Consider the following 115343-nt stretch of genomic DNA (forward strand, 5'->3'; position numbering starts at 1 on the left):
ATGAAGCGCTTCATAATCTCTAAATTGAAGCTGGGGATGAATCATTGCCTGAATCTCTCCAAACTCATTCCTGGGATAGTCTATTGTCTGGATGCTGTGATAAACGGTAAGGGTATCTCTTACAGGAGGTGGCGTTCCCTGGTTGTAGGCTTCCGTGTAGTCTAAAATTGCCTGGACAAGTTCCTCCGTTTGCTGAAATAAAGTTGCATCCAATACCCCTTGAGCCACCGCACCGACTTCAACTGTGCAGCCGAATTCACAAATTGAGTCCAGATGAGGGGTGCCTTGATTTCTGGTTGTCGAATAAAGTACCTTCACTTTTGAATGAAAAGATGTGAGATAAGCCGCTAATTGAAGGTTAAAAGGTTGCTTGCTAGCGAGAATAATTGTTAGCTCCATGTTGGATGTGCTGCTGTGTAAATCAACAACCAAATCTGCCTGATGGCTCCCCCCAGAGCCAAATTTTCCATAAATCTTTTTGGCTCGTTGCGCTTCGTAACTAGAAAGGCTCAAATTCTCCAAATCCTGGCGAAGAAAACAGCGATTAAGGTCGGTATCAACATACCGTTTCCCAATTTCATAGGCTTTGGGATTCGCTAACAAGGTAAGACTTTCAAAGCTAGGTCGCTGAATCAAGTTGGGCGATCGCTCGAATTTCTTCACTAAGTAAATTCCGGTGAGTTCGTTTCCGTGCGTTCCCCCCACAATGGCAACACGCTCGATCTTCTTCATAAAATAATGGCTCCCTATACCTATTTACAACACTATCTATTAACTTAGATGTGTTGAGGTTGATAACGTCTTTTCATTTAGATTAACGAAGGGTTTACTAGATGTCTAATACTTTTTTGACTAGGTAACTATATGGCAAAAATATAGTGCTTAAAAACTGATATTAATTTGACATTTGCATTCCTATCTTGCCAAGATTAGGGCAAAGACATAGTGGTGAAGAACGAATGGAGCTTCGGCATTTGCATTACTTCATCGCGGTTGCAGAGGAGTTAAACTTCTCTCGTGCTGCTGCTCGTCTGCATATCGCGCAACCTCCCTTGAGCAAACAAATTCACGATCTCGAAGACGATCTGGGAGTGCAACTGTTTGATCGCACCCAGCGACCGCTCCAGTTAACCCTAGCGGGAAGAGTCTTTTTAGACGAAGCTCGAAGCGCGATCGCTAGCGTAGATCGTGCGGTCAATATGGCGCAACGTGCTAGTCGTGGAGAAATCGGGCGTTTGGTAATCGGCTTTACTAGCTCAATGGCAAACAGCTTTTTGCCAGATATTCTCCGAGTTTATCTTGAACGTTTTCCGCTTGTGGAACTCGTCTGGCGAGAGTTAGCAACTTCCTTCCAATTGCAAGCACTGCGCGATCGCCATCTGGATGTTGGCTTTTTCCATTTGCCGTCCTGGATGCAAGAAGAAGTTGATTTATCCTGGATGACGATTTGCCATGAGTCTTTAATTGTCGCTTTACCAGAGACTCATCCACTGGCGAGCCAACCTCAAGTTTCCTTAAAAGCACTGGCACAGGAAGTGTTCATCCTTCCTTCTCGTCAATTCTCTCCAGTCTTATCTGAACAGCTCGAACATCTGTGCCAACAATTGGGTATTTCCCCCGTTGTCATCCAGGAAGGAACGCTGATGCTAACAATACTCGGCTTAGTCGCTGGTGGGGTTGGAGTTGCCTTGCTACCTGCTAATGTCCAAAATCTTCAACGCAAGGGTGTCTTATACAAAAACATCGCTGAACCAACACCAACTGTCCCAATGGCGGCTGTATGGCGACAGGACGATGCTTCAGCGACTTTGCGCGAGTTCTTGGAAGTGACAAAAGCGATCGCGCAGACTCACTCAAAAGCGTCTTAATCAAAACGCCCATAGGCGATCGCTTGCCTCCACAGTTTAAGGCATACCGATAGAGACAGCCCAGAGGCTTTTTACGGCAAAGTGCTTTAGAATGCCAGCCCCTGGTAGCAAGAATGCTTAGACTATCCCTAAAAAAGAGGTTTTGGACAGTAGTTCCAGTATTGTGCAGGTATCGATAATCCCTGTAGTTTCAAGTTTTGCAGCCGGTACAAAAAGGCACTACCAATCATTATGTGATCGGCAACATCAACTACGCGACGATTATTCGCTTGAGCCAGATAAGAACCCTTCACCCATTCATTGAACGATCCCATCGAGGGGCCACACCAGATTTGATAATCCATTTCGCGACCTTTCTCACCCGCATTAGACCAGCGGGAAGATAACCCCAAATACGAGCGAAAAATCAGAGCCATTTTACGTTTGGGATTGTTATCTGCTCTAGTTATTTGATCCGGGTCGCGTTGAGAGAAATAAGCAACAGTATCTTGCCAAACTGACTCTAAACTCTTCCTAAATATTTCTTTCTCTAATTTCTCTCTTTCTACAAGCGGAATTTCTTCAATTGAGTCATAGTTCTTGTAGAAATCAAAGAGTTTTTGCGCCCGCATTGGGAAGAGACTGCCACGTTTGAGGACTTGTAATTTCACCCCCATTTCAAACATATCCGCTGCTGGTGCCATACTGACATCAGCCATACCCGCTTGAGCTAGCAAGTTTTTGGTATGAGTAGAAGCTCCAGCTTCAAGGCAGGATTGGTTAATGGAGCCAGTCACCACATAAGCGGCTCCCATCATAAATGCCCCTAATGCTGAGTGCGGTGTACCAATTCCTCCAGCAGCTCCAACTCTAACAGGTTGTTCGTAACCATATTTTTCCTGAATTTCATCCCTAAGAGCCAGAATCGAAGGTAGGAGACAAACCAAGGGACGATTATCTGTATGTCCGCCAGAATCGGCTTCTACAGTGATATCGTCAGCCATTGGAATTTTTTCAGCCAAGGAAGCTTGCAACTCAGTAATTAGCCCTTGAGCAACCAATTGCTTGAGCATTTTAGTTGGGGCTGGTTGCAAAAATTTAGTTGCAACTTCTGTCCTAGAAACTTTGGCAATTATTTTGTTTTTGATCTCGATTTGATTCGCCGAATTGAGGCTAAGTCCAGCCGCTCGATAATAGACAATGTTGGGTGTCAAATCCAGAAATGCGGAAGCTTCTACAGTGGTGACGCCGTATTTGAGATATAAATTGATTGCACCCCGCTCGATTGCAGCTTCGCTAGGACTGTGGATCAAATTAAATGCATAAGGCCCTTCTGGAAGTGCTTGCTGAATGCGGTGAATAGCAGTTTCAATGCGAGAAGGAACTAAGCCCGCGGCACCAAAGGCACTGAGAATCTTTTCTTTACCAAGGGCAATTACCATTTCTTCGGAGGCAATGCCATTCGCCATTGACCCCGTACTATAAGCATATTTTACCCCGTGGAAAGTCAGGAAACTGGGGTCTCCCAACTGTTGAGGAACTAGCGGTGGCACTGCTGTCAAAGTTTCCACGGATTCAGTTTTGCCGTTATTAGCATCCCCTAAATAACCTTCGTTCGTGACCCCAATTTGGCCTTGCTTGCTAACGATGTAACAGGGTTTATCTAAATTCAGCAGTTTAGTCTTGATACCTTCTTCATCAAAAGCTACAGAATTTAAAGAACCCTGCCAGACTGGATTTTGATTGTTCGGATTTCCTGAGAAACGAAGACCATTTTTGTTTTGCGTTAAAGGTATTGCCAACATAGTTTCTTTTTCCAATTCAAGCCAATAACAGATTGTAGATTGTCGGTTGGGTTGACTCCCCAAATCCCTCCCTTAGGAGAAGAGGGGCTTCCGGACTCCCCTTCCCTACTAGGGAAGGGGGCTGGGGGTTAGGTTCTTAATTCACCAACAGTACTAACTGAACCATAGTGTGAGTTTGATAGATTTTAATCAGACTCAACTAAACAAAGAGCGATGTCTTTAACTTCATAGATTCTCAGGTTGGGTTTCCACAAACTGGCATCACCGATTAAGGTGACTTTGTTTGGAGTAATATCCACTTTGGAAATATGAACCTCTAAATACATCTCGGTATGACCATGAGGAATTTGTCCGCGATATTTCCAAACGATTAGATGGTCGATGGCTTGGACAAAACGGGGAGATTTGAATTGTTTACCAAGATCGTTCTGCAAGGCATAGACTTGCATCGCTTGCAAAATCCCCTCAATTCCTAATGAACCAGGCATGACCGGGTCAAGGTAAAAATGACACTTGAAATACCAGTCATTCGGCTTTACCTCTTTTCGGGCATAGATGTAGCCTTGCTGATAGTTCCCTCCTCCTTGAATAATTCGTACTTCATTCAGGAGGTCTAACTGATACTGAGCAAGCCGATAATGGGGTCGAGCCTGATTAAGGCGATAAAACTTGGCTCTACTTTCTAGACTCCTTAAGTCGATTTTTGCTTTCGCGAGTCCGGTGGTATTTTCAGTTTCGTACCAGGGTGGAACATCCTTACCGCGATCCAGTCCTACCTGATTTGCTAAAGATTGGGGGCTAAAATGACCAAATGCGGCAGTTCCTTCATAAAACGGTTCGCCATCGCAAACCATTTGAAAATCAAAACTCTGAATAATCACTCCCTGGATATTGGATGAAGACAGTAACCGGGCTGTATTCGTAATCGTCTTTCCTCGAATATCTATATCCTTGAGAAGGCGACCCTGTCCATCAAGATTGCGGAAGTACAAGTCTTGATTTGGATACAACAAAGTAGTTCCTAAATAAGCAGAGAGAAAACCACAGGGTTGCAGAGCTATCTCCATTAAAATTGAGTACGGTATTGTCGGAGAGGAGTTTTGGCGATAATACCAAGGCTCTGTGGGAACGTCGTATTCAGTAACAATACTGGAATTTTTTGTTAGTTCATGGCGCTTACCATTCACTTCCAAAACGCGATGCACCAAATTGAGATGAGTATTGGGCATTCGCGAAGCTTTGACGCCACCGTTGTCATAAATCTCGAATTCTGGGCCAAAACACTTAGCAACCGAACCCAGACAAAATTCGTTGACTTGATCTTCATTTAATAAGGCTAGTTTCCGGGGTAATCCTGCCTTTTGTTGAGAGTTGTTTATCGCTTGTTCAACAGAAATTGAATGATTAGGGTTCTTTTCAGATAGCTGCAAGCCTAGGTCTTGGAAGTGAACAACAATTTTGCCGTTCAGGATGACTTCAACATTACATTTTGCATAAGGTTTTGGTGTAATGCCAATTTCAGTGATTTCCATCCGATAGATTAATTTGCCCGAAATGGGAGTCACCTGTCCGCGACAACGGACGACCTGTGGCAAACCGGGAATCGGTTGAAATCTAGCATCAACCGTGTAGGTTTGCAATCCTAAATAGAGAAGATAGAATTGCAAGAGTTGACCGCACCCTTCTGCCATCAGGGAACCAGCCATCACCTGATCGTCTTTGAAGTGGCAGGGGAAATACCAATGATCTGGGTCAAGAAATTTTTCGCCGATAATTAGACCTAAACCCCAAGCCCCTCCTGTCGGTTCTACTGATGTGATGCGGTCGATCATGAGCATTGCCTTCGGGGGCAAGCGCAGGGAGGGATTTAAGCCATCTTGCCAATAATGGTCTCCTAAACAGGCAGCAATATTACCCTCGGTGAGGGATAACATATCTAACTCATCTAGGCTTGATTTTTGACAGATTAGCAGAGGCTCAAACTTTTGCTTTGGAATCTTGCTTCGCGCTTCAAGTTCTTTATCGGAAACAATAATTCCCTTACCATTTTCGAGTTGTTCGTCGGAAAAGAATCCGGCACAGCCTCCGTCCATTTTGAGGATCATTTTATCCCCAACAAAGCACTCGTAACTAAAGAAAAATAGTAGGTTATCTCCGCTTCGCACAAAAGAATTTATGCGGATGTCATAACGCAGGGTTTGTCCTTCTTTGGGTAAATCATCTAGGAACGTCAGGGTGCAATCAAGCAAGCGATAAACTAGGTCGCCTTTATTCTCAAAATCAATTCCTAGGTAGCTGATTAATAATAAATCGCATTGACCAGATTCTACACTGATTGCCCAAGGAGCTTGACCATCAACAGCGTACCAGGCATTCTGTGGAATATCGTATTCGGTTGTGATTGAAGAGGGTTTAAAGCTATTTATTTCCCCATCAAGTTTAGTAACCCTGCTCACCAAGAGATAGGGCGGAACTGGCAGCCGCACTCGCCGGGAATAGGAATCGATAATTTCATAGTCTTTACCGAAAACACGGGAAATTTTCCCTTCAGCAAATTCCAGTAAATCTGCTTCATCCCAAACAATATTAGAAGGCTTTGTGTAACTATTGCGCTGAGGATCTGAAGTTGCAGGGGCTATCTGACCATTGCTCTGAGCTGATATATTTTGATTCAATAATTGTTCGGCTACAGCTATTTGTAGCTGAAATATCTTCATCATTTGGTTTTGATGATTAGTTGTCTGTTGGGGTTCTTTTGCTATTGTCATGGCTTTTGCTTTATTACCTCTTGTTATCTCTTTTCGGAAAATCTCACAATTTTCAGCGGTCAAAATTTTAGAATAAATTCGGCTTCCACCCAAAGTAACTTTTTTAACAATTGATTGACGTTGGATAGATTTTTCTGGCACTTGAGAATAAAGTGGGGACAAATCCACAGAGACGCCGTGACTCACAAGTTTTGCTAAAACCCTGACCACCCCAGTATGGTCATCAACGCCTTTGGTATTGATGGATATGGCAATATGCTCGTGTTGCTTAAGCGTTTCGCTAATCCATCGAGAACAATTGTTTCCTGCGCCTACCTCAATGAAGATTCTGACACCATCTTCGTAGACACGATGAATAATTCTAGGGAAATCAACCGTTATACAGCAGATTTTGGCGGCGTTATGAGCCAAAGAATTAGTATCCAGCTTAATCGGAGCGTAATCTACTCCAGAATAAAACTGAATATCGGGTACATTTTGGATGGGAATTGTGTGTAGTTCAACCAATCCCTCATACTCAGTATTTGTTGGTTCGCAGTGCAATACACTGTCAAAATTGATGGGAAAATATTTGCATTTGAGAGTTTCAATGACTCGTAAGCAAGCTTGCGGATCGCCACCAATGACAACTTCTTCTGGAGTATTGATAAATGACAGATAAACACGTTCTTCCTGCTTCAGGACTTCCTTAACTACCGATACTGGTGCTTTGAGAACATAGGAAATCCAAAATTTTTCCGAGCGATCGCTTTCTGACAAACCCCAAAACCTACGTCCTGCTAAACAGGGACCGCATAAATCAGTTCTAAATAGAGGAGAGGACACTAAAGCTTCGCTTAATTTCCCATCATCGCGCCAAATGTCAAGGGCAAACAGCATACTGCTAGCTTCACCCAAGCTATACCCAAATGCAACTTGGGGTTGGACTTGGAAATACTGTCTGAGAATCAGGCTATATAGCACTGCCAAACTGATTCCGGTTTGGCACATTGCTACTCCGTCACCCAAAAATTCTGCCTGTTTCTCTGCTTGTGCTTGACTGGAAAGTTTTTCTAAACTTTTGGGATAATGAAGTTTCTCGTGCATGACCTGACCTGGATAGGGAGTCAGAGCCGAGAAGCTATCGTAAACTTTAGGAAATAGCTGGAAAATGTCCCGTCCCAGCCCCAGACCAGAACTAGCCATACCAGGGTAAACAAAGGCAACTTTACCCTCATTTCCTAAAGGTTTCGGTGTGAAATAACTGCCAAGTGGTGTTTTCCATTCTCCGCCAGTTTCAAAGCTTTTTTTGATACCTGCGATCGCTAAGTGGATTTCCCGCAGGATTTCCTGTTTATGAGAACCGACAATCGCTAGGGTATAAGTCGCCTGGGGCGATTTCCCAAAAGCTGTAAAGGTCTGTGTTGCTGCAACGGATAGATCGTCACCCGTTTCAATAAGATTTTGGAGCGAATGCAACTGTTCGAGCAACGCAGATTGATGATTAGCGGTCAGGGGAAATAAATAGAAGGGCGTTTGTTCCAGATACTTGCTACGACGCTCTTTTTGGCTCAATTCTTCCGAGAGGATGATGTGAGAATAAGTACCATCTATGCCTAAGCCGTTAATTGCAGCCACTCTCTTAGACGCTTCGGGTTCCAAGAACCAAGTTCTCGATTCGGTGGCGACGTAGAAGGGACTTCCTTGCCACATCTGAGGCAGTTTCGGTCTAGACCACTGGGGAGTCGAAGGAATATACCGATGATACAGGCAGAGGACAGTTTTGATTAAACTCGCCATCCCGGAAGCGGTATAAGTATGACCGATGTTGGCTTTGACGCTTCCCAGGCAACAACTTAAACTCGCTTGGGAAGTCTGATAGGCAGAGAGTAAACCTTTGATTTCGGCTTCATCTTCTGAGGCGACGCCACTGCCAAAAACTTCCAGATACCCAATGTCTGTAGGGTGAATACCCGCTAAATCGAACGCCTGCTGACAAGCTTGTGTGAGTATGCGATCGCTCGTCGATTGATGATTGGCATTATCCTGAATTAAGCTGATGGCATCAATAACGGCATAAATTCGGTCTTGCTCTTGTTTGGCTGTTTCGTGCCGCTTTAAAATGACGGCACCTGCACCTTCTCCGACCATCCAGCCATTCGCGTTTTCATCAAAGCTTAAGGTAGGAATCCCTTGATTAATCGGTGCTAACTGTTGACGAAATAATACGTTTTCTAATCCACCAGAGAGATCGACAGCGCCGACGACAACAGCATCAACTTCTCCATTAGAAAGAAGTAATTGAGCGACTTCTAAAGCTTTAAAAACCGAATTTTCTTCGGCAGAAATGGTGAAAGAGGGACCAGTAAAATCCCACTGGGCGGAAATGCGACTAGCCATCACATTGCCGATGAAGCTAGTGTATCGGTTGACTTGCGCCGGAGGATGCAAGCTATCTTTAGCAATGGTTTCCAGTTCGGCAAGTTTTTCGGGAGACAAAGAAATATTCGCTTGTTCCAAGCTTTCTTTAATTTGCCAAGATAAGTCGCATCGACCCCGATACTGGTGTAGGGAGAGTTCTGTCCCCATCGCCACAATTACGGCGACATTTCCCCCTTGAGCGAGTTTTGCATCTTTGATGGCGTTGTCCGCCACCTTTAGCATCAATAGCTGTTGAGGAATGAGTTGATCTTCGTCGCGGGGCGGGATTTTGAAATTTAAAAAATCGAGTTCAAAATCTTGGATGTAGGCTCCTAGAGGCGCTTCCCCATTTGCCAAGCCATATTCTTTGAGTAATTGGGGTTGCTCTTCGATACCTTGCCAACGCTGAGGCGGAAGGGGGATAAAATGCTGCGTTCCCTCATAAATCGTGCGCTCGAAGGCATCTAAACTTTTACAGGAGCCAAAGAAGGCATCCATGCCGACGATCGCGAGTCGATTTTGGATTTGAGATTTTGGATTTTGGAGCGAGGTGTTTGCCGCTGCCTTTGTCCTGTCTTCCCCACTCCCGATGTCTTCTGATGACTCCAAAATCAAATGAGCATTGGTGCCACCAAAACCAAAGGCATTGATGGCGGCACGTTTGGTAGGTAATTTTTGAGGCCAGGGTGTCGGGGAAGTGACTATCTGGTCAGCAGCGATCGCGCCCTTTTCCGAACGGAGGGGGTCAATTACGTCGATTGTCGCCGGGATGACCTCTTCACCCATACTCAAAATCACTTTGATGAGACCTGCGATTCCCGCAGCCGTCAACAAGTGACCAAAATTGGATTTGACAGAACCAATCAGAGGCACCGTTTGAGACTGACCGAAGAAAGTCTCCATCGAGTTGAGTTCGGTGATATCTCCGACCGGAGTCCCCGTGGCATGACACTCAATGTAATCGATAGTGTTGGGATGAATTCCGGCTTCGGTATATGCCCGTTCAAAGGCTAAGATTTGCCCTTTGGGATTGGGACTGAGGACGAATTTCCCTTTCCCGTCATTCGATAAGCCAACACCGCAGATTGTGGCGTAGATGCGATCGCCATCTCTCAGCGCATCGCTATATCGTTTCAGGACAACCATTCCGGCTCCTTCTCCAGCTACGAGGCCCCCGGATGACTTATCAAAAGGACGCGATATCCCATCTTCTGGATAAGCGTGGAAAATGGAAAATCCCATGTTGATGAAGAACGGATCGGCGCAACTTACCGCACCCGCTAACATCAAATCAGCTTTGCCGGATAACAGATAGTGACAAGCTAATTTGACTGCATACAGCGATGTCGCACAGGCTGCATCCAGAGATAAATTAATTCCGGATAAAGACAGCGCTTGAGCAATGACTGCTGCCGGATACCCGGATAACATTCCATTTAAAAGAGATACGTCAGAAGGTGGTTTTTTTAGTTGAAAAGATTCTTCTTTTAAAAGTTGCTGAAGAGCTGAATCTAGAAATTTTTGATAAATTGGTGCAAAAAAACGATGGGAAAAGCGGGTGGGGAAAGAAAGATTTCCCAGAATCACGCCGCATTTTTCCAGAACTGATTGATTTCCTAAATAACCGCTATCTTTTAACGCTTGTTTTGTGACGTATAAAGACCATTGATAAATTTCATCTAAGGTTTTCAGTAACTCAGGAGCCATCGGATACTCGCTGGTATCTAACTGAAAATCTCGAATATAGCCTCCCTTTAAACAATAGTATTTATCTAGCTTACCTTTATCTGTCGAATAAAACTTTTGGGGGTCTACTCCCATTTGTTCGACTGTTGCTAAGCTTTTAAAATCTTTTTTAGCAATTAAATTCTGCCAATATTGCTCAGGATTTTCTGCACCTGGGAATAAGCTAGATAAACCGATGATTGCAATTTTTTCCATTCAATATTCCTAAAAATTTTAATCAAAAACAACAGTTTTTAAAATAAGCTCTAGCCATTGTGCTGTAGCAGCGATCGCTACTACAGCACGCTGAATGGTTTCTTAACTCGCCACTACTTAACTCCTACTTTTTCTGAGTTAAAGAATAGACGATTCAGTTGTTTGCTAATCGTCACTTCTGCCCCAAATACTCGCGAGTAAACTTTTCCTTGAATATCATGGGAAGTGATGTTCGCCACTAACTTAGTATCATTGCTAGAAATGACATCCATCGACACGTAAAATGGTTTACCCAAGGGAATCGTTTGGAAATGCTCTCCTTTCTGGCAGCGTAAAGGGAGACTAGCTGCCTGATAAAAATGCCTTACCCAAATCAACATGCACTGAAATTGCACATCTTTGGCGACAAAATCGAATGCCTGTGCCGGAAACTGCCCCCGCTGTTCTTCATTGAGCTGGGGTAAAACACATTCCATCGTCAGGGTTTCTGGCGTAATATTTAAAACTTGTTTGACCCCTTTAAAACTAGGGCCATGAAACAAAGTGCCATCTTGATAAGGCGATAGAAACGCAAACTCTTGACTTTGAGTGGGGTCAAATTCGTAAGTAGGAGCTTCTGGAATTTCCTTCAGGAGTTTCACCTGACCGTTGTAATGATAACGGCGTTTTCCGGGTTCCGCTTCACTCCATATCGTCGCTGCGAGTTCGAGTTGCTCGTTCTGGGATTTATTAACTTCCTTCACTTCCAAGATGTATTCGCTTGCCAATGTTTCATCGAAAACAATGCCTTTTAAGACTTTGAAGTTTTCGCAGCTAAAAAACTTGTAGCCAGGATATAGCTGTTCGCTAACATTGGCAAGCCATACCGAACCACAAACGGTTGGTAATACTGCTTGACCACCAATCGCATGATCTTGCAAAAAGGAGTTTGCTTTTAGGTTTAATTTTCGATGAATTTGGTAAGTCCGGAGTTCTGAATCTAGCTCTCCAGACACGACTACCAGAGGACTCCCCACTAAGACTTGTACCGTTTCCCGTTCGCCAAAATCTAGTTCGTCAACTAGCATCTGAGTGCCCACTTCAACGGGAATTACCTCAACCTTGCGTTCGGCAAAAATCTGTTTTAACTCAGGCGTAACCATCCCGCCATCCCAAGGTCCCCAATTGAAGGAAGCTACGTGACATTCGGGATGGAGGCGCTTAAAGTGATGGGCAAATTTATTGAGAATCTCATTGGCGATCGCATAATCCGATTGACCAATATTCCCGTAAAACCCAGCCGCTGACGCGAACAACACCAAATGCTTGATTTGATTCGGATTGACACAACTCAGCAGATTTTCCAATCCTTTGACTTTGGCAGTATAAACGGCTTCAAAATCCTGTTCGGATTTATTCTCAATTAATTTATCTGCCAAATTGCCAGCGCCATGAAGAATTCCGGAGATCGCTCCGAAACGCTGGACGGCATCTGCTAGTTTTTCCTTTAAAGCGATCGCATCGGTAATGTCTGCGCTGAGATATTCTGCTTTCCCACCCGCTTGCTCGATGGCTTCCAGCGTTTGGGCGATTTCTCGTTGGGCTAAAATCGCCTTCAGTGTCTTTTGAACTTTAATTGGGGTGGGTTTCTCTCCTCGTGCAGTAATATCTGCCATAATCCGCTTTTTCAAATCAAATTCATCAACACTGCCTTTTGCCCATGCTGGCTCCGGATTGATGCTTGAGCGACCGAGGAGGATGAATTTGCATTGGTAGCGTTGCGCTAGCTTGATGACACACTGGGAAGTAATCCCGCGTCCACCCCCGCTGACGAGAAACACAGAGGATGGAGTAATTTGATTTTTTGTGGGGTGAGCTTTCTTCGTAACCCTACACAGCTCGCAAACCAGGGTGGTTCTACCCTGGAAACTGTACCCGACCTCGGTAATCAACCGATTGGGGTCGTGAAGTTCCGCGACGATTGATTGGGCGACAAATTCTTCATCGAAAGCGGGACTCAAATCGATGGCGCGACAAAACACCCGTTCCCATTCCAGGTTGAGGGTTTTTGTCAAGCCGAACAGCCCGCCACCGATGGCGCTAAACTCTGTTTTGCGACTTAAACCGAATTGCCCATCCAGGCGGCTCACGGTGAGGAAACAACTGCGTCCTTGACGTGCTGCTTCATTCAGTGATTTTTTGAGGTGCTTAGCAATCAGAAAGATATGCTTGAGGATAGCTTTTTCCGATTCCTGCCCAAGACTTTCTTGAAGCGAGGGATGCAGATGAACAAACGCGCCAATGGAGCCGTAGTTTTGCGCGATCGCCATTAGTTGTTGTTTCAAATGCTCCTCGCTCAAATCTGCCAGCACCACACGGCTTATTCCTCCCGGTAACGGTAGCCGTTGGGCAATAACAGATTCGGGGAAACTTAATACAACCACTTTCCACCCTCGGTCTGAAAGAGACTTGACCAATCTGATACTGGCAGGGCTACCGTCATCGGTCAGCAAACAAATGTGATGGTCGGGCAAGGTGAAATCCACATAATCTGCCTCACTCAGAGGTTGGAGCCTCGCCCGACCGCGTTGAATCTTGTGCTCAGCTTCAGCTTCAGCTTCAGTTTCAACTTCAACTTGCTGCAATTCTGGGGTTAAGTTTTTTTTTCAGCCACCCGCGATTCCTGGCTCATATATTCAACAATTTGAGCAAGGGTGCGGAGTTCGGCTAACTGTTCTGGATTCACCGGCGGCAAATCAGGGAATAACTCCTGCATTGCTCCCAAGATTTCCACCCGCTTGATCGAGTCAATCCCCAAATCTGCTTCCATATCCATCGAAAGCTCTAGCATTTCCGTGGGGTAGCCAGTCTTCTCACTGACTACTTCTAACAGGGATTGGATTAGAGCATTCGCCTTCTCCTGGGAGACAAATCCGTTTTCTGCCTTCGCTGAAACTGCTGCCGCTGGAGCAGAAACCTCGACCTCTGTTGATGGCGCTTTGTTGCCCATATATTCAACAATTTGAGCGAGGGTGCGGAGTTCGGCGAGCTGTTCTGGATTTACTGGCGGCAAATCAGGGAATAACTCCTGCATGGCTCCCAAGATTTCCACCCGCTTAATCGAGTCAATCCCCAAATCCGCTTCCATATCCATCGAAAGCTCTAGCATTTCCGTGGGGTAGCCAGTCTTCTCACTGACCACTTCTAACAGGGATTCGATCAGGGGGGTCAAATCTACCGATGGCGCTGTTACAGATGGGCTAGAGGTTGTTTCGATGACCGATGGCGCAACTTCTACCTGCTCTGCTTGAGCGATTTGATTTTGCAGACTTGCCTCTACTTGGAGAGCCTGGGCTGGCTGCGAACCATTGCTGGAAACAGGTTGGGATACTGGCACCGAGGCAAGGACGGCATCTGGCACAGGCATCGGCACGACAGCCGGGGTAGTGGGGGCAACAACCGAGTACTGTAGTTTGTCAGAGATTCCTTGTCCGTTTTGCCCTTGTTCCAAGTTCCGAACGGGCGCTAGTGACGCCTGACCATTCACAACTGACCCATTGGCACCGTTACCAGCACCCAAAAGGGAATAATGTTGCTGCATGAGCTGGAAAAATCTTTGGGAATATTCCAACTGATTTTTCAGGTATTGTTCGTGAACTTGCTGGCTGGCAGCTTGATGTTCGTGAAAGCGCATCATGTTGCGCTCTAAACTTTCTAGAAGACCCTGATTATTTACAGAAGATTGTGGCATGGGTTGCGCCTCTGATTTGGTTGCGGGTGGAACTGGTATCGGCTCTGGCATTTTGACTTGGGGAATTACGGGTACGGGAATTACGGGTTTAGGGCTAGGGATTGGGGCGATGTGTGGTGTTGGTTTCGGGGCTAAAGATTTCTTCGGCTCCTGTGTCAATTTCCCATTCCTGTTTTCCCTTTCTGGATTTCCCTTGATTTGGTGTCCGTTTTGCAAAGCTTGTTCAAAAGCAGCTTTGGTTTTTTCACTGACATAGTTAGCGCCGTTTAAAGGCACATTCAATCTCTTCTTTTGCTGAGAATTGGATGCTTTTGGTTTAACTAGGTAAGGATCGAGGTTTTGTAAAGACAAGCCAGCCACGCGCAACTGAACAAAGGCTTCGCACAACTGGCGCTGGCTATCTCCTTTGCTACTGGCATTCAAGGCGATCGCTAAATGGGGTCGATCTTCGAGGATATTCTTCACCAGATTGGTCAGGATATTCCTGGGACCAATTTCGACAAAGAAATATCCCCCGGCTGCGTAAATATTTTCAACTTCCTGCTTAAAATGCACAGGATTGACAATATGTGCAGCTAAGGTTTGTCCGATGGTATGGGAATTGTCTGGATAAAGATTTCCGGTTGTATTGGAGTATACCGGGATTTTCGGCTGATTGAAAGTAACGCGATCCAGCACCTCTGCAAACCGTTTTTGAGCGTGAGCGACAAACGGTGAATGGAAAGCTGCGGAAACGGGTAGTAAAACAACCGAATACCCAAGCTGCTCCAATTTTTGCTGGACTTTGGCGATTTCTCCCTTCGCCCCCGCTAATACCACCTGATTGTTAGAGTTCCAGTTGGCAATGGTGATTTTGGGGAAATTCTCGACAACTTCTTTGACTTTATAAATATCCCCTTTCACCGCCAGCATCATGCCGGTATCAACTTTTGGATCGTCGGGGAATGCCATCGCTTGACCTCTGGCTTTGACGAGGAAAAAGTAATCTTCGTCATTCAGAACGCCCGCCGCCCATAGTGCTGTCAGTTCCCCGAAGCTGTGCCCTGCCACATAATCAGGCTTGAACCCTGCCTCTTCTATAATCTTGTAGAGACCAAAACTCAAGGCACCAATTGCGGGTTGGGCATTTTCGGTCTGTTGTAATGCCGCAATTTGGGCATCCTTTTGGGCGTTGTCAAAAACAGGACACGGGAAAACGACTTGGGAAATCGGTGGCAACCCATTCTTGCCCAGGTATTTGTCCATATCGCTGTAAGCTTGGCGAAGCTGAGGGAAGTTAAGGACAAGTTCCTTACCCATCTCCAAATACTGCGAACCTTGCCCCGAAAACAGCGCCACTACCTTCCCTTGGGGGTTCAGGCTAGTTTTGCGGTAATAGATTCCTTTGGGATGCTCCCACGATTGGGCTTGCTGTTTGTTTTTCAGTAAGTCAATCGTAATCTGCAATAATTCACGCGCTTCTGCGGCAGAGGTGGCGACAAATCCCACTCTGGCTGAGACAACGGGAATTTTTAAACTCGCAGCGCTGACAAGTTCTGTGTAATGTTGTGTGCCGCGATCGCTTGCTAATTGCGACTCTAGGGTTTCACACTTCGCCAATAATTCTCCTACTGTTGGAGCATCCAGCAGAATGGTCGCTGGCGTACTGTGTAAACGATAAGCCTGTTGATGTTCCCTTTGATATTCTTCGAGGACGACATGATAATTCGTGCCTCCAAAGCCAAACGCACTGACCCCTGCTCTTCTTGGCGTTTCATCATCAATGCCAAGCCAGGGTCTGGTTTCGGTATTCAAATAGAAGGGTGAGTCTTCTATTTTAAGTTTAGGGTTGGGTTGGGTAACATTAATCGTCGGGGGTAATATCTTATGGTGCAAAGCCAAAGCCGTTTTGATCAGGCTGGCTGCACCTGCTGTTGCTTTGGTATGTCCAATCTGAGACTTAACGCTCCCCAAGGCAATATGTTGTTTTTGGGAGTTGTTTTGGCTAAAAACTTCATTTAAGCCTGCAAACTCTGTCGGATCGCCAGCGACGGTTCCTGTACCATGAGCTTCAATCAGACCGACTGTTGAGGGTGCAAATCCAGCATCTTCATAAGCTCGACGCAACGCTACGGCTTGCCCTTCCGAACGAGGAGCATAAATGCTCTTAGATTTGCCATCGCTGGAGGTGCCCATTCCCTTGATGACGGCATAAATGCGATCGCCATCTCGTTCGGCATCTTCAAGCCGCTTGAGAACCATCATTCCCATGCCTTCACCCAACAGCATCCCGTCGGAATTTATATCGAAGGGACGAGAATTCCCTTCTTTAGAAAAGGCAGGCGTTTTACTAAAGCACATATACATGAAGATCGAATTGTCGGCATCCACACCGCCCGCGATCATCATGTCGCTACGATACTCGGTCAATTCACTCAAAGCCATCCGCAGGGCGCTTAATGACCCGGCACAGGCTGCATCTACAACACAGTTAATTCCTCCTAAATCTAGGCGGTTGGCAATTCGTCCGGCAATCACGTTCCCCAACATGCCCGGAAAAGAATTTTCCTCCCAGCCGATATAGGCAAGTTTTATCTTCTCAATAATCTTTTGGGTATCTTCGTCAGATACACCACTGTTTTTAAGAACCTTCTCCCAAACGGGATATTGCAAACGGGCAGTTAGCGGCGTAATTAGTTTCTGCCCGCCCCCTACGCCCAGAATGACGCCTGTGCCTTTCCGATTAAAATCTCTGGATTCACCGTAACCAGCGTCTTCCATTGCCTGTTTGGCAACTACCAACGAGAGCATTTGGGCGACATCTGTCACCTCTAGAATATTGGGAGGCAACCCAAATTCCATCGGATCAAAATCAATATCCGGGATGAATCCGCCTCGTTTGCAATAAGTCTTATCCGGTGCCTTGGGATCTGGATCGTAGTAGTCCTCAATCCGCCAGCGTGAGGGAGGAACATCAGAGATGCAATCGGTTTTTGTAATGATATTTTCCCAATACTCTTCTAGAGTCCTGGCTTGCGGAAAAATGCAACCCATTCCGATAATCGCCACTGGTGTTTGTTGCAGTTGCCGCTTAATTTTGTTGTTTATCAATGATTTATCAGACTTCATTCCTCAACCTGACGCTAGTGACGTTCCTGGTTCAAAGGGTTATGATACCAAGTTATTCCGCTTTAGTGTAGTTGTATATCCACTCAATTTAAACCTGTGGAAGTTTGCTGTTTATTTTCACACGAGTGGGTACACCCAGCTTCATATTCTCAGCTTGGGCGAAAGCTTTGTAGGCTGCACGGAGATAGGCAAAATCAGGAATTTAAATAATAGCAATTTCAGTCCCTTGAAGCAAGTTAACTATTTTAACAAATTTTCTTGTGCTTGAGATTTTATGTTATAATGACTTGATTTTTTGAGTTCTCTGCCAAGCCTTGGGTACAGGGTATAAAGCTAAGGGATCGTGGTTAAAAAAAATTTTAGGGGTTAAAACCCAGGCACAGTAGAACTTAGAGTATTTAAAATTGGTAATTTAGAATCGCAAGTACGCTGAAACTACAGGTTTCAATTTTTTACAATTTAAATTTGATTCAATTTGAAAAGGTAAAAGAGTGTATTTATTTTAGTTTTGATTTTAGAATTTACAGAAAAATAGGTAAGTTTCTCTTGTTCAACTTTTTATTAAAACAACGGTTAAAACAACAAAAATACTTTTTAAATTTATTAAGCGTTGTAGTAAAAATAAGGTCTGCTATCACTTTAAATTTAGCTATATTTATTGTTATGTATGAAGAAAACCTTTAAATAAATGTGATGCTATTAACTACTGATGCCAACCAAAGTATGCTTACACATAGCTATTTTATTTCCAGCTATGTGTAAGGGCAACTACCAAAGTGTTGAGATGCCGCTGTTCTTTGTGAATAGTTGTGCTGTAGTTTAAAATATATCTCCAATAGAATGCAATTCGAGTTGAGGGATGGGGGGACTGACTTGGCGTTTATTTTTTAGTTAAAACTTGATAATGATTGCGTACACTCCAGACCCTTCAACCATCAAGCAAACAACGTCCTTCAATTAGGCGCTTTGTAAATCAAGAAACCAAGCCACAGGTATACCTACGCATTCTTACTGAATTACTCCGCGCCAAGCTCGCCAAAATTTGGCGACCACCAGTTACCTTTTTTACTCTCAAAGAAGGCTACCTCTTTGCATTTATTTTGTTTGGTTTTCGGGTTAGAGCAACGCAACATCACCTTATCTTGACCATTTTTGGTGTATTTGTAACGCTCTAGGGAAGAGCCACAAATCGGACAAGAATGCTGAGAAGGCTTGTCAGAACGCGCCGGATTTTTCCGCTTAGCGTCAGGCAATTCATACTCTAGCGTGGATACGTTAAAAAACATTACAGCACCGCAGCCATTATTGCGCTCATCACAGCTCAAAAAATGGTCTGTTTGAAGTTTTTTAGACTTCGAGTAAACCCTCGTCATTGGATGTTTGCATTTCGGACACCGAATATTAGTAAGTTCAGACCGAGTCTCCGGGCTAGTATCGGTGCGAGTATCCGGGGGTTCACAAACAGGTGGAGTGACCTTAACTCGGCTTGGATTCGTTACAGTCGGCATAGAAACGGGAATTTTTGCCCCGGCTTTCTTGAGTGCTGGGGCAAAATAGTCGCGGTTCCAGCTAGTCAAATACTTTTGCCAGTCCAGCTTACCGTGAGCGATCGCATCCAATTCCCGCTCCATCTTTGCCGTAAAATCTGCACGAATCAGCTCAGGTAACACCCGACCCAAGAACTCATCCACTTCCATCCCTAGCTGGGTCGGAACGAGCAACCCCTTCTTCAGAACCACATACTCCCGCTCTTTCAAAGTCTTTACCGTCGGAGCATAGGTGCTAGGACGCCCAATCCCCTGTTTCTCCATCACCTGAATCAACTTAGACTCAGAATACCGGGGTGGTGGCATCGTCTGCTTCTTATCGGCATCCGCATGGGTACAGGTCAGTGGTTGCCCTTCTTTGAGAGTCGGCAACACTTGATCTGAACCAATATCTCGCCAGTAGCGCAGATAGCCCTCAAACTGTAGCACCTGACCCAAAGCTTGCCAAGTAACGCTACCAGATTTGGTGACAATTTTCGTCTTCAGGAGTCGCGCTGGTTGACACAGAGAAGCGATCGCGCGTCGCCATATCAAGTCATACAATCCAGCTTCTTCTGGTGTTAACTCTGCTTTAATGACGGATAGTAGCCGGGTAATCTCTGTCGGTCGAATTGCCTCGTGCGCCTCCTGGGACAGCGCTGCACTTTTGCGAACAGCCGCCTTTTGGGGGATATTCTCGGGGTCATTTTTTTCCAGATACTTCCGCACCGAAGCACAAAACTCCTCAGATAAAGTTGGGCTATCTGTACGCATATAAGTGATGTATCCTTGCTCGTACAGCTTCTGCGCCACTTGCATCGTTTTCTCTGGATTCAGCTTTAAACGCGCTCCTGCTGCCTGCTGAAGGGAACTGGTGGTAAATGCGGCGGGTGGTTTTTTAAAACTCACTTTACCTTGGGTGCTGACTACCTGATGAGGATGACTCTTTGCCGTCGCCACCAGTTGATCCGCCTGAGTTTGTGTTGTCACTCTGGTTCCTTCAGCAGCTTTTTTGCTATCAGGAGACTCAGAATCATCGGTTTCCTCTACTTCAGACTCCTCGGAACGATTCACTTGTCCGGCATAAAAGGCTCGAAACCCCTCGGCGTAGTCAACGTAAACAGACCAGTAATCTTCAGGAACAAAGGCTGTAATTGCTCTCTCGCGATCGCATAATAGGTGCAAGGTTGCGCTTTGAACCCGACCGACTGACTTGGCTCCGTTTTTGAGCGACCAAATGAGAGGGGAGCCTCTGAAGCCAACCAGCTTGTCGAGACACGTCCTCAAAAGAGCTGCATCTACTAAGTTCTGGTCGAGGGGACGGGGTTTGCTCACTGCTTTTTTAATCGCAGTTTCTGTAATCTCGCTCGTCACCACTCGCCGGGGATTCTTAACCTTGAGTTCTCGTGCCAGATGCCAAGAAATGACCTCACCTTCCCGGTCTGGGTCTGTTGCAAATATAACTTCGGTTGCTGATTTAACCGCTTGTTTCAGTTCGGTGAGAACCTTTTTGCCTCGGTCGCCACGAGGGACAAATCGACAAGTAACGCGATCGCCTGATAGGTCAAAGCCCAGTGCATCTTCCCCGTCTTTCGCTAGCTCAACAACATGACCCATGCTTGCCATCACTCGGTAGCCAGAACCAAGGCTTTTCTGCCATTTCTGCCGTTTGCCAGGACTTTCAATTAAAACAAGTTTCATACTCTGTCCTCCAAAAATTTTTAATTCTTGCTTTAAGAAGGATGACTTAGCTAGGCATTTTAGGGTATAAGCTACTTGCTGCATGAACTCAGGTAAATGACATCACCTCCCCCCGATCCACGTTCCTCTCGGCTTGGCTTTGATGAGTTGATTGGCATTGTTGTTGCCTTCGGCGTGATTGGCACGATTTTCTTCTGGTCAATTGGTAGAAGGGAGCCAGGGTTGAATTTGACCGGATTGCCGACTCCTGACGCCACGGCGAGTCCAAAGCCAGCAGCGCCGCTACCAACAACGGTGATACCCGGAGAATCGCCCACCCAGCAAACGGTTCCGGCACCTTCTGCTTCACCGAGCGACCCAAACTCAACGCTACTCATACCGGACGATCCAAACACGGTATCGGGAAGCGTCCCGATTATTCCCGTACCCGTACCCGCGCCTTCCGCCCCAGCGCCGTCAGTCGCCCCCGCCACAGTACCCGCGCCTGCGCCTTCCGCCCCAGCGGCGGTTGTTCCCGTACCAGCCCCCACAGCTTCTGCCCCAGCTAAACCGATCAACTTTTCCGATATCCCCGACAATTACTGGGCGCGTCCTTACATTCAAGCGCTGGTTGAACGCAACATCCTCGCGGGTTTCACCGATGGCACTTTTCGCCCCGATCAACCGATCACTAGAGCGGAATTTACGGCTCCGTTGCGGAAAGCTTTTGGTCAAAAACCGGCTCAGAATGCTTTGAATTTTAAAGATGTCCCCTCTGGGTACTGGGCTGAAGCTGGAATCAAGCAAGCTGTGGCAACGGGTTTTTTGAAAGGATATCCGGGAAATCGGTTTCTCCCAAACCAAGAAATTCCGAGAGCGCAAGTTTTGGTTGCGCTTGCTAGCGGCTTAGGGCTGAAACCACCGTCCAATCCGGCTCAAGCTTTGCAGACTTATCAAGACGCCAAGGAGATTCCTAAATACGCGACCCAAGGTGTCGCAGCGTCTACAGCCGCCGGTCTTGTGATTAACTATCCGAATCAAAACTTGCTCAAACCGAATCAAGCGGCGACTCGTGCTGAGGTAGCTGCTGCAATTTATCAAGCTCTAGTACAAGCCGGACAAGCACAACCCATTTCCTCTCCAGCCGCTGTGCAGCCACAATGAGGGAACCATCGTAGGGGCATGGCATTGTTCGTTTGAGCGAAGCGTTTGGCGACACGCATCAAATTCGGTTTTGGAAGTTGCGATCGCCTTTATACCCGGATAGCTCGGCGAGTTCTTCTAAAGAAAGCAAACCTGAGTAACGCCGCCCCTTAATTTCCCAAGTGGGAAAGCCTTTGATCTTTGCCTTTGTGCAGAGGTCTGGACGCGGATTTTTACCGCCCGCATCGCACTCAATGTAGTTTATATAACCAAGCGCCTCTTTTGGAAACAGTTCTTTCTGTTTTGTGCAGAAAGGGCACCAATATGCGCCGTAAAATTTGGCTTTGGTGCGCTTCAAGTGGCGTGCTAAACCCACTTCTGCTGTAGTAGCGGCGCGATTCGAGGATTTGGTTGGCTGGAGTGCTGATTCTGTATATGGATCGGATGAACAGCCAGCAATTAATGCCAGTAGAGCGATCGCAGTAGTGCGGATGATAACCGCGCTAAGGTCAAATCTTTGAAGTTGCATAGCTCTCAGTTGGGTAGATGTTCGGCAATCAGCAAAGTTTACCTTTTGTTTTCATACCATTTTGCTTTACCGTTGCCCAATCTAAATTTCTGCAACTACCAATAAATAGAGACGCAATAAATCGCGTCTCTACAATCTAAACTCAAAATCTTAACTCAAAAAACTCCTCAGCCTTAGCGACCATCAACTGACCAGTGGGGCGGGTCATTTGCTAGCTTAAATACGCCATAAGATGCACCCACACTATAGAGAGCTGTATTGTTGGCACCATTCGTGGGAGCGCCAATATTCACCAGGGTGCCATCTCTCTTTTTTATTTTTAGAATTCCTTCCCAGGTAATGTTCCAATCGATGGCTAGCCTTTCAGTATGGCGAGATCTTAGAGCCACCGGATTCCCCCCAATCCCGAATTCATCTACCATCAGTTGTGCAGCTTGCACAGCTACAGCGTTCGTATAATGTACCCATTCAATGTCAACTCCCGCCATATTTGGTACATTTTCTGCTCTGATTTCTCCTCGACTAATCCGAGCCGAATAGTGCATCATATAAGCTCTTTGTGGAGGTCGATAGGTAGCGGCAATAATGGTTTGGGCACCCGCATCAATTAAAGCTTTTTGAAAAGCTGCTACCTTTTCTCGGAAAGGCGAAGCTAAATCAGAAATCGAGCGGCTAGTCGGAAAGTTGTCATACCAATGCGGACCACTCAAGCGAAATCGGATTCTTTTGGCATAGGCGTTGAGGATATCCATTGCTGGGATAAAATCTGCGCCTAATTTCTGCTTAGTCGTTGCAGAAAGTAGATTTTCCAATTCATCACGCAAGCGCACATCTCTTTGGAGATAAGCTTGGGCTAACCCTTGGCTACTTCTCGCTCCAAAGTCTCCATCTACGGTTAAGTCGGGAACCAATATTGTATTCAAGCTCTTTTGTAAATCTTTAACCTCTGCCTCGCCAAAGCGCAGATAAGCAAGCAACATTGCCGCCGTAAGATTGGGAACTTTATAAAGAAAACCGTCGCTCAAAGCTTTGGTGTAGGTGGTATTATCCACAACTCCATTAACCGGCAAGTTATTTCTTTGCTGATAACTACGGGTAGCTGTATCGCTAATCTTGCCAAAGTCTCCATCAACGGTTCCTATCGGATAACCAGCCTCTTTTAAAAAGCTTTGCCAAGAACTGACTGCTGCTCCATTAGAGCCTATTTTGAGTGTGGGTAATTTCAGCGCACTGATATTAAAAGCCATAGATTCCACCTGAATTCAATATTGCTAACTTTTCTGTTAACTAGCCAAAAAAAAGCCATCGAGCAAGTCTAGCTTTTGTGCTATTTTAACGCTACAAAAGAACGCAGCCAATGAGAGTTACACTGCTTGTGCGATACACTTGCATTTTATAACTTAATGCTTAATAAGTTTCGATAATATAACTTTAGTTATTATTTCCATCTTCTGTCTATCTTCCTATTTGATTCTAATAATTACATTATTGAAAAATACATTATGCCTAAAATAAATCCTCTAACTTATGATAATTAATAGTTAATTAATTATCTGGCTTTTTTATAAAATTAAATTTTCTTGAACTTGAGGTAGCTTTTATAGTAAAACCTTTACCTAATCTTCTGTCCAGTTTTCAAATAAAAGATTTAAATATTGTTACAAATTGCTACAATATTTAATTGAATCTTATCGTCTTAGAGATTCTACCGGCTAATTTGAAACCGCTGCTGATTTAACACAAATTCCGGATTTTATCTCATCGGTTGTGGAGCATCTGGTAACGAATGTTCGCTTTTTTTAATAAGGAGACTTTATGGCAGACTCTGGAAATCGAATGCGCGATCGCACGCCAGACGATGTAATTATTCAGGCACAGGCGCGAAAACCCATTACAGATCCCAGCCTGGGTATTGCCGTTGAAGTGAGTAGACAAGGAACTCCTAAGCATCGGCTAGTCACGATTGGGGACTCTCTCTCTCACGGCTTTCAAAGTGGGGCAATCTTTAATACTAGCCTCTCCTATCCGATGATGATTGCCAAAGAAATGGGCTGGTCTAACCAGATGCGTTATCCCACCTACGACGGCCCAGGAGATGGATTTCCGCTGAACCTAGAACATCTGGCTCGACAACTCGATCGGGAGTTTGGTGATATCAACTGGTTGGATTTCGCCCCAGCGCTGTTGTTTATACGCCACTACATGGACGATATAGAGGATTATTGGGAACGTGACGCAGGCTCCCGCTTCCCAATTCAACGAGGGATTAATCACAACCTGGCGGTCTATGGTTGGGATTTGCGGAATACCCTGTCGCGTACTGCGGACATTTGCCTAGACATCATTCGGAAAAATCCGCCTAAAGACGATTATCTGCGGCAGGTTGTCGAGTACCATAACGAACGCGCTGCTATCCGAGTTTTGAATTCGGCGCGGGATGCACAAGGCAACGCGCTGACACCACTGCAAGCGGCGGCAGCACTAGGTGCTGAGGGGATGCAAGAAACTGGCGATGGTAACGGCATTGAAACGCTGCTTGTTATCATCGGTGGCAACAATGCGCTGGGTAGTATTCTGACATTTAAGGCGGCTTGGACTGCTGAAGGTTATGACGATATGGCGGTCAACGATCGCTATACTGTCTGGCGTCCAATTCACTTTAAGGCTGAACTGGACAAGCTGGTTGAGGAAGTTAAGCAAATCCGCGCTCGCCATGTAATCTTGGCAACGGTTCCTCACATCACCATCCTTCCTTTTGCCCGTGGTATCAATAAAGACAATGAAGGGAAAAAAGCAAAGCCAGGATCTCGATACTTTCCTTACTACTCCTTGCCTTGGCTTACTGAAGAAGACTTCGATCCCGATAAGCACCCCTACTTGCTAGAGGAAGAGGCACGAGCAATCGATAGTGCCATTGACCAGTACAACGACTTTATAACCGAGGCGGTGCGTCAGGCTCGACAAGAAGGCAGAGATTGGTATCTGTTTGAAATGGCTGGCTTGTTGGATCGTTTGGCATCCAGGCGCTATATTCAAGACCCCCAAGCCAGACCGAGTTGGTGGGATGAAGTGGGTGGTCAGTACGAGTTGCCACCTGAGCTTCAGGCACTTTCACCCGTACCGGACTCCCGCTTTTTTAAATCTGATGCAACGGGTCGCACCCAAGGCGGCTTATTCTCTCTCGATGGCATTCATCCCACAACGATTGGCTATGGCATCATGGCGCAGGAGTTGATTGAGATTATGCACAAGAAGGCGGGGGTCAAGTTTTATGAAAGCGATGGGAAAACCGAGCGGACTGGTGACATCAAAGTTGATTTTAATCGCTTGATTGCCTTAGATACGCTGATTTCTAACCCACCGCGATCGCTCTCTAATGCTCAGAGTTTAATCGGTTTGATTGATAAGAACTTTAATATCTTCAGCGGGATGCTCAGGGCGAGTTACTAAAAGCAATCTGAGGTCGGGGTGGGCTTAGGCGTCCCATCCCCAAGGTTCCTGCTTAAGATCGAAAGTAGGAACCTTTAATCTCTCTGGGCATGAAACGCATTGTTCTAATTGCTGGGTTTGAATCATTCAACGCTGACTTGTACCGGAAGGCAGCTCATTTGGCTCAGGCTAGGTGTCCGGAGTTGGATATTCGGGTGTTTAGCGATCGCGCCCTCACCACAGAACCGGAAGCCGTAGAAGCCGCACTCCAAGGGGCAGATGTCTTTTTCGGTAGTCTGCTATTTGATTACGACCAAGTGATGTGGTTGCGCCAAAGGGTGCAAAATATCCCCATTCGCCTCGTCTTTGAGTCAGCTTTGGAATTGATGAGCCTCACTCAGATAGGCGCGTTCAAAATTGGCGACAAGCCCAAGGGAATGCCCAAACCTGTTAAATTTATTCTCGACAAATTCAGCAACGGTCGAGAAGAAGACAAACTTGCGGGTTATATTAGCTTTTTAAAAGTTGGGCCAAAGTTATTAAAATTTGTGCCAGTGCAGAAAGTGCAAGACTTACGCAACTGGCTGATTATTTACGGTTATTGGAACGCTGGTGGCACCGAAAATGTTGCGTCCATGTTCTGGACGCTGGGAGAAAAATATTTGCAGTTGAAGGTAGGAGAAATTCCGCCGCCCCTTGAAACTCCAAATATGGGATTGCTGCATCCCGATTATCAAGGTTTTTTTGAATCCCCACGGGCATATTTAGAATGGTATCAAAGTAGGGACACGGCACTGCCGTGTCCCTACTCAACTGTTGGAATTCTGCTTTATCGCAAGCACGTAATTACAAAACAGCCTTACATTCCTCAACTAATTCGCCACTTTGAGAAAGCTGGGTTGATCCCTTTGCCAATTTTTATTAACGGCGTTGAAGGTCATGTGGCGGTGCGGGACTGGATGACCACAGACTACGAAATGCAACAGCGACAGCAGGGTAATATTGAAACTCCGTCCCTGTCTGAAGATGCGGTGCCAGTGGAAGCAATTGTCTCTACGATTGGTTTTCCTCTCGTCGGTGGCCCTGCGGGGTCGATGGAGGCAGGACGACAAGTAGAAGTAGCCAAGCGCATTCTCACCGCCAAAAATGTACCCTATATCGTTGCGGCACCGCTACTAATTCAAGATATTCATTCTTGGACGCGGCAGGGTGTTGGCGGATTGCAAAGTGTCGTTTTATATGCTTTGCCAGAACTGGATGGGGCAATCGATCCAGTTCCTCTCGGCGGTTTGGTGGGAGAAGATATTTACTTAATTCCAGAACGAGTTCAGCGTTTAACTGGAAGGTTGAAAAAATGGATTTCCCTGCGACAAAAGCCAACGGCTGAACGTAAAATTGCCGTGATTTTATATGGTTTTCCGCCTGGATATGGGGCGACGGGGACAGCGGCTTTATTGAATGTACCGCGAAGTCTAATTAAATTCCTCCACGCCCTCAAAGACCAAGGCTACAACGTTGGAAAATTACCGGAAGATGGGGAAGAATTAATTCGCATAGTGAAAGAGGCGGATGAGAACCCCACCCCAACCCTCCCCGTTCACGGGGAGGGGGTAAGATTATCTGGAGGGGCTAGGGGAGGCACAAACGTTAATGCTAAAACCCTAGAAGAATGGTTAGGCTATCTACTCACGACCCGCATCGAAAAACAGTGGAAATCCCTCACTGGAACTGGCATCAAAACTTATGGAGATGAATTTCAAATTGGAGGGATACAACTAGGAAATATTTGGATAGGCGTACAGCCACCCTTGGGAATTTCCGGCGACCCGATGCGGCTAATGTTTGAGCGCGATTTAACACCTCACCCTCAGTATGCCGCTTTCTATAAATGGTTGCAAAACGACTTTCAAGCTGATGCTGTCGTTCACTTCGGAATGCACGGAACGGTTGAATGGTTGCCCGGATCTCCGCTCGGTAATACGGGCTATTCTTGGTCTGATATTCTGCTAGGAAATATCCCCAATCTATATATCTATGCGGCGAACAATCCTTCTGAATCAATGTTGGCAAAGCGTCGCGGCTACGGGGTGCTGATTTCCCATAATGTGCCGCCTTATGGTCGTGCTGGATTGTACAAAGAATTGGTGTCGCTGCGCGATTTAATCGCGGAGTATCGGGAAGACCCGCAAAAAAATTACGCCCTCAAGGAAGCGATTTGTAAAAAGATTGTCGATACGGGTTTGGATGCAGATTGCCCTTTTGAGGATTCTAAACGCTTAGGTATTAACTTCTCGCCTGAGAATGCCAGACTGTTCAGTGCAGATGTTTTTAATTCTTACTTAGTAAAACTGTACGAATATCTGCAAGTTCTAGAAAATCGTCTTTTCTCATCTGGTTTGCATACATTGGGGGAACCGCCAACTCCAGAAGGGCTAATTAGCTATTTTGATGCTTATTTTGAGTTACCAAAAGACATTATTGAGGCAGTTGCTAAAGGCGCAGACAAACAGGCAGCACTGTCAGCACACTGGGAATCCTTAAACAAAACATATCCTAATGTTAAATTTCGCATCAATCCTAATCTTCCAGAGTTAATGAATGAAGCGATAAAAATACGTGATTTATTGCAACAAAATAGTGAAGAAATCACTAATTTGCTGCGGGGACTTAATGGCGAATATATTCCGCCTGCGCCGGGTGGTGATTTGTTGCGGGATGGTGCTGGTGTGTTGCCAACAGGCAGGAATATTCATGCTTTAGATCCCTATCGGATGCCTTCCCCAGCCGCTTACGAAAGGGGTCGAGAAGTTGCTAGAAAGATTATCGCCCAACATCTTAAGGAACAGGGTTCTTATCCGGAAACTGTGGCAGTGATGTTATGGGGATTGGATGCGATTAAAACGAAGGGCGAATCTCTGGGAATTTTGCTGGAATTAGTGGGTGCTGAACCTGTTAAGGAAGGTACGGGAAGAATTGTCCGTTATGAATTGAAACCAATTGCAGAAGTCGGTCATCCGCGTATTGATGTGTTAGGGAATCTTTCGGGAATTTTCCGCGATACCTTTATCAACATTATTGAATTGTTGGATGATTTGTTTCAACGCGCCGCTGATGCTGAGGAACCGGAAGACCAAAACTTTATCCGCAAACACACTTTAGCGTTGAAATCTCAAGGCGTAGAAAATGCCTCAGCGCGATTATTCTCTAACCCTGCCGGTGATTTTGGTTCGTTAGTGAACGATCGCGTAACCGATGGTAACTGGGAATCTGGCGATGAATTGGGCGATACTTGGCGCGATCGCAATGTCTTCAGCTACGGTAGAAAAGACAAAGGACAAGCTAGACCGGAAGTGCTGACGCAGTTGTTGCAAACAAGCGATCGCATTGTCCAAGAAATCGACTCGGTTGAATATGGTCTTACCGATATTCAAGAATATTACGCCAACACTGGCGGCTTGAAAAAAGCCGCAGAAAAACAACGTGGTAAAAAAGTTAGCGCCAGCTTCGTCGAAAGCTTCTCTAAAGACACCACTCCCCGCAACTTAGACGATTTACTTCGTATGGAGTATCGTACCAAATTGCTGAACCCCAAATGGGCAGAAGCAATGGCGAATCAAGGTTCCGGTGGTGCTTATGAAATCTCCCAACGTATGACAGCGTTAATTGGTTGGGGAGGGACTGTTGATTTTACCGATGATTGGGTTTACGAACAAGCAGCAGATACCTATGCTTTAGATGCAGAAATGGCGAAAAAATTGCGAGAAGCAAATCCCGAAGCTTTCCGCAATATTGTCGCCAGAATGATCGAAGCAAATGGGCGGGGTTTCTGGCAACCAGATGAGGAAAAATTACAGAAGCTACGTGAATTGTATGAGCTATCGGAGGCGGAAATTGAAGGCGTTACTGTTGATTAATCATAAATAATATGCTAGGGATATATAGAAATTCTTGATTCGGTGCGATACATCTGTAGGGACAAGGCGATACCATGTCCCTACCAAGGTTGATCGAACGTCAGAATCGCGATATATTCCACCCACAGAGGAAACGCTATATTAGTTTTGATTAAAGCAAATTTAAGTATTTTATCGTGATTGTGAAGGATAAAAAATGGTAGATACTAATCAGAATAACGACTTTCCATCTTCTCTTGAATTCTTTTTTAGAGTTCCTCTTTACAAAACATTTGATATAACTGGAGAGAACTGGCCAAAAGTTCTAGATGTCGAATTCTTTAGAGAAACTCTTGATGCATATTGCATAGAGTGCAAAAAAGATAGCACTTTTATACACGACTTTGAGAAACGTACGACTGAGTACAAAAAGACTTATGCCTTTTCCGAAAGAATATTTTGTAATGTTTATAAATGTTCTAGAAATGCAAGCCATAGAATAGATTTTTGCTTTAAAGTGTACAATGAGAAAATCCAAAAGTTTGGACAAGCCCCTTCAATTGCTGACTTAACTTTGAATAAAATTGGTAAGTATAAAAAAATTTTAAGTACAAAAAAGTATAATGAGTTGAGTAAGGCTATTGGTCTTGTAAGCCATGGAGTTGGAATTGGTTCTTTTGTTTATTTAAGAAGAATATTTGAAGATTTAGTTGAACAAGCTCATCAAGAAGCAATAGAAATAAAAAAAGATTCATGGAATGAGGAAACTTATTGCAGGAGTAGAATGGATGAAAAAATAGGGTTACTAAAAGAATTTCTGCCAGATTTTTTATTTAGAAATAGAATTATCTATTCTATTTTAAGTAAAGGAATCCATGAGTTAAGCGAGGAGGAATGTTTAAAATATTTTGATGCAGTCAAAATTGGAATAGAACTAATTTTGGATGAGAAGTTGGAAAGATCGAATAGAGAAGCAAAAACCAAAGAAGTAGAAAAACTACTTTCTGAAATCCATAATGAACTTAAGTGAATTGTTAGCGAAGCGCAACCCGCCGCTTCGCTTGCTGTTTCACCGTACACAATAACAACTCATAAGGAAGATTTGGAGAGACGCGATCTCTCCTCCTATAAATATTAGTTTTGCAAAAGTCATAAAATATATCTATAACCAAAACAATAACTAAGGTGAATGTGCTATGACACTTTCAACAATTAGTGCAGAACTATTCCCTTAAAAGTAAACGCTCATAGTTTGGTGCGTGTGGGCGGAACACGGGTAACATTAGATACAGTTGTAGCTGCTTTCAATTCCGGGGCGACTGCTGAGGAAATTGTGTTTCAATATCCTTCTTTGCAGTTAGCGAATATTTATGCTGTAATCAGCTACTATTGACGGCATCGGCAAGAAGTTGAAGTGTATTTGCAACAGCGGCAAAAACGCGCAAGTGAAATACGCAAGCAAAATGAAGCTAAGTTTGACCCCGACGGGGTACCCGAATCATTTAGGATTACTATAAAAACCTAATTTTTAATTAGAGCAGCTACAAATTAGGCTTCGCTTAACAAGATTGGTGTACCGTTTATAGCAGTTCTCACTCTTAGCTCAATATAGACTTGGAAACTCACCCCAACCCGCGAACTTTCACAAGAGGGAATATAAAAAAAACCTCTCTATGAACGGGATGAAGTTAAACCTGACTAGCTCCAATAGGGAACTGCTGTATCTTGAATTGAGAAGTAGCTTAATAAAGTTTTACTCGGTTTTATAAATTAAGAAAACTGAGCCAATTGGATTAGAGTTTTCTACATAGATTTTGTTGTTATAGTAAAAAGCTGTTGAAAACCCACCATCAAATAACATTGCTTCCTGAATATTTCCTAAACAGTGGTTTTTAGAAATTCCTTTCAGGACATCATCAAACTTATCAGGATACAATGGTCCATCGGTTTCGACGTTGTTAACCAATAAAATTACATAGCCTTTGGAAGTAATCGCTGCCATTGAGCGGCTGGTTTCGTGTTGACAGGCATATTCTCCCAAGTCATTACAAATATCTTTAAATATTCCATCTTTATAAAATCTTCCATTTCCTCCTACTAAGTTATAGTTTAAATTTTGCTCGTTTCTTTTCCCAATCTGGATTGTCGCTTTTCGCGCTTTTGTACCTTCTGAAATTCCAAAGGAAGACCGCTTATCTTTAAATAAACCCGAATATTCTACCCCCCTCGAAATGTTCAAGCCTTGGGGTTTATTCTCAGGATCTATATAATCCCCGTTAATGGCTGCAATCGGTTTTTTGCCATTTAGTTTTGCATTATCATCGGCTATAATTTCATGAAATTGTTTTGGAACATATTCTTTGCGGAATCTTCCTTTAGCATCTTTAGCATAAATTTCATGGGCTAAAGCAAGACTAACCTTAAAATCTAGTTTCGGAGATTTTGGATCAAAAATAAGAACATAATTTGCCCCTTTAGCCTTTGTATTTCCTTGATGATCCGTTCTGATAAATTCTATGCTGAATTGGCATTCTTGGCTTTGGCAATCGCATAAATTATTAGCTGTATTTTCTCTGCTTATTATTTTTTGTGCTTGAACTTGAGGACTCGTTGAAGTATTTTTGGAATAAACATGAACAACAGATAAAATAATAAATATTACTAAGAATGTGGCTAGAAATTTTGCTTTTGTAAACATACACCAAGAATTTACAAAAAATGTATGTTTACATTTTAAGCCTAGCAATACCTAGGATGAGGGTGAAAATTAACCACCCTACAAGTATTTTAATAAATAATAAACACGAGCTAATTGTCAGTTGTCATGAGCTTTTAGGTGTTTGCTCAGAATTTCTGATCAAAAACGAATCATTAATGACGAATGACGAACGATCAATTACCGCTAACTAAACGAACCCTAGAGACTGATGAGACCCAATGGCGCTGTTGTAACTGATGCATATGGTTAAACAGTTGCCAGCAATACTGTTCTGGAAGCCCGCAGGTTAAGGCACCGCGCAGGACAACGTTGAAGTACCAGTCGTTGGGGGCGAGTTCTTCTGCTAATTTGTTAACGACAACGTAGGTACGAACGCTGGTATATGTCCGACCTTGGCAGGAAACGTTGACCATTTCCTGGCGATAACCGCCTTGAGGGACTTCTTCGCGTTCATCTAAGCGATCGCTCAATCTCCACGGTAGTCGATACAGAACTCCTTCAACTGAGGCTGATGGATCTTTTACCATATCTAAAACACCACAGTTGCGAAGCGCTGAGCGACGATAAAATCCTAGCCGATATCCTTTCAGTGTGGCAGCACCAATCACGTAACTATGGGTGTTCTCGCCGAATGTACGCTTTAAATCGACCGGGCACATACAAGAACCGTAAGCAAAATAGTAGAACATCGGCTCTGTTTGTTGCTGTTGTTGCAATCTCAATGCTGGATGTGAAGGATTATGAGATTGTACCCAGGTGTGTTTTAAGTGTCCAATGCGATCGCTCATCTATCTATAGGTATAGAAATGTTTTTACTATGGACATGATTCTAGCAGAATGTTTTTATTGTATACCTTCATATCCCGATAGGCAAACCGTAGATTAAATTTTTGTTTTCTCCTCCGGAAACCGGATAAAGATTGGTAGGGTTGAAAAAGCCAAATGTTTTGGAGTTTCCTTGCGGAAGTACAAATACAAGGTTGGGTTTCATTCCCGCACGGAGCCAACGAAACACTGGCTGCGGTTGGGTTCAACAGCGTGAAACCCAACCTATACGGAAAGATTTGTCAGCTAACCCTAACCCCTCACCATTGATGGGAAAAGGAGCATTTGTGTACGTCTGTGCCTCACTTTAGTTTCGCCAGCGTGCCCGATAGCTTCGCGCATCAAGATGACACAGGTTCGGGAAGCTGGTGTAACGACCCAAACCACCGGGCCACCAAGGGTCGAGAGACCAGTAAAGTTGATCGCCAGAAAGACCTTCGCAGAGAAAGTCTATCGCATCTCCAACAATATGACGGCTGTATCTTGCCCCGCCAACGGCACGATTGATCGCTGGAGGTCGATACCAGCTAGTGATGATGAAGGGTCGCCCAATGCGATCGCGTGCCCTTTGTGCGAGTCTCGCAATCCGGATCATGGCATCCAGCGTCGCCTGGTTCGGAGGCATCCGGGTGCCGCCGTGGGTAGCTTCTGCCCAGGTAAAGTTGCCATCCGGAACGATGGGGGCAGACAGCTGAATATTCCTTAGCGTCCACCTGTCGGGACGCTTGGCGACAGCGATTGGGACAGGCTTGGGTGCGGCGTCCGGAGAATCTTTCCGTGCCTGATTCATGCGTTTGAGATCCTCAAATAAGGAGCGAATGGCTTGATCTCTGGTTGCCAAATCGCGCCAAAGTTGAACCAGGCGGATTAAAGCTTCTCGTTGGTGGTCGATTTCTTTATATTCAATCGGCAGACGCCGAACAAAATTCAGCAATTCTCGATCTAGCTGGGCGGCAAGACTCGATAACCTGGTGCGATCGCTTGTCGTGCCACTCAGCAGTAGAGGGTCGATTCCCAATGATGCCAGCGCGGAAGCGCGAGAGTCCAACTTTCGCCAGATCCGAACTAATTCAGTTAGCGCGTTGCGTTGGTTGCCTGAAGCTTGATAATACTGCGGAATGCGCTGGATAAAGGCAATCAGGGCCGGATCGACAATTTTAATCCCTGTATCGGCGGAGGTGTTGTTTTTCAAAGAAGCGATCGCAACTTCCCGCGATTCTAGCTGACGCCACAGCTGAGCTAGCCGCAGCAGGGCTTCTCGTTGATAGGGATAACCGGAGTAATTGGGAGAAATTCGTTGAATAAATTGCTTGAGAGGAACATCCATCTGGGACTCCTCGAAGTTATCGCCAATAACAGTGCCAGGAGACAGCAAAGACGCGATCGCGGCTTCTTCTGTATCCATCTGACGCCACATCCGCACCACTTCCAGGGCAGCATCCCGTTGATGAGGCAAGCCAGTATAGTATTCTGGAACTCGCTCCACTAGGGTCAGTAGCGCCTTATCCAGGTAGGCAAGATTGTGGGGCAAGCCTTCCGCACTGAAATCGGTTTCGATGTCTTTTAGGTACGCTTGCAGTAACGCCTTGGCATCGCTGGCTTCCAACCGCGCTGCTGTCGGTTCGCTTGCTGGCGGTGCATAACCATCAGCCACAGCTTGAATAAAGCGATCGCTGTAGCGCCCTTTTTGTACGTCCCACAGATCCGCTCCTTTCCACCCCTGAGCGACCAGATTGTTACTTAAACTGCGGATAGTATTGGCAGCATATTGCACTTGTTTGGGAAAAGAATCCACCTCCTGTAGGGGAATGCGATTCGCTGGGGAGATGCCCAGTCCCTTTTCTCCGTCCGAAAACTGCGGTGAAGATAGCACTTGATAAAGCGCTGCCAGAATCGGCTTGTGAATGCCAGTTCGTTCCGCTTCTAAGAGGTAGTAGTAATTGCGCTGGTCTGGTGTCAGTGTTGGCATAGCCAGTTTTGATAACCCACTTAACCACTCTATGACTTTGGCACCCGTTCCGAAGCTTTTCCAGAGTGATTCCTAGAATAAATATCAATCAGTGCGATCGCTACCTAAACGGCACGGTAACGCCCCAAGCGTCCGCTTTTCGGACAGAGAAGCCAGAAAATCTAGCTTTCTCCCCTATAAGGCTACGGTGTACACACAAGTCGGCAGACCTCTCCCCAAACCCATCTCCGACACGGAGAGGGGCTTTGAATACTGCTCCCCTTCCCTACGAAGGAAGGGGTTGGGGGTTAGGTCTGAGAGCGCTTTGTCCGTACACCGTAGCCTTATAGGGGGAGGGGTAGGAAGAGGTCAAAATCCACTGTAACCAATTGAAAATCGCGCTCTTTACTTTAGCGCTGGCGACGAAACTCCACCACATCTTTTTTAATGGTGATGTCATAGCCGTCATAGAAGTCATGTCCTAGCAGTCCAATGTCCAAGTCGGGTTGTCCGATTCCAACCAACACATCTTTGACGAGATTTCCACCCAGTTGAATCGAATTAACAAACCCAAAGTATATTCCAGCTACTCCATTCGCCGTCTTCACGTTCGCCATTCCTACAGGTTTCACCTTTAGGTCATAAGCCATCTGTCGGGTGATCAACGTTTTACTTGCCCCTGTATCCAGAAACATTTCATATTTCTTTTTGCCATCAAATGTCACGTCAACAACAGGAATCGTGTCCCCTTGTCGGCGTTTGATGGGAACCGTGAAAAAGGGTTTGTTAACGATTGCAGGTCCAATGGGTTTGGGCTTGGGCGGAGGAGCCGCTTGTTTCTGAGCCGAGGCTAGAAAGCGCTGGTATTGAGGCAGCTTCTTTTGAGCGATCGCATGGTTGCGGCTAGAAGTTGGCACAGCTTTCATTAATTCAATTGCCTCTTGCCACCGGCTGGCAACTAATTGCCAATCATCTCGGCTTTTGGCAGATTCACTAATCGCGATCGCGCCAAGGGCAGTATCAATCGCTTCGTTATAAGTGTCAGGGCCAGTCTTAATCGGTTGGTTAACGGGTGTTTTTTTAGTCGCCGTTGATGCTTTTGGCTTAGCTGTTGAGGCAGATTTAGCCGGTTGAGTCGCAGCAGAACTGGCAACAGCCGCCACGGGACTTGCGCTAGCAGCAGGCTTTGCTGGGGCTGAGGCGGCTGGTGGGCTAGGAGGGCTTGCTGCATCGTTATTACAGCCAAGAACCCCAAACGCCAGGGAGCTGGATAGAACAATCAGGGTGGTACGGCTTTGAGAGGGTTTCCACATGATTAATCGCCCGATCTTATAAGCAATTGATTTTGGAGAGGACACGGCTTTTCTGGCAAGACGGGTCTTACTACACCCTAAGGTAAGATTTTTCCGCAGATTTTTCCGGATTTAACCAGTTTCTTTTTGTTGAATGACTGTTTAACCTGTCAATTGCGATCGCTTCCCGGAAACTCTCCATGCCAGAAGGAGCCGATTGGTTGCCCCGACTTGCCGTAGTTGCGAACCCGTTCAAGCCAGTCCCTCCATCAAGGGCTGCATCAAAGTGTATTTGTTCCATACCATACTAAATGCTACATGAGCAACCGCATTTTCCACAGAATAGATTTTGTAGGTAAACAACAGCCATACTCTTGACTAATCGGTCTTTATAGCGTTAATTGCACTGATGGCGCGGCTGTAGAATAATGCCTTTTGGTCTACAGTTACGTAAAATTGGAAACTTTGTGCAATCTAAGCTCATAGAGTTAAATAATCCTGTCGAAGAAGAATTATATTTGGGTGACTCAGAACCCCCCTTTACCCTTCAAGACTTGAAAGCCGCCATTCCCCCAGAGTGCTTTGTGCCCTCCACCAAGCGATCGCTGTTTTATTTTCTAGTGGATGTAGGGATAATCGGCATCCTCTACGCGATCGCTAGCTACCTGGATTCCTGGTGGTTTTGGCCTGTATTTTGGTTGGCGCAGGGAACGATGTTCTGGGCGTTGTTTGTCGTCGGACACGACTGCGGTCACGGTTCTTTTTCCAGAAAAAAATGGGTAAATAACCTGATTGGGCATTTGGCACACATTCCCATCCTCGTGCCGTATCATGGGTGGCGTATCAGCCACCGAACTCACCACAAAAATACCGGCAACATTGACACGGATGAAAGCTGGTATCCCGTTACAGAAAGCCAGTATCGGGAGATGCCCGCGTATGAAAAATTTGTCCGCTTTAATGCCTTAGCCTTACTGGTGGCTTATCCGTTGTACTTGTTTAAAGGGACTCCTGGAAAGCCTGGCTCTCATTTTCTCCCCAGTAACCCTGTGTTTCGACCCTCAGAAAAATGGGATGTCATCACTAGCGCAACCCTCTGGACGCTGATGCTGGGTTGCTTAGGCTGGTTAACTTATCAGTGGGGCTGGATGTGGCTGGTCAAATACTATGTAGGCCCCTACGAGGTTTTTGTCGTCTGGCTGGCATTGGTAACATTTCTGCACCATACCGACCCGGATATTCCTTGGTATCGTGGGAAAGACTGGTATTTTCTCAAGGGTGCTTTATCTACGATTGACCACGATTATGGGTTTATCAATAATATTCACCATAATATTGGCACCCATGTAGCTCATCACATATTCCTTAGCATTCCTCACTACCACCTGAAGACAGCGACTGAGGCGATTAAACCCATTTTGGGTAATTACTACCGAAAATCCAATCGGTCAGTTTTCCAAGCCTTCCTACGCTCTAACCCTTCCTGTCATTTTGTAACGGATACAGGGGCGAAGGTTTACTACAAATCTAAAAAAGAACTCCAAAAAGACTAATACAGTCATTTCCTGAGTTCAAGTAGAGGCGCAAAGTTTTGCGCCTCTACTTGATTAAAATTTTGATGGTTTGATTCCAAACACGCTCAACCCTTGCCTCTCTGTTCAATGAACCCTTCCGGGCAAGCCTGACAGACTGCGACCCCCATTAACCAGGAATATTCAGATAAAAGTGGAGAGCGAATTAAAACTGTAAACTTATGTTAAGTTCAGTTTTCGCTTTTCATCATGAATTCTCGTCGCATCTTCCTCAAGACTCTATTGGCAAGTTTTTTCGCCCTCATCACCTGGTTGAGCATTACACCATCAGCTGCTGCGCTCGGCGGCAAGCTGCCTACTGTAAATCAATCGGCTCCAGAGTTTACCCTGCCAACGAATACCGGCGATGGCGAAGTCTCCCTGTCCGATTACCGGGGTCAATGGGTGGTTCTCTACTTTTATCCCCAAGACTTCACCTCTGGTTGCACTCTAGAAGCCCGCAGATTTCAGCAAGACTTGCCGAAATACCTGGATAAAAATACTCAAATTATTGGCGTCAGTGCTGATTCTGTTGATTCTCATGCCAAGTTCTGCGATTCAGAAAAGCTGAAGTTTCCACTGCTGGCTGATACAGATGGCAAGGTGAGCAAAGCTTACGGTTCTTGGATTGGATTTGTCTCGATGCGCCATACCTTCATTGTCGATCCACAGGGAGTGCTACGCGAGACATTTACAGGGATCAATCCTGCAATTCACAGTAGCGAGGTTTTGGTACGTCTCAATGAATTGCAGGCAGCATCCTAAAGCGGCTAATGACTCAGCAAAGCCGTGAAAATCAACATCGTTTGTGCAAGCTGATCATTGGTAATCGGCAATAACTTCTTGTCAGTATTCCCGATTGACTCATGCACATTCAAGAGGATTGCTAGATTAGCAAAAAATATAAATAACAAAATTCCTGATGGATGTTTGTCTCCACCAGGAATTCTTAAAGTTGTTTCTAAAACGTAGTTGTCAATGTTACGTAACTACGGCGAAACTTGTGTTGTACTTTACCGACGATAAGTAGAAGAAGTGGCTTCATTTGGGTCGCGGTAAGCTACACGGTCGTCGTGTTTACGACCAGCTAAACCAGCTAAACCAGCTAAACCCAGCAGTCCTAACCAACCCCAATTAGAATCGCGATCGCCTTCATAATCGGCGTTGTTTACGCCTTGACTCGGAGCAGTGGTGGTGGTGTCGGGAGCTGTATTGGTGGTACCGGGAGCTGAACTATCGGTCTGGGCGGAAGCAGGTAGGGTCATGGGAACCAAAGCGACGCTAGCTGCAAGAACACCAGCACTCACCAATTTGGACAAGTTTGAATTTTTCATGTTTAAATCTCCTGTTCTTATGTTTCCAATCGATGGATTTCCAACAGGACGACATCCAGCAAATTGGTTTTAAAAGTGACGGACAGACAATAAATGTCTATGAACAAGCTGTTAATCAGCTTTAGCGGCGATAAGTAGAGGAACCGACTTCGTTGGGGTCGCGGTAAGCGGTCGTTTCGTGATTCTTACGACCTGCAAGACCTGCCAAACCAGCTAAGCCCAACAATCCTAACCAACCCCAATCAAAACCGCGATCGCCTTCAGTATTTGTATTTGTATTGTCTACGCCTTGGCTAGGAGCTGTATTGGTGGTACCGGGAGATGTAGTCGTATCAGTCTGGGCAGAAGCAGGTAGGGTCATGGGAACCAGAGCGACGCTAGCTGCAAGAACACCAGCACTCATTAGTTTAGACAAGTTTGAATTTTTCATGGGTGAATCTCCTCTTTTGTTACTCTTAATTTATACGAGTATCAAGAGAATCCAAATCCCTCTATAGCTGGAAACTCCTGCTTATGTTTGTTATCACTCAAGAGATAGAAAAAGCCTTTTACAGGAGATGAATATATACGGCTTTAGCCGTATATACATTTCTGTAAATTTTATTTCTTGTCTCCTAGGTGTCGTTGTAGCTGCCTGAGAGTTTGATACATCTCTGGAAGACGATGGTAGATGGCTGCTGCTTTTAGGAATACTTTGTGGGGAATCGCTGGCACGCCAGTAACAATGGCACCAGGTTCAATATCATTGTGGATGCCTGCTTTGGCGGTCGCGATCGCGCCATCTCCAATATGTGCTTGATTGGCAATCCCTACTTGTCCGGCTAACAGCACGCGATTGCCAACAGTAACGCCGCCTGCCATCCCTACCTGTCCGGCTAAGGCGCAGTTAGAGCCTACCTTACAGCCGTGACCGATATGCACCAAGTTATCAATTTTGGTGTTGTGGGCAACGCGGGTTTCTCCCACAGCGGGGCGGTCAATGGTGCTATTGCAACCCACTTCAACGCCATCTTCCAGAACAGTGTAGCCAGACTGCTCCATTTTGAACCAGCCAGTCGGGGTGGGGACAAACCCAAAGCCTTCCGCACCGAGGACGGCACCGCTATGAATGACGCAATCTGCGCCGATCCGGGTGCGTTCGTGAATGGAACAATTAGCGTGTAATACCGTGCGATCGCCTATCTGCACGTTTGGATAGATGACTACATTCGGGTGAATGATGACAGCATTTCCAATCTCTGTACCCGCCTCAATGACTGCATGAGCGCCGATGTAAACATCTTGACCAATTTTGGCGTCGGGATGAATGACTGCGGTGGGATGGATTCCAGGCGCTGGACGGAAGGGTTTATAGAAAAGAGCGATCGCTGCGGCAAACATTAATCGCGGATCGGATACCGCAATCCAGGCAATTCCCCGCTCAGATGCTTGTGCTTGTAGCTTTTCATCCGGCGGTAAAATTAAGGCACTGGCAAAGGTTTTTCCCACAAAAGCCGCAAATTTCGCGCCCTCTATGTAGCTGAGTGTGCCAATGGCAGCCTCATCGACGGGTGCTACTCCCGTAATTTCCGGGTTGCAATCTGTATTTGAGGTCAAACTATTGCAGGCGGCAGTAGTACCCAGTTTTTCGACAATTTCGTGAAATTTCATCGGCATATTCATGGACAACTGTAAATGAATTGGCAGCTATACAAGAGATTCATCAAGTATTCGCACCGCCAAGACACAATTAAAAATTAAATTTTTGGGTTTTTAATTTTTAATTTTTAATTTTTAATTTCTTCGTTGCCCATTGCCTGACCTGCTAAGTAAGCAGTCGTCCAGGCACTCTGAAAGTTAAAGCCACCCGTGACGCCGTCAATATCGAGGATTTCTCCGGCAAAGTAAAGTCCCGGACAGATGCGGCTTTCCATTGTCTTAAAGTTCACTTCCTTTAAGTTGACGCCGCCACAGGTAACGAATTCTTCCTTAAAGACACCCTTCCCCTGAATTTGGTACTTACCCTCGGAAAGTTCTTGAATGAGCTGATTGAGAACTTTATTAGATAATTCCGCCCAACGCTGTTCCCCACTAATCCCCACAGCAGCAATTAAACTCTGCCAGAGGCGTCGAGGTAAGGGCAGCGGACAACTGGTAGAAATGGCGCGTTGGGGCAATTGGGACTTGACCGCCAAAAGCATTTCCCGCAGCTTTTCCGGGTTGTACTGGGGTAGCCAATTAATTTGCAACGTTGTTCGATAATTGCAATCGTGCAGCATTCTAGCCGCCCAAGCAGACAGTTTCAAGGCAGCAGGGCCACTCAAACCCCAGTGGGTAATCAGTAATGGCCCGATTTGTTCTAACTGAGTTTTACCGACACCTAAACGCAGCCGCGCACTTTCCACGCTGACTCCGGCTAAATCTTGCAACCGGGGGTCGGAAATCGTAAAGGTGAATAGAGAGGGAACGGGTGGTTCAATCGTGTGTCCTAAAGTTTTTGCCCAGCGGTAGCCTTGGGGATTGCTGCCGGTAGCGAGGAGAATGCGATCGCACTTGAGGATCTCTCCTGACTTCAACTGGATCTCAAAGCCGGTGTCGAGTGGTTGATTCAATGAAGTCACTTGCCGGAAAATCTTATCAACAGGTGTTCCCCTGCGAATCTGCACTCCAGATGCCCTTGCTGCCTCAAACAGACAATCCACAATAGTTTCGGAACTATCTGTAATTGGAAACATCCGTCCATCCGGTTCAGTTTTCAATTGGACGCCGCGATCGCTAAACCAAACGACTGTATCTTTAGCTTGGAAACGACTAAAAGCCCCCCGAAGTGCTTTCCCGCCTCTGGGGTAATATTGCACTAAACCAGCCGGGTCAAAGCAAGCATGAGTAACATTGCATCGCCCGCCGCCAGAAATCCGAACTTTAGATAAGGGTTGTCGTCCTGCTTCTAACAAAATTACTTGCGCGTGGGGATAAGTTTCGGCACAGGTAATTGCACCAAAAAAACCCGCTGCCCCACCGCCAATCACTACTACTTTTAAAGGTTGCACAATCAAGCTATTGCCGATTTCACGGAATATTTCCGTACAGATGCGATATTATCTCTCTACCCGTCGTATGGTTCAAAATCCGCTTTTGTAGCTCCACACGTAGGACATACCCAGTCTTCCGGGATATCTTCAAATGCCGTACCCGGTTGGATACCGCTATCTGGGTCGCCCTGTTGTTGATCGTAGATGTAGTTGCAAACTGTACATATATACTTCTTCATTATCGCTCCTCAACATTTGCCTATACATAATACTAAAAGCCGACGTAATCGAAATTACATCGGCTTTTGCAGAACCCATTGTTCATCTTCGAGAAACTTAAGTTTTGAGCCAAGGACTATCGCTGAATCGCACTCGCCTTAAGCCGAATCAAAAGTTTTGAAACCCACGCCAGCAGGTTAATTCTCTTGTAGTGTAGACGCACTTTCAACCGCCCAGTTGCTACAACTTTGCTTTAGCCTTCGACCAAAAGCCGTGTTCATCTTGTTCAAATTGATCAGAAACAACATCCCAAGCATGATGGTCAGCTTTGGATTCATCGCCAGAGTCTTCTAGCGCTTTGTTGTAATTGGCGATAAATGTCCTTTGAGCATCCTCTGAGAGGTGAGAACGAACTTCCGGGGACAAATCGCTAGGACTTTCCAGTTTCCCAGCGCGTTTGCGGGGTAATGTGGTTTCGCTGGTATGCACTTCTTCGCCACCAGCACTTTCTAGCAGCAGCTGAATTTCACCGGATTGATTGGCAGAGACTTCTACAACTACCAGAAAATCTCCAGCTTCGACGCGAGTTTGATAAATGGCAGCTTTGTCTTCTGGCATTCCCAAAGCGACCAAAGCAGAAACTAAACCAGCGCCCGCTGCACCCGCTAAAGCACCACTCGCTGCACCCAGCAACGCCGCACCAATGGGTCCTGCCGCGACGACTGAACCTACAAAAGGAATGAACAGCACTCCCACACCAGTCAGCAAGCCAAGGGCTGAACCAAACAAGGAACCAAAGATGCCGCCGCTTCTCAGCCCGCCTAAAATCACATCTTTTTTGGTGATGAATCCAGCAATGCGAGTTTCGGAATGAAAGTTTTTGCCGATTACTGAAATATCGTCGCGGGAAATCCCCCGATCGAGCAAGCGGTGAATCACTTTCTCAATTTGTTCGCGCTCTTTGAAAACGGCTGAGATACTGCGTTCTACTGTGGAAACACTTGGCTGTGTAGTTGGGTTTGTCGCGGTCATTCACTTCTCCTGAAATTTGTTTTTTAATTTTTGTTAATTTCTCTTGGAGAATAGCGAACATGACAATTCCAGCGAATCGCCCCGAAGGTTGATATTAAATGTATTTAAAGATACTAAATGACTTAACAAACTTTGAAAAAGAAAGCAATTATCGGCGAGTGCGCTGAACGCCGTAAGTAATCCCACTCGCAATTGAAAGCAAAATTAATATCCAGATAACGCCGCCAGGGATGAACGTGAGAATTCCAAATCCTCGCAACAGATACACCGCAATTGTCAGCCCTACAACACTGGCAAAAATAGAAGAAATCAGGGTTTCAGGGTTAGGAGTTTGGCTCACAGACTCGACCAAATAAATGGTTAAAACAGAATATTGCCATCGGCTACGTCCGCCCAAGCTGCAAATGCCGCCGAGGATACCAGCAACCAAGGTAAAGAGAACTAACGCCCAGATGACGTAGTCAGGAAGCTGCTTCAGAACGCCCGATCCTTTCAGCACCACGATAATCGCTGTAATCACTAAAGCAATGCCAGCGATACAACAAAATTGCGGTGCCTGGGTTGGGAGAGCGACTCACGTTCCTTGGCTCCTGACATGCTTGAGGAATTATGGTCATCATTGTTACATACTGAGTTGCTGAAACAGCGATGTAGGATCAAATTAGGAGATTAGCCAACATACCTTGCCTTCCACGTCCGAGACAACCTGTGTTAGCTTGACATCGAATTACTATTGATTGAGGAGTAGCTGAGTCAGTATGAGTATACTTTTTCCGTCGGACTCGATGGATGCCGCCTCAGACTTGTCGCTGAGCAAGAGATACTCAACGGCGCTTTTGCAAGGTGAGATTTTGATAGAAACGCAATTGCGTTCTACTTGGGGGGGTGCTGTTACTGCCCAAATGTATTTGCCAATCGAGCGATCGCGCGTTTGGCAACAAGTGACAGACTATCCCCGTTGGGTGCAATATTTCCCAGATGTTACTCACTCTGAGGTACTGCACTCCAACGTCTCCTCGCCTGTTGGCTTACCGGAAGGGACGAGTTCCAAGAGTGTTTACCAAGTTGCCACGAAAACTTTCCTGTTTCTCAGTCTTCAGGTTGAGGCTTATCTGAGTGTGTCTGAGATCGTGCAGCAGGAAATTCATTTTCGCTTGGAAAAAGGTACTTTTACCGATTTCTGTGCTGACTTAAGTTTGCAAGATTACGAGAATGGCACTTTGCTCACCTATACAGTAAAAGCAACGCCCAATATCCCAGTGCCGTCAATTTTCATCGAACAGGCAATGCAGCTAGAACTGCCTGTGAATATGCGAACTATGCGCCAGGTGATGTGCGGCAGTTAAAAGAGGCGATCGCGTTTAGTTCTAAATGCACCTAAATTATCGGGGATAACGATACCAGGCAGAATTCTTCATCGGATATTTGTCTGGTATAAATTAGCACTATTTAAGTCAGCCCCAAGCAAGTTGGCATTTTTCAGCTTGGCACCTGTCAAGTTTGCAAATCTCAAAGTCGCTTTTTGCAGGTCAGCACCTTCTAAGTTGGCATCCGTTAAGCGCGTAAATCTTAGGATGGCATTTTGTAAGTTAGCGTTTCTGAGCTGGGCGCGAGCTAAGTCCGCTACGTATAAGTTAGCACCAGCCAGATTGGCTCCGGTTAGGTTGGCTTTCCTTAAGTTAGCCCGTTGCAGGTTCGCTTCTCTCAAGTCGGCACCGCTTAAATCAGCACCGGAAAGGTCGCACCCTACGCATTCTTTCGTTTCCAGCAATCGTTTGACGTGCCCCATATTTGCCGCTTGTACGGGCGTCGCCAGCGATAGCGGCACCGATAAAGCGGCGGCAACCAGTATTGTGAGTTTCATGACGTTTTTCGCCTCCTAAGCTTATTATCCAGCGAGGCGTTATCTCTGAGGAGAAAGAAAACCGCCACATTTGTCTATCCAATTGGGTTGGTTAAATCATTTAAAACTGTTTCTTATATGACGTTTGCAATAAACCTTAAAAATTTAATAAATTTTTAATACTAAGAATACAAACAAAAGTTTCGGTTATCAAAAGCTAAAAGATTTATAAATTCGTTACGCTTCTTGACGATTTGGTGTAATTTTAAATAAGGAAAAATATCTTAAAATCTATACAAAGGTGGATTGCTTGCAGTCCAGATGAAGGGAAAAAAGGAACCCTTTAAAAATGCGGTTAGGAATTGGTAAATCCTCTTGATTAAAGGAAGTTTATAAACCCATCCTCAGACGCGAGGCGATCTAGTTGCGGCAAGTTTTAATTAACTTACTTCGCAATGCAGTCAAGTTTACAGAAATTGGCGTTATAACTTTCAAAGTGGGCTACCAAACGGAGAGAACCCAGTTTCAGGTGGCAGATACAGGAATTGGTATTACACCGGATGCAAAAGGAACCGGATTAAAATTGGCAATTCGCTGTCAATTAGTTCAACTGATGAGTGGCGCATTCAAAGTCAAGAGTACCCTCCACCTGCCAAGGAAATCGCAGACTTGCTCGATCTAGGCAAGGAAAGACGATTTTAGAGGCGTCGTAGAGCGATCGCTTACCTTGAGGGGTTGGATCGGCAGTTGATTCCGTATACTACCCATTTTGTCAATTCGGTAAGGTTTTAAAGAGAAACAAGTCTTATAGTTTATTACAGAATTTAAGAGGTATGAATGAGTGTTGATACGGTTGAAAAAGGAGTTATCTTAATCGTTGATGACACTCCTACCAATTTGGGAATGCTGTTCGATTTCCTGGCTCATTCCGGCTTCCAAGTTTTAGTGGCTGAAGATGGCGAAAGTGCAATTGAAAGCGCTGAATATGCTTCACCCGACCTAATTTTATTAGATGTACTCATGCCCGGAATAGATGGATTTGAAACTTGCCGCCGCCTAAAAGCGAATCAAGTAACTCAAGATATTCCCGTAATTTTTATGACCGCTCTGAGTGAGACAGTGGATAAGGTCAAAGGGTTGAATCTTGGGGCGGTAGATTACATTACTAAACCGCTCCAGCATGAAGAAGTTTTAGCCCGTGTCAGCATCCACCTGCGCCTGCGTTGCTTGACCAAAAAACTGATAGACCAAAATATACGTTTAGAACAGGAGATATGCGAACGCAAACAAGCAGAAGCAGAACGAGAGCAAGCATTTATAGCGCTCCAGGAAAGCGAAGCTCGATTTAGATGCTTGGTTGAATCGAATATCATTGGGATTATTTTCGCAGATTTTCGGGGCAATATTACCGAAGCGAATGATGCCTTTCTACAGATGGTGGGATATGAGCGGGAGGAACTGCCAACGGGAGGTTTGCGTTGGGATGAAATTACTCCGCCCGAATATCGCCATTTAGACGAAGACGCGCTCGCACAATTCCTCAGTTCTGGCAATTGTACTCCCTACGAGAAAGAATTTATTTCCAAAGATGGTCGTCGCGTTCCAGTGATGATTGGTGCAGCGCTGATGGAACCATCTCAACCAAACGTTGTCGGTTTTGTCCTTGACATCACCGAGCGCAAACAGGCAGATCGGAAAATCCAAGAACAAGCGGCTTTGCTTGATATTACAACCGATGCAATTCTCGTCCGAGACCTGAACAACCAAATCCTATTTTGGAACAAAGGGGCTGAACGTTTGTACGGATGGAAGACAGAAGAAGTTTTTGGTAAGAATGCTAATCAACTTTTATACAAGGAAATTTCACCACAACTCCAAAAAAATCAGAATATTCTTGCCCAAGAAAACGAGTGGCAGGGTGAATTGCATCAAGTCACAAAAGACGGGAAAAATATTATCGTTGCAAGTCGCTGGACTCTCGTTCGGGATGAAGAAGAACAACCCAAATTTATCTTAACTGTTAATACCGATATTACAGAGAGGAAACAACTCGAAGCCCAGTTTCTTCGGGCACAGCGCATGGAGAGTATCGGCACTCTGGCAAGCGGGATTGCCCACGATCTCAACAATGCCCTAGCGCCTGTATTAATGTCTGTTCAAATCTTGGAACACAAACTTCAAGATGAGCAGAGCCGGCGAATACTAAAAACACTAGAAACCAATACTCAACGAAGTGCCGATCTCGTTAAACAAGTGCTGTCATTTGTGCGAGGAGTCGAAGGGAAGCGAACCACCTTGCAAGTAAGGCACATTATTAAAGAAATTGAGCAGATTGTTAAACAGACATTTTCTAGAGCGATTGAAATCCGCACCGATATCCCGATGCTCGATCTTTGGACTATTTCTGGGGATGCAACTCAGCTGCACCAAGTATTGATGAATCTCTGTGTAAACGCTAGGGATGCGATGCCAAACGGGGGAACTTTAGAGCTTTGTGCCAGGAATCTGTGGGTTGATGAACACTATGCCCGGATGAATCTTGATGCTAAGGTTGGCCCTTACGTTGTCATTACTGTATCCGATACAGGGATGGGAATCTCAAGGGAAATAATAGATAGAATCTTTGAGCCATTTTTCACCACAAAAGAGATAGGACAAGGTACTGGCTTAGGTCTTTCAACGGTGATGGGTATCGTTAAAAGTCACGGTGGATTTGTGCAGGTACTTAGCGAAGTAGGCCAAGGAACGCAATTTTATATTTACTTACCCGTAACGCAGGCAACGATACCAGATGAGACGAAAAGCTTGCCTCATGAATTGCCTAGAGGACAAGGAGAATTAATTCTCGTTGTTGATGATGAATATTCAATTCGAGAGCTTACGAAAATTTCTCTAGAAACCTATAATTACAAGGTTTTAACCGCTAATGATGGAGTGGAGGCATTGGTGCTATATGCAGAACACAAGCAAGATATTAACGCTGTATTAGTCGATATGATGATGCCAGCTATGGATGGTATAACGACTATCCGGGCTTTGCAAAAAATCAATCCACAGGTCAAGATTATTGCAGTTAGCGGACTTACATCTAATTACCAGATAACTGAAATCGCTGGAAATAACGTCAAAACATTTTTACCAAAGCCCTACACCTCAGAGGAATTGTTGAAAAATATACAGGTGGTTCTTGGTAAAAATTAGAAGGTTTTGTTTTTCTATGATTGCCAATGTTTTCAGATACCCGACTTTTTAAAAAAGTCGGGTATCTCGCTTTCACGTTGCAGCTCAATTTTATCTAATGCCCAAAGAATTTACTAGAAGCGATCGCGCTTTACATCAGTTCTCGTCCAGTTAATCGCGCTTTACATCAGTTCTCGCCCAGTTAATCGCGCTTTACATCAGTTCTTACCCAGCTAATCGCACCGCCAAATCTTGATAGTCTTGTCCTCGCTGCCACTGACTAAAGTCTGCCCATCCGGACTAAAAGCAACTGAATAAACCAAATTTGAATGCCCTCTGAGGGTGTGAATCAGCTTACCACTGTCAATCGACCAATTCTGAATGGTGTTGTCTCCACTACCACTGGCAAGAGTCTGCCCATCCGGACTAAAAGCGACGGAACAAACCGAATTTGAATATCCAGTGAGGCTGTGAATCAGCTTACCAGTCTCCAAGTGCCAAATCTTGATAGTCTTATCTCCGCTACCACTGGCAAGAGTCTGCCCATTCGGACTAAAAGCAACTGAATAAACCCGGTTTAAATGCCCCGTGAAAGTGCGAATCAGCTTGCCACTGCCCGCCTGCCACAGCTTGATAGTGTAATCCTGACTGCTACTGGCAAGAGTTTGCCCATCCGGACTAAAGGCAACGGAAAAAATATAGTCTAAGTGCCCCGTAAAATCGCGAATCAGCTTGCCACTGCCCACCTGCCACAGCTTAATGATTTTGTCCCCACTACCACTGGCAAGAGTCTGCCCATCCGGACTAAAAACAACAGAATGAACCCACCTTGAATGCCCCGTGAAAGTGCGAATCAGCTTGCCACGGTCCACCTGCCACAGTTTAATAGTGCTGTCTCCACTACCACTGGCAAGAGTCTGCCCATCTGGACTGATAGCTATAGAACGAACCCAGCTTGAATGCCCGGTGAGGGTGTGAATCAGCTTGCCACTGTCCACCTGCCACAGCTTGATGCTGTAGTCCTGACTGCCACTGGCAACAGTCTGCCCATCTGGACTGATAGCTATAGAGCGAACCCAGCTTGAATGCCCGGTAAGCGTGCGGACACATCTCCAATTCTGGGGCTTTGGCGTTGGCGGTGGTGGCGCAGGTGTCGTCGCTTGTGCCTTTAGCGGTGGTGGGGTAGGTACAGCATTCAAGTCTTTCAACACTTCATCTGCTGATTGATAGCGTTCTTTCACATAATCTTTCAGTAACTTATCCAAAACTTGACTCAGTTGACTGCTGACATTTTTCCCCTTTTCCCTCAGATGCTCTTTCCATAGCCAGCAGCCCTCTAATGGATCGTAAAGTTCATCAAGCTTGGTTGCTGTCAGCAGATGAATACAGGTAACGCCTAAACTGTATAAGTCACTGGCTGGATAAGCTTTACCGCTGCGAAATTGTTCGATGGGTGCGTAGCCTTCTGTGCCAGCTTTTGTGCCTGTTTTAGTTAAACCAGTGCCGACTGTTAATTTTTTAGAAATGCCAAAATCAATTAGGACGAATTTGCCATCTCTTTTACGTTTAATAATATTCGTCGGCTTGATATCCCGGTGAATCACCTGATGTTCGTGGACAAATTGCAGCACCGGCAATAAATCATTTAATAAATCTCGAATTTGCTCTTCTGTGAATGCTTGCTGCCGTTCCAAGTTTTGACCTAATTCCTGCCCTTCGATATATTGCTGCACCAGATACAGGCGTTTATCTTGCTCGAAATAGGCAAATAAACTGGGAATTTGTGGATGTTGTTCTCCCAGTTGCAGTAACTGTCTCGCTTCTTGCTCAAATAGCTGGGTTGCCTTCTGCATTGCCGCTGAATTGCCTTGAATCTCTGGCACTGGCAAAAATTGCTTAATTACACAAGGAGCTTTTAGCCTGTCTGCGTCTTCAGCCAAGAAAGTTCTACCAAATCCACCCTCGCCAATGGGCGCGATCGCGCGGTATCGATCCTTGAGCAGTAACTTCGTTCCGCAACTTGTACAAAAGTTTGTGCCAACAGGGTTTTGAGGCTTGTTGCAACCTGAATTCAGGCAATAGCTCATAGACAGAAAATCGGCAGATTGCGTCTATGATAAAGCTTTTTGTGGAGCGGACATCTCTCCTGTATATAATTACTCATAATTTTAGAAAATACAAACATTCCCTCAATTCTTTATATTATGGAATCTGTACCGTTTCTGCTCGTAAATGACCAATCAATTTCCCTTGAACAAGCTCTAAAATATCTGCAATTGTCTGGTAAACTTACTTCTTTTGTCGGAGAGATTCTCCGACAGTATGTTATAGAACAACAACTACAAGCACTTAATCTAGAGATTAGCTTGGCGGCTATTGAGCAAGCAGTGATTGATTTTCGCTTACAACGAAATCTAGCAGATCCCAAGAGTTTTCAAGAATGGCTAGTTCGTAACAGAATCGACTACGAAACCTTCCACAATCAGGTAAAATCTGGTTTTCAGTTAACCAAGCTCAAAGCTCAGATTGCAGAGCCGAAACTGAAAGAATATTTCATCGAACGCAAGCTATTTCTGGATCGGGTTGTACTCTCTCGTCTTGTGGTAGCCCAACAAGAATTAGCTGAAGAATTATATAGCCAAATTGAAGAGGGAGCCAGCTTTGAACAATTAGCTCAAGAGTATTCTCTCACAGATGACCGAATTGTAAATGGCATGATGGGGCCAGTTAGCCGAGGAACGCTACCAGACCAAATCCGAGCCGCGATCGATACCGCGAGTCCGGGGCGGATATTAGAGCCATTAAAACTCGAAGAACGTTGGGCTTTGTTTCGAGTTGAGCAATTCCTTCCAGCCTCCTTAGAAGATAATCAGCTAAAGGAAGCACTACAAAATGAACTTTTTGAGCAATGGCTAGCACAGAAAATTCAAACCTTAACGGTCAAACTGCAAATCAGTTGAGTAGTGTTGAAATCGCTAGGAATTTGCCTTGGAATATTCCACCTCTGAGCTTGCTGACATCCGAACAGCAAGCAAAATTCCAAACGCAAGCCGAAATCTGTTCCTACAGGTTAGGGGAAAAAATTTGGTCTAAAGATTGTCCGGGCAACCAGTTTTTAATTGTGTCTGGAAAGGTGCGTTTGCGGGAAGAAGGAGTAGCGAAACCGCTGGCAACTTTAGAGGCGGGAGATTGGTTCGGCGACTTGCAGCAATTCCTGGGATTTAAAGCGATCGCCTCTAGCAAAGAAGTTGTGGTAGTGCGTTGGGATACGGCGTTATGGAACGAAGCTTCATCTCCAGAAATCGATAGCTTTTGGCAGCAATCTAGCGGCGTGAAATCTAGCGGCGAAGAGGCAACGATAGAAACCGAAACGAGGATACCTGTAAGTAATTATCCGTTTATTTCTAGCCTTAACTCAGCGGCTGCTTGCTTAACAATGGTGGCGCAATACTTACAAAATCCAGCTTCTTTAGAGTGGATACAACGTCAGTTCCGGGGACAACGCCCGAAACAGCTTGTAGAAGCCAGTGAGAAAATAGGGCTACATCTGCGACGCTTGGTAGTATCTGGGCGCGAATTGCAGCAGCTATCTTTTCCGGCTTTGTTGCATTGGAACCAGGAACATTGGGTAGTGGTATACGAGGTAAAAGGCGATCGCGTCATCATTGCTAACCCCCTCAACCCCAGCCAAACTTGCGAAAATATTCCTCTTGCTTTACTTGAAGCTGCTTGGGATGGGCAACTGTGGCAAGTTGAACTAATTCAGCGACAAGACAAATTTAACCTTACTTGGTTTTTACCGGCAGTTTGGCGTTACCGGGGTTTATTGGGGGAAGTCCTGGTTGCGTCTTTCACCTTGCAGCTGTTGGGTTTAGCAACGCCAATCATTACTCAGGTAATTATTGACAAGGTGATGGTGCAGGAAAGCCTGCCGACTTTGGATGTGATGGCGATCGCGCTTTTGAGCATTGCTATCTTTGAGGCAATCCTAGGCATTTTGCGGCTATTCATCTTTACCCACACTGCACGACGCTTAGACCTTAGTTTATCTGCTCAATTGTTTCGCCACTTGATGCGGCTACCACTAGCTTATTTTGAGTCTCGCCGCGTTGGAGATACGGTAGCGCGAGTACAAGAACTGGAAAATATTCGCCAATTTCTCACTGGAACGGCGTTAACTGTCATCTTAGATAGCGTCTTTGCTGTTATCTACCTGGCCCTGATGTTTTATTACAATGTCAAGCTTACCTTCGTTGCCTTGGCAGTGATTCCGCTATTTGCAATGTTGACATTGGTGGCGACGCCAATTCTCCGAAACTGGCTGAATGAAACCTTTAACCACAGTGCGGATAGTCAATCGTTTCTTGTAGAGACGGTGACGGGAATCCATGCAGTGAAGGCTCATGCAGCCGAAGGAACCGCACGCGATCGCTGGGAAGGTTTATTTGCCCGCTTCATCCGCACCGGCTTTAAAGCTTCTACCACCTCCAACATCAGTAACAATATTGGTGACTTTCTCACTAATTTTTCCAACTTACTCATTCTCTGGTTTGGAGCCGCGCTAGTCATCGACCATCAGCTCACAATTGGTCAGCTAGTCGCTTTTCAAATGCTGGCGGGAAGAATGACCGGGCCACTTTTACGCTTAGTGCAATTGTGGCAAAATCTTCAACAAGTTTTGCTTTCTGTAGACCGCATTGGAGATATTCTCAACGTTGCCCCTGAAGCCGAACCCGGATCGGGTTTAGTCCTTCCCCCTCTGAAAGGTAAAGTTACCTTCGATCGGGTTTTCTTCCGCTATCAATCCAATCAAGAACCAATCCTGCGAGGAATTACCTTCACCGTTCAACCGGGAATGTTTGTCGGCATTGTCGGGCGAAGCGGCTCTGGGAAAAGCACTCTTTCTAAGCTTTTGCAACGACTTTACCCAGTTGAATCAGGTCGCATTTTTATTGATGGGTTTGATATTAAAAGTGCTGATTTAGCATCCTTGCGACAACAAATTAGTGTAGTTCTCCAAGAAGATTTTCTTTTTAACGGTTCCATCTTGGAAAATATTACTTTAGGCAATTCAGAGATTACTACCGAACAAGTTGTAGAAGCCGCACGATTAGCTGTTGCCGATGACTTTATTAGCGAATTAACCCACGGTTACGAGAATCCTGTCGGAGAACGAGGCACCGCTTTATCTGGCGGTCAGCGTCAGCGAATTGCCTTAGCTCGTTTATTCTTATCTCAAGCTCCTATTTTAATTCTCGACGAAGCGACTAGCGCCTTAGATAGCGAAACAGAGCAGCAAGTTTTACAAAATTTACAAGCAATTTCCCAAAACCGTACAGTTTTTATGATTGCCCACAGATTTGAGCCGCTCAAGCGGGCAGATTTGATTTTGGTGCTAGAGAAAGGGGTACTAATCGAACAAGGAACTCATCTAGAATTAATGCAAAAAAAAGGGTTGTATTGGTTGCTTTATCAACGTCAGCAGCCATCTAGTTAAAGACTACTTAAAATCATGCAGTTTCAAGTCAAGTAATTCCCGTAGTAGTCAGACTAAACGAGTGCCATGCTAAGGCAAACAAAATTGCCGCGATCGCGCCAATGAATGTATTGAGAAAATTCACGACTTCGTTGGTAAGCCAATCGTAGCGAGATTGCAGCGTAGCACCAATGACACTTTCCAAATTGGTCGCAATAAACGCTGCTACTATGCACCAAACCACCCCGATGAGATCGATCGCACCAACGCCCCAGCCAACACAAGCGATCGCAACCGATGCCACCACTCCAGCTATTGTCCCCTCTAAAGAAACCGCCCCTTCTGTTCCCCTGGCTACAGGTTGTAAGGTAGTAATCAAAAACGTCCGTTTACCATAAGCTTTCCCGACTTCGCTGGCGGTGGTATCCGAAAGTTTTGTACTAAAACTGGCTACGTAGCCCAGCAGTAAGAAAGGCACCCATTGGGGTTGTCCTAAATAACTCACCAGTACCGTTCCTAAGGCGCATAGAGTGCCCGTGAGGGCGGAACCCCAGACATTCTCCGGCCCGCGTGCCCCAGACCGTTTCTCGGCGATTCCCTCGGCTTCTTTTTGAGCCATGCCGATGCGCGTGACGGCAGAACCTACGAGAAAATAGAACATCACGACTAAATATCCCTGCCAGCCGAGGGTACCCCAAATAATGACGCCCAGCGCCCAAGCGTGGAGGAATCCGGCGGGGGTGAGTAACTTTTTCGGGGCGAAATAGGCGATCGCTAACAAAACTGTATTCAATCCCACTGCAACTAACCAGGGATTGAAAGAATTAATGGTAGAGAGCATCTGTAAAAATCTTGAATTCATAACACTCTTTCACAATACTCTCGTCCGTGAGAGAGGCGCAAAAAGGAACCCCAAGTGAAGGATGTATGTATTAGCGATATCACCCTTGATCTTCGCTTGCAAGTAAAGCGCCGCAAAAGCACAGCACTCAGAATATTACCGATGAACCCAACAATCTTTCATCTTGCTTTTCCCATCTCCGATGTTGCCCAAGCGAAAGCCTACTACGCTGATGGACTCGGCTGCCAGGTTGGGCGTGAAACCCGCGATGCCTTGATTCTGAATCTCTACGGTCATCAGCTGGTAGGTCACGTTAGCAAAGAACCGATTACCCCGCAACGAGGGATTTATCCCAGACACTTTGGGCTGGTTTTTACATCAATTGCTGACTGGGAAAGCTTGCTAGAACGGGCACAACAGCGACGGTTGCACTTTTATCAGCAGCCGAAACATCGCTTTCCCGGTCAACTCACCGAACATTGCACCTTCTTCCTCGAAGATCCGTTTTATAACCTGATGGAGTTCAAATATTACTCTCATGCCGAGGCAATTTTCGGGGTTCGGGAGTATGCCGAGATTGGCGATTCCCATTAGGAGACGCTACGCGATCGTGCTTCAGTGGTTCTAAAAGTGCCTTCTCCACAGCCTTAACCCCCTTAGCATCTGTAATCATCCACGGGTGCAGCAATACTGGCACCTGTAGATTTTGACCGACGGGCATTTCCGAACTATTCGGTGGCAGAATGATTAAATCAAAAGGCGTCCAGATCGAGGTGAAATTCACCTGTTCCAGCATCGCCACATCCCGATTCAAATCTTGTAGAAAAGCGCTATCAGGGCGCATCTGAACGCAGCCAATCCCATTGTGAAAGTAGCCCGCCCACGTTCCGTGGTTGGGTGCTGATATGGTAATAAAACGCTGCACCCGGTTAATGCCCCCTAGTCGCTGCACGTAGTAGCGGCTAACGATGCCTCCCATACTGAAGCCGACCAAATCAAATGGTTGGTCGGGTGCAAAGGTCTTGGCAACGTAATCAGCAACCTGCTGTGCTAGAGAGTCCAGACCCATCGCACCATTATTGGGGGTGAGGCTGAGGTCATATACAGACCAGCCTTGCTGTGCCAGGTAAGGAGCCATTTTATGGAATACAGCAGCCGTATCGTTGATGCCGTGAATTAGCAATACAGGATTGCGCTTAGGGGCACTGTTCATTTTGCCAGGAATTAATCTCATATAATCCCAGCTTAGACACGAGCGATCGCGGCTGGGGTTGGTTTAGGACAGCCTGTCGAGTGGCTGTGGCTTAAAATCTGAGATTAATGTAAATTCTTGCAACAAAAGAGCGTTTTCCAGAGCTAACTGGCTGGGTAACTGTACTTACTAAAACAAAATTTGTAAATTTTTGTAAAGAACTATCTGGGAATCTTGCGTTTGTCCGCCGTAAAACTTCATAATCCGATCTGGATCGCAAATTGCAACGATAGAAACGCTTTGTCCATATTGTAAAGCGGCTGCTTTCTGAGCTGAGCAGTTGAGCTTATCCTTGGCGATACCAGTCTTGCATCAAAAATAGAATAGCTTGCTCCAATGTTTCGGGAATCAGTCAACATCGTCATTTAAATCTCAGGAGTAATACTAAATGTTTGGTTTTATCAAAAAATTGTTGGGCGGCATTACCGCTTTCATTGGTGGAATTTTTGGCTCTAAGAAATCTGAAGGAAACGAGGCTGCTGCTCTTCCTCGTAAGAAGTCTGGTGGATACTACATGGAGCTAGAAGAGTCCAAAGACGCAAAACCAGCGGCACAAGAGAGCCAGAAGAAGCCAGAACCAGTCAAAGCCCAAACATCAGAATCGAAGAAGCCGGAACCCGCGAAGGCATCTGCATCCGCTTCTAAATCTGCGTCTAATGGACAAAAAGATTCATCGAAGCCTCAAGCAACCCCAGAACTTGTAGGGGCTGCATCCAAGAATTCATCAAACTCTAAAGAAGTCTCAGAACCGAAAGAAATTGCTCAACGGCCCCCAGTAGAGCTAATTCAGACGGCTGAAGGTGTTGAGGCAGTGGTTGCTGAGAAACCAGCAGCACCTATCAACGGCAAGGGTCAAAGCCAATCCGATACCACGTTTGCTCCGAAATACTTGAATCCAATTTCTAGCTCTAATACTCGTCGGCGTCCCGGTCCCAGCATGAGCAACTTCATGGACATGGCGCGTCAGGTGAAAAAATAATCAAAAACTAAAAATTAAAAATTAGCAGGCTTTTTGTCTAATTTTTGATTTGCTTTTTAATTCTTTGACCCTCTGAGGAAAACCAGCCCACTGTACAGTTGGAAAGCTGGGTCCCAGAGGGTTTCTTCACGCCGAAATAAGTCGATATGAGACTTGAGACTTTTTAGAATTTCTGTGCGATCTAGCGCAGTTTGAGCAAAATCTGTAAAATCTGCCCAAATCGGCGTCTGAGCCAAATGTCCTTCTAGAAAATGAAGTAAATTGTTCCAATGACTGCGGTTGGTCGCTTGATTGGGTTGAGTCGGCTGTGGATTGAAGGAAATCCCCTGCCCAAACTGGTAGTTGCTATCGCAAAGGCGAAGAATACTGTGTCTGGAAGGAAGATGCAAGTCGATCAATTGGGCATAGTCTTGGGTTTGAGTTTTCCATTGCAGTTGGCGACGAGCATCTTGGTCGATGACTTCGCCAAAGATTGGTAAGAGTCCTTGCACTTGTTGTCTGACTTCTGACCAGTTGAAGGTCAGGGAACCTGTCTGACCGTGTTCGTTCTCGCAAACGACGCTAGGCGGGGAAGCAGAAAGGAAATGGCTGACGCGAAAAACGTTAAGTTTCCGAACATCTGCAAGGTTTGCCCAGAAGTTGGGAATTTCGGCTTGCTGCATCTGTTGACTGTAGAATCGCAGTTCTCCTACCGGACCAGTTCGGTACAACCGCCAGCCGCGACTGGGAAGTTGTAGCCGTGCGGTGTAAGGGTCTATCTGCACGATTCGAGCTAACTGTTGGGCGGCGACCTGTTTCTTTTCAGCGCTGACGGCTTCTAGAACTAAGACGCCTGCTTCTGTGTCTTCTGGAGCGGCGGTGGCTTGAGCGATCGCGTCTCGTCTTTTTTGTTGGGCGATCGCTTCTATACGTCCCAATCCTTGACGAGCTTGAGTCATAATCTTGGGATTGGTGGTTTCCCGTAGCAGCTGCCGATAGGCATTTTCTGCCGCCTCTAATTTGCCCGTTTCTTCGTACAGGCGTCCCACATAGAACTGTACTAAGGGATTTTGCGGCATCTGTTTTACCAGATGGTTGAGTAACCAGGCAACGGTTTTATAGTCTTTGCGCTCGAAAGCTTCTGCAAGTTGTTCAAGCATTACAGTAATTAAAAAATTAACAATTAAAAATTAAAAATTGAAGCATCCTTCATTTCTAATTGTGCATTGAGCTGTAGCTTAAATCTCTCTAATTTCTGATTCCCATGCCGCAGCTACCAGAGATAAGGCGACCATTGGGGCGGTGACGGCTCGCAGGACACGACGCCCTAGAGAAACGGGTTGGAAGTCAGCAGCGATCGCTTGTTCGACTTCTGCTGGTGTCCAGCCTCCCTCTGGCCCGATGGCGATGACAATCGTTCCTTGCCCTGGATTCTTCAGTTCATCTGCTGTACCTGAAAAACCTGACTCCCCAGCCCCCTCCCCTTGTAGGAGAGGGGCTGGGGGAGAAGCCTCTTGCGGCAATAGATGAATCAAGCAATCGAGTAAATGGGGAGAATCTCCACGAGCAACGCAGATATAATTCTTGTTTTTTATCGAAGAACAATGACTCTTGAGTGAAGACAAAGCAGCCGAAAAGGAAACGGGTTCTAAAATTGTGGGAACGATTTGACGTTCTGACTGTTCAGCGGCTTCTTGGGCAATTCGCTGCCAACGTTCGAGTTTTTGGGGGCTGGGATTGAGCAGGGTGCGATCGCTCACGACGGGCGCGATCGCTACCACCCCTAGTTCGGTACTGTAGCGCACCACTTCATCAAAGCCGTTTTTTGGCAACGCAAGCATTAGCGTTATCGAGCAGGGCAACTCAGTTTGGACGGAAATCGGCTCTAGAAGCTGCCCCTGATTCGCCTCCAGCTTCGCCAGCCACCAGTGCCCTTGTCCATCCATTGCGATAAAGCGATCGCCCTCCCGCAACCGCAACACCCGACTGAGGTAATGCTGTTGTTCGGCAGTCAGGATAATTTGCTGGTTTTGAAATTGAGAGGGAGCGATCGCTAATCGTTGCAGCTGAGCCAATCTTTATCTCCCACTAACAGCAGACCTTTCTAATTTTATCGGACGGAACCTTCGTGGGTTTTAATTTCCACTTGGTGAAGGTCTACTGCTTTGGTGCCATCTACTTTGGCAGCAACCGCTTCGACATGGCTCAAAATTGATTGATCGGGTACAGAACCCGTGAGGATAATCGTGCCACCGTCTTGAGCGATTTCAAGAGTGTCAATATTTTTGAGGTTCGGCTCTTGATCAAATGCAGCAGCAACGCGCTTAGCTAATCCGTTAGCATCGTATTCCCCCTCAAAGCCCATGTATTCTGGCAATGTTGGAGGTTTATGCATCCCAGCCTTCTCACGCAACTCCCAATCATACTCACCCGTAAGTCCTGGACTCATTTGTTCTTCGACAGCCTGAGCGTCATGTTTGCTGTCTCCTTCTGTGCTGGTTTTCTGTTGTCCAAATTGCCTTTCTAACCAAGTCATAATTATTGTTTGCCTTCTAAGGATGTTTTATATTTTCTATTACACATCTATCCCAGTTCTGATTACATCCCTCATCAGAAATCAGTCTTCAGATATAGGACAAATTACTGTTTTCTTAGCTAAACAATAATCCTAGCTTAGGTGCATTTGTCAACTAAAATTCTTTTAATTTAATAATATATATAGCCAGCCTAAATGGTTTCTAAAGGCGAGATACCCGACTTCTCTAAGAAGTCAGGTATCTGAACTGCTGGCATCTTACAGCTCAAATCAGATTGCTACTATATCACTAATTTAACATCCAGTAAAAAAAATAGACATACAAAAATTATTTTTATTTAGAAAGTCTTAAAAAAATAAATTTTAGCAATTATTCAAGCAAAAAAATGACCAGCTATTAGCTTTACAATCTTTAAAAATTTAGAAATTTTTTAAAAGTCGTATCGGCAACTACGAGGAGTTATTTATTCGGTCAAGAAGCTACTGTTGCAAATCCTAAGAAATTGCCGCCCGAATCGGAAAGCCTGTACAGAGGGATAATGTCATAACCAACTTCTCAGACGTGGCATTTCAGGGGGCGAAGTATAGTAAATTCACCCTGTAGGTAGGGTCAGACATCATGCTTGTAGATACGAATTCTAAAAAAATATTGATCGAGTGTGGGCAAAAAACAAGCCAAACCAGCACACTGGAGGGACTCCGCAAGTAATCCCGATAACATTGATGAAAGATTAAAATATTTACAATACATAGCATCTCAATTACATTACCAAGCCAGTAGAGGTGGATTGGTTCCTAAGAATTTTCAAAGTAACCCTGGAAGTTTTAGCTCATAAAGATGGTAACGCTGCCGAAAGAGAGGGGAAATGCTGGAAGAAGACCCTCCAGTAAAAGAATTGGAGTGCAACCCATGCAGACTGAACCGATCGCCGTATTGCTTGTGGAGGATAACCCTGGCGATGCCCGTCTCGTGCGGGAACTGCTGCGGGAAGTCAATGCTCCCCAAATAACGCTGATCCACGTTCAAACGCTCACAGAAGCCCTGGATTGCCTCGTCAGTTCAGAAGGGTTGAACGTTCAGAAGTTGAAGATTGAAAGGTTTAACCAACCAGCGAACCAGCAACCTTTTGAGCTGAAAGGCGATCGCCTCCCACTATCGATCGGGGTGATTTTGTTAGATTTATCGCTGCCAGATGCTCAGGGTTTAGAAACCGTCAGACGAGTCTGCAATGCTGTACCAGAAGTGCCGATTGTGGTGATGTCGGGGCTAGCCGATGAAGCGATCGCGCTTTCTGCTGTACAAGAAGGAGCGCAAGACTATCTCGTCAAAGGTCATGCCGATAGCCATCTGCTGCTCCGCACCGTGCGATATGCCATTGAGCGTCAGCGGATGCAGATACGACTCCAACAAACCCAGCGAGCCTTGCAGCAACAACTGGAGCGAGAAGCCTTAGTAAACCGCATCACGACTGCCTTAAATTCTAATCTCGATCCAAAATCAGTCGTTGATGAAATTGTCCGACAGACAGCAGTCCCGATGAGCTGCGATTTCTGCATGGTAGTCCGAGACTTGTCGGAATCAAACCGAGTTTACATTGAAGCGGAGTATTGGCCCCATTTATCAGATGCCGTAAAGCCGATTTCTCAATCGCCCCTACAAGGGACAACCCTGTCCGTAGAAGGCTGGGAAATGGTGCGAAGTGAGTTGCTCGAAAACCGTCCGGTAGCGATCGCAAACACTACTGACTTTTGGTTGACCCCAGCCTATCAAGCGCTTTGCGCGGAAACGAGACCAAGTACGATGCTCTTGGCTCCTATCTTCGTAAGAGAGCAATTCTACGGCTATCTAGTCGTCGGCTCGATCAAGCCGCGTCCGCCGTTTTTAACATGGGAAATCCAACTGCTGCAACAGTTAGCTGGACAGACAGCGATCGCTCTCTACAATGCCCACGAGCTTGAACAGCTAGAAAGCCTGGTTCAGGAGCGCACTCAGCAACTCGCTCAAGAAAAAACACTGCTGGAAGCCATTCTTGATTCTATTCAAGAGGGAATTACTGTTACTCAACCCGATGGTCAAATCGTGCTGTTAAATCGGGCGGCATTGCAGATATATGGTTTGGTCGGGAATGGCGTTACACCTACCTCCGCTCCAGGCTCTATGCCTCACGTCAAGAATTTCTTAACTAAATTAAAAGTCCGTAACCCCGATGGTTCCCGCCCTCGTCGGTCGGAGCTACCCCTTACAAGGGCACTTCAAGGGGAAGTTTTTACCGATCAGGAGCTGGTGGTACACGGTCTCAATGGAGAGCGCAAGTGGGTAAGTATCAATGGGGCGGCAATCCGCGATGACAGGGGGAAAGTCCTGCTGGCGGTCAATACGACGCGAGATATTACCGAGCGCAAACAAGCAGAAAAGGCACTGCGGGAATCGGAAACCAAATTCCGGACGCTCTATGAATCGACCAGCGCGGCGGTGATGCTGTTGGATGAACAAGAAATTTTCAATTGCAACAGTGCAACCCTACACCTATTTGGCTGTAATGGCTTGGAGGAGTTTTGCGGCAAACATCCCAGCACATTCTCACCACCAACTCAGCCCGATGGTCAAAGTTCCCTGACTCTAGCTTGCGATCGCATTACCACTGCCCTAACAGAAGGCAACTGTCGCTTTGATTGGATTCATCGGACGTTGGATGGTAAAGATTTTCCGGCAGAGGTGACGCTAACGGCAATCGAGCTGGACAACCGAAAAGTGCTGCAAGCGGTCGTGTATGACATTAGCGATCGCATGAACAAAGAAATCGAACTGCGGGAAGCAAAGGAAGCGGCAGAAGCGGGAAGTCGAGCAAAAAGTGAATTCCTTGCCACCATGAGCCACGAACTCCGAACGCCCCTTAACGCCATCTTGGGACTCTCTCACATCCTGCGGCAAGAAATTTTTGGTGCGCTCAATGAGAAACAGAAAGAGTATGTCACCTGCATTAATAACAGTGGCGAACATCTCCTATCGCTGATTAACGATATTCTTGACCTTTCTAAAGTCGAAGCAGGCAAAGAGAAACTCTGCCCGATGCCAATTATCGTGCCGAATTTGTGCGAATACATCGTTACGATTATGAGGGAACAAGCCTACGAACGAGGGCTACAACTCACCAGTGAAATTGACCCAGAAATTGATGTTTGTGTCGCCGATGAACGACGTCTAAAGCAGATGTTATTGAATCTGCTATCGAATGCAATTAAGTTCACACCATCGGGTCAAGTTTCCCTAATTGTGCAAAAGCAGCCAGGATGCATTGCGTTTACCGTAGCGGATACGGGCATTGGTATTGCCCCTGAGAAGCTGTCATTGTTATTTGAGCCATTTCGCCAATTGGACAGCGGACTGAACCGGCAGTTTGCTGGCACTGGTTTGGGGTTGTCACTGACTCGCAGTTTAGCCCGACTTCATGGTGGAGATGTGACGGTTTCCTCAACCCTAGGAAAAGGCAGTGAGTTTACTCTATATCTGCCCGATATGAGCAATGAATCAGTCTCCATCTATCAGTTTCCAAGCGAGGGGGGCGATTCTTCTTCATTGTCTTCTGGACTTAACAATGGCGAGTTAAAAGGCGAGTTAAAAGCCGCCGCCAACCCTTTTTCTATCCCTGGCAAAGGACGAATTCTAATTGTGGAAGACGATGAAAATAGTGGGTTGCTGTTGCAAGACTATCTCCAAGTCGTAGGTCATACCGTTGAACATTTGCTTGATGGGACGGATTTCCTCCAGCGAGTGCGAAACTTCCAGCCCGATCTGATTTTGTTGGATGTAAATTTACCCGGTGGATACAGCGGGTTAGATTTACTAAAAGACTTAAAACAGCAGCCGGAACTGGAAAGACTGCCAGTGGTAATGGTGACGGTAAATACAATGGCAGAAGATCGAGACCGTTTTCTAGAGGCTGGTGCTAATGATTATCTCAGCAAGCCGATAGGCATTCCTCAGTTGGAGTTAATTTTGATGAAACATCTCTGAAGAAGGCAAAAAGTAAAAGGCAAAAGAAAGAATTTTGTTTCTAATTCGGAATTTTTAATTCTTTCAGAATTTGCCAAGCTTTGACAAGATTGCCTTGCAGAAGCGTTGCTACGCCATTCAGGGCTTGAAGTTCGGATAAGTTCGGGTTGATGGCAAGAGCCGGTTTCAAAGCTTTCTGGGCGGCGGCGGGATGCCAATCGTACAGATGGACAAAGGCGAGATAGGCATAAGCGTAAGGATTTTGGGAGTCGATCTCAACGACTCGTTCTAAGGCAGCGATCGCACCTTTGACTTGTCGCTTCAGCGCCTTTGACAAAGCCAGGGTGTATGCCCAATCCCGGTTTTGCGGTTCCCGTTGCAGTCGATATTCCAATGCCGTTAAGGTTTGATTCAGATAGTCTTGAATCGGGTCGTACTGGTTGATGCGCCCAGTTTCTTCAAATATCGACTCTAGAGCTTCTGTCCCTTGGGGTAAGGTAGCGGCTAGAGTCCGCAGTTGAGTCAGCAAATCCAGCTCAGGCGCGGGTGTGGGGGCGGCAAGGGGTTCAATCTTCAGTGTCACGGGGGGAACCTGTATCGGGTAAGTTTCACCCGTTTGCCGGTTCAGGTAAGTCGCTTCTAGGCGGTAAATTCCAGCCGATATATTTGCTGGCGGCAGCATCGCCATCTGTTCGGTGACTCGAAAGCCATTCGCAGAACGCTCAGGGGGAAGAACTTTTGGATACAATTCTCCCATGCCAATCCCGTGATCGTGCAGCCATTCAGATTTGGGATTTTCAACTTTGGGATTCTCAACTTTGGAATTTTCAACAATGCGATCGCTCATGCGCCAAGTCAGCAGCACTAACCCAGATTGCAACTGTTCCCAGGAACCAGACCATTCGTAGGTAATCGGTACGGGAATCCCTGGTGGGGCTTGGTTCGGTACACTCACCTGTTCTAAGCTGACTTGGGTGCGAGGTTCTGTGAGGGGTTGTACTTGGATGGGTGGTGTTTTGCGATGATACAGTTTCAGAACGCTGTCATCGGGTAAATCCCAAGTTTTGTGCAACTGGAAATCCGAACCTTGTTCAACAGTTTGGACGATGATTGCTTGCGCGTCTGGAATCGATCCTTGGTTGCCACTTTTGGTGAGGAACCAGGAAAGCGATCGCGCATCTTGAGGGACAAACTTCTTTCGGGTTCCTACCTGACGCCCATACACCTGAAAATTTTCTAACGCACCGTAATAATTGAAATTGTGCTGGTTAATTTTTGCGGTTGAGGGTAATACTCCTAGTGTGGAACGCAGATAAGGTTCGGTTTGAATAATTTGGGCGATCGCTTGTTGGTGAGGCCATTTTTCTCCCAGATAAACGGGATGCTGGGCATAGGGACTGAGGACTTGCGTGAAATTGGCAAACATCCCTCCCACGGGAAACAGGTTCAGAAACATTAGCAGCACCGCCAAACCAATCGTTCCCCAACGGATATGATGTTTCCAGCGTCCTGTCTGGCGCGTCAAACCATAAGCCAAAAATAGCGCTACCACCGGCAAGTAAGGCAAGACATAGCGAGAATCTTTATTAATATTCAGCGAACCCAGTAAATAAGCTCCCAGCCAAAATACCGCAAGCCAAGCAATTGAATCAAAATTTAGAAATGAAAAATTAAAAGTTGAAGAATTCTCTTGTTGAGTTTTTATTTTTTTAATTGAATAAATCAGCAATCCCACAATTGGAATAAGTAACAAAGGCCAAGACACATGGTAAGGAAGAATTTTCCAGTAGTAAGTCCAGGCGTCTAGAGTATTGAGGGCGGGATCTCCCTCCGCGATCGCTGAATCCACGGTTGCGCGTTTTCCCGCTGTCAGCATCAGCAGCCAATTGGTGCGATACCAAGGACCAAAGACCAAAACCGAAAGCAGCAACCCAGAAACCAGTTGCGCGAGGCGTCCCCATGCCCGGTGCCGAATCGTCCCAAACCCCACCCACAAAATCGGCGTCAACAGAAAGAACAGCGCTGTCTGCTTTACCATCAGCGCCAGCCCCAAAGAAAGTCCAAACGCCGCCGCCCAAACCCATTCTCTTGTTCTTTGCGTCCTCTGTTCCTCTGCGGTTCGACAATTCCGCCAAACCGTCAAGCAAAAGAAACTCAATGTCACAACCGCTGTCAGCGGATAATCCAGCAGAAAATCCAGGCGATATTGATAAATCCCCGGTAACAATTGGCACAGCCCAGCCGCCCATAAACCGACTTCAATGCTAAATAGCTGGACGCCCAAACCATAAACCGAACCCAAAAGCATCGCACTGAATAGCAACAGAACCAGCGTGGCTTGATCCGCCCCCGTCCCAAAGAGATGCTGGAGGATAGCAGTCGCAATGTAGGTAAAAGGCGGCACTTTGGAGGTCAACAGCCAAAAACTCGTCCACCACTCGCCTGAAAACCACTGGGGTTGTTGCAAAGCCCTCCAGTAGTTCAACGATCCCGTCAAGTAATCTGCCTGATCCCAAGCTGGTACGGAGTGGTCAAGCGTAAACCAAATGCGATCGCTAACTGCCCCCACCAGCCAAATGATTCCTAGAATTAGCAGACTTCTATTTTTAAACTTAGTGCTTTTATCTTTATCGGTCACAGAATCCAGATAGGTTCTTTTAACTTCTTTCTCATTTTGTATTGCATCAAATTGAGAACCGCTCTATTATTTTCTCCCAATTACCTTACCCCAATAAAAAGACAAAAGTAAAAGAAACAATTCTTTCTGTTTACTTTTGTCTTCTTACTTTTGCCTTTCTAATCTACTCCTTCAATCGGAGCAAATCCTTGGCGCTGGATATTTTCTGTCACTACGCGGGGTTCGAGGAATTGTAGCAAGTAATCTGGGCCACCTGCTTTAGAACCGACGCCAGAAAGTTTGAAACCGCCGAAGGGTTGTCTTGCTACAATTGCGCCAGTGATTCCGCGATTGATGTAGAGGTTGCCGACTTCAAATTCGCTTTCAGCTTGTTGAATGTGGGAAGGTGTACGGGAATATAGACCACCAGTCAGGGCGAAGTTAGTATTATTACCAACTGCGATCGCTTCCTCAAAATTCTTCACCCGCATGACTGCTAGAACCGGACCAAAAATTTCTTCTTGGGCAATCGTCGCCTCTGGCGAGACTTCTGAGAAAATCGTCGGGCCGATAAAATAGCCATTGTTGGGTGCGGACATTTCCAGCGCGACTTTGGCTTCCTGACGCCCTTTCTCGATATATTCCATAATGCGATCGCGTGCGTTTGCATCAATCACAGGGCCAACTTGGGTGCTGGGTGCCTCCGCAGGGCCAACATTGAGCGATCGCGTTGCTTCCACCAAACGCTCTACAAAGGCATCATAGATGGGTTCTAGAACAATTACCCGAGAACACGCCGAACACTTCTGTCCGCTGTAACCAAAGGCGGACTGCACCACACCTTGCACAGCTTGGTCGAGATCCGCACTTTCATCGACGATAATCGCATTCTTGCCACCCATTTCGGCAATCACCCGCTTCAGGTGTTTTTGCCCTGGTTGTAAAATCGCCGCATCGGCGTAAATCCGACAGCCGACTTCCTGAGAACCTGTAAAAGTAATCATGTGGACATCGGGATGCTTCACCATATAAGCACCCACCGTTGAACCTTTTCCGGGTACGTATTGGAACACCCCACGAGGAATGCCTGCTTCTACCAAAATTTCACTGAGTTTGGCTGTAATCACCGATGAAACTTCAGCCGGTTTGAGAAGCGTACAATTTCCAGTAACCAGTGACGCCACTGTCATCCCGGTAGGAATCGCCAAGGGGAAATTCCAAGGGGAAATAATCAGGGAAATTCCTCGAGGTTGATAGTTATAGCGATTGGTTTCCCCGGCGATGTCATAATGGTGCCCAGCATCCAGCCGTTCCATTTCGTCGGCGTAGTAACGGCAGAAGTCTATCGCCTCGGAAACTTCACCGTCGCATTCCCGCACTGGCTTCCCAACTTCTAATACCATGCACGCGGATAATTCAGCGCGGCGTTTTTCCATCAAATCTGCGGCTTTCCGCAGCACTCCAGCCCTTTCTGGCACTGAAGTCTGCCGCCAATTAGCAAATGCTGCTTTTGCGGCTTGGATCGCCTGTTCTGCTTGTTCTACGCTAATCAATCCGATTTTGCCAACCACCTCGCTGGGGTTGGAAGGATTCACTGAATCGACGAGATCGGGTGTGTTTACATATTCACCGTTAATCAGAGGTAAATAGGTTTTACCCAACTGTTCGCGCATCGTTTGCAAGGCTTGTTGCGATCGCTTCCTTTCCTCAGCTTCTGCATAATCCGTATCCGCTGCATTGTGAAAAGGCAAGTTTTGAGTTTTGAGTTTTGAGTTTTGAGCTTTGACTAAAGACTCCGAACTTTCTACGACGGGAGGCGCTAACAATTCCTCAATCGGACGCTCTTCCAGATTTTGTCGCAAGAACGAACTATTGGCAGTATTCTCCAGCAACCGGCGAATCAAATAAGCCATCCCCGGTAGCAAATCCCCATAAGGACAATACACCCGCACCCGATAACCTTTATCGACGAGAGCTTTTGCCAGCTTATCTCCCATGCCGTACAAAACTTGCATCTCAAAGCGACGGCGGGGAATTTTCAAACTTTCCGCGATCGCCATCGCCCGTGCTTGCGATCGCACGTTATGACTGCCAATTGCCGCGTACAAATACTCATGATTTTCCAGCAACAGCTGGGTCATCTTCTCAAAATTGGCATCGGTTGCAGTTTTATCGCTGTAAACTGGCACCGGCCAATCTTTCTGCATCGCCTTGATAGTTTCTTGATCCCAGTACGCCCCTTTTACCAAGCGCACTGTCAGGGGATAGCCACGCTGCTTCGCCCAGTCAATCAAGCCGCGCAAATCTTGTTCGCTGTCGCGCAGATAAGCTTGCAGCGTTATCCCTAGATCCGTGCGACTCCGGAACTCCTCTTCCATCAACAACTGTTTGAGGATGGAGAGCGTCAAATCTTTGTAGGCATACTGTTCCATATCAAAGTGAACGGCAGCCCCCAACGCTTGGGCGCGACGTAATAGAAGCCGGATGCGATCGCTCACTCGCTCCTCGCTTCCCTTCGCATCCAACGGATCGAACTGCGAATAAAACGCTGTCAGCTTGACAGATACTTGAACTTGGGGGATTCCTTCTCCATCTGCTTGGTCAATTGCCGGAACCCGCGTCCACGTCTTCGCCGCCTCCGTCAGCTGCTGCATCAATTCCAAATATCTATCTAAATACGACTGCGCCTCAGTTTCCGTAATCACCGCTTCCCCCAACAGGTCGATGGTGAAAGCCATTTTCTCCTTCCGCAATCGCTCAACCGTCTTAATAACCTGTTTAATACTTTCCCCAGCGATATATTTATGCGCTAAAGTTTCAACTGCTGTATTCACCGTTGTCGCTGCTACTTGACCAGGCATTGAGTCTGGAGACGCAAAGTTGAGCATCCCTTTCAGGCTCGTCGGGAGTTCAACCGACTCATCCGCCAAGTATTCTTGCAAGTGGCGAGCAACTTCCGGTTTACTGTGCAGCGCAGGCAGACAGTCAATGAAGCGAAACAGCTGCACTCGCAAACCAGGGTTAGCCATTGCCCAAGCAAGTAATTTATCATCCCAGCGCATTTGGTCGCGCATTTGGGCAAAAAACGAGCGATTTTCTCTCGTTGCTGCCAACAGTTGTTTGGCAATTTCTTGGGTCTTGACTTCGTAGGTGCTATCAGATATTTGTACAACCACGGCTGGCAGACTCCTAATTCAGGATAAAGGCATCAATGCTGGGAACCCTCTATCTTCTATTTTCTCGATTTCCCAAGCGATCGGCATCAACTTTACTTCCCAACAGCCGCTGTTGACTGTAGCGGATTCAACACACGACCCAGGAACAAAATGCTACCCGACTGCTTGTCCCGAATCAGGAACACAAATGGGCGATCGGCTCGAAACTCTTTGTTTGCCCCCCTAGTCATCCCAACCCCTGTAGACGCAGCTGCCTCAGTGCCCTCCTCATTTACCTCCACGAAGGCTTTGTGAATCACCTTGGAGATGAACAACCCTTTCTTGCCGGTCATCGCCGAGAAGTCAGCTTGAACGCTGAAAGCTTCGGGCATCCCCATATTTGCCAGTACCTTGCTTAGGTCAAACTCTGAAGTGAGGTTGAACTTAGGCACCCAAACTTCAACCATCTGCTCGTATTTGAGGGACGATAGCCACCGTTCCAAGTTTTTTGGCGTCAGCTGCTGCTCCATCTTCGCCAACCCATCCGCTTGCTTGGGTAAGAGAATGACCATCGATAATTCCTTGGATATCTCCTCGCCTTGACCGTAGGGTAGCTCTAACACTTTCAAGCTGCCAATATCTGCCCAGCCGTATTGCTCCGTCTTGCACATCATCGGCACGCTAACCTGCTGCGTTGGAGTGACATAAAACGGCTCATCTTTGGTTTTTTGCCGATCGAACGGGCTGAACCAGGCACCTTTAAAGTAAATGGCATTTGTCAGCACCAGCTTGGTCTTAGAAGAGATCGTCCCTGGCGCAATCAGGTCTTGAATTTTGTCTTCAGTTTTTTTTGCGACCCAGTTGTTGATCGTGCGGCGAGTCTGTTCAGTCGCACCGGCAAAGTCCACTTCTTGGAGTCCCCCGCCGTAGTCGTTCTGGGTGGTTTTCAAAAAGCGCTCGCTAAAGCCATAGCCCTTTTGACCCCAAAGCCGATTCGCAACTGCAATTTGATATCCCTGCTGTTCGCTGGCGTTTAGCTCAGCCATGAGCGCGGCAAAAGTCGGATGTAGGCGTTCTTGCTCTAAGGTGAAGTGGAGAACTTTCGCCATCTCGGTCGCCGTTTGTCCGCCAGCTCCAGCGTAGGTCATGGCGAGTGCCGTTGAAATGCTGTAAGGGGAGAAGAATAGGTTTCCTTCTTGTTTCCGCAGACGGTTATAGAGATCGAGGGCAAACGAGCTGTTGCCCTCCACCACCGTATCTAAAAGTGCGGAAAGTTCCTCTGTTGGTTGTTTTGGAGTGGTGGACGCGGTTTGGCTGGTTAAAATCGGCTTTGGAGTCCCATTCCCATCTGCCTTGTCTGACAACGCACGGGAATTCCTAAAATAGATACCAGGTTCACGAGCCATCGCGGAACCAACCGAAGCGATCGCCAAACCTACTAAAGCGGCGGTAAAACCCGCGATGAATTGTCTCATGCTGCTTTCATGCAAAATCACATAGCCGTGGTTTCTGAATGTAGCAGATGCCTCTGGTAAGCCCAGCCTAACCTATCTTTTATTCCAAAGAAAAGATAGCTTCAGGAGTATTAAACTCCTGAAGCAGACTGGTATCATATCGCGATTGCAATTTTGAGTGATGATATAAAACTCAAAATTTGTTTATAGCTGCTTCACTTCAGCAACCAGCTTCGCCACGACATCCCGCGCACTGCCAAATAGCATCATCGTTTTGTCTTTGTAGAAAAGCTCGTTATCCACACCGGCAAAACCCGCACTCATCCCGCGTTTAATCACAATCGTGTGTTTTGCCTTATCTACTTCCAGAATCGGCATCCCGTAAATCGGGCTAGCAGAATCGTGACGAGCCGCTGGATTCACAACATCATTCGCCCCAATCACCAGCGCCACATCCGTCTGCTCTAACTGCGGATTGATATCATCCATGTCGTATAGCTGCGGATAAGGCACATTCGCCTCCGCTAGCAATACGTTCATGTGTCCTGGCATCCGTCCCGCGACTGGGTGAATGGCGTATTTCACTTCAACGCCTAGTTTTTCTAAGCCGTCAGCCAATTCGCGGACAGCGTGTTGTGCTTGAGCCACTGCCATGCCATAGCCGGGAACAATCACGACGGAACGCGCATAGCCCAACATCATCGCGCCTTCTTCGGTATCAATGCTGTGGACATTTTTATCGCCCCCATCTGCACCACCAGCGCCACCAGATGCCCCAGCTTTCCCAAAGGCACCAAACAGCACGCTGGCAAGGGAACGGTTCATCGCCTTACACATGATTTCGGTCAGGATTAAGCCTGAAGCGCCTACCAAGGCTCCGGAGATGATCAGCATATTGTTCATGACCACGAAGCCCGCCGCCGCCGCAGCGACCCCAGAAAGCGAGTTCAGCAGCGAAATTACGACGGGCATATCGCCGCCGCCAATCGGAATCACGAATAGCACGCCCAGCAGTAAGGAAATCCCTACCATTGCTAGAAATACAGGTAAGTTGTCTGGGGTAATTAGCAGGAAGGCACTCGCTGCTACAAAACTTACTAATAGGAGGGCGTTGATGGGTTGTTGCAAGGGAAAAGTAATGGGAGAACCACTAATGAGTCCCTGCAATTTGGCAAAGGCCATCATACTGCCAGTGAAGGTGACGCCGCCGATAAATACGCTACTGATAATCGAGAGGTTGGCGTCGAAGGGGATTGCTTGCTGCGTGCCCAAGAGCCGCCAAAATTCTCCTACAGCGACGAGGGCAGAAGCTAAGCCTCCCAAACCGTTGAGTAGACCCACCATTTGGGGCATATCGGTCATTTCTACTTTATAGGCTGCGATCGCTCCCAACACTGAACCAATCAGCAAACCTAACAGAATCATTTCGTAGTTCAACACCTGCCTATCTAGCAGTGTTGCCACGATAGCCAGTAGCATCCCGACAGCTGCCCACTGATTGCCTGTGCGAGCTGTCGCCGGTGAACCCAGCTTCTTCAATCCCAGAATAAACAAACACGCTGCTACTAAGTAAGTCAGCTGTATCCCAGTTGGCAGAAATTCCGTCATATCACTTGTTCGTCGGTAATGGGTAATTGGTGATTGGTAATCAGAAAAGTTTTGAGTGTTCGGGTTTGAATTTTGAGTGAGAAATGTCTTCTTTTCAAAATTCAAAGCTTATCCATTACCCGCTTACCTTTTTCTTAAACATTTGCAACATCCGATCCGTCACTAAGAAACCACCTACTACGTTGATGGTTGCTAGCACTACGGCAATTAAGCCCAAAATGACGCTGAGATTTGACTCGCGCGGTCCACAGACAATCAGCGCCCCGATCACGGCAATTCCAGAAATTGCATTTGCCCCAGACATGAGGGGAGTATGGAGTGTCGGCGGCACTTTGTTAATTACTTCAAATCCGATAAAAGACGCTAATACAAATACAAACAAAGCGCCAATTAAGGTTTCTGTCATTCAGCTCAATACTCCTTCTTGATTCAGCGGTCAAGGTGGACACTGCCCACCGACAATCTTCAAATTGGATACCTAATTTGATAGCTAAGAAACCCGTTTTCTAGAGAGAAAATGGGTTTCATCCACCATTTTTCTAGGCGTTAATCTTTACCTGAGTTAAACCATCCCGGACTCGTTGATTGAGAATCTCACCGTTATTAGAGACGCAGGTACTACTAATGATGTCATCCTCAAAATTCAGATGCAATGCACTCTCTTTAATCAGGTATTGCACCAAAGTCAAAACATTCTTGGCATACATTTGACTGGCGTGAACCGGCATAGACGCAGGTAAATTCATCGGGCCAATAATCGTGACTCCGTTGCGCTGTACATCCTTGCCAGGTTCCGTGCAGGCGCAGTTGCCGCCTTGCTCAGCTGCCAAATCGACAATGACCGCACCCGGTTTCATCTGGGCTACCATTTCCTCAGTCACCAGGATGGGCGCTTTCCTGCCCGGAACCTGAGCTGTGGTAATGACGACATCGGCTTGCTTGACATGCTCGGTGAGGACTTCCTGGGTGCGTTGCTTAGAGGCTTCAGAAACTTCTTTCGCGTAGCCGCCCGCTGCCACAGTTTCTTCATTCAGCTGCACTTCGATAAATTTCGCCCCTAGGCTTTGCACCTCTTCTTTCACGGCAGGACGAATATCAAAGGCTTCTACGATGGCACCTAGGCGTCTAGCAGTAGCGATCGCTTGCAGTCCCGCTACTCCTGCACCCATGATAAATACTTTCGCCGGTGCAATTGTCCCGGCTGCTGTCGTCAACATCGGGAAGAACTTCGGCACAGCTGCCGCCGCAATCAGTACCGCCTTGTATCCAGCCACTCCCGCTTGAGAAGACAAAGCATCCATGCTCTGCGCCCGACTGGTGCGGGGGATCAATTCCATACTGAAGGCGGTGACTCGGCGCTCGGCTAAACGCTGGATTAGGTTCGGATTTCCCAAAGGGTTTAGAAACCCAATCAACACACCTCCTTCCTTGAGCTGATGAATTTCATGCTCTTTCGGCGGATTAACTTTTAATAGAACATCCGCCTCACGCCACAAAGCACCTGTATCCGAGACAATCGTTGCACCAGCTGCTTTATAGGCGTCATCAAAGAAAAATGCTTGCTCACCAGCACCCGCCTCTACCCACACTTCTAGACCCTGTTTTACTAACCTGCCTACAGTGTCAGGCACCAGTGCCACACGACGTTCGCCAACTTCAACTTCCTTTGCAACCGCAATTCTCATGAACTCTCCCAATCAATTCTACGAAACCCTTCTGCATCCTATCCTTTTGCATCCTAGGCGGAGTTCTAAATTCTGATCCGTATCTTTAACTTTGTTTTATGAATTTAGAGTTCCACACTCACGCACGTCCTAAGACGATATCACCTAGAACCCGTTTTCAAAGCTTTAACCGATGATAAAAAGCTTTCTCTTAAACCCTCTGGTGCCTATAATCTCTGGCGTCAATTCAGATTAATTGAAGGGTTTGTTTCCGGCTGATTTTTTCAAATTTATTCAATAAATAACCAAAAAAATACATAATGATATACATTAGTACATAAAAAAATGCCGAGCAGCGCGATCGCGCCGAGCGGCAACTAGTTTAAAATCAACTGTCTTTATGAGCCGGTCTGGTTCCATTGCCCTAACCTGAGCGATCGCTCGACTCAAAAGCTCACTAAGCTTGCATCTGGGGCACTTTCTTCCGGCTTCCCGCGTCACGGGGGAGGATTCATTCGAGGCGGCTACATCCCCGCTTGAGCCAAAAATAGTAAAGTTTAGTAACGAAGCCCACTCTCTACAGTTGAGATACAAGAGCCTATGTTGTCAACAAAATCCTCTAAGCGACGCCTAATTTCTGCCCTAGCGGCGACGGGTTGCGTGCTAACGGGCTTTGCCAGCCTCACCCAAGCACAGAGTCTACCCGGTTTAACCATTTTTAGCGGTGTTGAACGAGGAAATCAGCTGAGCTATCGGTTAGATTTTGGCGGTCAATCGGATGCTTGGGATCGCTACCGGCTCAAGATTCCTGGCAAAAAGATGGAATTAGGGGCAGCTCAGTTTGTCATCACTTATCCGGATTACTACAAGGGCAAATTTGACACCAAAAACGTTGAAGTCCGCGTCAAAGGAAAAAAATTGCCCCTCAAAGAGGTTGTCTGGGACAAAGAAAATTACAAGCTTCTGATTTATATGCAGGAGCCAGTGGCTGCTGGTAACAGCGTAGATTTAATCTTGTCTAACGTGAAAAACCCGCCTTTTGGTGGAACTTATTATTTCACAGGTGCGATTCTTACTCCCGGCGATGTACCGTTGCCCCGTTATCTCGGTACCTGGATTCTGAGTATTAATTAAGGCACAATCCACGTCCGCTTCTGTGCCGCTAAGGGGCACCTGTAAAAGGAGCGCAATGTGATGCTATGCTGGAGAATCGTGGATTTTTCTATAGCGGCGATTCTAAATCTGGAGTAAAAACCGATGACTCAGCGCACTCTGGGCGGCACTAATCGTAAGCAAAAAAGAACATCTGGTTTTCGAGCACGGATGCGTACCAAAAATGGTCAGGCTGTCATCAAAGCTCGCCGAAAAAAGGGACGTTATCGCCTTTCTGTTTAGAAACACAAGAAGGATGAAGGATGAATTTATTTCGCCTTCATCCTTCTTTTAAGCCACCCAGGAGGGCGGAGTTTCTAGTGGCATTATCCAGAGCAAATCGACTCAGGCACCGGCAAGATTTTACCGCTGTGTACCAGAGTGGTCTGCGTCGCAACGCCCCTCACTTTGCTTTAAGAGCGTTGAGGCAATCAAGCGGCGCGAAGGGCATGAAAACTGCTGAAGTGATGCCAACCCGCATCGGCATCTCCATCAGCCAAAAAGTCAGCAAGCGAGCAGTCATCCGGAACCGGATCAAGCGACGGATTCGGGCAGCGATTCGTCAGATATTACCTCGCATTGCACCTGGCTGGCGGTTGGTCATCGTTGTGCGACCCATAGCAGTGGAGTGCGATTATGGTCAAATTTTGCGAGAATTAGAGCAGTTGTTGGCAGAAGCAGAGGTACTCAATGGGCATCAAAGAGGAAACCTTCTATGAAGGCGGTCCCCACATAGGTGATTTGATTATTAATATCCTGCTGGGATTTACAGTCATCTGTATACCTCTGACGGTAGGGGCAATTGTGAGAGCGCTTTGGTTGCGCTACCGGATTACAACTCGTCGTATCTCGGTAACGGGTGGTTGGATGGGACGCGATCGCACCGACATTATCTACTCAGAAATTGTTAATGTCGTGAAGGTTCCCCGTGGAATTGGTCTCTGGGGCGATATGGTAGTCACTCTTCGAGATGGCAGTCGCCTGGAACTCAGAGCCTTACCTCGATTCCGGGAAATTTATGACTACATCAACGAGAAAATGGCAGCCAGAACCGGCAAACCAGCGGATGGTTCCGCGAGTCGATAGAATTGCCTCAAAAGTCAAGAAATTTTAGATGCTCGAATTGAATTGTCAATGGCTTATCTAAAATTCCCCAGCGACTCTACCCTGGCTTTTGTGTGTTTTATAACCCAAAAATCACAAACATTAGATAACTTAGATTAAGATTCTCCACAAGCTACTAGCGCCCCCTCTAACTCAGAACGAATGGACTTTGGTATCGGGTTTCTCTCCAATAATGTCATGCTGCCAATCCTGGATTTCTTCTACGGGATTGTGCCTAGCTATGGTCTCGCCATCGTGGCGCTGACACTTGTAATTCGCTTTGCTCTCTATCCCCTGAGTGCTGGCTCCATTCGCAATATGCGGCGGATGAAAGTTTCCCAACCGCTGATGAAAAAGCGACAAGAAGAAATTCAGAAGCTTTACAAGGACGATCCTGCAAAACAGCAGGAGGAAATGAGCAAGCTGTTCAAAGAATTTGGCAATCCCTTAGCCGGGTGCTTCCCCGTGTTGCTGCAAATGCCGATTCTCTTTGCATTGTTTGCCACCTTGCGGGGATCGCCATTCTCGGATGTGAACTACACGGTCAATTTGCAAATCTTTCCTCAAGAACAAATTGAACGGATTCAGCCGCAAGCTTTCGTGACAGCGCCACAAAACATTTACTTTTCAGATGGCGTTCATGCCCCGATTGCGGCGCTGCTGCCGGGAGGGAACCGCCTGACGGTTGGGGAAAAGGCTAAAATTGAATTTCAAACCGTGGAGGGCAAACCCCTTCGGGAACTCCTCGCCGACTATCCTGAAACTAAGCTGATTCCCCGCTGGAAGGTCACTAAAGGCGAAGAACGGGTACAGGTGAATGAAGATGGCAGCGTGGAAGCTCTTCAGCCTGGGGAAGTCACCGTTCAGGGAACAGTTCCAGGACTAGCGGCAGATAAAGGATTTCTCTTTATTGATGCGTTAGGTCGTGTGGGCGCTTTTGATGAAGACGGAACCATTCACTGGGATATTATCGGCATGGTGCTATTCTTTGGCATCAGTTTGTATCTCAACCAGGTTCTCTCCGGACAGAACGATTCCAGCGATGCAAACGCCCAGCAGGCTACGGTCAACAAAATTACCCCAATCCTCTTTTCTGGGATGTTTTTGTTCTTCCCGCTGCCAGCAGGGGTGTTGATGTACATGGTCATTGCTAACATTTTCCAAACTGCTCAGACGTTTATTTTGTCGCGCGAACCCCTACCAGAAAACCTTCAGAAAATGGTAGAAGTTCAAGAAAAAGAAACGAAAGCAAAGGAAAGAGAAGCACTTCCCTTTGAACCAGGTCGTTCTAAGAAAAAGGCTTCGAGTTAGCTATGAGCGATCGCAGAATGCAGCGGGGTCAGCAGTGGCTAGAGCAACTCCTGCAACTAGCCAAATTTCCTACCGGCGTTAAAGAAACCGCAATCCAAACGATTCCACAAAGCAGCGACTCCTCCCAAGCAGAATTAGAAACTTACTGGTTGACAATCGACGAAACCAAACTAACATCCGCACAAATTCAAGCCTTAGTAGGTTCTGAAGGTGCGACTCTTGATGCCATCCAGTACCTTGCTAATGCCATTTTGAACTTGGGTCAAGAGCGGGAGGAGCAGACAGCTTACACCATTGAACTTGATGGCTATCGCGCTCGGCGTCAAGCGGAACTTCAGGAACTTGCTGAGGATGCCGCTCAGCAAGTTCGCTCTTCTGGTCAAGAATTTGAAATAAAATCCTTGTCTTCAGCAGAGCGGCGTCAAGTTCATACTTTTTTCCAAGAGTGCGACGATTTAGAAACCTATAGTCGGGGTCAAGAACCAGACCGGCGTCTGGTTGTACGATTAAAAAATTAAGACTTAAAAAAGGAAAATGAGAAATAATTTTATTTTTTATTTTCCTTTTTTAATCGGGTTGGAAGGATGGCTGAAGCATTATGAAGGCGATTTATATTCCTGGGCTTCTGAAAGCGCCAGAGCGCTCAGAAGTCATTCAAATTGATGAGTTTTTACCAGAACTGGAAACTTTGACGCCCGTGCGCGGACAGATAAAAGTTTCCCATCAAGGAAATTACCTGGATGTTTCTGTGAAAGCAGAAGCAATTGTCACTCTCACTTGTCATCGTTGCTTGCAACAGTATAATCACCGTCTAGCTATCAACACATCAGAAATGATTTGGTTAGATGAAGCGGCTGAGCAACCAGACACAGGGCCTGTAGAACGAGAAACACCACTCGAAGATTTGTTGGAAATGCTGCCGCCACAGGGTCATTTTCAGCCTGATGTTTGGCTATACGAACAAATGTGTTTGGCAATTCCCCCAAGGCAGCTTTGTGACAAAGATTGTTCGGGGATTCAACCAGCAAATACTAATGGCTCGGACAGTTTATCTGACCGCCGATGGGAAGCTTTAAAAGCACTCAAAAAACAATTTCCCAAATAGTCAGCCGTCAGTGGTGAGCGGTCAGCGGCAAGAAACAAACAAATTAAGGGAACAAGTATCGCCCTTCCATATACGAACTGAACCACTAAGGCGAGATGCTTTTTCTTGGTTTTTACAAGTAGTTGGCAACTAATCAAGCAACAATGATTGTACGGGCGGGTTAAATGGAGAGAGTTTTGGGTTGCCAAGATTTTTGTTCGCGCCCCTACCAACTGACCACTGACCTGGAGACGCGACAACCGCAAGTCTTCTACCAACTGACATCCTATAACAGCTATGAGCTTCAGTGAAGAGTTTGAACTGCTGCTACGCGCCCGATATCCATTAATTTATATTCCAACTCCCGAAGAGGAACGAGTAGAAGTAGCGATCGCGCAGGTAGCTCAACGGTTAGGCGATCGCCCAGTCTATATCTGGGATTTTGTCGATGGCTATCAGGGCAACCCCAACGATGCCGGTTTTGGACGACGCAATCCGGTTCAAGCATTAGAATTTGTAGAAAAAGTGGCAGCATCTGCCCCAGGAATCTTTATTTTGCGGGATTTTTCCCGTTTTTTAGAAGATATATCAGTTTATCGCAAGCTGAGGAATCTGTCACGGCGTCTGAAATCCCAGCCGAAAAATATTGTCATCGTCGCGCCGCAAATTGCCATTCCAACGGACTTGAGTGAAGTCTTAACCATCCTGGAGTTTCCGTTGCCAGCGCCAGCTGAGATCAAGACAGAAGTGGAACGCTTACTCGGTGCCACAGGTAAATCCCTCACCAGCAAAATTTTGGATGAACTGGTGCGTTCCTGCCAAGGGCTATCGATGGAACGGATTCGTCGTGTCTTGGCACGCGCGATCGCGACTCACGGCGAATTGCGCCCTGAAGACGTGGAACTGGTGCTGGAAGAAAAGCGTCAAACCATTCGCCAGACGCAAATATTAGAGTTTTATTCGAGTAGCGAGAAAATTTCTGATATTGGCGGCTTAGATAACCTAAAAGACTGGCTGCTGCGGCGTGGTGGTTCCTTTTCAGAACGCGCAAGGCAATATGGTCTACCTTATCCCAGAGGGTTACTCCTAGTAGGAATTCAGGGAACCGGAAAATCGCTGACGGCAAAAGCGATCGCCCATCATTGGCACTTACCTTTATTACGCTTAGATGTAGGGCGTCTTTTTGGAGGATTGGTGGGAGAATCGGAATCTCGCACTCGGCAAATGATTCAACTAGCAGAAGCTTTAGCTCCTTGCGTACTGTGGATCGATGAAATTGACAAAGCTTTCTCTGGCATTGATGGCAAAAGCGATGCCGGAACAACTAGCCGCGTCTTTGGTACCTTTATTACTTGGCTGGCAGAAAAAACTTCACCTGTATTCGTCGTGGCGACTGCTAACAATATTCAAGCTTTACCCCCGGAAATGCTTCGCAAAGGCAGATTTGATGAAATCTTTTTTGTGGGTTTGCCCGAACAAGAGGAACGTCGCGCCATTTTTGCGGTACACTTATCCAGGCTGCGGCCTCACAACTTGAGTAGTTACGATCTCGATCGGGTAGCATACGAAACCCCCGATTTTTCTGGGGCAGAAATTGAGCAAACCTTGATAGAAGCGATGCACATTGGCTTTAGCCAGAATCGAGACTTCACTACCGATGATATTTTAGAAGCCGCCAGTCAGATTGTGCCCCTAGCTCGGACTGCCCAAGAGCAAATCCAGTTTTTGCAAGATTGGGCAGCCGCCGGTAAAGCCCGTATGGCATCGAGACACAGCCCTTTGAGTAGTCGCTTTCATCAGCTGCAACAACCGGAATCACAAGCATGAGTTGGTCGGGTTTAGCAAAATTTATAATTGGTTTCTTCCTAGCGATCGTCCTCCTCGCTGTGGGTGGTGGTGCTACCGCCTATTACTTCTTAACTAAACTGTCGGCTCCTCCGCCCAAGCCGGTTTATGCAAATGATAAACCAGAGGTAAAAGCCAAAGCTTCTCCTGGCGCTGTCAAGACAACATCGGCGTCCTCCGCTCAACCCAACCCAACGCCGACGCCCAGCACTGCTCCTGCTAAAGTGCTAGAACCTGGAGCGTATACCGCTCGCGTTACCTGGCGCGAAGGTTTAAGCTTACGAGAGGCACCAACTTTGGAAGCCAACCGCGTCGGTGGGGTCGGATACAATCAGCGGATTGTAGTCATCAAAGAAAGCGATGATAAAAGATGGCAACAGATCCGTCTGGAAGAGGGCGAACAACAAGGCTGGATCAAAGCCGGTAACATTGAGCGAGTTGAGACAGAACAACAGCAATAGGCGAAATCTGACAGAGATTTCAGTGCGGGGGATTGCAGTACAAGTATAGAGTTCCCCCGTTTCTGTAACCTTGGGACGTGTTAAGAAAATTAGCTTAATTTAAATCTTAATTGCAATATTCCAGCAACTTTTCAACCTACTAAAGTCTGGTGGTAGGTTGAAAAACTGTAAGTCACAGCTATTTTTAACTTGGCTGCTGGAGCGCAACAATGTTCAATAAAAACTCTCATCAAGATTTATTAGGATCTGCCGTTATCGCGGCATTGGGTGCTGGTATCGTTACTTCTTTTGCTGTAAGTCAAGGTCAACACCCGCTCGTAGCTTTAGGCATTACTGGTGTAGCGGTGATAGTTGCCTTAATTTTTGATGCTAAGGTTTAGTTTAATCGCTGAAAACGTCTAGAGTTTCTCAAAAACAAGACCTAGAAACCATCTAGCTTAAAGTATTCTCTCTGTAGTTAGTAAACAAAAAACGTGAAAATAACGTAAAATAAGCCAAAAATAGCAGTTAAAACTTCTCTGAAAACTTCAGTGAGTGGATTAGCTGCTAAGAGTTTTGCAGGACAAGAATGGAGACACTTGCCTATCTTTATGTAGCAGTAGCTTACGAGGAAACGACAGATCCTCTGGCTTTTCCAGTTATAGAAAAGTTAGAACTTTTTAAGGATCTCAATCGGCAAAAGCTTTCTAGCACCGCGACAAGCTATCTACTATCGCTGGCTCTAAATCTAGCTTTCCTCAGTTTGCTCCACAGTGCTAGCGCAATACAGATAGAGGATAGGGGTGCTGAAGTGACGGCTTTGCAAACAAACTTGATGGCAGCCAACTACTATAAGGGACCTGTCACTGGATACTACGGCAAGTTGACCGAGGCAGCGGTGAGGCGTTTCCAAGCGATCAGTGACTTAGATGCTGACGGCATCGCGGGTTCGGAGACCCTAGAAGCATTAAAGCGATATCTGGAGAGCAAAAGCAAGAAAAGTAAGCAGTCGCACAACACTCCGCAGACGAGTGCAATGAACATTGGTAAGCGCGGGTTGCGACTGGGCGATCGCGGTCGGGAAGTCATCGAAGCTCAGCAAAGGCTGAAAGCGGCTGGTTTTGATCCGGGTTCTATTGATGGAAAATTTGGCTGGAAAACAGAGCAAGCTGTGAAGCGCTTTCAAGTGGCGAGGGGTTTAAAGATTGACGGCATTATGGGGCGGGAAACCTGGTTTGCTGCCGGGTATCTTGCGACTTCAAATTCTCCTTACTCGGTGATCGTAATGGCTGAGACTACCGAAACGCTGCGCCAAGTGCGCCAGTATGTGCCGAATGCTTATCTGGATACTTCCAGTAGCGATTCAAATATTCAGGCAGGAGCATTTGCCACTGAGTCTGGGGCAGAACGTCAGTCAGAGATGTTGCGATCGCAAGGACTGAATGCACGAGTGGTATATCGTCGATAGAGAGTGCGATTTGATGCAATCAATCGGCTAGACTGGCGTTAAAATCTATGCTGTAAAAAGTAATGGAAACCCTTGCCTATCTTCATCTAGCCTTAGTCTACGAAACACCTGTACAAGAAGCCGGTGTTTCTCCGGTTGGGGAAAACCAGGAATTTCTGACCGGATTGAATTGGAAAAAACTTTCTAGCCACGCAACGATTCATTTTCTATCGATTGCCGTTGCCTTAGCGATGCTAGGAATCTCTTCTCAGGCGTTAGCACAGAGAACGCTAAAACAAGGCGATCGCGGTTCTGAGGTACGCGCATTACAACAGCAGTTACAGGCGCGAGGCTTTAGTGTGCCCGCCACTGGAAATTTTGGCTCGCAAACTAAAAATGCGGTGATTCGATTCCAGCAAGCCAATCGGCTCACACCAGATGGGATTGTGGGTCGAGGAACGAGGGCAGAATTATTTAATCAAGTTAGACCGACTATAAGCCAAAGCTTCAACAATGACCCGTTTACCCTGCCACCTCCGGACAGAACTCTGGACTCGCTTCCGGAAAACCCTACACTGTCTCCTCCCAACATCCCTACACTGAGAGCAGAAAATATCTATCCAGAAGATATCTATTCAGAAAATACCTATTCAGAAAATACCTATTCAGACATTAGGCTTGTCCAAGAACAGTTAGCACAGGCAGGATTCAACCCCGGTCGTATTGATGGAGTATTTGGTCGAAATACGGCGCAAGCTCTCAGGGAGTTCCAGGCAAGTGTAGGTTTATCCCCCAGCGGGACGATTACTTCAGAAACGCTGCGGGCACTAGACGACTACGTTGCCGGTCGTCCAAGTCAACAACTAAGCGACTACAGCAACCGGAACGACAGGAGTCGGAGAAGTCTCCAACCTGGCGATCGCGGTTCCGAGGTTGAGGATCTCCAACGGCGATTGAGCGATCAAGGCTTCAACCCTGATCGCATTGATGGGGTTTATGGTCCCGCTACCCAGCGAGCTGTCAGGCGGTTTCAGCAAGCTCGGCGTTTATACCCTGACGGCATTGCAGATGCACGAACTCTACAGGAATTAGGAATTAATTTTGCCGAGAATCGCTACGTGGTAGTCGTACCAGGGAATTACACAACATTGAATAAAGTCCTCCGCTATGTACCGAATGCGGATCTGGGGCCGAAATCGAAACGAGGTTCCTATGTAAATGCCGGGGCATTTTCCAATCGGCAGCTTGCCGAAAGCCGCTCCGAGCTACTGCGATCGCGCGGACTAGATGCACGGGTGGTATATCGCCCCTAGGCACTGGTATGGTATAGCTAGTTGATGAAATTGACCTTCTTAAACTGTCTATCAAGAGTTTGCCAGTAAAATTATGGAAACCCTTGCCTACCTGCATCTTGCCCTGGCCTACGAAGCATCTACGAACAGCGAGTTTCCTATAGTCTGGAATAGCCAAAAAATTTTTGAAGGACTGAACCGCCAAAAGCTGTCTAGTAGAGCGAGTTTGTCTCTGCTATCGCTTTTTGTCTCACTGAGCCTCTTGGGAATGTCTCAAGCTTTAGCAATACTTGAGCCAGGAAACACCGGCGCGGAGGTAGCCACTCTCCAGCAGCGCTTGCAGCAGCTAGGCTATTTCAAAGCAGGTATCACAGGCAATTTTGGCCCGATTACAACGGAAGCTGTGATCCAATTCCAGAAAGCTAATGGGCTGGAACCGGATGGCATTGTGGGACCGCGAACCGAAGCCGCCTTACAGAAGAAGCGAGGCAAGCCAATTCAGGCGCAGACCAGCCAATCTCGGCAGGTCAGACAGGTCAGCCGCCAACGTTTCCAGTCTGTCAGGCAACGTCCGCAGCCGGTCAGCAAGGCTTCTCAGGTCAGCCAACGTCCGAGGAGTGGAGTCCTACAGGAAGGAGACAGCGGTCCGGAGGTAGTAGCGCTCCAGCAACGGTTGCAAAAACAGGGCTATTTTCAAGCAAATATCACTGGCTATTATGGCCCGATCACAAAAGCAGCTGTTAACCGATTTCAGCAAGCGGCGGGAATGCCAGTAGATGGCATTGTCGGTTCGGATACCCAGGCAGCTTTGATAGGTGTGGGAGGCGGAGAGGATCGGACTCCGCCTAAAAATATCGCTTCTAGTGGGCAGATCCTACAATTAGGCAGTAACAACCGGCAGGTGGTAGAACTCCAGCGACGGTTGCGGAAACTGGGAATTTTGCAAGGGGCCATGACTGGCTACTTTGATCAAGACACCAAAGATGCCGTAATTCAGTTTCAGAAATCGCAAGGTTTAACAGCTGATGGAATCGCTAGACCCAATACTATATTGGCTCTGAAAAATACAAGCGATCGCTTTAATACAGCTTCTAGCGGACAGATCCTACAGTTAGGCAGTAACAACCGGGAGGTGGTAGAACTCCAGCGACGGTTGCGGCAGATGGGAATTTTTCAAGGTGCCATGACTGGCTACTTCGATCAAGACACCAAAGACGCCGTGATTCAGTTTCAGAAATCGCAAGGTTTAACAGCTGATGGAATCGCTAGACCCGATACTATATTGGCTCTGGAAAATACAAGCGATCGCTTTAATGTATTGTCTTTACAAAAGCGTCTGAAAGAAAACGGCTTTTATCGCGGACCATTAAATGGGGTTTTCGAGGCGCAAACCAAAGCAGCAGTTGAAGCTGCCCAACGTGCTTATGGTCTCAGCGCTGATGACATCGTCAAGGGACGTTTTTAAACAAACATAGCAATTAGCGATTAGCTATACTACTAGCTAATCGCTATGGTGGAAGTGGTGCATCCCGCCCTAACCCTACTCGATCGCTTTTTAAATAGGTAGTAAGGCCCGCTGACAAGTCGGACAGATAGCGTGAATTGTCATCTGACAGTCAAGCAGGTGATACCCTTCTTTTCTGGCTGTTCGGGTGCCGGTTTTCAAAATCGAGTCATTTTTGAATTCAATCGTCTTGTTACACCGAACACATATCAAATGGTGATGGTGATGCGGGTAAGGTTGATTGAGTTCGTAATGCTTATGTCCTTCCGCTAGTTCAAGTTCGCGCAAAATGCCTAGCCGAGCCATTAACTTTAAGGTTCGGTAAATGGTGGATAAGCTTATGTCCTCACCTTCACTGTGCAACAACTCGTGGAGGTCTTCAGCACTAAGATGCTGACCTCTGGGAAGATGTTGAAAGACATTCAGGATGGTTTCCCGTTGGGGAGTTAAACGCCAGCCCCGCTCGTTCAGTTCAGCCTTGAGTGAGGTTGCTGTGTAGAAAGACATGTTGACCTTCTCAAGAAAGTAGCCCTATTGAGAAGAATAGCGAATTCCTAGAATATTTGCAACAATCGAAGCTTATTGAGAATAATATTTAATAAGAAACAAGGCGAAGAAATAGGGAAAGCAACTGGAAAAAGGAAGCAAGATAAGTTAAGAATTATATCTTTTGCTTTTTTCTTTTTTCCTTTTGACCACTGCTGTGAGTGTCAGTTGTTACTTGTGGGATCTAGTTTTATGCCTTGTCCCTGCTGGGTGCAGTATTTACCGCTTTTTACCACTGCTTGCCGCTCCCTGACTTTCTATATTTGAAATCACAAAACCCTCCTTAAAAAGGGGGGTTTTGAGAAATTAGTATTGGGCAGTTGTGAAAATGAAATTACTATTTCTTAGCCCAAGGACTCCAGATAGTCGCGTACACGGTTGCGGCGCTTGGGTTGCCGCAACTTTTGTAAAGCTTTGGCTTCAATTTGACGAACTCGTTCTCTAGATAAATCCAGAGCGCGACCAATTTCTGCCAAGGAGTAAGGATGACCATCTCCTAAGCCAAACCGCATCCGAATCACATCTCGCTCGCGGCTGGTGAGATCGGCAAGCAGCTGCTGCAAATCTCGGTGTAAAGCTTCTCGCATCAACACTTCTTCGGGAGATATGCTGTCTGTTTCCAGCAAGTCCCCTAGTTCCGTGTCTTTCTCCTTTCCTACTTTAATTTCTAAAGAGACAGAACGAGGCACCCGAAGTAAAACTTCCCGTACCTGCTCCGGTGTCATTTCTAACTCAACGCCGATATCCTCAATGCTTGCCGTGCGACCTTTTTCTTGAGAAATTTTGCGCTGAGCTTTCTTAATTTTGTTGAGCTTTTCGGTGATGTGAACCGGCAGGCGGATAGTACGACTTTGAGTCGCGATCGCTCTGGTAATTCCTTGACGAATCCACCAGTAAGCATAGGTGCTAAACCGATAACCCTTGGTCGGATCGAACTTCTCAACCGCCCGTTCTAGCCCAAGGGTTCCTTCCTGGACTAAATCCAACAATTCCAGTCCGCGATTTTGATACTTCTTCGCCACAGAAACCACTAGACGCAGGTTGGCCTTGATCATGTGTTCTTTGGCGCGAATGCCAGTGGCCTGAATCCGCTCTAGCTCTTCAACTGCCAGACCTGCTACTTCTGCCCAGCGACGCTTCCCAGCAGCTAATGTAGGCTTCAGGTTGCTCAGCTCAATACCCGCTTCCGTCGCCCACCGTTCCAAAGAAGGACGGTGCCCCAACTGAGATGCTAGACGATCGTGTACTTCAATCAGATGCACATACGGCTGAATCACTGGATCTGCCTGGTTGGCAGTATCATTTCTCAGCTCCAGCAACCGCATATGACGCTGGACTTTTTGAGCTTCCGAGACTTCCTCATCTCGCCCTAGTAACCGAACCCGGCCAATTTCCTGAAGATATAACCGAACCAGATCGGTAGTACGACGGCTGGCAGTTGCCCGTAGAGATGCCTCGCCGAGTCGCCCGTACTCTGCATCTAGACCTTCCATCTCAGGGCTATCGAGATCATCCACCGGGGGTCGAGCATCGTCGTTCAACACGGCAGACCCAAAGTTGTAATTTGGCAACTCGGAGTCAAATTCTGTATCTGTCTCTGCATAAAAAGGAGTGGCTGGCATAGGGATCTCTCAATTGCGTCCGGAATAGTCTTTCAATTAATCACTTCACTACTTATTGCTAGAATTCCCACCCTCCAGGACGAAACAGCTAATGCTTACCTTTCTGTTACTTTCTGTTACATCTAGCTGCATGACACTTACTAAATTCATCGATATCGATGGTTATGCAGGTAGGGACGACGTGACATTCAGAAAAACCTGTCTCTAGTAGGATTCAGATTTCTATCTTTGGGTAGTATAGGCAGCGCTCAATCTTAGAGTAGTGATTTGGGTCAAAGGCCAAGTTAATCTACATCACCAATTGAAGGATTTCCTGAAAAATCCCTAGGGTTAAGAAAGAATATTGGCTCAAAGAGTTCCCTATAGATGGTTTTAAGGGCTAAAACCTAGCTATACTCAGGTTTGCTGTCTCTTAGCATGAGTGCTTCAACTGCTGAGAGTGGGGTAACTTCCCCTTTGAGCAAGCGATAGACTTGGTAAGAAATCGGAACTGAAATTTCTTCTCGATCCGCTCGTTGAATCAGCACGGAAGCGGTGTTGACCCCTTCAGCGGTTCCTTCCAGCTCGGTTAAAACTTCGGAGAGTGTCTTACCTTGAGCCAACCTGTAACCAACCTGATAATTGCGACTGAGACTGCTGTTGCAGGTGGCGAGTAAGTCACCAAGTCCTGACAATCCATAAAACGTTTCAGGTTGTGCCCCCCAGCAGTTGCCGATGCGGATGATTTCAGTAAGACCACGGGTTAACAAAGCGGCTTTGGCATTCGTTCCCAGTTGCAAACCATCACAAGTACCGGCAGCGATCGCCATCACGTTTTTTAGCGTTCCGCCGAGTTCCACTCCCAAAGGATCAGCATTGGTATAAACCCGAAAACTGGGGGACGAAAACACCGCTTGCACCGACGAGGCAGCGGCAGCATCCCGGCTGGCTACCACCGTAGCAGCTGGCAATCCTTGTTGAATTTCTTTAGCAAGATTTGGCCCCGATAGAACGACCACTGGGCGAGTCGGAAATGCCGCCTGCCATATTTGTGAAGGGGTGCAGGTAGTGACAGGATCTAATCCTTTGGTAGCGGTGACGAAAATTGGCTTAGAAGAGACAGCCTTTTGTACATTCGCCGCAACCTCGCCGACACCTTTCATCGAGATGGCGGATAAAACAATTTCAGCATTCTCTAGAACCGCCTCTAAGCATAGGGAAGACTGACGCGACCACACACGGACGTGATGACCGTTCTGAGATGCGAGAGAGGCAAGGGTCGTACCCCAAGCGCCCGATCCAAGAATCGCTATGGTGAGTTTTGAGTTTTGACCTTTCGCTTCCCTCAAGGGAATCGTTTTGATTGAGTTAGAGGAGTTCTGGTCACTCATAACTCTTGAATCGAGGATAGCGTTCCATCAATTCCCGCACCTGTTCGGCATGATAAGAACTCCGAGTCAGGGGAGAGGAGACGATTTGCAGGAAACCCAGCGACTCGCCAAACTGTCTCCAAGCATCAAACTGAGCAGGTGTGACAAAGCCATCGACTTTCAAATGTTTTTGGGAGGGTTGGAGATATTGCCCAATCGTCAAAATATCGCAATCGACATCTCGTAAATCTTGCATTACCTGCCGGATTTCGGCGTCAGTTTCTCCCAGCCCTACCATCAAACCAGATTTTGTGTAAACCCAAGGGGCTAACTCGCGGGTTCGATGTAGTAGTTCGAGCGATCGCTGATAATTCCCTTGAGGACGCACCCGCCGGTAAAGACTGGGAACCGTTTCTGTATTGTGGTTTAGTACTTCCGGCGCTGCCTGGAGGATTGTTTCGAGTGCCCCCCAGTTGCCGCACAAGTCAGGAATCAATACCTCAATTGTCGTCTTTGGTGAGGTGGCGCGTACCGCTTGAATGCAGCGGACAAACTGAGACGCACCGCCATCCGGCAAGTCATCCCGGTTCACGGAGGTAATTACGACATGATTGAGTCGGAGTCGTCTAACTGCCTCCGCCAAGTTTTCTGGTTCCGTGGGGTCAAGCGCTTTGGGCTTTTTCTCAAAGTCGATATCGCAATAGGGGCAAGCCCGCGTGCAGGCTGGCCCCATAATTAAGAATGTCGCTGTACCGGCTTGGAAACACTCGCCGATGTTGGGGCAAGAGGCTTCCTCACAAACGGTATTCAGCCCCAAATCCCGCAAAATTTCTTTAACACTACCGACCCGTTCCCCCTGAGGCGCTTTGACGCGCAACCAATCTGGTTTAACAGCCACAACCCGCTTTTTCCACTTTCAGTCATACAGAGTTTATCGTAGCAAGCAACGGACTCAGTGAATTAATTTCTGGTGGAGTGGGTTGGTGATTTGGGATTTGGCGTGATATTGTGGATCTAGTTTGTCACTTATGACAACGGGATGTAGCGCAGCTTGGTAGCGCACCTCGTTCGGGACGAGGGGGTCGCAGGTTCAAATCCTGTCATCCCGATTTTGATTTTTTGAATGACACTTGCGATGTCATCCTGAAGTGCGTCCAATAATTCTCATTTGACGATCGACAACGTTACCCCTAGACTCCTCAACAGAGGTATCGGGAACAAGTTCATCAACGTTGTCATAATCATGAGTTGCGTCATTTAGATCCGATTCCTCAGAATAATCGGCACGTGCGGTATCGGGGCCAGCATCAGGGGTGAGAAACCCGCTGCCAGTGTTGTCAGCGCCGACAGCATCAACGTGCTTTGGTCGATTTGAAAACATTGTTTTTCCTCGGGCTATAAGGCACAAATGAGATTTCATAACTACAGATTTTTTCTGTCAGTTATGTCTCAAGTGTTGAAATTTTATTGCCGCTATACATCAGCCTGAAGGCTTAGACTCAGTTGAGAGCGATCGCACTTTGCTGATGGAGCGAGATGGGGTGCGATCGCATCTTGACCCCGTTGTCAGCCAGTAATTTTGCTCTGGCTAGATGTATTTTTTTAGGGGTGGGTGGGGACACTGAATGAGGGAAGCGATCGCGCCTTGAGCGTTGCGCTTCACTCCACTCAGGATGCAAAATAACAACTTATTAGACTTTTAAAACAGCTTCTAAAAGTAAGCACAGCTAGTGGAGATCGCCTTTTTCCCTACCACTTTCCTACACAAAAAACCGAGCCACAGTGCAGGTAAAATCTGGCAATAGAGGTGAACTTAACTCATCATTATTTAGTAGCGTTGCTATCAATTTTAGCGTCGCATTTCGCGGTGGTAGATTTCAACTTGTTGCAAGCGCCAATCGGCAATCCAATACTCTTGGACTCCCCGTGATGCGTAAAGTTTGAGTTTAGGTTCTCTATCTTGGCGTTCATTCTCTATACCAGGTGATAACACTTCCACCACTAATTCTGGTGCGCCTGTTAGATGTCCCGCCTCGTCTAGCAATACAGCTAATCTTCCGTTACTAGCCCACACTACATCTGGTATGACGTTATCTGATTCGCTGAATAGCACACCCGGAGTGATGCTGGCTTGCCCTAAACCACTAAAAACAGACCAAGCATCGACTTCTCAACAGATGTTGAAGCAGGTGCGTTGATGCTTCCAGTGGGGCGCTCTGGTCATAAACAACTCTCCATTAATAATCTCATAGCGCGTGCCTTCGTTTTCAGGTAAGAGGTTGATATCTGTAGTAGCCCAACGCACTCCATTAGTTACCGTAGGCTGCATAGGAGAACTCCTTTTCATTAGCTGTATATATAGTAGTATCCCTATTAAAGAACCCGGTTTCTCTTCTGAAACCGGGTTCTTTGATGAAATGTAGCAGTAGTTATTCGCTAATAGCTACCTGCACTTTATCTTCCACCACTCTTACAGGAAAAGTAGGAACGCTTACGGTTTCATCGTCTAAGCATTCTCCGGTGAGCAAGTTAAAATTTTGCTTGTAGATGGGGGATGCAACTTTGGGAATGCCATTGCGATCGCCTAAAATTCCCCGCGATAGGACAAAGGCTTTACTAAAGGGATCGTAATTGCCTAGCGCAAATACATCAGTTTCTTGTCCCACACGGAAAATTGCCACTTGTTGATCTTCAACTAAAGCACAAACTCCAGTGTTGGGCGCGATCGCTGACAGCGGACAAATATCAACCCATGTAGAAATTGTCTGACGAATCGGTAATGCTTGAACCATTTTCTTTTCCTATTGATTAACGGGTTGGTGTAGCCTAGCTTGAAAAATTCAACACATTGCAGCAATTCAAACTAACTCAAAAACTCGCTCTTTGGTTATTTGAACCGTACTGCATAGTTCGCTTAACACAGGTTCCAAATACAGCACGGCTGCAATGTTATTTCTGCCTGATTCCTGCTGCTTACGCCTAATTTCTTCTAGGTCAACGGAATGTTTCTTGACACGAAACATTCCTATATACTTCCACCTAGCTCGATGTAGCTTGAGGAACACTGGAATAGCACCTCCTTGTTGGCAGAGTATCTCAGCTTTCTGTTTTACTTTTGGTGAATCTTCTACCAAAACTTCATCAGGAGCTTTTGAGTCCAGGGTAGGCTTAAAACATCCACACACAATCTTTCCAGCACGCTGAGGAAGATAAGTTTGGAGTTCTCCACCCAATGCAGAATGAATTTGATAGCGTGTGTATGTTTTTCCTAGTTGAAATAACATCAGTTTTTTTAAACTGTAGGTAATGCACCAGAGCAACAGTCAGCTTATTCGGAAATACCAACTAAAACCTTCTCGTGGTCATAAGCTGGACGTTTTTGCCCCCGTTCCTCTACATGAACTAAACCAGGATCGGGTTGGTCAGAATTGACAAAGTGACGGAATCGCTTCACTTTTTCTGGATCTTCAATTGTGGCTTTCCACTCACACTGATAGGTATTGACAAGATGCTGCATTTCTGATTCTAATTCAGCACAAATGCCCAGAGAATCTTCAATAACTACCTGCTTCAGGTACTCGATGCCTCCTTCCAGCTTATTGAACCAAGTTGCAGTGCGTTCTAGTCGATTCGCGGTGCGAATATAGAACATCAAGAACCGATCCAAATATTTAATCAGCGTTTCCTTGTCAATATCTGTTGCTAACAAAACTGCGTGTTGTGGCTTCATTCCACCATTGCCACATACATACAAATTCCAGCCATTTTCGGTAGCAATGATCCCAAAATCCTTGCTTTGAGCTTCAGCACACTCGCGGGTACAACCGGATACAGCTGATTTTAATTTGTGGGGCGATCGCAAGCCTCGATATCGCAGTTCGATCTCAATCGCCAAAGTGGTTGAATCCTGAACCCCAAAGCGGCACCAGGTGCTACCTACACAAGATTTGACCGTGCGGAGTGCCTTCCCATAAGCGTGTCCCGATTCAAATCCAGCATCTATCAGCCGCTGCCAAATTTGGGGTAATTGATCTACCCGCGCACCTAATAAATCGATCCGCTGTCCGCCTGTAATTTTGGTATAAAGACCAAAATCTTTAGCAACTTCTCCCAACACAATTAGCTGATCTGGCGTTAGTTCACCACCGGGAACTCTGGGGATTACTGAATAAGTTCCATCCTTCTGAATATTTGCCAAGTAATAATCATTGGTATCCTGCAACCCAACGTGAGGCATTTCCAAAATATACTCGTTCCAAGTAGAAGCGAGAATAGAGGCTACAGCAGGCTTACAAATTTCACAACCCTTACCTTTTCCATGTTTTTGAATTAAATCTTCAAAAGTAAGGATTTTTTGAGAACGTACTAAGTGATAAAGTTCTTGACGGGAATAGGCGAAGTGTTCGCAGAGATGATTTTTTACCTCTATCCCGGCTTTCTTCATCTCAGCTTTGAGGATATCTGTCACCAGTGGCACGCAACCGCCGCAACCTGTCCCCGCTTGAGTGCATTTCTTGACACTGGCAATATCGGTGAGTTTCCCTGCTTGGATAGCGCTACAAATTTGCTCTTTGCTGACATTATTGCAAGAGCAAATTTGGGCAGTATCTGGTAAACTCTCCACACCCATACCGACTGTGGCAGACTTGCCTTCGCGGGGTGGCATCAGCAAATCTTCTGGATGAGGTGGGAGCGCGATCGCATTCTGCACAAATTGCAGCAGCGTACCGTAAGCTGAAGCATCTCCTACTAAAATTCCGCCTAAAAGATGGCTACCATCTTCATTTAGAACCAGTTTTTTGTAAACACCCTGGATGCTATCAGTAATGGCAATTTCTTTAGCGCCGGGAGATTTGGCAAAGGCATCCCCGAAACTGGCAACATCCACTCCCAACAGTTTGAGTTTGGTGGACATATCCGCGCCGGTAAAGCTGCTCGTCCCTGTTTTGCTCAGGATATCTGCCGCTACGCTTGCCATTGTATAGCCAGGAGCGACTAAGCCGTAGATACGATTTTGATAGAGGGCGCATTCTCCAATGGCATAAATATTTGGATCTGAAGTTTGGCAAGAATCGTTGATAACGATCCCGCCGCGATCGCCTACTGCTAATCCACATCCTCTCGCGATTTCATCGCGAGGGCGGATTCCCGCAGAAAAGACAATCATATCTGTCTCTAACTCTTCACCATCAGCAAAGGTCATTTTAATAACCTTGCCATCAATGCTGACAATTTCCGTTGTAGATTTACTGGTATGAATTGAAACCCCAACTTCTTCTATCTTGTTGCGAAGGATGCTGCCACCGACATCATCAATTTGTAGTGGCATTAATCTGGGTGCGAACTCAACAACATGGGTTTTTAAACCCATATTTTTGAGAGCGTTCGCACATTCCAAACCTAATAATCCACCCCCAACGACGACACCAGTTTGGCAATTTTTCGCATAGGATGACATTGCCTCAAGGTCATCTATTGTCCGGTAGACAAAATTACCTTTCGCATCATTCCCTTTAATTGGCGGTACAAAAGGATAGGAGCCTGTTGCTAGAACAATTTTGTCATAGGCGATTGTTATACCATTCGCTGATGTAACTGTTTTTTCTTCCCGGTTAATCGCAACTGCCTTATCACCGATATGAATCTCAACTCCATTTTCTTGGTACAAACCTGGTTGAACTAATGATAAATCTGCCGCAGTTTTGCCCGAAAAGAAGCTACTCAAATTAACCCGATCGTAAGCAACACGCGGCTCTTCGCAAAATGCGATCAAGTTCCATTCCTGCGCCGCTCCCTTGGCGATCATCAGTTCTAGAAACTTGTGTCCTACCATACCGTTGCCAATAACAATAAGATTCTTTTTGCCGGTCATGCAGTTTTATAACGCCTATTTTTACAATCTTCTTAATTAGTCGTATAAAAAATTTCAAAGTAAGTTTGTAAAAATTGTTACACTAAACTGTTTGGCTATGCAGTGTGCGAATGATCCCGATTGTGTTTTTGCATGAGGAGGAAAAACTTTATACCAATGTGGGTCAACTGAGCAGCGATACTCATTTCAAATTTGTTTGTAGAACCGCGCATTCAGCATCAAACTATTGGGGCAATGCCTACACAAAGCTAAGTTAATTTTTCCCCGACTTAAGGCAAAAATTTTACCGATGTAGCTTCTAACTGAAGCAGGGTGGGCAATGCCCACCCTGCTCAACGAAAATGTGAGTTAAGTGTTTTATTCTTCTTTTGGACCAAAAACCATTTGTAGAAGCACTGGCTGACCGTCGGCGCGGTGATATTTATCTGCCCAATCCCGGATGACCATATCCAGTTCTTGCATGGCTGCCTCAATGCGATCCGGTGGAATATCCAGTTCCTCTAGTATTCGCATCACATTTAGCTGTCGGTCTGCCCAATCTTTCATCAGTCGGAAGTACCGGGCAGTATCCTCAATCATGATATAAGTGCGTTCTTCGTCCTCAGCGGGTGAGTAGGAAGCACGGGTGAGGGCGTAGAAGGGCAATCCCCAAGGAGAATCAATTCGCGTTACCGTACCGGAATAGATTAAGCGCCGCTTGATGTGTTCGGCGAATGCTTCGCTTAAAGGAATGCGGCGTTCTTCTGGCAAGTCTTCCTGGGAACGACTGTGGAGAAATTCAATTAATTCTAGAAACTGAAAAGCGTTGATTAGCTGGGCATCCGGCAGATTATTTGGCAGTTTTTCCTCAAGGTATCGCTTTTCGTCAGCGGTCAGGTTGGTGCTATAGATGCGCGATCGCCCCGGTTGCCACGGAAACTGCTCCATCCAAACATAGGGAAACTGAATTAAATACCGAGGTTCTTGGGAACCCAGCATCTTCAGCAGTTTCCCTTCAGTCAGCGCTTGCCGAACTTCCTCTACAATGACTTTGACTCGCTTCGGCTCAATGTGGTGCAGGTGCCCCGTCATCCGGATATTTTGACCCTGCTCCAAATAAGTCATGTAAATCGCACACTTTGCTGCCGTGGCAGCAGCATCCAGGAAGGCTCCGTGTCGGTGCCCGCCGGTTCTCATCGCACTAAAGGCCAGATAAAACATGATCTGATCCATCGCACCGGGGCTAAGGCTTTTGATCAGATCCAGGTCGTTGCTCATATCAGGGGTGATCGCATCGCAAGGGGACAAAACACTGGTTCCTTGGTGAAAATGGTGAAAAGCTTATGTTTCCACATTCGCAGTGAGTTCAATTCACTCGCTGAAACTATTGAACTCTAGGCACCCCGATAGCATGAACGTAAATAATCTCTAATTATAGAAAAGGACGGCCTAATATATAGCTTTTGTCAGGGAATAAATTCTCCGTGACAGACAAAATCAGAAAAATAGTGCCCCAAGTACACCGGCACAAACCTGCTAGAGCTTAGTTTGCTGCCTTCAGATAGGCTTTCATCGACCTCAGTCGTAAGGTGAAAAGCGGATCGATGACTTGTTCGGATTTGGCTAGATAGAGGATAATTTTAGACGATAGAGATATATTCGGGCGAAAACGCATCTCGGCGTCCGGTTCCTTTATCCGGAGACGGTTCGTTCCCACGTTTCATCGATACAGCTAGCTCGGAAGACGTGGATGGCAGTTGCTGGGCAGAGGCGGACTCGATCCCTAAGAAATTACCTAAAGAGATTGATAGTAAGCTCAACAACATGATAGAGGTGTAAGGGCGCATAGCAGATGTCCGTGTCAGGGTTATAGTCCCTGATACGGAGTTCTTGATCGTCAACCAGGAAAAACTTCGGTTAGAGCTTAGTTGGTTCCGATCGAGTTCTGCTTTTTTTTGAGGTTAGAGGTACGATGCCTAAGGCTCAAAAATGGGTGCGATCGCTCCCAGGAGCGATAATTTTTTCCACAATCAACCATTTGCCCGATTGATTGAGATACCCCCGCACAGAGAGCATCTGCCGATCGAGACAGGTTTGGAGTTCCCGATCTACTTCTGGGCGCAAGGCGATCGCTATCCAGGTTTGCTCTTCCCCAGCAGTTGGCTCTTTTAAAGTAAAGGTGTAATCTTGCTCAGCATGGCGATTGAATACACCACAGAAGAGTGCTGAGTTTGAAGCGGATTCTTCAAGGCTTCCCCCAACCTCTTCCCCATCTCTGTATTTCGGAAAGGGTGAGGGATTGCCTATATATTTTGAATCCTGTGGCGTCTGGGGTTCGAGGTAATGGCAGTTGCCATCAGAGGGATAGGTGTCAGGACGATCTAAGTAATCCCGTTGCCTGTGCAGCCAGTCGGTGCGATCGCGCGGTAAATTGAACAGAGGGAAAATTGCTGCTGGCGATCGCTCATCTTGTAATAATGCTTCTTGCAGGACTCGGACAGGTAAATCTCTGGGTTGACAACTTCGCTGCACGCAAAGCGCCGCCGCCATCCCCGCCGCCTGACCAATATTCATAACGATGGGCTGTAACCGTGTGGCACCGTTAGCAATATGGGAGACAGAGATATTTTTTTCGCAGACCAGTAGTCCATCCACAGACTCTGGAATTAGACAAGTGTAGGGAAGGGTGAAAGGAGTGCCAGTCCAGCGTCCACCCCAGCGAATTGATTTTGGTTTAACAAGAAAATTGTAGTTAGGGTAATGGTGGTCATTGGGGTAGTTGCCGAGAGCGATCGCATTCACCTCCCCAGCCGTATCCACAGGTAGGGGTGCAACCTTGCCCCCCGCTACTGGCAAGATATCCTGCTCTCGCACGGTCGTGAGTCCTACAAGGCGTCTGCTTTCCCGATAGTAAGGGTGTAGCGCATAACCACCTCCACCGACAGAGTTTTGAGTTTTGATTGAGTTTTGATTGAGTTTGGGAGTCAAGGGTGAGGGAAAGATTTGAGTTGCTAAGCCGTAACGCCGCCCCAGCTTAGTTTGAATAAAGCGGACAAAGCTTTGAGTGTGCCACAGACTCTCTTGAAGAAATTGATGCCACGCCACCTCCGACTCTATCAGACGCCCCACTCCTTCCCCATAGTCATTGCCGCATAGGGGCCAATTGATCATGAAAAGATTCCCCGGTAAACGCCCATAATTGAGAAACTTCTCCCAACCGTAGAGATCCCAGCTACCTTGGAAGGATGAAGGAAGAAGGATAAAAGATGAAGGAGGAGGGGGAATTTCCGGCGCACTTGCTTCCTCACCGAAATCTTGCAGAATTGCTACCCACGTGGGAGCTTGGACTGGGTATCGCTGAGTCAATTCATTGGGAGAAAGGGGGGCGCTGGGTTCGCCAAACTCCGATTGCAATTCCCATCCCCAGCGGTACGGCACAGATGCTAGAGGCAACAAGTCTCCCAGTTCGGTGCCATCTAGGGTGATTTTGGCTCGAACGGTGAAATCGGCAAATCGAACGCCAAGGATGCGATCGCCTGTTCGCAAAACCTCTAAGGGCACTTGCCCCGCAACCCAGTCTAGATTTGGCAATTCTTGTACCCAATCAGCAAATATTTGGGCACCAATCCGGGGATCGTAACTAAACAGACTCACCCAACTATTGTTTAAGCCTCCCATTTGCCGAGAACGCAATTCCCCTAAAAACTCACCCCAAAGCCCCGTTTGAAAGGCAGCAAGTTCATTACCATCCGGGGCAGCAACCCCCGCTGAGGTGAGCATTCCCCCCAGCCAGGTAAATTCACTCACCAGCATTGTCTTGGCACCGCGACGGGCAGCTTGTATCGCAGCTGCGGTTCCTCCCGTTCCGCCTCCCACAACCAAGACATCTACTTCTATTAATTCATTCATCAGCAATTCCGTTTCAGAATAGACAATCGATCGCGAACAATAGACAATTAGCTATAAACAATCGGCTATCGAAAGTATAAAGTCCATCGTTTATCGTTTAAGGAAAAGCATGAAAGCACAAGTATTCAGAGGCGTCAATCAGCTCAGTTACGAAGAAGTGCCGACGCCGGAAATTGCACCCGATGAAGTGCTGGTACAAGTAAAGGTTGTGGGATTGTGTCAGTCTGACATCAAGAAAATTCGCTATCCTCTCTACCAGCCACCGCGCATTTTTGGTCATGAAACTGCTGGAGTAATTACTTCTGTAGGAAGCGAAGTGACTGGCTGGCAGATTGGGCAGCGAGTTGTGGTTATGCACCATATTCCTTGTATGCGCTGCGATTATTGCCTCAACGACAACTTCTCGATGTGCGATGTTTACAAAAACGTCACGACCACGGCTGGATTTACTCCTAGCGGCGGCGGCTTTGCAGATTATGTAAAAGTGCCCGGTCACATTGTCCGCAGTGGCGGATTAATTCCCATTCCTGACAATGTCAGCTTTGAGCAAGCGAGTTTTGTGGAGCCGACAAATTGCTGTCTAAAAGCAGTTAAAAAAGCCCAGATTGCTCCTGGTCAAACCGTTTTGATTACAGGTGCTGGCCCAATTGGGCTAATGTTTATCATGCTGGTGAAGTATTTCGGAGCCAGAGCGATCGCGACTGACTTAATTCCTTCTCGGATTGAGAAAGCTTTGAGTGTGGGGGCAGAAGCTGCATTCGATCCCCGCGACCCGGATTTATCCACTAAAATTAAAGCGCTGACTGGTGGATTGGGAGTGGATACGACTTTACTTGCAGTTCCCAGTGACAAAGCGTTTTTCCAAGCCCTCGATTGTACCCGTCGGGGCGGTAAAATTTTGTTTTTTGCTGAGTTTCCTGATGAAGTAGAAATCCCGATCAATCCAAATATTCTTTACCGTCGGGAAATTGATTTAATGGGTAGCTATAGTTCTTCTTACCGGATACAAAATTTGGCAGCAGATATCGTATTCAACCAGCGAATTGATGTGGAAGCATTAATTAGCGATCGCTATCCTTTGCAAAATTTAGCTGCTGCTGTGGAACAAGCGATCGCTCCCACCCCCGAAACTTACAAAATTCTCATCTATCCCCAAATAGCCGAGTAATTTTAGTAGCTGTCTCGTCTTCATTTAACTCTTTTGTAGGAGTCCTTGTTTAAAGATTTTGACAGGGCAACCAGATAGATTTATCATCTATCTAATGATAGAATTATTTTGAAATTTTTAAACTATGGACACCTCCTCTCCTACTCGCGGGCAGCTAGAAAGAACTCTATCGCAACGCATCCAAGCTTTGTACCGAGATCAACTAGGGCATCAACCTAGTCAAATTACCTGTCAAATTTTTGATGAAAAAATTGCCATTATTCTAGAAAATGCCATCACGGCACCAGAACAACTTTTAGCAAATAGTGGTCAAGAAGAGCTGGCTGAGCAAGTAAGGACAGATTTAGAAAAAGCACTTGAGCCAAAACTAAAAGCGCTAATTGAGGAAGTGGTTGGCGTATCCGTGATTGACCTGCTCAGCGATGCCAAAGTAGACACAGGTCGTACTGGTACGATTGCTGTATTAGCAAACGCCCCTAAAGTTCGTAATTAATCCCCCTTCTCTGCTAAGTATCTAGCTCAGCATAGATTTATATTGATGGTTTGCACTCAGCAGCCTTTTTCAGTTTTTAGGGTGTATCTGACCCTTATGCGATCGCGGTATCCCGTCTCTCTATAACAACTAACAAACAACCATTTATCAATTGATGACTCAATCTATAAATCTAGATTTATTTATTTAAATTAATTGAGATAGCGATCGATGAGAGCTTCTAACTCATCAATGACATAAGGCTTGCTAATGTAGTCATTGCAGCCTGCAAACAGAAGACCTTCCCTGTCTTCTGCTCTTGCCAAAGCCGTCACAGCAACAATGGGGATCTTCATCGTTTCGGGGTTCTGTTTCAGAGAACGCACAACTTCTACGCCGTGGATGTCAGGTAGAAGAATATCTAACAAAATCAGCTTTGGCTGATAATGTTGCGCCATAAATAAAGCTGCCCGACCCTCCTTTGTCGTAATAAATGAGCAGTCAAGAGCGAGCAGCACTTCGCTCATGAGTAGCAAGTTGTCTTCATTGTCTTCTACAACCAAAATGAGAGGCGATTCGATATTTGCCTGGGAGGCAGGTTTTGAGAAAGAGTGCAGATTTAAGCGTTGTTCGGGGGAACTCATCAAAATACGAAGCTATCCTCTCCAGAAGTGGACAACCGAGGGGTTGCCCAAGTTATACCCATTCACTTGATTGACGGTACACGAATGATTCCCTGTTTGCCCCTTGTTTTACAAGGGTTTAGGGATCGCCTGCGGAAAAGTGAAACGGTATTACGAGGCATTCCCCAGGCGGCATTTTTTGGCGCTTGGAATCGATTGGCTCGTAGCTTCCCCACTAGGTTGATCTTTTAAGTTCATCTTGGCAAGAGAACACAGCAAGCTAGTGGTGATGTTGCTTGTCCCCTGATTCTATAAAAAATTAGTTAAAAAACTGCACAACTTAAACATTAATATTCATTGTTACTTTTAGCACTAGATATATACACACTTCTGTGCTAAGAATCGTTGAAAAACTAAATTTTTGAATACATTTGGCGTTTCTTGGTTAGCTGCAAAGCATCACAAATATATTGAAAACCGTTTCGGATACTTGGGGGAATCGAACCCTATCCCTACTTTGTAAGATTGGCACTCTCTACCCTCATCAGGGATTTGGCGCTTAACAACTAACCTTGTCAAGAAACTAAATATTGAAATTTTACAATGTTGTGGATCTCTATCTTTAGGAGATGTCCGGAAAATTGCTCGCACTGTTACAGTCTAATAAAAAAGGTGAAAGAATTTACCTTTCCTGAGAGCGATCGCTATGCAGGACACAATCCAACCCACTCGTGGTGAATTAGAACGAACCCTGTCACAGGAAATTCGGGCTTTCTACCACGCCCAACTAAGTCACCAGCCCAGTCAGGTGACTTGCCAATTTATGGGTGACAAAATTGCGATTCTTATCGAAGATTCTATTACTCGACCCGAACAACTTCTGGCACAAAGCGGTCAGCAAAGGCTGGCACAGAGAGTTCGAGAGAATATAAACCACGTCCTACAACTGCAACTTAAACAGCTAATTGAGGAAGTGGTGAAAGTCCCAGTCATCGATCTGATGATCGACTCCGCCCTAAAAACAAGTCGTACCAGTACCGTTGCGATTTTAGCCGCAACCCCTACGACGCGCAATCCAGACTGAATTCCACCGAATCGACCTGAGACGGATTCCATCTCAGGTTGCGCCGGACAACAGCCTCTAGATCCTCCAGCAAGTAAGGCTTGCTAATATAGTCATTGCAGCCTGCCGTGAGAATGCGATCTCTGTCCTCCGCCCTTGCCAGCGCCGTGACGGCGATAACAGGAATTGTCCGGGTTTCAGGATCTTCCCTGAGTTGACGGACAATTTGAAGACCATCTAAGTCAGGCAACATAATATCCAGCAAAATCAGGTTTGGCTGTTCGGTTCGTGCCTTTTCAAAAGCACTATGACCGTCAATTGCTGTGATGATTGAGCAATTTAACGGCTCTAAAACGTAAGCAAGCAATAATAAGTTGTCTTCATCGTCATCGACTGCCAATACCACAGGCAACTTGGCAGTAAGACACTGATTGCTACTGCTCAAAAAATTTTGACGGGTACGGTGGGAAAGTTCCAAATCATCCATCCTCTATTTCCAGCTAATTTCTAGACTGGCAGTCACCCTCACCAGAAGAGTGGACGAGGCACTCCTTAAGCGGTGGCGAAGCGCTTGCAATGGAATGGCTCGCGTATAACCTACTAAGTTGGAGAGCCGATGCTCGATCTAGAGGAAAAGACGAGCCAAGTTAGTAGGAGCCTTATTATCATTGACATTGCTATTGTACATAAAATTTACAATAACCTAAAGATTTTGTTAAGAAAATACAATTCTTGTAAGTATGCTTAGCACTTACTAAACATAGGCTAGGGGGCAACCTAGAATAGAAATCTTCGGGAGTAACAAGATAGCAGACTGGTAGTCGTACCACATCATCCGGAGTTAGCCCGGGATTAACCGGAGCAATAAGACGCGAGGAATTGCGTCTGGAAACTAACTTTAAGCAGATGCGACCTATAGAGTAGATGCCGTTTAAGATGCGGCTAGGAGTTCGCATTTGAGAAAAGCGCGGGTTGATGAATGGGGTGAATCAGCCTTCACGATTTGAGGGCTACCCCGATCTAATTAGGCATTGGAGGTTGAAGCAATGGGTATAGCCACGATTAACCCAGCAACTGGGGAAACGCTTCAAACGTTTGAGGCACTAACAGATACGGAGATTGAAACGAAGCTAGCACTAGCGCAATCAAGCTTTAAACAGTATCGGCAGACACCCATGCAAAAAAGGGCAGATTGGCTGAATGCCGCTGCTGAGATTTTAGAGAGCGATCGCGAACGCTTTGGCAAAATAATGACCCTAGAAATGGGGAAAACTTTAAAATCAGCGATCGCAGAAGTGGAAAAATGCGCCCTCGTCTGTCGCTTCTACGCCGAACGCGCCCCCGAATTCCTCGCGGATGTGCCAGCCCAAACCGACGCCAGCCACAGCTTTGTGCGCTATCAGCCTTTAGGCGTCATCTTGGCAGTCATGCCTTGGAATTTCCCCTTCTGGCAAGTGTTTCGCTTTGCCGCACCAGCGCTGATGGCGGGAAACGTCGGGTTACTCAAGCACGCCTCTAACGTGCCTCAGTGTGCGTTGGCACTCGAAGAGATTTTCCACAAAGCAGGATTCCCAGAAGGTGTCTTTCAAACCTTGCTAGTGGGAGCAGATAAAGTCGCTGCAATTGTAACAGACGAGCGAGTGAAAGCCGCAACCTTGACCGGAAGCGAACCTGCCGGGATGAGCCTCGCCGCCACCGCCGGGAAACAAATTAAGAAAACCGTTCTGGAATTGGGGGGAAGCGACCCGTATATTGTCCTAGAAAGCGCCGATTTGGATGCAGCCATTGAGACAGCAGTGAGTGCCAGAATGCTGAATAACGGTCAATCTTGCATTGCTGCGAAACGGTTCATTGTCGTGGATGCGATCGCAGACCAATTTGAAAAAGGCCTGATTGAGAAGTTTGAGGCACTCAAAATCGGCGATCCGATGCATCCGGAAACCGATATAGGGCCACTGGCAACCCCATCGATTCTCAAAGATTTGGATTGGCAAGTTCAAGAAAGCGCCAAATTGGGAGCAAAAGTTCTCACAGGTGGACAGCCATTATCTGACCGTCCTGGTAACTTTTATCTGCCGACAATTTTGACAGATATCCCAGCCGGTAGCCCAGCAGAAGCGGAGGAATTTTTTGGCCCTGTGGCGCTGCTATTCCGGGTGCCAGATATCAACGCCGCGATCGCGCTTGCCAATGCCTCGCCCTTTGGACTGGGTGCCAGTGCTTGGACTCAAGTAGAGGCAGAACGCGATCGCTTGATTGACGAACTCGAAGCCGGTGCCGTGTTTATTAACGGCATGGTTAAATCCGATCCGCGTCTTCCCTTTGGCGGTATCAAGCGTTCCGGATACGGACGCGAGTTAAGCAAAGAGGGAATTCACGAGTTTGTCAACATCAAAACCGTGTGGGTGAAATAAGCGGTGGTGCATTCCAACGATGAATTAAATCCCATCCCACAAGTGGGATGGGATGTCAATACGGGCGGACAGCCGTGCGCCCGTATTGGGCTAAATAGGGGCAATCCGCGCATCTGGCCCCTACACAGAAACGAACCACTACAGATGCCAAGAGCATACAGAGGGGAGTAAGAAAAATGAATACTGCTGAACTATTAGTTAAATGTCTGGAAAATGAAGGAGTCGAATACATTTTCGGGCTTCCTGGCGAAGAAAATCTAGACATATTGGAAGCCCTAAAAACCTCTTCGATTAAATTTATTACTACCCGCCACGAACAAGGTGCTGCCTTCATGGCGGATCTCTACGGACGCCTGACCGGAAAAGCCGGAGTGTGCCTCTCCACCCTAGGGCCAGGTGCCACCAACCTGATGACTGGCGTTGCCGATGCGAACCTTGATGGTGCGCCACTGGTGGCAATTACCGGACAGGTCGGCACAGACCGGATGCACATCGAATCCCACCAATATCTGGATTTGGTGGCGATGTTTGAGCCAGTCACCAAATGGAATACTCAAATTGTTCGTCCCAGCAACACACCGGAAATTATCCGCAAAGCGTTTAAAATTGCTCAGAGCGAAAAACCAGGGGCAGTTCACATCGATTTGCCGGAAAACATTGCCGAAATGACAGCCACTGGCAAGCCCCTACACAAGAATTGTGGGGAAAAAACCTTTGCTGCCTTCCATAGCCTTGAACAGGCATCTGAAGCCATTTCCCAGGCAAAAAATCCTTTGATTATGGTGGGAAATGGGGCGATTCGTGCAGACGCTAGCCTTGCACTGACCGAATTTGCCACGAAGTTGAATATTCCCGTAGTGAATACCTTTATGGGCAAAGGAGTCATTCCCTACACCCATCCCCTCGCCTTGTGGTCGGTAGGATTGCAACAGCGAGACCATATCAGTTGTGCGTTTGACCAAACGGATTTAGTGATTGCAATCGGTTACGACTTGATTGAATATTCCCCGAAAAAGTGGAATCCCCTCGGAGAAATTCCGATTATCCACATTGGAGATACGCCAGCAGAAATTGATAGTAGCTATATTCCCCTAGTAGAAGTAGTGGGGGATATTTCCGACTCGCTACGGGAAATCTTAAACCGAGCTGACCGGCAAGGCAAACCCGATCCTTATGCCTTGCAATTACGGGCAGATATCCGGGCGGATTATGAAGAGTATGCCAATGATGATGGGTTTCCGATTAAGCCGCAGAAAATAATTTATGACTTGCGGCAAGTCATGGGGCCAGAAGATATTGTGATTTCAGATGTCGGGGCGCACAAAATGTGGATTGCCCGTCACTATCACTGCGATCGCCCGAATACCTGCATCATCTCTAATGGTTTTGCTGCAATGGGTATCGCCATTCCCGGTGCCTTAGCCGCCAAGTTGGTTTATCCCCAGAAGAAAGTCATTGCGGTAACGGGAGATGGCGGTTTTATGATGAATTGCCAGGAATTAGAAACTGCCCTTCGGGTCGGCACTGCCTTTGTCACCTTAATCTTTAATGATGGGGGCTATGGCTTGATTGAGTGGAAGCAACACAATCACTTTGGCGAATCTGCGTTTGTCCACTTTAGCAATCCCGATTTTGTCAAATTGGCAGAAAGTATGGGGCTTAAAGGCTACCGGGTTGAATCCGCAGCGGATCTGATTCCAACCCTGAAAACTGCCCTAGAACAGGACGTTCCCTCGGTAATTGATTGTCCAGTAGATTACCGCGAAAACTTCCGCCTCACGCAAAAGGCTGGGGATTTGAGTTGCAAGATTTGGGAATAATCATGAGTTATTGGTCATTCGTCATTAGTCGGTTGTCAATGACCGATGACTAATGAACAATGACCAATGACCAATCGTGAATAACCCATGAAAATCGCTACTTGGAACGTCAATTCAGTTCGCTCTCGCTTAGAGCAGGTGGTGCAGTGGTTGCAGGATAATCCAGTCGATGTCCTGTGCCTGCAAGAAACTAAAGTGGTAGATAAGGATTTTCCGCGATCGCCCTTTGAGGAATTAGGGCTTCACCTCTACATTTCCGGTCAAAAATCTTATAACGGGGTGGCCCTTCTCAGCCGTGCGCCTCTTGAGGATGTCAGCACCGGGTTTGCCCCAATTTTGGGTAGAGAGGATTTTGACGAACAGAAGCGGGTCATTACTGGCGTTATCGATGGCATTCGCATCGTGAATCTCTATGTGCCCAATGGCTCAGCCGTCGGTAGCGAGAAATACGAATACAAGCTGCTTTGGCTGAAAGCCCTCCGCGAGTACCTGCAAACACTGCTAGAAAAACAACCCAGTTCCCTCTGTATCTGCGGCGATTTCAATATTGCCCCCGAAGACCGAGATATTCACGATCCACTCACTTATAAGGGTCGGATTATGGCATCCGATCTAGAGCGTCAAGCCTTGAGCAGCATTTTAGAGTTGGGTTTGGCAGATGCCTTTAGAAAATTCACAATAGAAACAGGACACTTCAGCTGGTGGGATTATCGAACCGGGGCATTTCGACGCAACTGGGGTTGGCGAATTGACCATCACTACTTGACGCCAGACCTTTACGAACGTTCATCCAGCTGCACCATCGATCGCTCCCCCAGAAAATTGCCCAAACCCAGCGACCATACCCCCGTAATTGTAGAATTTTAAATTTTCCAGCATCAATCCCATACCCAAAATTGATTAGGAACTTAAAATCATGTTTTTAGTAACTGGAGCTACAGGCGGACTCGGACGCCGAATTGTGCGGCTGCTGCGGGAGAAGGAAATGCCGGTGCGAGCATTTGTCCGCTTGACATCCCGTTACAGCGAACTGGAACACCGAGGAGCGGAAATTTTTATTGGTGATTTGCAGCGCGATAAAGATATCGAAAAAGCTTGCCAAGGCGTTCAGTACATTATCGCTGCTCACGGCGGTGAGAGCGATGCTCAAGCGTTAGGCTACCGAGCGAATATTGAACTGATTGACCGGGCAAAAGAAGCTGGCGTCCAGCACTTTGTTTTCATTTCGGTACTGGGAGCAGATCGCGGGTACGAAGACGCACCATCCTTTAAGGCGAAGCGGGAAGTAGAAAAGTATCTCCAATCCAGTGGACTCAATTACACCATCCTGCGTCCTTCAGGTTTTGCCTCTAACCTTTTACCCCTGGCAGAACGGTTTCGGGATACTGGGATTTATCTGCTCATCGGCGATCCCAAAAGTCGGACTTCAATTGTGAGTACCGATGACTTAGCGAGGATTGCGATTAACTCAGTAAACGTTGAAGGTGCCCGGAATCAAATTTTCCCTGTGGGAGGCCCAGATATTCTCCAGCGCCAAGATATTCCTCGGATTTTCAGTCGCATCTTCAACCAAGAACCGATCGTGATTAACCCACCACTATTGGTGTTTGATGGGGTACGCGGAGCGCTGGGATTGTTAAATCCTCAAGCGTCTAAAGCTTTGGGGACTCTCCGGACGTTACTGGATAATGAATTTTTCTGCACACCCCAGGAAGTTGACAATTTGGAGTCAATTTTTGGAATGAAGATGGAATCCCTAGAGGCTTTCTTGCGGCGTTACCTGGGTACTTGATTTTGCACCGCTAGATGCAGAGATTACCGTGCTTCAGACTTGTCTGGTCATTCTAAGAGCTGATTTATAAAGTTGAGACTAAGAGGCGAGACGGCTGAGCATCAGTCGTACCATAGCGCCATAAATCATGGCTTCACTGACCTCTGGCAGTAGTTCATAATCCTTACTGAGACGGCGATAACGTCCTAACCAACCAAAAGTACGTTCTACTACCCAGCGTCTTGGCAAAACCTTAAACTCAGATTCCGTACGCTTGACCACCTCTACCTTGGCAAAGCAAAGGCTGGCTACAGCACAAGCGAAGCGTTGGCCACTGTAGCCCTGGTCAACCCAAATTAATTCCAAACTAGAAGCGTCACAGCTTTGTTCCATCAATGCTGCCGCCGCTCCCACTCGATCTTGACCGTTGGCTTGAGTCACCACCACACTCAACAGTAATCCTTGCGTATCTACGATGATATGGCGCTTGCGTCCCTTGACTAACTTACCTCCATCGAAGCCGTACACCTCCCCCTTTTTTCCGTCGTTTTTACCGACTGGCTATCAGCAATTGCTGCACTTGGTTGCGGGTCTCTATCTACTTGTTGACGAATTTTTTGCCGCAGGTAATGATTCATCTGTTGCCATACACCAGTTTTCTGCCAACGACGAAAGTAAAAGTAAACCGTTGAGTAGGGGGGTAAGTCATGAGGAAGCATCTCCCAAGAACATCCAGTGCGTAGAACGTAGAAAATCCCATTAACGACTTCACGTAGATTGACAGTCCGCGGATGTCCTCCAGTTTTGGCTGGTGGAATTAAGGCTTCAATAAGCTGCCACTGTGCATCTGTAATATCGCTTTTATAAGCTTTTCTAGTCATGACTGGAGTTTTAGGCAACATCCACTTATGGTATTAGCGGTCCTGCTATCCAGTCCCTGTCTTTAGATTTACTTTATAAATCAGCTCTAAGGAATCATAAAGGCAACTGCTTGAGACTCTGACTGAGCAACAGTTTGGGTTTGACCATTTAGCTGATAGTGAATGCGAGCGATCGCGTTCTCACCCCGCCGATAAATTTTCGATTTGCATTTGAGGCGATACTCTAATACTTTACTTTCTCCTGGCTTTAGCACTACTTTAGCGGGACGTTCCAATTCTTGAGGAGTTGCACTCATAAGAACTTCCTCGGAACTTCCTGGCACAATTTCTATCTGGCTAATTTCAATCAACTGATTTTTTTTAGATGTATTGGTAAAACTCAGAGAAATATCAGCGTAGCTAATTGCTGCCCCCGCTAAAATTTCGTAGGGAAGTAACTTGATTGTCATCATCATATTTGCCCTTTGAGAATTGATCCCAATTTGCTTTCCCCTATTTAAGTCTTGTTGAGGGAGAGAGTGTAGGTTAGTTTGAGCGCTCGTGAAACCCAACTCTAACAGCTTGTTGGGTTTCGTTCCCTCAAGCGCCACGTTGCTCAAGGGCAGAAACTCTACATTTCGTGCGGCTTCCCAACCTACTATGTCTGAAAGCAACTTAGTATGAGTTCCTAGCATTATGCAAGTCACGCAGGTTAGAAAATCCATAAAAGAATTCCTCTCAGGATTTTGGAATATAGCAAATTTGACTCAAAAGCTCATCAGAGGTTTCTAAATCCTATGGGGTTGTGCATTATTTTGAAAGATGAGAATTAAGCCACTTTACTAAATATATGCTCGGCTAAGCTTGAAGATGCTAAATGAGCGGCACAGCCACAGCGTAAAGGAAAAGATGAATTAATCAGCGAAGCATTAGCATTTAATGAATTTGAAAGAGTATTGAATCCAGGTAGAGTGTAAGATTCAGCTCCCCCATAGTTCACATTCCACCCAATATCTTTTAAAGAACCAATCGTTAATTGACTCAATAACTCTGAGCTTTTTTCAGCAATAGGTGACATTAATTCATTGTCAAAGACATTTTCATCCCAATGACCAAACACGCCTTTTTGAACGGGAACAGCAGTTTGTAAAAATGTACCTTTTAATTCTCCATAAGCCCACCCTGCATAGGTATTAGCACTATATGTCGCATCGGAGACATTAATGAAATCGCGTCCGTAATCTGACCAAAGTGTTCCAATTCCTAGAACGTGACCAAATTCATGGACCATCGTTTCTTGTAAGAAACTTGGATTGTTGTTGTATGTATTTGCCAAGCTTGTGTTAATCGTTGAAGCTCCTGATATCGTCATTTGATTACCAAAAGCATCGAAGGCTAAAGCTTTTGGCCCCGCGAAAGCAAGAAATTCATCTTCACCAAAAGTATCTCCCGTAACATCAATGGTTAGAATTTGGGAATCGCTAAAGGTGCTGTAAGGAATAATTTTTTCCCAAACTTTTGCAGCTTCTGTAATAGCATTGAGAGCTTCTGTACTCAAACTACCCAAGCCTTGACCAAAATTGACTTTGATTGAAAAACTGAGAGGATCGCTGGTAGCAGCAGTAAAGGTAGTCGCCACAGAATAGTTAGCAGTTTGGTTGTTATAGCTCATTACTTGCAAAAAGTAATTACCAGAACTCAGGAAACGACGGATTGATTCGTTGCTAGTCCCGCGCTCCCATTGCCAACCCAATACTTCACCTTGATCGATAATGCCGTTGTTATTGCTGTCTTGAATTAGTCGGACATCGGCATCACCACTCAATGCAGATAAATTAGCGGTAAAGATGCCAGATTGAGCAACATTAAAGCTGTAAAAGTCATCGCGATCGCTCGCATTGACTTGTTGGTTGTTTGAGAAAACCGCTGAAGTTTGATCTTTTGCGGTTCCTAGAGTATTACCGGGATCTAAAGGGTCTGGAATACTTGCGATTTTAGTAGTTAGAGTGTAGCCGCCAGTCGCACCCTTTTGAAAAGTTGTAGCTTGCAGAATATAATCAATGCCCTCAGCAACCGTGAAAGTTAGCTGTGAGTTTGTACCGCTGAAATCATTATTTTCTGCAACAACTGCTCCGGTTCCAGCATTCACCACTTGCAGGTAGGCATTAAAACTAGGCGAATCAAGGTTCACCTGCACCTGCTGACCGGCAACTAAATCGCCTAACACATAGCCATCGTAAAAACTGCCTTCACGAATGGGGTTGCTTGGGTCGCTATTCGCGATCGCGCCGCTAAAGCTTTGGTTTCCACTGATGGGAGACGCTGGTTTGAGGACTCCCAAATTGCTACGAAGAGTATAGTTACCAGTAGCATCTGGTTCATAAGTCGTGGATCGAACAATGTAATCAATACCCTGAGCGGCTGTAAAAGTTACTTGAGAGTTCAGACCCTCAAAATCATCGTTGAAGGTAACAACCGCTCCAGTAGAGGCATTTACCACTTGCAGGTAAGCGTCAAATTCTGTGGAGTTTAGTTTCACCTCCACCTGCTCTCCGGCGCTAATGCCAGTCAACAGATAGTCATCCCGAAGGCTACCGCCACGGATGGGGTTTTTCAGGTCGGTGGTGTCAATTGTACCGCCGACCTCACTGACGGTAGAAGCCGCAGCGATCGCGCTACTTTTAAATAGACTTCTTTGCTGTAGCAGATCGCCCAGCCCTCTAAATCCTGACCAGATTCCGGCTATTTTTGAATCAAACTCTAGCGGTGCAAAATTAGCGAAATCTGCACTTAAAAACTGGCGCTCATTTGAAAATTTAAATCCATTTAACATTTGCTTGATTTCTCCACGATGGAGCATCGTAAGACTGATATATTACCAATTTTAAGTCTTCACAAAATTGGGCAACAACGGGGTAATTCCTCAAAGCTAGAGACAGAACATTTTTAAGAATGCTAAGATCGCAAGCGCAATAAATAAAGCTATATTAATTGACTCAACAGTGGTTTTTAAATTATCTGAACGCAACAAATAGCACTTTCTCTCAAGCCATGAATGCAAAAATTGAAGTTGCGCCAATTGCCGATGGTGAGGTAATCGAAATTATTGAATATCTGAGGATTTGCCGCGATATGTCGATGCCAAGCGTCTCTAAGGTCTTGCTCACCACATTCACGGTTTTAAATGCACCCAACAATTCAAAAAAGTATCTTATATATAACTCGATCAAAATCTCTCTAAGGGGAGAAGGACAATAGTTTTTCGCGTAAATTTACTTACAATTACAATAACTTACGCCAAAATTCTTAATTTTCGACAATCCATTGCCGGATTCAGTCGATTGAATCACAGCTAGAGTGTCTCTCTGCCCGCTCAAAGCCTTTGAGTCAAAATTTTATGCTCAAGCCCTTAGCGTCAACACCTGCTCAAGCTCGTCAAACAAGACAGCAACTAGCGAATCCAGAGGATTCTCTTTCCTATGAATTAGGGAAAGCAGTGCAAGAGCTGCCGCCACTGTATACGCGATTATTGGCAGCAAGCATTAGCGTATTGGTATTCGGGGCGATCGCTTGGGCACACTACAGCCAAGTGGATGAAGTCGCGATCGCTCCCGGCGAACTGATTGCCTCAACGCAAGTGCGACCCCTGCGATCGCTAGGAGGAGGCACAATCAAAGCCGTAAAAATCAAAGAAGGCGATCGCGTTCAAAAAGGCGACGTTCTGATCGAACGCGACCCCGATCTGCCGCAAGCAGAAGTTGACCGCCTCGCTAAATCTACCCAGCTGATTCGGGAAGATTTAGGGCGTCTGGAAGCAGAACGAACTGGAGCTGCAACTGCCGGAACCGCTTTGCAAGACCAGCTTTTAACCGCTCGGCTACAAGATTTTGAAGCAAAAAGAGCCGCTGCGATCGCTGAAGCGAATCGCCAAATTGCGGTCATCAATGAAGCCAAAGTTCGCCTCACCCGCCTGCAAGAAAATCTCGCCAACGCCAAAACCAACCGAGTCAACGCCGAAACTAACCTCGCCAACAGCAAAAACCTTCTCAATAAAGCCAACAACAGCCTCGCTTTAGCCGAAAAAAGAGAAAAGGCGCTCACCACCCTCCTCATTCCCGGTGCTGTCCCGCGACTCGATTACGTTGACGCACAAGAGAGAGTCGTTAGAGCGGAAGCTGAAGTCACCACAGCCCAAGATAGTATTACGAATGTTCAAAACAAAGTGACGGAAGCTCAGGACAAAATAACCTCCCTGGAAAAAGATATCGCTGCTCAAGCACAAACAATTCGCCAAGCTGAACAAGCGTATCAATCGGTTCGCAATCAGGCAGATCGATTACAGTCTGAGCGCCAGAGTGAAATTCTAACTAAGTTTAACCAGCGCCAAGAAGAACTAACAACCGTTGCCGGTCAGTTGGAGGAGGCGAAAAAGCAGCGACAAGTAGAAACAATTTCCTCGCCGGTTACGGGGACAGTCTACAGCATCAAAGCAACCAACGGGCCTGTACAAGCGGGAGAGGAGTTGTTATCAATTCTTCCCGAATCCGAAGAATTGTTGGTAGAAGTGAAAGTCCTCAACCGCGATATTGGCTTTATCCGTAAGGGAATGAAGGCAAAAGTCAAAATGGCTACTTTCCCGTTTCAGGAATTTGGCACAGTTGAGGGGGAAGTGGTGCAAGTGAGTCCGAATGCGATCGCTGATCAAGAATTAGGCTTAGTTTTTCCGACTCGAATTCAACTTAAACAGCATTCAATTCAGGTGCAAAGTCAAAAAGTCGCCTTTATTCCAGGTATGGCTGCAACTGGAGAAATTATTACTCGGAAAAAATCAGTTCTCACTTTCTTAATTGAGCCGGTAACTCGCCGCTTTAGCGAGGCATTTTCGGTCAGGTCTTAGCTCGGCTTGATCCATTTGCACCAACAACAGGCAGTGATGAATAAAAATTGGGTATCTAAGAGTTAATAAAAGAAATTAATCGTTATGGGCATAAAAATCCAATTGAGAGCGCTAACGAGCGGGGACACTATCCAATTTCACTTCTAGGAGTAGAGTTAGGAATTTGGCAGGGTGAATATCAAAATGCTACGCTGCCCTGGTTGCGCTGGTGGGATCGAGCAGGAAATCTCTTGTTGACGGGTTACGAACGCGCTGAGCAAGAAAGTCAACGCGCCGAGCGGTTAGCAGCACAGTTACGGGCGCTTGGAGTTGAACCGGAAGCTTAAAAACGGACGGAGATACCTATCTAAAAGCCGTGAACACCGATCCTAAGAGGGTAGCCAGTCTACTTACAATGACTGATAGGGACAGCCATAAGTGGGATGAACTGCAAATTTCTGTATGTTATGGGTGTCTCTAGGGTTTATTAATTGAGTAACTCCTTATGCAACCAACCAACCCCAACCAATTTACAGAAAAAGCCTGGGAAGCCATCACTCGCACCCCAGATATTGTTAAATCTGCCCAGCATCAACAAATCGAAAGCGAACACTTGATGAAATCACTGCTGGAGCAAGAAGGACTCGTCAGCAGTATTCTGAACAAAGCGGGCGTAAATGTGTCGCGAGTCAGAGAACGCACCGAAGATTTCATCAAGCGTCAGCCAAAAACTTCCGGCAGTAGCACCTCAGTTTATGTCGGACGTAGCTTAGATTCTCTGCTGGATCGGGCTGAAGCATTTCGCAAAGAGTATGGAGACGATTTTATCTCCATCGAACACATGATGCTGGCTTATCCCAAAGACGATCGCTTTGGTAAGGCTTTGTTTCAAGAATTTAAGCTGGACGAAAACAAGCTAAGAACTATCATCGCCCAAGTTCGCGGGAGCCAAAAAGTGACTGACCAAAATCCAGAAGGCAAGTACGAATCCTTAGAAAAATACGGGCGCGACTTGACAGAATTCGCTCGCCAAGGGAAGTTAGATCCGGTAATTGGGCGCGATGATGAGATTCGCCGCACGATTCAGATTCTGTCTCGTCGCACCAAGAATAACCCGGTGCTGATTGGCGAACCGGGTGTAGGGAAAACTGCGATCGCTGAAGGTTTAGCACAGCGAATTGTCAGCGGGGACGTCCCTGAGTCGTTGCGCGATCGCAAACTGATTGCGCTGGATATGGGTGCGTTGATTGCGGGTGCCAAATATCGGGGTGAATTTGAAGAACGCTTGAAAGCGGTTCTCAAGGAAGTCACCGATTCTCAGGGCAGCATTATCATGTTCATCGATGAGATCCACACCGTTGTCGGTGCGGGTGCGACTCAAGGCGCTATGGATGCGGGGAACTTGCTCAAACCGATGCTGGCGCGGGGTGAATTGCGCTGTATCGGTGCCACAACCCTGGATGAATATCGCAAATACATCGAAAAAGATGCG

The 115343-nt window shown here is 46.4% G+C and carries 89 protein-coding genes, 1 tRNA gene and 3 pseudogenes (2 of these 93 cut by a window edge); 42 read left to right on the plus strand and 51 right to left on the minus strand.

Annotated features, from left to right (window positions below; all coding sequences use genetic code 11):
• A protein-coding gene (locus NC997_RS13045; protein ID WP_190527852.1) for an aspartoacylase crosses the window boundary here: on the minus strand, positions 1 to 732 show its 5' portion. Its footprint begins 150 nt before the window's first position; the window shows 732 of its 882 coding nt (coding positions 1–732); its start codon is at positions 730 to 732; the stop codon falls past the left edge of the window.
• Positions 733 to 959: 227 nt separating this feature from the next.
• Between NC997_RS13045 and NC997_RS13050 the strand changes: the two genes are divergently transcribed.
• Entirely contained in the window at positions 960 to 1868 is a 909-nt protein-coding gene (locus NC997_RS13050) for a LysR substrate-binding domain-containing protein (protein ID WP_190527854.1), read from the plus strand.
• Between the two features lie 128 nt (positions 1869 to 1996).
• On the opposite strand, the gene NC997_RS13055 is transcribed toward NC997_RS13050, so the two are convergent.
• The 5 genes from NC997_RS13055 to topA all read right to left on the minus strand — a co-directional run bounded on the left by NC997_RS13055 (position 1997) and on the right by topA (position 20826).
• Positions 1997 to 3652: a PfaD family polyunsaturated fatty acid/polyketide biosynthesis protein gene (locus NC997_RS13055; protein WP_190527857.1), complete on the minus strand. Its 1656-nt coding sequence runs from the start codon at positions 3650 to 3652 to the stop codon at positions 1997 to 1999.
• 185 nt (positions 3653 to 3837) lie between these two features.
• Complete coding sequence (locus NC997_RS13060) at positions 3838 to 10761, minus strand: PfaB family protein (RefSeq protein ID WP_190527859.1); 6924 nt, start codon at positions 10759 to 10761, stop codon at positions 3838 to 3840.
• 113 nt (positions 10762 to 10874) lie between these two features.
• On the minus strand, positions 10875 to 13385 hold the full coding sequence (locus tag NC997_RS13065; protein ID WP_199306201.1) for an SDR family NAD(P)-dependent oxidoreductase: 2511 nt from the start codon (positions 13383 to 13385) through the stop codon (positions 10875 to 10877).
• A gap of 8 nt (positions 13386 to 13393) precedes the next feature.
• The gene (locus NC997_RS13070; RefSeq protein ID WP_199306202.1) at positions 13394 to 17599 is read right to left on the minus strand and encodes a type I polyketide synthase; all 4206 of its coding nucleotides are present in this window, start codon (positions 17597 to 17599) and stop codon (positions 13394 to 13396) included.
• Between the two features lie 1016 nt (positions 17600 to 18615).
• Entirely contained in the window at positions 18616 to 20826 is a 2211-nt protein-coding gene (gene topA, locus NC997_RS13075) for a type I DNA topoisomerase (RefSeq protein WP_190527861.1), read from the minus strand.
• 96 nt (positions 20827 to 20922) lie between these two features.
• Here topA and NC997_RS13080 point away from each other — a divergent pair, with 96 nt between their 5' ends.
• Positions 20923 to 21969, plus strand: a complete 1047-nt coding sequence (locus NC997_RS13080) for an S-layer homology domain-containing protein (RefSeq protein WP_190527863.1) — start codon at positions 20923 to 20925, stop codon at positions 21967 to 21969.
• Positions 21970 to 22027: 58 nt separating this feature from the next.
• Here NC997_RS13080 and NC997_RS13085 read toward each other — a convergent pair whose 3' ends face one another.
• Both NC997_RS13085 and NC997_RS13090 read right to left on the minus strand, forming a co-directional pair.
• Positions 22028 to 22477, minus strand: a complete 450-nt coding sequence (locus NC997_RS13085) for a hypothetical protein (protein WP_190527865.1) — start codon at positions 22475 to 22477, stop codon at positions 22028 to 22030.
• A gap of 173 nt (positions 22478 to 22650) precedes the next feature.
• Positions 22651 to 23724, minus strand: coding sequence for a peptidoglycan-binding protein (locus NC997_RS13090; protein ID WP_190527867.1), 1074 nt, complete (start codon positions 23722 to 23724; stop codon positions 22651 to 22653).
• Between the two features lie 568 nt (positions 23725 to 24292).
• On the opposite strand from NC997_RS13090, the gene NC997_RS13095 reads away from it, so the two are divergent.
• From NC997_RS13095 to NC997_RS13110, 4 genes and pseudogenes are all read left to right on the plus strand, one after another.
• A complete protein-coding gene (locus NC997_RS13095) occupies positions 24293 to 25927 on the plus strand; it encodes a hypothetical protein (protein ID WP_190527869.1) in 1635 nt (544 codons plus the stop codon).
• A gap of 89 nt (positions 25928 to 26016) precedes the next feature.
• Positions 26017 to 29820, plus strand: a complete 3804-nt coding sequence (bchH, locus tag NC997_RS13100; protein WP_190527871.1) for a magnesium chelatase subunit H — start codon at positions 26017 to 26019, stop codon at positions 29818 to 29820.
• 196 nt (positions 29821 to 30016) lie between these two features.
• On the plus strand, positions 30017 to 30829 hold the full coding sequence (locus NC997_RS13105) for a short-chain dehydrogenase (RefSeq protein WP_190412764.1): 813 nt from the start codon (positions 30017 to 30019) through the stop codon (positions 30827 to 30829).
• Positions 30830 to 31024: 195 nt separating this feature from the next.
• Positions 31025 to 31324: pseudogene (locus tag NC997_RS13110) on the plus strand (DUF433 domain-containing protein).
• 228 nt (positions 31325 to 31552) lie between these two features.
• On the opposite strand, the gene NC997_RS13115 reads toward NC997_RS13110, so the two are convergent.
• The 5 genes from NC997_RS13115 to NC997_RS13135 form a co-directional block, all read right to left on the minus strand.
• Complete coding sequence (locus NC997_RS13115) at positions 31553 to 32497, minus strand: phosphodiester glycosidase family protein (RefSeq protein ID WP_190412763.1); 945 nt, start codon at positions 32495 to 32497, stop codon at positions 31553 to 31555.
• A gap of 194 nt (positions 32498 to 32691) precedes the next feature.
• Positions 32692 to 33306: a gamma-glutamylcyclotransferase gene (locus NC997_RS13120; protein WP_190412762.1), complete on the minus strand. Its 615-nt coding sequence runs from the start codon at positions 33304 to 33306 to the stop codon at positions 32692 to 32694.
• A 344-nt stretch (positions 33307 to 33650) separates the two neighbouring features.
• The gene (locus NC997_RS13125; RefSeq protein ID WP_190527872.1) at positions 33651 to 35312 is read right to left on the minus strand and encodes a D-Ala-D-Ala carboxypeptidase family metallohydrolase; all 1662 of its coding nucleotides are present in this window, start codon (positions 35310 to 35312) and stop codon (positions 33651 to 33653) included.
• 389 nt (positions 35313 to 35701) lie between these two features.
• Entirely contained in the window at positions 35702 to 36604 is a 903-nt protein-coding gene (locus tag NC997_RS13130; protein ID WP_190527875.1) for a retropepsin-like aspartic protease, read from the minus strand.
• A gap of 70 nt (positions 36605 to 36674) precedes the next feature.
• Entirely contained in the window at positions 36675 to 36884 is a 210-nt protein-coding gene (locus tag NC997_RS13135) for a hypothetical protein (protein ID WP_190527877.1), read from the minus strand.
• A 166-nt stretch (positions 36885 to 37050) separates the two neighbouring features.
• On the opposite strand from NC997_RS13135, the gene NC997_RS13140 reads away from it, so the two are divergent.
• A complete protein-coding gene (locus tag NC997_RS13140; protein WP_347276118.1) occupies positions 37051 to 38136 on the plus strand; it encodes a fatty acid desaturase in 1086 nt (361 codons plus the stop codon).
• A 228-nt stretch (positions 38137 to 38364) separates the two neighbouring features.
• Positions 38365 to 38919 carry a peroxiredoxin gene (locus NC997_RS13145; protein WP_190527880.1) on the plus strand — a complete coding sequence of 185 codons (555 nt, stop codon included), beginning with the start codon at positions 38365 to 38367 and terminating at the stop codon, positions 38917 to 38919.
• 248 nt (positions 38920 to 39167) lie between these two features.
• Here NC997_RS13145 and NC997_RS13150 read toward each other — a convergent pair whose 3' ends face one another.
• The 7 genes from NC997_RS13150 to NC997_RS13180 all read right to left on the minus strand — a co-directional run bounded on the left by NC997_RS13150 (position 39168) and on the right by NC997_RS13180 (position 44090).
• Complete coding sequence (locus NC997_RS13150; protein WP_190439742.1) at positions 39168 to 39488, minus strand: WGxxGxxG family protein; 321 nt, start codon at positions 39486 to 39488, stop codon at positions 39168 to 39170.
• Between the two features lie 121 nt (positions 39489 to 39609).
• Positions 39610 to 39918, minus strand: coding sequence for a WGxxGxxG family protein (locus NC997_RS13155; protein ID WP_190412755.1), 309 nt, complete (start codon positions 39916 to 39918; stop codon positions 39610 to 39612).
• A gap of 170 nt (positions 39919 to 40088) precedes the next feature.
• Complete coding sequence (gene lpxD, locus NC997_RS13160) at positions 40089 to 41138, minus strand: UDP-3-O-(3-hydroxymyristoyl)glucosamine N-acyltransferase (RefSeq protein ID WP_190527882.1); 1050 nt, start codon at positions 41136 to 41138, stop codon at positions 40089 to 40091.
• A 116-nt stretch (positions 41139 to 41254) separates the two neighbouring features.
• Complete coding sequence (locus NC997_RS13165; protein ID WP_190527885.1) at positions 41255 to 42523, minus strand: NAD(P)/FAD-dependent oxidoreductase; 1269 nt, start codon at positions 42521 to 42523, stop codon at positions 41255 to 41257.
• A gap of 50 nt (positions 42524 to 42573) precedes the next feature.
• Positions 42574 to 42738 carry a rubredoxin gene (gene rd, locus NC997_RS13170; RefSeq protein WP_190412752.1) on the minus strand — a complete coding sequence of 55 codons (165 nt, stop codon included), beginning with the start codon at positions 42736 to 42738 and terminating at the stop codon, positions 42574 to 42576.
• Between the two features lie 220 nt (positions 42739 to 42958).
• A complete protein-coding gene (locus NC997_RS13175) occupies positions 42959 to 43750 on the minus strand; it encodes a ChaB family protein (RefSeq protein ID WP_190527887.1) in 792 nt (263 codons plus the stop codon).
• A gap of 148 nt (positions 43751 to 43898) precedes the next feature.
• Positions 43899 to 44090 (minus strand): hypothetical protein, encoded by a 192-nt coding sequence (locus NC997_RS13180; protein WP_190412750.1) that lies wholly within the window; start codon positions 44088 to 44090, stop codon positions 43899 to 43901.
• 418 nt (positions 44091 to 44508) lie between these two features.
• On the opposite strand from NC997_RS13180, the gene NC997_RS13185 reads away from it, so the two are divergent.
• The gene (locus NC997_RS13185; protein ID WP_190428625.1) at positions 44509 to 45096 is read left to right on the plus strand and encodes an SRPBCC family protein; all 588 of its coding nucleotides are present in this window, start codon (positions 44509 to 44511) and stop codon (positions 45094 to 45096) included.
• Positions 45097 to 45164: 68 nt separating this feature from the next.
• On the opposite strand, the gene NC997_RS13190 is transcribed toward NC997_RS13185, so the two are convergent.
• Positions 45165 to 45614: a pentapeptide repeat-containing protein gene (locus NC997_RS13190; protein ID WP_190527888.1), complete on the minus strand. Its 450-nt coding sequence runs from the start codon at positions 45612 to 45614 to the stop codon at positions 45165 to 45167.
• Between the two features lie 403 nt (positions 45615 to 46017).
• On the opposite strand from NC997_RS13190, the gene NC997_RS13195 reads away from it, so the two are divergent.
• Positions 46018 to 46275: an ATP-binding protein gene (locus NC997_RS13195; RefSeq protein ID WP_190412746.1), complete on the plus strand. Its 258-nt coding sequence runs from the start codon at positions 46018 to 46020 to the stop codon at positions 46273 to 46275.
• A gap of 155 nt (positions 46276 to 46430) precedes the next feature.
• On the plus strand, positions 46431 to 48794 hold the full coding sequence (locus NC997_RS13200; protein WP_190527890.1) for a response regulator: 2364 nt from the start codon (positions 46431 to 46433) through the stop codon (positions 48792 to 48794).
• Positions 48795 to 49006: 212 nt separating this feature from the next.
• Here the strand turns inward: NC997_RS13200 and NC997_RS13205 are convergent, their stop codons facing one another.
• Positions 49007 to 50860, minus strand: a complete 1854-nt coding sequence (locus tag NC997_RS13205; protein WP_190527892.1) for a serine/threonine-protein kinase — start codon at positions 50858 to 50860, stop codon at positions 49007 to 49009.
• Between the two features lie 117 nt (positions 50861 to 50977).
• Between NC997_RS13205 and NC997_RS13210 the strand changes: the two genes are divergently transcribed.
• Together NC997_RS13210 and NC997_RS13215 are read left to right on the plus strand one after the other, a co-directional pair.
• Positions 50978 to 51733: a peptidylprolyl isomerase gene (locus NC997_RS13210; RefSeq protein WP_190527894.1), complete on the plus strand. Its 756-nt coding sequence runs from the start codon at positions 50978 to 50980 to the stop codon at positions 51731 to 51733.
• On the plus strand, positions 51682 to 54270 hold the full coding sequence (locus tag NC997_RS13215) for a peptidase domain-containing ABC transporter (RefSeq protein ID WP_190527896.1): 2589 nt from the start codon (positions 51682 to 51684) through the stop codon (positions 54268 to 54270). Before NC997_RS13210 ends, NC997_RS13215 begins: the two co-directional genes overlap by 52 nt.
• Before the next feature lie 28 nt (positions 54271 to 54298).
• On the opposite strand, the gene NC997_RS13220 is transcribed toward NC997_RS13215, so the two are convergent.
• Positions 54299 to 55090, minus strand: coding sequence for a TIGR00297 family protein (locus NC997_RS13220; protein ID WP_190527980.1), 792 nt, complete (start codon positions 55088 to 55090; stop codon positions 54299 to 54301).
• A 162-nt stretch (positions 55091 to 55252) separates the two neighbouring features.
• Here NC997_RS13220 and NC997_RS13225 point away from each other — a divergent pair, with 162 nt between their 5' ends.
• Positions 55253 to 55684 carry a VOC family protein gene (locus tag NC997_RS13225; RefSeq protein WP_190527898.1) on the plus strand — a complete coding sequence of 144 codons (432 nt, stop codon included), beginning with the start codon at positions 55253 to 55255 and terminating at the stop codon, positions 55682 to 55684.
• On the opposite strand, the gene NC997_RS13230 is transcribed toward NC997_RS13225, so the two are convergent.
• A complete protein-coding gene (locus NC997_RS13230) occupies positions 55614 to 56303 on the minus strand; it encodes a triacylglycerol lipase (protein WP_190527900.1) in 690 nt (229 codons plus the stop codon). The two genes, NC997_RS13225 and NC997_RS13230, sit on opposite strands and share 71 nt — an antisense overlap.
• Before the next feature lie 427 nt (positions 56304 to 56730).
• Between NC997_RS13230 and NC997_RS13235 the strand changes: the two genes are divergently transcribed.
• The gene (locus NC997_RS13235; RefSeq protein WP_190412739.1) at positions 56731 to 57321 is read left to right on the plus strand and encodes a hypothetical protein; all 591 of its coding nucleotides are present in this window, start codon (positions 56731 to 56733) and stop codon (positions 57319 to 57321) included.
• Between the two features lie 56 nt (positions 57322 to 57377).
• Here the strand turns inward: NC997_RS13235 and NC997_RS13240 are convergent, their stop codons facing one another.
• From NC997_RS13240 to NC997_RS13250, 3 genes are all read right to left on the minus strand, one after another.
• On the minus strand, positions 57378 to 58460 hold the full coding sequence (locus tag NC997_RS13240; RefSeq protein ID WP_190527902.1) for a tetratricopeptide repeat protein: 1083 nt from the start codon (positions 58458 to 58460) through the stop codon (positions 57378 to 57380).
• 78 nt (positions 58461 to 58538) lie between these two features.
• Positions 58539 to 59375 (minus strand): RsmE family RNA methyltransferase, encoded by an 837-nt coding sequence (locus tag NC997_RS13245; RefSeq protein ID WP_190527904.1) that lies wholly within the window; start codon positions 59373 to 59375, stop codon positions 58539 to 58541.
• A gap of 35 nt (positions 59376 to 59410) precedes the next feature.
• Complete coding sequence (locus tag NC997_RS13250; RefSeq protein ID WP_190439720.1) at positions 59411 to 59836, minus strand: BON domain-containing protein; 426 nt, start codon at positions 59834 to 59836, stop codon at positions 59411 to 59413.
• A 910-nt stretch (positions 59837 to 60746) separates the two neighbouring features.
• Here NC997_RS13250 and NC997_RS13255 point away from each other — a divergent pair.
• Positions 60747 to 63851 (plus strand): response regulator, encoded by a 3105-nt coding sequence (locus NC997_RS13255; RefSeq protein ID WP_190527906.1) that lies wholly within the window; start codon positions 60747 to 60749, stop codon positions 63849 to 63851.
• Positions 63852 to 63891: 40 nt separating this feature from the next.
• Here the strand turns inward: NC997_RS13255 and NC997_RS13260 are convergent, their stop codons facing one another.
• The 6 genes from NC997_RS13260 to NC997_RS13285 form a co-directional block, all read right to left on the minus strand.
• Positions 63892 to 66468: a glycosyltransferase family 39 protein gene (locus NC997_RS13260; RefSeq protein WP_190527908.1), complete on the minus strand. Its 2577-nt coding sequence runs from the start codon at positions 66466 to 66468 to the stop codon at positions 63892 to 63894.
• Between the two features lie 158 nt (positions 66469 to 66626).
• Positions 66627 to 69623, minus strand: a complete 2997-nt coding sequence (pruA, locus tag NC997_RS13265) for an L-glutamate gamma-semialdehyde dehydrogenase (protein WP_190527910.1) — start codon at positions 69621 to 69623, stop codon at positions 66627 to 66629.
• A gap of 92 nt (positions 69624 to 69715) precedes the next feature.
• Positions 69716 to 71077 carry a serpin family protein gene (locus NC997_RS13270; RefSeq protein ID WP_190527912.1) on the minus strand — a complete coding sequence of 454 codons (1362 nt, stop codon included), beginning with the start codon at positions 71075 to 71077 and terminating at the stop codon, positions 69716 to 69718.
• Positions 71078 to 71260: 183 nt separating this feature from the next.
• Entirely contained in the window at positions 71261 to 72664 is a 1404-nt protein-coding gene (locus tag NC997_RS13275) for an NAD(P)(+) transhydrogenase (Re/Si-specific) subunit beta (protein WP_190439677.1), read from the minus strand.
• Between the two features lie 115 nt (positions 72665 to 72779).
• Positions 72780 to 73070, minus strand: coding sequence for an NAD(P) transhydrogenase subunit alpha (locus NC997_RS13280; RefSeq protein ID WP_190412730.1), 291 nt, complete (start codon positions 73068 to 73070; stop codon positions 72780 to 72782).
• A gap of 133 nt (positions 73071 to 73203) precedes the next feature.
• Positions 73204 to 74349 carry a Re/Si-specific NAD(P)(+) transhydrogenase subunit alpha gene (locus NC997_RS13285; RefSeq protein ID WP_190527914.1) on the minus strand — a complete coding sequence of 382 codons (1146 nt, stop codon included), beginning with the start codon at positions 74347 to 74349 and terminating at the stop codon, positions 73204 to 73206.
• A 579-nt stretch (positions 74350 to 74928) separates the two neighbouring features.
• Between NC997_RS13285 and NC997_RS13290 the strand changes: the two genes are divergently transcribed.
• The 13 genes from NC997_RS13290 (at position 74929) to NC997_RS13350 (ending at position 85468) form a co-directional block, all read left to right on the plus strand.
• Positions 74929 to 75462 (plus strand): DUF2808 domain-containing protein, encoded by a 534-nt coding sequence (locus NC997_RS13290; protein WP_190439672.1) that lies wholly within the window; start codon positions 74929 to 74931, stop codon positions 75460 to 75462.
• Between the two features lie 123 nt (positions 75463 to 75585).
• Complete coding sequence (gene rpmH / locus NC997_RS13295; protein ID WP_190412727.1) at positions 75586 to 75723, plus strand: 50S ribosomal protein L34; 138 nt, start codon at positions 75586 to 75588, stop codon at positions 75721 to 75723.
• A 77-nt stretch (positions 75724 to 75800) separates the two neighbouring features.
• Positions 75801 to 76199 carry a ribonuclease P protein component gene (rnpA, locus tag NC997_RS13300; RefSeq protein WP_190439914.1) on the plus strand — a complete coding sequence of 133 codons (399 nt, stop codon included), beginning with the start codon at positions 75801 to 75803 and terminating at the stop codon, positions 76197 to 76199.
• Complete coding sequence (locus NC997_RS13305) at positions 76171 to 76566, plus strand: PH domain-containing protein (protein WP_190412725.1); 396 nt, start codon at positions 76171 to 76173, stop codon at positions 76564 to 76566. The genes rnpA and NC997_RS13305 overlap by 29 nt, the downstream gene beginning before the upstream one ends.
• A 180-nt stretch (positions 76567 to 76746) precedes the next feature.
• Complete coding sequence (yidC, locus tag NC997_RS13310) at positions 76747 to 77895, plus strand: membrane protein insertase YidC (protein ID WP_190412724.1); 1149 nt, start codon at positions 76747 to 76749, stop codon at positions 77893 to 77895.
• 2 nt (positions 77896 to 77897) lie between these two features.
• Entirely contained in the window at positions 77898 to 78413 is a 516-nt protein-coding gene (locus NC997_RS13315; RefSeq protein ID WP_190412723.1) for a R3H domain-containing nucleic acid-binding protein, read from the plus strand.
• A gap of 80 nt (positions 78414 to 78493) precedes the next feature.
• Positions 78494 to 79000 (plus strand): YceD family protein, encoded by a 507-nt coding sequence (locus tag NC997_RS13320; RefSeq protein ID WP_190412722.1) that lies wholly within the window; start codon positions 78494 to 78496, stop codon positions 78998 to 79000.
• A 276-nt stretch (positions 79001 to 79276) separates the two neighbouring features.
• Positions 79277 to 80806, plus strand: a complete 1530-nt coding sequence (locus NC997_RS13325; protein ID WP_190412721.1) for an AAA family ATPase — start codon at positions 79277 to 79279, stop codon at positions 80804 to 80806.
• Positions 80803 to 81285, plus strand: coding sequence for an SH3 domain-containing protein (locus NC997_RS13330; protein ID WP_190412720.1), 483 nt, complete (start codon positions 80803 to 80805; stop codon positions 81283 to 81285). Before NC997_RS13325 ends, NC997_RS13330 begins: the two co-directional genes overlap by 4 nt.
• Positions 81286 to 81494: 209 nt before the next feature.
• Complete coding sequence (locus NC997_RS13335; protein ID WP_190412719.1) at positions 81495 to 81665, plus strand: hypothetical protein; 171 nt, start codon at positions 81495 to 81497, stop codon at positions 81663 to 81665.
• 188 nt (positions 81666 to 81853) lie between these two features.
• On the plus strand, positions 81854 to 82732 hold the full coding sequence (locus NC997_RS13340) for a peptidoglycan-binding protein (RefSeq protein ID WP_190527916.1): 879 nt from the start codon (positions 81854 to 81856) through the stop codon (positions 82730 to 82732).
• Positions 82733 to 82794: 62 nt separating this feature from the next.
• Positions 82795 to 84024, plus strand: a complete 1230-nt coding sequence (locus tag NC997_RS13345; RefSeq protein ID WP_190527919.1) for a peptidoglycan-binding protein — start codon at positions 82795 to 82797, stop codon at positions 84022 to 84024.
• 73 nt (positions 84025 to 84097) lie between these two features.
• Positions 84098 to 85468 carry a peptidoglycan-binding protein gene (locus NC997_RS13350; protein WP_190527921.1) on the plus strand — a complete coding sequence of 457 codons (1371 nt, stop codon included), beginning with the start codon at positions 84098 to 84100 and terminating at the stop codon, positions 85466 to 85468.
• Positions 85469 to 85558: 90 nt separating this feature from the next.
• Here NC997_RS13350 and NC997_RS13355 read toward each other — a convergent pair whose 3' ends face one another.
• From NC997_RS13355 to lipA, 4 genes are all read right to left on the minus strand, one after another.
• Entirely contained in the window at positions 85559 to 86014 is a 456-nt protein-coding gene (locus NC997_RS13355) for a transcriptional repressor (RefSeq protein ID WP_190412715.1), read from the minus strand.
• Positions 86015 to 86397: 383 nt separating this feature from the next.
• Positions 86398 to 87675: an RNA polymerase sigma factor SigC gene (gene sigC / locus NC997_RS13360; protein ID WP_190527923.1), complete on the minus strand. Its 1278-nt coding sequence runs from the start codon at positions 87673 to 87675 to the stop codon at positions 86398 to 86400.
• A 386-nt stretch (positions 87676 to 88061) separates the two neighbouring features.
• On the minus strand, positions 88062 to 89045 hold the full coding sequence (locus tag NC997_RS13365) for an NAD(P)H-dependent glycerol-3-phosphate dehydrogenase (protein WP_190412713.1): 984 nt from the start codon (positions 89043 to 89045) through the stop codon (positions 88062 to 88064).
• Entirely contained in the window at positions 89038 to 89922 is an 885-nt protein-coding gene (gene lipA / locus NC997_RS13370) for a lipoyl synthase (RefSeq protein ID WP_190527926.1), read from the minus strand. Before lipA ends, NC997_RS13365 begins: the two co-directional genes overlap by 8 nt.
• A gap of 137 nt (positions 89923 to 90059) precedes the next feature.
• Here lipA and NC997_RS13375 point away from each other — a divergent pair.
• A tRNA-Pro gene (locus tag NC997_RS13375) sits at positions 90060 to 90133 on the plus strand.
• Between the two features lie 29 nt (positions 90134 to 90162).
• Here the strand turns inward: NC997_RS13375 and NC997_RS13380 are convergent.
• From NC997_RS13380 to NC997_RS13420, 9 genes and pseudogenes are all read right to left on the minus strand, one after another.
• Complete coding sequence (locus NC997_RS13380) at positions 90163 to 90405, minus strand: hypothetical protein (RefSeq protein WP_190527928.1); 243 nt, start codon at positions 90403 to 90405, stop codon at positions 90163 to 90165.
• A 118-nt stretch (positions 90406 to 90523) separates the two neighbouring features.
• Complete coding sequence (locus NC997_RS13385; protein WP_190527930.1) at positions 90524 to 90703, minus strand: hypothetical protein; 180 nt, start codon at positions 90701 to 90703, stop codon at positions 90524 to 90526.
• Between the two features lie 81 nt (positions 90704 to 90784).
• Positions 90785 to 91353, minus strand: a pseudogene (locus NC997_RS13390) (Uma2 family endonuclease).
• A 100-nt stretch (positions 91354 to 91453) separates the two neighbouring features.
• The gene (gene nirD / locus NC997_RS13395) at positions 91454 to 91816 is read right to left on the minus strand and encodes a nitrite reductase small subunit NirD (RefSeq protein ID WP_190412709.1); all 363 of its coding nucleotides are present in this window, start codon (positions 91814 to 91816) and stop codon (positions 91454 to 91456) included.
• A 66-nt stretch (positions 91817 to 91882) separates the two neighbouring features.
• Positions 91883 to 92308 (minus strand): hypothetical protein, encoded by a 426-nt coding sequence (locus NC997_RS13400; protein ID WP_190527932.1) that lies wholly within the window; start codon positions 92306 to 92308, stop codon positions 91883 to 91885.
• Positions 92309 to 92352: 44 nt separating this feature from the next.
• Positions 92353 to 94896 carry a nitrite reductase large subunit NirB gene (nirB, locus tag NC997_RS13405; protein WP_190527934.1) on the minus strand — a complete coding sequence of 848 codons (2544 nt, stop codon included), beginning with the start codon at positions 94894 to 94896 and terminating at the stop codon, positions 92353 to 92355.
• Positions 94897 to 95253: 357 nt separating this feature from the next.
• Positions 95254 to 96153 carry a heterocyst differentiation master regulator HetR gene (gene hetR, locus NC997_RS13410; RefSeq protein WP_190412890.1) on the minus strand — a complete coding sequence of 300 codons (900 nt, stop codon included), beginning with the start codon at positions 96151 to 96153 and terminating at the stop codon, positions 95254 to 95256.
• Between the two features lie 362 nt (positions 96154 to 96515).
• A complete protein-coding gene (locus tag NC997_RS13415; RefSeq protein WP_190527936.1) occupies positions 96516 to 96722 on the minus strand; it encodes a hypothetical protein in 207 nt (68 codons plus the stop codon).
• Between the two features lie 136 nt (positions 96723 to 96858).
• Complete coding sequence (locus NC997_RS13420) at positions 96859 to 98784, minus strand: FAD-dependent oxidoreductase (RefSeq protein WP_190527938.1); 1926 nt, start codon at positions 98782 to 98784, stop codon at positions 96859 to 96861.
• Positions 98785 to 98893: 109 nt separating this feature from the next.
• On the opposite strand from NC997_RS13420, the gene NC997_RS13425 reads away from it, so the two are divergent.
• Positions 98894 to 99952, plus strand: coding sequence for a zinc-dependent dehydrogenase (locus tag NC997_RS13425; RefSeq protein ID WP_190527940.1), 1059 nt, complete (start codon positions 98894 to 98896; stop codon positions 99950 to 99952).
• A 124-nt stretch (positions 99953 to 100076) separates the two neighbouring features.
• Positions 100077 to 100445 carry a DUF2294 domain-containing protein gene (locus tag NC997_RS13430; protein WP_190412703.1) on the plus strand — a complete coding sequence of 123 codons (369 nt, stop codon included), beginning with the start codon at positions 100077 to 100079 and terminating at the stop codon, positions 100443 to 100445.
• Positions 100446 to 100636: 191 nt separating this feature from the next.
• Here NC997_RS13430 and NC997_RS13435 read toward each other — a convergent pair whose 3' ends face one another.
• A complete protein-coding gene (locus NC997_RS13435; protein WP_190412702.1) occupies positions 100637 to 101068 on the minus strand; it encodes a response regulator in 432 nt (143 codons plus the stop codon).
• A 27-nt stretch (positions 101069 to 101095) separates the two neighbouring features.
• Between NC997_RS13435 and NC997_RS13440 the strand changes: the two genes are divergently transcribed.
• Both NC997_RS13440 and NC997_RS13445 read left to right on the plus strand, forming a co-directional pair.
• Positions 101096 to 101299 carry a hypothetical protein gene (locus NC997_RS13440; RefSeq protein WP_348257788.1) on the plus strand — a complete coding sequence of 68 codons (204 nt, stop codon included), beginning with the start codon at positions 101096 to 101098 and terminating at the stop codon, positions 101297 to 101299.
• Between the two features lie 454 nt (positions 101300 to 101753).
• Positions 101754 to 102131: a DUF2294 domain-containing protein gene (locus tag NC997_RS13445; protein ID WP_190429626.1), complete on the plus strand. Its 378-nt coding sequence runs from the start codon at positions 101754 to 101756 to the stop codon at positions 102129 to 102131.
• On the opposite strand, the gene NC997_RS13450 is transcribed toward NC997_RS13445, so the two are convergent.
• The gene (locus tag NC997_RS13450) at positions 102109 to 102597 is read right to left on the minus strand and encodes a response regulator (protein WP_190412700.1); all 489 of its coding nucleotides are present in this window, start codon (positions 102595 to 102597) and stop codon (positions 102109 to 102111) included. The genes NC997_RS13445 and NC997_RS13450 overlap by 23 nt on opposite strands.
• A gap of 559 nt (positions 102598 to 103156) precedes the next feature.
• Between NC997_RS13450 and NC997_RS13455 the strand changes: the two genes are divergently transcribed.
• The 4 genes from NC997_RS13455 to NC997_RS13470 all read left to right on the plus strand — a co-directional run bounded on the left by NC997_RS13455 (position 103157) and on the right by NC997_RS13470 (position 108136).
• Entirely contained in the window at positions 103157 to 104524 is a 1368-nt protein-coding gene (locus NC997_RS13455) for an NAD-dependent succinate-semialdehyde dehydrogenase (protein WP_190527942.1), read from the plus strand.
• A 176-nt stretch (positions 104525 to 104700) separates the two neighbouring features.
• Positions 104701 to 106344 (plus strand): acetolactate synthase large subunit, encoded by a 1644-nt coding sequence (locus tag NC997_RS13460; protein ID WP_190439625.1) that lies wholly within the window; start codon positions 104701 to 104703, stop codon positions 106342 to 106344.
• 87 nt (positions 106345 to 106431) lie between these two features.
• Positions 106432 to 107211 (plus strand): exodeoxyribonuclease III, encoded by a 780-nt coding sequence (gene xth / locus NC997_RS13465; protein WP_190527944.1) that lies wholly within the window; start codon positions 106432 to 106434, stop codon positions 107209 to 107211.
• A gap of 49 nt (positions 107212 to 107260) precedes the next feature.
• Positions 107261 to 108136, plus strand: a complete 876-nt coding sequence (locus NC997_RS13470) for an SDR family oxidoreductase (protein WP_190527946.1) — start codon at positions 107261 to 107263, stop codon at positions 108134 to 108136.
• Positions 108137 to 108214: 78 nt separating this feature from the next.
• Here NC997_RS13470 and NC997_RS13475 read toward each other — a convergent pair.
• The 3 genes from NC997_RS13475 to NC997_RS13485 form a co-directional block, all read right to left on the minus strand.
• A protein-coding gene (locus NC997_RS13475; RefSeq protein ID WP_190527948.1) for an IS5 family transposase occupies positions 108215 to 108996 on the minus strand; the annotation gives its coding sequence in 2 pieces (ribosomal slippage) (positions 108215 to 108663 and positions 108663 to 108996; 783 coding nt in all).
• 86 nt (positions 108997 to 109082) lie between these two features.
• A complete protein-coding gene (locus tag NC997_RS13480) occupies positions 109083 to 109700 on the minus strand; it encodes a hypothetical protein (protein WP_190527950.1) in 618 nt (205 codons plus the stop codon).
• A gap of 104 nt (positions 109701 to 109804) precedes the next feature.
• Positions 109805 to 111808 (minus strand): pre-peptidase C-terminal domain-containing protein, encoded by a 2004-nt coding sequence (locus NC997_RS13485; RefSeq protein ID WP_190527952.1) that lies wholly within the window; start codon positions 111806 to 111808, stop codon positions 109805 to 109807.
• A 158-nt stretch (positions 111809 to 111966) separates the two neighbouring features.
• Between NC997_RS13485 and NC997_RS13490 the strand changes: the two genes are divergently transcribed.
• The 4 genes and pseudogenes from NC997_RS13490 to clpB all read left to right on the plus strand — a co-directional run.
• Positions 111967 to 112233 carry a hypothetical protein gene (locus NC997_RS13490; RefSeq protein WP_190527954.1) on the plus strand — a complete coding sequence of 89 codons (267 nt, stop codon included), beginning with the start codon at positions 111967 to 111969 and terminating at the stop codon, positions 112231 to 112233.
• A gap of 139 nt (positions 112234 to 112372) precedes the next feature.
• Positions 112373 to 113872, plus strand: coding sequence for an HlyD family efflux transporter periplasmic adaptor subunit (locus tag NC997_RS13495; protein WP_190527957.1), 1500 nt, complete (start codon positions 112373 to 112375; stop codon positions 113870 to 113872).
• A 101-nt stretch (positions 113873 to 113973) separates the two neighbouring features.
• Positions 113974 to 114198: pseudogene (locus NC997_RS13500) on the plus strand (Uma2 family endonuclease); the annotation flags it as partial.
• 158 nt (positions 114199 to 114356) lie between these two features.
• Positions 114357 to 115343: the 5' portion of an ATP-dependent chaperone ClpB gene (gene clpB, locus NC997_RS13505; protein ID WP_190527959.1), read on the plus strand. 1641 nt of this gene lie beyond the right edge of the window; only the first 987 of its 2628 coding nucleotides appear in the window; its start codon is at positions 114357 to 114359; the stop codon falls past the right edge of the window.

It is taken from the genome of Trichocoleus sp. DQ-A2 (assembly GCF_039961915.1).
Taxonomy (GTDB): Bacteria; Cyanobacteriota; Cyanobacteriia; order Cyanobacteriales; family FACHB-T130; genus FACHB-T130.

Bases quoted from the DNA above. Each gene is read 5' to 3' on its own strand.
- NC997_RS13290 (WP_190439672.1), top strand. From the start codon at position 74,929: ATGTTGTCAACAAAATCCTCTAAGCGACGCCTAATTTCTGCCCTAGCG.
- NC997_RS13350 (WP_190527921.1), top strand. From the start codon at position 84,098: ATGGAAACCCTTGCCTACCTGCATCTTGCCCTGGCCTACGAAGCATCT.
- yidC (WP_190412724.1), top strand. From the start codon at position 76,747: ATGGACTTTGGTATCGGGTTTCTCTCCAATAATGTCATGCTGCCAATC.
- rpmH (WP_190412727.1), top strand. From the start codon at position 75,586: ATGACTCAGCGCACTCTGGGCGGCACTAATCGTAAGCAAAAAAGAACA.
- NC997_RS13445 (WP_190429626.1), top strand. From the start codon at position 101,754: ATGCAGGACACAATCCAACCCACTCGTGGTGAATTAGAACGAACCCTG.
- NC997_RS13480 (WP_190527950.1), bottom strand. From the start codon at position 109,700: ATGGATTTTCTAACCTGCGTGACTTGCATAATGCTAGGAACTCATACT.
- NC997_RS13470 (WP_190527946.1), top strand. From the start codon at position 107,261: ATGTTTTTAGTAACTGGAGCTACAGGCGGACTCGGACGCCGAATTGTG.
- NC997_RS13135 (WP_190527877.1), bottom strand. From the start codon at position 36,884: ATGGAACAAATACACTTTGATGCAGCCCTTGATGGAGGGACTGGCTTG.
- nirD (WP_190412709.1), bottom strand. From the start codon at position 91,816: ATGGTTCAAGCATTACCGATTCGTCAGACAATTTCTACATGGGTTGAT.
- bchH (WP_190527871.1), top strand. From the start codon at position 26,017: ATGAAACGCATTGTTCTAATTGCTGGGTTTGAATCATTCAACGCTGAC.
- NC997_RS13380 (WP_190527928.1), bottom strand. From the start codon at position 90,405: ATGTTTTCAAATCGACCAAAGCACGTTGATGCTGTCGGCGCTGACAAC.
- hetR (WP_190412890.1), bottom strand. From the start codon at position 96,153: ATGAGCAACGACCTGGATCTGATCAAAAGCCTTAGCCCCGGTGCGATG.
- sigC (WP_190527923.1), bottom strand. From the start codon at position 87,675: ATGCCAGCCACTCCTTTTTATGCAGAGACAGATACAGAATTTGACTCC.
- NC997_RS13430 (WP_190412703.1), top strand. From the start codon at position 100,077: ATGGACACCTCCTCTCCTACTCGCGGGCAGCTAGAAAGAACTCTATCG.
- NC997_RS13155 (WP_190412755.1), bottom strand. From the start codon at position 39,918: ATGAAAAATTCAAACTTGTCTAAACTAATGAGTGCTGGTGTTCTTGCA.
- NC997_RS13460 (WP_190439625.1), top strand. From the start codon at position 104,701: ATGAATACTGCTGAACTATTAGTTAAATGTCTGGAAAATGAAGGAGTC.
- lpxD (WP_190527882.1), bottom strand. From the start codon at position 41,138: ATGAAATTTCACGAAATTGTCGAAAAACTGGGTACTACTGCCGCCTGC.
- NC997_RS13085 (WP_190527865.1), bottom strand. From the start codon at position 22,477: ATGCAACTTCAAAGATTTGACCTTAGCGCGGTTATCATCCGCACTACT.
- NC997_RS13355 (WP_190412715.1), bottom strand. From the start codon at position 86,014: ATGTCTTTCTACACAGCAACCTCACTCAAGGCTGAACTGAACGAGCGG.
- NC997_RS13060 (WP_190527859.1), bottom strand. From the start codon at position 10,761: ATGGAAAAAATTGCAATCATCGGTTTATCTAGCTTATTCCCAGGTGCA.
- NC997_RS13340 (WP_190527916.1), top strand. From the start codon at position 81,854: ATGGAGACACTTGCCTATCTTTATGTAGCAGTAGCTTACGAGGAAACG.
- NC997_RS13150 (WP_190439742.1), bottom strand. From the start codon at position 39,488: ATGAAAAATTCAAACTTGTCCAAATTGGTGAGTGCTGGTGTTCTTGCA.
- rd (WP_190412752.1), bottom strand. From the start codon at position 42,738: ATGAAGAAGTATATATGTACAGTTTGCAACTACATCTACGATCAACAA.
- NC997_RS13255 (WP_190527906.1), top strand. From the start codon at position 60,747: ATGCAGACTGAACCGATCGCCGTATTGCTTGTGGAGGATAACCCTGGC.
- NC997_RS13335 (WP_190412719.1), top strand. From the start codon at position 81,495: ATGTTCAATAAAAACTCTCATCAAGATTTATTAGGATCTGCCGTTATC.
- NC997_RS13250 (WP_190439720.1), bottom strand. From the start codon at position 59,836: ATGACTTGGTTAGAAAGGCAATTTGGACAACAGAAAACCAGCACAGAA.
- NC997_RS13455 (WP_190527942.1), top strand. From the start codon at position 103,157: ATGGGTATAGCCACGATTAACCCAGCAACTGGGGAAACGCTTCAAACG.
- NC997_RS13365 (WP_190412713.1), bottom strand. From the start codon at position 89,045: ATGAGTGACCAGAACTCCTCTAACTCAATCAAAACGATTCCCTTGAGG.
- NC997_RS13315 (WP_190412723.1), top strand. From the start codon at position 77,898: ATGAGCGATCGCAGAATGCAGCGGGGTCAGCAGTGGCTAGAGCAACTC.
- NC997_RS13415 (WP_190527936.1), bottom strand. From the start codon at position 96,722: ATGCGCCCTTACACCTCTATCATGTTGTTGAGCTTACTATCAATCTCT.
- NC997_RS13185 (WP_190428625.1), top strand. From the start codon at position 44,509: ATGAGTATACTTTTTCCGTCGGACTCGATGGATGCCGCCTCAGACTTG.
- NC997_RS13175 (WP_190527887.1), bottom strand. From the start codon at position 43,750: ATGACCGCGACAAACCCAACTACACAGCCAAGTGTTTCCACAGTAGAA.
- NC997_RS13270 (WP_190527912.1), bottom strand. From the start codon at position 71,077: ATGAGACAATTCATCGCGGGTTTTACCGCCGCTTTAGTAGGTTTGGCG.
- NC997_RS13200 (WP_190527890.1), top strand. From the start codon at position 46,431: ATGAGTGTTGATACGGTTGAAAAAGGAGTTATCTTAATCGTTGATGAC.
- NC997_RS13105 (WP_190412764.1), top strand. From the start codon at position 30,017: ATGGTAGATACTAATCAGAATAACGACTTTCCATCTTCTCTTGAATTC.
- NC997_RS13055 (WP_190527857.1), bottom strand. From the start codon at position 3,652: ATGTTGGCAATACCTTTAACGCAAAACAAAAATGGTCTTCGTTTCTCA.
- NC997_RS13145 (WP_190527880.1), top strand. From the start codon at position 38,365: ATGAATTCTCGTCGCATCTTCCTCAAGACTCTATTGGCAAGTTTTTTC.
- NC997_RS13420 (WP_190527938.1), bottom strand. From the start codon at position 98,784: ATGAATGAATTAATAGAAGTAGATGTCTTGGTTGTGGGAGGCGGAACG.
- NC997_RS13285 (WP_190527914.1), bottom strand. From the start codon at position 74,349: ATGAGAATTGCGGTTGCAAAGGAAGTTGAAGTTGGCGAACGTCGTGTG.
- NC997_RS13235 (WP_190412739.1), top strand. From the start codon at position 56,731: ATGTTTGGTTTTATCAAAAAATTGTTGGGCGGCATTACCGCTTTCATT.
- NC997_RS13090 (WP_190527867.1), bottom strand. From the start codon at position 23,724: ATGGCTTTTAATATCAGTGCGCTGAAATTACCCACACTCAAAATAGGC.
- topA (WP_190527861.1), bottom strand. From the start codon at position 20,826: ATGAAACTTGTTTTAATTGAAAGTCCTGGCAAACGGCAGAAATGGCAG.
- NC997_RS13220 (WP_190527980.1), bottom strand. From the start codon at position 55,090: ATGCTCTCTACCATTAATTCTTTCAATCCCTGGTTAGTTGCAGTGGGA.
- NC997_RS13115 (WP_190412763.1), bottom strand. From the start codon at position 32,497: ATGTTTACAAAAGCAAAATTTCTAGCCACATTCTTAGTAATATTTATT.
- NC997_RS13190 (WP_190527888.1), bottom strand. From the start codon at position 45,614: ATGAAACTCACAATACTGGTTGCCGCCGCTTTATCGGTGCCGCTATCG.
- NC997_RS13275 (WP_190439677.1), bottom strand. From the start codon at position 72,664: ATGACGGAATTTCTGCCAACTGGGATACAGCTGACTTACTTAGTAGCA.
- NC997_RS13280 (WP_190412730.1), bottom strand. From the start codon at position 73,070: ATGACAGAAACCTTAATTGGCGCTTTGTTTGTATTTGTATTAGCGTCT.
- NC997_RS13070 (WP_199306202.1), bottom strand. From the start codon at position 17,599: ATGAAGTCTGATAAATCATTGATAAACAACAAAATTAAGCGGCAACTG.
- NC997_RS13130 (WP_190527875.1), bottom strand. From the start codon at position 36,604: ATGTGGAAACCCTCTCAAAGCCGTACCACCCTGATTGTTCTATCCAGC.
- NC997_RS13485 (WP_190527952.1), bottom strand. From the start codon at position 111,808: ATGTTAAATGGATTTAAATTTTCAAATGAGCGCCAGTTTTTAAGTGCA.
- nirB (WP_190527934.1), bottom strand. From the start codon at position 94,896: ATGACCGGCAAAAAGAATCTTATTGTTATTGGCAACGGTATGGTAGGA.
- NC997_RS13095 (WP_190527869.1), top strand. From the start codon at position 24,293: ATGGCAGACTCTGGAAATCGAATGCGCGATCGCACGCCAGACGATGTA.
- NC997_RS13495 (WP_190527957.1), top strand. From the start codon at position 112,373: ATGCTCAAGCCCTTAGCGTCAACACCTGCTCAAGCTCGTCAAACAAGA.
- NC997_RS13305 (WP_190412725.1), top strand. From the start codon at position 76,171: ATGGGCATCAAAGAGGAAACCTTCTATGAAGGCGGTCCCCACATAGGT.
- NC997_RS13215 (WP_190527896.1), top strand. From the start codon at position 51,682: ATGGCTAGCACAGAAAATTCAAACCTTAACGGTCAAACTGCAAATCAG.
- NC997_RS13210 (WP_190527894.1), top strand. From the start codon at position 50,978: ATGGAATCTGTACCGTTTCTGCTCGTAAATGACCAATCAATTTCCCTT.
- NC997_RS13080 (WP_190527863.1), top strand. From the start codon at position 20,923: ATGACATCACCTCCCCCCGATCCACGTTCCTCTCGGCTTGGCTTTGAT.
- NC997_RS13120 (WP_190412762.1), bottom strand. From the start codon at position 33,306: ATGAGCGATCGCATTGGACACTTAAAACACACCTGGGTACAATCTCAT.
- NC997_RS13125 (WP_190527872.1), bottom strand. From the start codon at position 35,312: ATGCCAACACTGACACCAGACCAGCGCAATTACTACTACCTCTTAGAA.
- NC997_RS13240 (WP_190527902.1), bottom strand. From the start codon at position 58,460: ATGCTTGAACAACTTGCAGAAGCTTTCGAGCGCAAAGACTATAAAACC.
- NC997_RS13050 (WP_190527854.1), top strand. From the start codon at position 960: ATGGAGCTTCGGCATTTGCATTACTTCATCGCGGTTGCAGAGGAGTTA.
- NC997_RS13425 (WP_190527940.1), top strand. From the start codon at position 98,894: ATGAAAGCACAAGTATTCAGAGGCGTCAATCAGCTCAGTTACGAAGAA.
- xth (WP_190527944.1), top strand. From the start codon at position 106,432: ATGAAAATCGCTACTTGGAACGTCAATTCAGTTCGCTCTCGCTTAGAG.
- NC997_RS13230 (WP_190527900.1), bottom strand. From the start codon at position 56,303: ATGAACAGTGCCCCTAAGCGCAATCCTGTATTGCTAATTCACGGCATC.
- NC997_RS13325 (WP_190412721.1), top strand. From the start codon at position 79,277: ATGAGCTTCAGTGAAGAGTTTGAACTGCTGCTACGCGCCCGATATCCA.
- NC997_RS13435 (WP_190412702.1), bottom strand. From the start codon at position 101,068: ATGAGTTCCCCCGAACAACGCTTAAATCTGCACTCTTTCTCAAAACCT.
- NC997_RS13225 (WP_190527898.1), top strand. From the start codon at position 55,253: ATGAACCCAACAATCTTTCATCTTGCTTTTCCCATCTCCGATGTTGCC.
- NC997_RS13345 (WP_190527919.1), top strand. From the start codon at position 82,795: ATGGAAACCCTTGCCTATCTTCATCTAGCCTTAGTCTACGAAACACCT.
- NC997_RS13205 (WP_190527892.1), bottom strand. From the start codon at position 50,860: ATGAGCTATTGCCTGAATTCAGGTTGCAACAAGCCTCAAAACCCTGTT.
- NC997_RS13330 (WP_190412720.1), top strand. From the start codon at position 80,803: ATGAGTTGGTCGGGTTTAGCAAAATTTATAATTGGTTTCTTCCTAGCG.
- NC997_RS13400 (WP_190527932.1), bottom strand. From the start codon at position 92,308: ATGTTATTTCAACTAGGAAAAACATACACACGCTATCAAATTCATTCT.
- NC997_RS13320 (WP_190412722.1), top strand. From the start codon at position 78,494: ATGAAGGCGATTTATATTCCTGGGCTTCTGAAAGCGCCAGAGCGCTCA.
- NC997_RS13450 (WP_190412700.1), bottom strand. From the start codon at position 102,597: ATGGATGATTTGGAACTTTCCCACCGTACCCGTCAAAATTTTTTGAGC.